The organism is Bradyrhizobium sp. HKCCYLRH1034, from assembly GCF_051168375.1.
Classification (GTDB): Bacteria; Pseudomonadota; Alphaproteobacteria; order Rhizobiales; family Xanthobacteraceae; genus Bradyrhizobium.
Window position 1 is genome coordinate 1 of sequence record NZ_JBNPUW010000019.1, and the last position, 112,864, is coordinate 112,864.

Here is a 112,864-nt window from a genome sequence, read left to right on the forward strand (position 1 = left end):
GCCTTTCCAGCGAGAACTCATAGAACAACGCAGCCTGTTCGACTTGCCGATGCCCCATCATGACCTTCAGTCCTGCCAACTAGACAGACTGAATCACCGATATCTCTGCGCCGCAACTGGCGACTTTTTCAACGGAATCGGCCAGGAGCGGAAATGAAGAGGCGAGTCGAAGCTCGGACCTCCTTCTTGCTATATCGGCTCAATCTCGCCGGGACGCCAAGTTTTGTCGAACCACGGCTGAAGCGGGCCGTAGAGGCGCAGGAGCGTGTTCCATCCTTTGCCGGGGATGGTCTGCACCCAGTTGTTCTCCTTCCCAGCCGGAGCCTTGGGCCCGAAATAGACGTCCACTGACCCGTCCGCGTTGACCATGAGTTTCGGGTTCTGGCTGGTTGCGGCTGGCCAACGCTGGTCGGTCTGCAGCATGGAGCGGGTCTGATTGTCGTAGAGGATGACCGACCAGAACTGCTTGACTGGAATATTGGGCGGCAAGTGCAGCTTGTAGTTCTTTCCGCCGTCGAATGGCTTGTTTTGGCTGTCGACGAACGCGGCCATGTACTGCGATCCCTCGCCAACCGACTTGGAATCCATCGCTGGTGTCACGCCGGTCGCGTAGAAGAAGAATGCCGAGTAGGCATCGAGAATACGCGCGCCGTTTTCCTCGAACTTGTAGCCGCCGAAGAAGCCCGTTCGCCACGCGCTGTTGGGGTAATAGTAGCTTTCCTTGATCCGCAACCGGCCATTGATCGCACGGGCGGTCGCATCGCCTACCAGGGCGGCTTCGGTCAGAATTTTTTTCATCCGTGTATCGGGCGCGAAGGGCTTACCCTTGCGGATGCCGACCGATGCGTAGAGGCCGAGTGTGACCGGGTCGACTGTATCGGTCGGCTCCTCCTGCACAACCTGATTCAGATACTCCCAGAAGGGATAATCTCCCGGAGCCAGCGTGCTAAATGCTTTGCCGGAAACATGCACGAAATTGAGTTTCGGCGGATTCGCAGCATCTTTCAGGTGATAGATTTTCGTGTGCTCTTCGACCACGTCGACGCCGGGCTTCGGATCGCCATTGACCAAGAACGAGCGCCACGGAACCCAGACGCTGAACGTCGCCGGCTTCACGACAAAGAAGCCGGTCGGCACCTCGCCGTTGTAGCCGGGCGGCAAGATCAGGTACTTGCCGCCCTGACCCTTGTCCGGACCGACGAGTCCAACATCAGTGACAAAATTATACCACATGTCGTTGATGAGGCCGAGCACATTGGGTGGCACTTCGAGCACCAGAGGCCCGTCACGCAGGTCGAGCCAAAACCAAGTGTACGGCGTGTTGTTGTTCGGGGTGAGAAAAAGCGACTTCGAGTCCATCCTATCCTCGAAGATCGGCACCGTCAGATTGAATGGACCCAGCTCCGCCATTCCCTTTCGATTTGCCAATTGGTTCACTGGAGCTAAGGCCAACAGGTAAGCTTGGACGGCGTGTTGAAAGTCCAGATTGTCGTAGAGCCTTTCAACGGTCGCATCGTCGGGAAAGCCGTCGAAGAAGTTCAGCGTCCCAAGGCGGGTCTCTACCTTGTCCGGGATTGCAACGCCCGGCGGTATCGGCGTTTGCATTTTGTATTGCTGAGCGTTGAGCGGAATTGCCGAGAGCGCCACAAGAGACAACGCAGAAACTACTGATGCCGCTAATTTCATGATACGGCCCTTCTTGTCAGATGTTGAATTCATAAAGCATCTCTTCGTAAGTCCCATGATTATCGGGACTTCGTGCAGGGCTACAAATCTCGCAGCTCGCAGAATGACCAATCAACGTCTGCCAGCGCGATTGACCGGGCCACCGCGATTTACCGTCCCAGCACCCACCACCGCCTGTCGTGCAACGGGTCGCGGCCTCAGAACTACGCCCGGCCGTACGACGCAATTGGCTGGATAGCCAACGTATGTGCAGTACACCACAGCGCTGGCTTTCTCAGTGCTCGCGGCTACGAACCCGGTTATCAGCAGCGTAGTCGCTATTGCGATTGAGAGCTTCATTTTCGCCTCCTCCGCCAAAGACGAATAGTTTCATTAGAAACGATCTTCGCGTTGATCCAGATCAACAGGCCAACTCAGAATAATTTGGATGAGAATGTTGCAGATGCTGTTTGCGAGAAGCCGAATCGTCCTTGGCAAACCGCCGTAATGCGGCCGGCTCAATTTTCGGCTGTCTCGCGGCATACGAAGGAGCGAAGCGCCATGGTCCTCGTGATGGTACTCTACATCGTCATGGTCTGGCTCCTGTTCTCGAAGCTGAAGCTTGTGAAGTGGGGATGGGGGGCCGGCACCATCACCGTTGTCATCGGCGCTTTCATCTTGATGGTCTTCCTTGGCCTGTTCAACTCGCTCACGCCCGCCGGCCGCTTTGTCGTGATCTCTAGGGTGGTCGAGGTCACACCCAACGTCTCGGGCCAGGTCGTAAGCATCCCCGTCCAAGTCAACGCCCCGGTGAAGGCCGGCGCCATCTTGTTCCAGATCGATCCGGCACCTTACAAATACAAGGTCAGCCAATTGGAGGCCTCGCTCGCTCAGGCGCAGCAGCAAGTCAAACAACTCAAGGCCAGCTATGATCAAGCCAAGGCGAACGCCGATGCCTTGAAGCAACAGCTCGTCTACCAGACCCAAAGGTTGGCCGACATTCGGAAGCTCGTCGCAACCGGCTCTCAGGCTGAGTTTCGTCTGCAGGACACGCAGGTGCAGTACGACACCGTGCAATACCAATTGCTCGCAGCGGAAGCCGCAGTAGAGAACGCCCGGCTCGCAATGGAATCCGAGATCGGAGGCGAGAATACCAACGTTGCACAACTCCAGGCTCAGCTCGAAAACGCCCGGTGGGAGCTGGATCAGACCACCATTCGGGCAACGGGCGACGGCTACGTCAGCAGCCTGGCACTGGCGGTTGGCGCTCGGGCATTGCAGACGCGTTCCGAGATGTCATTCATCCTCACCAACGACATCACCATTCTCGCGACGTTCAAGCCGAACGCCTTCCAAACAGTGAAGCCCGGAGCAACCGTAAAGCTGGTCTTCGACGATAATCCCGGCGAGATATTTGGGGCGCGAATACTCGAAATCCCTCGCGGCATCGGTCAGGGCCAGATCGCGGTTTCCGGCCAATTAGCACGCGTCGGTTCGATCGGTGGCGCTCAGGGCTACCCGGCGACGATCTCGTTGCCGGATAATTTTGACAAGACGGGGCTGCGCCTCGGGATGCCCGGCAGCGCATGGGCCATCGCCGCGAACGCCGGCCCAATCGGAATGATCACGTCGATTCTCGTCTGGATAAGTTCGTACCTCGCATACTTGTGAGACTCTGCGTAGCTCAAATACACCGACGGCTCCGGCGAGGAATCAAGTCTCCGGTCTAATGACCGCTTTGGAGCAGACATCTAGCTGTCTGAGCAGTCTTGGGTGCCACAGGAGTTGCGAATTTTCGCCAAGGGTCACACCTTGGCACGCATTTCAGCCAAGTGGGCGGTGTATGTTGATCCTGGTCAATATTGGAAACGCTGGGAGCGCGATCCTATTGTTACTCAAAAACAAGGGAGGCTTTCATGCGATGTTCGACAGCAGTTCTTTTAGCCCTCGTTGCCGCCGCGCCCATCTCGGCGTCGCTCTCGCCAGCGCGCGCAGCTTCGGAGTGTCCAGCTTCCGGAAGCTTATCGGACTGGGGTATCAATTCGACCGGCTACTTCAACGTCGCTTCTGGTGGAAGCTGCCTGTTTCCAATTCGGATAGCGGGCGTGATGAAAAGCTCGAGCATTTCACAGAAGCCGGCTCACGGCACCCTGAAGAAGCTAAATATTTCGACATTCCAGTACACGGCGAAAGCAGGCTACAAGGGCCCCGACAGCTTCGCCGTGACGGCAACTGGCAAGGGACCGACTGCCTCCGGAACGTCGGTGATCACCATGAACGCGACGGTTCAATAGGACTTCCTTTTTCGCCGATAGACAAAGGCCCACTTCCAACCGGAGTGGGCCGCTTTTGTTTAGCCGAGCACGCGCGAACGGAAACCGCCGAGCACGGCGGGCTGACTGAAATCATCGGTAGTCTGCTGGTAGGCGTAGCCGACGAAGCCGACAAAGACCTGCTTCGACAGGAATTGCGATACGCCCCAGTCGAAATGGAAGTCGATGCCGCTCTGGTACTGCGTAGCGGTAGCCTCGCAGACGTGCTGCCGCACCTGCCGTCCATCAAATCCCCATAGAGCCTGCCGTACCAGTCCTGCCCACCAAGCGCGGTTTCCTCCCTTGGAGGCTTTCGGACGCCGGCCGCCCGAATATGCCGCGCCGTCAATCATGCGGCCGGCATCCGAAACCCTTCACAAAAGCAGACATAGGCGGAGGGCGACGGCACCACGTTCGTCCGTCAGCCTCCGGGGCCGTCCTTCATGATGTAGCCCATCAGGTCGTCCACGTCGTGCTCCAGATCCCGGATGATGTTCTTGACGACGTCGCCGATCGAGATCACGCCTACGACCTTGCCCGCGTCCAGCACCGGCAGATGGCGAAAGCCGCGCTGCGACATCATCGCCATGCAGCTGTCCAGCTTGTGGTCCGGCTTGACCGTCACCGGGTTGGCCGTCATCACCTGGCTCACCGGCGTCTGCTTCGCATCGAGCCCGGGCAGCAGCACCTTGATGGCGCAGTCCCCCTGCGTCACGATGCCGACCAGCGCGCCGTCGTCGATGACGAGCACCGACCGGACCCGGTTGTCGCGCATCTGGCGCAAGGCTTCGACGACCATGTCGTCGGAACGAACATGGATCACGGCGCCACTCTTCTGCGCCAGCGCGCTTCTTACTGTGCTCATCGATGTCCCCTCCTGGACCCATCCTGCCCCGCCTTGATGGTCCACATGGCAGGATAGTCGAAATATCCGGCTTCGTCAGCGCCGCGCCGATGCCGTGCGCCTGGCCGTGAACCGAACGATGATCGGGGTCACAGGCGGCCCATCGATTCCTGGGATTGCAGAGGTCAGGTCGTCCCCGAGAGCGGAACCATCGGGTGCCGGCAAGAATGTTGCTCGGCAAAACGCAAGTCGATCGACTGATGGCGGTCAGGTAGAGAGCTCTGGGTCAAGAGGCGGCGTACTGGAATTCCTCCCCCACGTCCGCGTCGTCCCTGGCAGCGGACATTCGCATTCATTTTGGCCGGCCGACGCCGCCTGCCTCCTGTCGTGACGCCCGCGCGCTCATCCAGGCTCCAAGCGCTGTCCCCGCGTCGCGGAAACCGACAGCAGACCGAGCTCTGCCCAATGGCCTCCCCCGGCAGCCATGTCGCTCGGAAACTCTTCACGAAGCAATTTGAAGGCTTTGACGTGAATGAACATGCGCCCTTAACGAAAACGGGCAAAAATAGGTCGCTGATCTTCACCTACCTGACCACAGTACCGTTTCGAGCGTACGTGAAATCTCGATAGCCGCGTCGCGAGCCGGTCACCGCCGAAGCGAAATCCGAAATGCCTTCACAGAAGAGCAGGCCGGGGTTTGCAACTGCCGCGTGAAGCATTGGTAAGGAAACGTTAAGGAAAATTCGGGGATTTCTGATGATTGCGCCGGAAGAAGAGAGATTGCTGAAGACGTACCTGGTCGAGATGTTCGGCCAGATCAGCAGCATGCGGCGCGAACTCGCCGCTCTTCAAGGCGACGGCAAGGGCAGTTTCGCGACGATGACCGACACCCTCGACGCGATCGTCGAGAATACGGAGACGGCCGGGAACGCGATCCTCGAAAGCATGGAGGCGATCGGCGCCAGCGTCGCGAAGTTGCAGAAAGTCAAAGACCCGACTGCCGCAACGGTCTGCGACGAGATCGTCGACAGCACGAACAAGGTGTTCGAGGCGTGCGCGTTTCAGGACCTCACAGGGCAGCGGATCACGCGCGTGGTCAAGTCGCTGCAGTTCATGGAGGACCACATCAACAAGCTCGTCCGCATCTGGGGAAAAGAGGAGCTGGCGCGGCTGGCCACCGAGCTTGCTGCCCCAAGCGCCCCGGACTTGATGGAGGGCCCGAAGCGGCCGGGCGTGGCGATTTCCCAGGACGACATCGACAAACTGTTCGCGTGAACGACGGCCAGGCGTGATGCCCGCTCCGCGTCATTGCGAGGAGCAGAGCGACGAAGCAATCCAGGGCCGCGCTAAGGACTCTGGACTGCGTCGCTGCGCTCGCAATGACGGAGCAAACTCACGCGCAGCGCCGTTACGGCCGCAGCGTCTCCATGAACCGCACCGGCTCGCCGGTCGCTGGCGTCAGCAGCTCGCCCTGCCACATCACGCGCTGGCCGCGGACGAACGTGCCGACCGGCCAGCCGGTGACGCGTAGGCCATCATAGGGCGTCCAGCCGGCTTTCGAAGCGACCCATTCGTTGGTGATGGTCTCGCTGCGCTTGAGGTCCACGATGGTGAGGTCGGCGTCGTAGCCGGCGGCGATGCGGCCCTTGCGGGCGATGTTGTAGATGCGGGCGGGGCCGGCGCTGGTGAGGTCGACGAAACGTTGCAGCGACAGCCGGCCGGCATTGACGTGGTCGAGCATGATCGGCACCAGCGTCTGCACGCCGGTCATGCCGGAGGGCGAGGCCGGATAGGTCTTGGACTTCTCCTCCGCGGTGTGCGGCGCGTGGTCGGAGCCTAAGATGTCGACGATGCCCTGGTGGACGCCCCACCAGATGACGTCGCGATGATCGGCCGATCGCACCGGCGGATTCATCTGCGCGTAGGTGCCGAGCCGCTCGTAGCACTCCGGCGCCGCCAAGGTGAGATGATGCGGCGTCGCCTCGACGGTGGCGACGTCCTTGTGGTCGCGCAGATACACGATCTCCTCCTTGGTGGAGATGTGCAGCACGTGGATGCGCTTGCCGGTCTCGTGCGCGAGGGTCACGAGACGTTGCGTGGCGCGCAGCGCAGCCTCCTCGTCGCGCCACACCGGGTGTGAGCGCGGATCGTTCTCGACGCGCAGGTCCTTGCGCTCGTTGAGGCGGTACTCGTCCTCGGCGTGGAACGCGGCACGGCGGCGGATCCCCTGGAAGATGCGGCGCAGGCTGTCGTCGTCCTCGACCAGCAGCGAGCCGGTGGACGAGCCGACGAACACCTTGACGCCGGCGCAGCCCTCGGCGCGCTCCAACACCGGGAGCTGCTCGACATTCTCGCGGGTGCCGCCGATGAAGAAGGCGAAATCGCAATGCATGCGATGGCGGCCGGCAGCGACCTTGGCGGTGAACGCCTCCTCGGTCACCGTCAGCGGATTGGTGTTGGGCATCTCGAACACGGCGGTGACGCCGCCCATCACGGCGCTGCGCGAGCCGGTTTCGAGGTCCTCCTTGTGAGTGAGACCAGGCTCGCGGAAATGCACCTGGGTGTCGATCACGCCGGGCAGCACGTGCAGTCCCTTGCAGTCGATGATCTCGGCGGCCGAGGCCGTGCCGAGATCGCCGATCTCGACAATGCGTCCGCCTGACATGCCGATGTCGCGGACGCCCTCGCCGTCCTGATTGACCACGGTGCCGGATTTCAGAATGACGTCGAAGCGCGCGCTCATGAAGCCCTCATAGGATTTCATTCTCCTGACCGCCCCAAGACAGATCGATCATGCTGCGCGCCTGCCCATTTGCTGGCCTCCGGTGGCACGCGAGTCTCGATCTTTAGAATGAAGCCACCGCGCGGCGGCGTTTCAGCCTTGTGGTTTATGCCAGGGCGGCTTACGTTTCAGTGCGGCCTGTCGCAAGAGGTTTTTCGGATGAAGGCGACGTTTCTCGACGACCGGGGCGTGGTCCAGGTCAGCGGCGACGATGCACGCAAGTTCCTCAACGGTCTCTTCACCACCGACGTCACCAAGCTCACGCCTGGCGAGGCCCGGTTCGGCGCGCTGCTGACGCCGCAAGGCAAGATCATCGTTGATTTCCTGGTGGCGCAGGTGCCGGCGACGGACGCCGGCGAGCGCTTGCTGCTCGACTGTCCGCGCGCGCTGGCGCAGGCGCTCACCGACAAGCTCAACCTCTACAAGCTCAGGGCCAAGGTCGCGGTCAGCAATCGCTCCGGAGAGCTCGGCGTGATCGCGGTCTGGGATGGTGCCATCGGCGCCACGCCGGAGCCGAGCTTCGTCGATCCGCGTCATGAGCGCCTCGGCGCGCGCGTCATTGCGCCGCAGGAGGCGCTCGCGGAGATCGCCGCACGGCTCGGCGCCGAGATCGTCGATTCCGACGCCTATGAGGCGCATCGTATCGACTGCAGCGTGCCGCGCGGCGGGCTCGACTTCATGTATGGCGACGCCTTCCCGCACGAGACCAACATGGACCGGCTGCACGGCGTCGACGTCGGCAAGGGCTGCTATGTCGGCCAGGAGGTCGTGAGCCGCATGCATCATCGCGGCACCACGCGCACGCGCGCGGCGAAGGTGCTGCTCGACGGGCCGAGTCCCGAGCCGGGCACGCCGATTCTGGCCGGCGACAAGTCGGTCGGCACCATGGGCTCGGCCGCCGCGCAGAAGGGCATGGCGCTGCTGCGCATCGACCGCGCCGCGGAGGCGTTGGAGGCGGGAACGCCGCTCACCGCCGGCGGCCTCGTTCTGCGCATCGCTGATCCCGACGCGCTGCAGGGCGCGCCGAAGCAGACGGTCGCCTGAGCCGGTCTCATGGGTCGCGCTGCTGTCGTCCATCCCGATGGCCTGACGCGCTGCCCCTGGCCGGGCAGCGATCCGCTCTATGTCGCCTATCACGACACCGAGTGGGGCGTGCCGGAATATGACGACCGCGCGCTGTTCGAGAAGCTGATCCTCGACGGCTTCCAGGCCGGGCTGTCGTGGATCACGATCCTGCGCAAGCGTGACAATTTCCGCCGCGCCTTCGATGATTTCCAGCCGGAGAAGATCGCGCGCTATTCCGACAAGAAGATCCACGCGCTGATGAACGATGCCGGCATCGTGCGCAACCGCGCCAAGATCGAAGGGACGATTCTCAGCGCGAAATCCTGGCTCGACATCCAGGACAAGGGTCCCGGCTTCTCCAAGCTGCTGTGGGACTTCATGGACGGCGCGCCCAAGGTCAACCAGTTCAAGACCACCGCGAGCGTGCCGGCCTCGACGCCGCTGTCGATCAAGATCTCGAAAGAGCTGGCCTCGCGCGGCTTCAAGTTCGTCGGTCCCACGATCGTCTACGCCTTCATGCAGGCGACCGGCATGGTCAACGACCATCTCGTCACCTGCTTCTGCCACGAGACCTGCAGCGGCAAGCGCCGCGCCCCGCGCCTCAAGCCTCCCAAATGACGACTGACAAGGCCCCGAGCGGGCACGACCGCGTCTGGCAGCGCATGCTGTCCGGCCGGCGGCTCAACCTCATCGATCCCTCGCCGCTCGATGTCGAGATCGCCGACATCGCCCATGGGCTCGCGCGTGTCGCGCGCTGGAATGGCCAGACCACCGGCGCGCACATCTTCTCGGTCGCGCAGCACACGCTGCTGGTCGAGACGGTGATGCGCGCGCGCAAGCCGAACATCGATGCGAAGCTGCGGCTCGCCGCGCTGCTGCACGATGCACCGGAATACGTCATCGGCGACATGATCTCGCCGTTCAAGGCAGTGCTCGGCGACGGCTACAAATCAGTCGAGAAGCGGCTGCTCGGGGCGATCCACATCCGCTTCGGGCTGCCGGCGGAGATTGCTCCGGAGATCGAGCGCCAGATCAAGGCGGCCGACCGCGGCGCCGCTTTTCTGGAGGCGACCCGGCTGGCCGGCTTCTCGGAGAGCGAGGCGAAGAAGCTGTTCGGTCGCGACCCCGGCCTGCCGGACGCCACCGTGACGGATTATCTGACGCCCTGGAGTGCGGCCAAGGCCGAGAAGCAGTTCCTGACCCGCTTCAACGCGGTGCTGGGGGCGTGCTGAGATGCCGCTGACGCCGGACGAGCGCCGCAACGAACGGCTGAAGCTGGCCGCCAACTGGGTCAACACGCTGGCGACGGCCATCGTCACTGCCGGGACGTTCGTGCCGCTTGCCCAGTTCGTCTATGGGGTGCTGCCGCCCAGCACCCCCGCGGGCCTGATCTACGGGTCGGGGGTCGTTTGCATTATCACCGGAGTGCTCATACATTTGCTCGGTCAGTGGATCCTGGGAGGTCTTCGATGACCACGCACCAGTTCGTTGCCCTGAGCTTTCCGCTCCTGACCGCCTTGGCCGTCGCCATCGTGGCCCTGTTCGTGCGCCGTCCCTGGTCCGAGAAACCGGTCGAGATCGCCCCCCAGAACCGTGAGCGGGTGCTCGATCATCTCGAGCGGCTCAACGCGGAGATCGAGGGCAAGGCCCATCTGGTCCGCCAGGAGTTGCGGCAGCTCAAGAACACGCGCTGAGGGCCGTCGGCGCACACATGCGCCAGCCCGACGGCTGACATCCAAAACGCGCTTTTGCCCTTGTGCCCCCATTCGTATAATCGGGCGTTCAAAGGCTCGCCATGATCCACGTCTGCTCACTCGCCGCCCTGCCCGAGACCGTGCGCCTGACCGGCGCCAGCCACGTGCTGACCATCATGGCCAATGTCGAGCAGGTGCGGCGACCGGAGACGATCCGCCCCGAGAACCATCTGCGGGTCTCGGTCGACGACATCACCGAGCAGCTTCCTGGCTTCATGGCGCCGAGCGAGGATCACGTCGCCCAGGTGCTGCAGTTCGTGCGCGGCTGGGATCGTGCGGCGCCACTGGTGATCCACTGCTATGCCGGCATCAGCCGCTCCACCGCGAGCGCCTTCGCCGCGGCCTGCGCGCTCAACCCCAATCGCGACGAGCTCGATATCGCCTGGGCGATCCGCCAGGCCTCGCCGATCGCCTCGCCGAACCGGCTGATCGTCAGCCTGGCCGACAGGGCACTGGGCCGCCAGGGGCGCATGGTGCGCGCGCTGGACGCGATCGGGCCCGGCGCCATGATGGTCGACAGCGCGCCATTCCGGATTGATCTGGACTGAGTTGCGGCGCTGCGTAGCCGCGTACCGGTGCGCTTTGAACTTATGTTCCACGGTTTGACACAGAGGGAACGACGGCCATCGTGCGGCCCGCCGGAGCGGTTGGCCGATTCGCCGGGGTCCGCAAGGGCTCGCAGCTTCCCTCCACCCGTGACGCCTCCCGGCGGCATCGATTTCAGGATTCCCGCGTGATGTTCGATTGGCCCCTCGATTGGATCGCCCTGCTGGTGGCGTTCGCGGCGCTCGCCTTCGCGCGCCGGACCTCCGACCGATTGGCCGAGGTGCAGGCACGGCTGGCCAAGCTCGAGGGGGCCCGGCCGATCGCGGCCGCGCCGGTGGTCGCGCCGCCGCTCAGCCCGCTTCAGGAGCCCGCTGAAGCCCCGCCAATGCCGCCCCCATTGCCGGAGCCGACCGAGGCTACCCTGCAGCCGGCGGCGATGGCGAGCGATGCAGCGGCCGAACAGCCGCCGCTCGTGTCCCCGCCACCCGTGCCGCAACCCGCGGCCGGCTTCGAGGAGCGCATCGGCACCCGCTGGGTGGTGTGGATCGGCGGGCTGACCCTGGCGCTCGGCGGCTTCTTCATGGTGCGCTACTCGATCGAGGCCGGCCTCGTCGGCCCCGAGGTGCGCGTCGCGCTCGGCGCGCTGTTCGCCGCCGCGCTGCTCGCGGCCGGCGAATGGACACGGCGCAAGGAGAGCATCTCGCAGATCGCGGCGCTGCCGATCGCCAACATTCCGGCGATGCTCACCGCGGCCGGCACGGCGGTCGCCTTCGCCACCATCTATGCGGCCTACGCGCTGTACGACTTCCTGCCGCCCGCGATCGCCTTCGTGCTGCTCGGCGTGGTCGCGCTGGGCACGCTGGCGGCGGCGCTGCTGCATGGCCCGGCGCTCGCCGGGCTCGGCATCGTCGCGGCGTTCACGACGCCGGTGCTGGTGTCGACCGGCGAGCCGAACTACTGGGCGCTGTACATCTACCTCGCCATCGTCACCGCCGCCGCGTTCGCGCTGGCACGCGTGCGGCTGTGGCGCTGGCTCGCGATGACCACGATCGGGCTGTCGTTCCTGTGGACCTTGCCCGGACTCGACGCGGGCGTCGAGACGGTGGCGCCGCATGTTTTCCACGTCGCGGTTGGTTTCGCGCTGGCCGCGCTGATCGTGGTCTGCGGCTTCATGTTCGGACCCGCCGCCGAGAACGACGAGGTCGAGCCGATCTCATCCGTCGGCCTAGCGGTTTATCTGCTCGGCGCCATGCTGGTCGTGCTGGCGAGCTTCCATGACGGCCTGGCGCTGATCGGCTTCACGGTGCTGGTCGCGGCGACGCTGGCGGTCGCCTGGCGCGCGCCGAGCGCCGTCGGCGCGGTGGCCGCCGCCGCTGCGACCGTGTTCCTCGTGTTCGCCGAATGGGCGCTGCGCGACAATCCGGACCTGCTGGTGCTGCCCGGCGGCGCGCTGCCCGGGATGGGGCCGAACCCGCTCGGCGCGTCGGTCACGTCGCATCTGGTGACGGCCGCGATCTTCGCGCTGGGCTTCGGCGGCGCCGGCTTCCTGGCGCAGGGGCGCGCGCACAACGCCGTCGTGCCGGTGGTGTGGTCGGCGGCCGGCGTGTTCACGCCGCTGGCACTGCTGGTCGCGCTCTATGCGCGCATCGCCCATCTCGACCGCTCGATCCCGTTCGCGATCCTCGCCGTCGTGCTCGCCGCCGGCCTTGCCGTCGCCACCGAGGCGCTGACGCGGCGCGAGGAACGTCCCGGCCTCAGTGCCTCAATCGCGCTGTTCGCGACCGGCACGCTGGCCGCGCTGGCGCTGGCCCTGACCTTCGCGCTTGAGAAGGGCTGGCTGACGATCGCGCTGGCGCTGATGTCGCTCGGCACCGCCTGGATCTTCGAGAGCCGGCCGATCCCGTTCCTGCGCACGCTCGCGGCCGTCTTTGCCGGGCTCGTGGTGCTGCGCATCGGCCATGATCCGCGCATCGTCGGCGCCGATGTCGGCACCACGCCGATCTTCAACTGGCTGCTGTGGGGCTATGGCGTGCCGGCGGCGTCGTTCTGGGGCGCGAGCTATCTGATGCGCCGCCATGGCGACGACGCGCCGCTGCGCGCGGTGGAGGCCGCCGCGATCCTGTTCACGACCCTGCTCGCCTTCCTGGAGATCCGCCACGCCGTCAACGACGGCGACATGCTGGCGGTGCCGTCGCTCGCCGAAGTGGGACTCGACGTCTGCGTGGCCCTGGCGCTGGCGATCGGGCTGGAGCGGCTGCGGGAGCGCAGCGGCAGCATCGTGCACAACATCAGCGCGGTGATCCTCACCGGATTCGCCGGCGGCGCCACCGTGCTCGGCCTGCTGCTGTTCGAAAACCCGATGATCTCGGACGTCGCGATCAAGGGCGGCCTGCTCAACATCCTGATCCTGGCCTATGCGTTCCCGGCGGTACTGATGCTGCTGTTGTCCTACGCGGTCGCAGGCCGCCGTCCGCCAGCCTATGGCAATACGCTGGCCGCGGGCGCACTGATCCTGGCGCTGTCCTATGTCAGCCTCGAGATCCGCCGGATCTATCACGGCCCCGATCTGACGGCAGGACCGACCAGCGCCGCCGAGCAGTACACCTATTCGATCGCCTGGCTCGCCTTCGGCGTGGTGCTGCTCGGGATCGGAATCATCGTGCAGTCGCAACGCGCCCGTCTGGCGTCCGCCATCGTGATCGCGCTGACGATCCTGAAGGCCTTCCTGATCGACATGTCGGCGCTGACCGGCGTGTGGCGCGCGCTGTCGTTCATCGGGCTCGGGCTGGTGCTGGTCGCGATCGGCTGGCTGTACCAGAAGGTGCTGTTCCGACGGCAGCAGCAGGCGCCGCCGGCTCAGCCGGCAGCGTAGCGCCATGTCGGATTAGGCCGCGCGCACCGACTCCAGGAACGACGCCACCTCACGCTTCAGCCGGTCGCTGTCCGAGGCCAGCGACTGCGCCGCGGCCAGCACGTGCGTGGAAGCCGTACCAGTCTCGGTCGCGCCGCGCTGCACGTCGACGACGTTCACCGAAACCTGCTGCGTGCCCTCCGATGCCTGCTGGACGTTGCGCGAGATCTCCTGCGTGGCGGCGCCCTGCTCCTCCACGGCCGCCGCGATCGCCGACGAGATTTCCGACAGCCGCTCGATGGTCGTGGAGATCGCCCGGATGGCGCCGACCGATTCCTGCGTCGCGGCCTGGATGCCGGACACCTGCTGGCCGATCTCGTCGGTCGCCTTGGCGGTCTGCTCGGCCAGCGCCTTCACCTCGGAGGCGACGACCGCGAAGCCGCGACCGGCTTCGCCGGCGCGCGCCGCCTCGATGGTCGCATTCAGCGCCAGCAGGTTGGTCTGGCCAGCGATCGTGTTGATCAGCTCGACCACGTCGCCGATGCGCGCCGCCGCCTTGCTCAGCTCGCTCACGCGATCATTGGTCATGCGCGCCTGGTCGACGGCCTCGGTGGCCATGCGGGCGGATTCCTGCACCTGGCGGCTGATCTCGGTGATCGACGACGATAGCTCCTCCGTCGCGGACGCGACCGACTGTACGTTGGTCGAAGCCTCCTCCGAAGCAGCCGCAACCGCGGTCGAGATCTCCTGCGAGCGCGTCGCGGTGGATGACAGCGCGCCGGCGGAATGCTCGAGCTCGGTCGAGGCCGACGACACCGTCTGCACGATCTCGCCGATCGTCGCCTCGAACTGGCGGGTGATATTGTCGACGCGCCGGCCGCGTTCGATCTTGACCTCGGCATCGTGGGCCGCGAGCTCGTCGGCCTCCTTCTTGGCGATCAGCGCCTCCTTGAACACCTGCAGCGTATCGGCCATGGCGCCGATCTCCGTCGGCTCGCCGCGATGCGTCACCTCCGCGCCGAGATCGCCCTTGGCGAGCTCCTGCATCGGCTTGATGATCGACGCAATGCCGGACGAGACGTTCTGCACGAGATAGAAACCGACGGCGACGCCGGCAATGACGGCCGCGGCAATGATCGACATCACCAGCCAGATCGCACGCGTGAAGCTCTCCGCGGCCTGCCGCGTCGCGTTGTCGGCACCCTTGTTGTTGAACTCGATGTCCTGGATGAAATACTTGTCGGCGTCGCGCGCGATCGCCGCGGCCGATTTTTCCAGCATTTCGGTGGCTTCGCGCGGCATCTTTCCGACGCTCTTGTTGGATTCGTCCATCACCTGCTTGACCGCGACGACGTACTTCTCCCAGGACTGCACCCAGTTGTTGTAGATCGCCCGTTCCTCGGCCGAGGTGATCATCGGCTCGTAGGTCTTGCGGTCCTTGTTGATCGTCTCGAGGATTCCGTTGACGCGCTTCTCCGCGCCCTGCTTGGCCTCGGCCGTCTCCGACATCACATGCGCGCGCAAGGCGATGCGCAGCAGATTGATGTCGGCGCGCAGCTCGCCGATCGCGCGCACGCTTGGCAGCCAATTGGTGGCGATGTCGACCGTGTTGGCATTGATCGACTGCATGCTGGTGACGGCGAGCACGCCGAGCCCGCACATGGTGACGAGCATGAAGGCGATGACCGATATGATCTTCGTACGGATGGACATCTTTGACACGGAGGACCCCAGCTGACTGCGTGGTTCGGCCGCGTTCTGCCAGCGCCAAAGACGGCCCGAACATCCAGGTCTGCGCTGCGCTGCGCGGTCGAGGTCAGAGGATCAGAGGGCTCCGAAATTCCGAACCCGCATGTCGTCTCTGCCGACCTCATTGGGCGCGAAACAGGCTTATCAGAGGTTAATGCTGGAACCGTAAGATTACTGACAATGCCCATAAAATGATGGGCGCTCAGGGGCGACGCGGTGCCCTGAAACCGGCCGCCGCTACACCTGGTCTCCCGATACCGCTGAAGGATCGCGTCGAAGCAAGACCTTTGAAGCGCGGACGGGGCAAAGGACGATTGCCGCCACGACCTGCGCCGGCAGGCGGCAGCCACCGGAAGACGCTGATCACCGTGCGGATGAATCCGGAGATGAGGTGGCCGGGCCAGGGCCGACGTTCGGCAGCATCACAAGCGACTGAGCACGAGAAGCGTGACGGAGATCGGCGGCGCCGGGGCACGACGCGGAGCCTAGGCCGAACTCCATCAATTCCGACTGACGCGCCGAGGTGGACGCGGACTTCATCAAAAGGCGCCTGCGCGCAGGAGATTGCCGCCACGGCAAACCGGACTCGAATCCGACGGCCAGCGGCGCAATCACCCCGGACAGCTCGACCTCAGCCGACCGCTTCGGACACCAGGCGAATCCGGAACACCGGCTGCTTGGCTTCGTCGAGCAGCTCCATCTGCCACTCGGCCCCCTGCTGCAACGACCTCGAGATCCCGCCGATCAGGTCGGAGCAGACAGCCGTCAGCTCGTTCCAGGCGGTTTCCCGGTTGGCGAATTCATAAGGCTGATCAGCCGCGCCAGAATAGCGGCCCTGGCTGATCCGGAAGAAATAAAGCGACATAACGACCCTTTCTCGTGGGCCACCCCCCTGGTTGCAAACTGCACACGAGTCGCTACCGAGGCATGAATTTGAGATTCCGTACGACTACGGCGCAATGACCACTAACGTGCGGTCAGCTTAAAATATTACTCTATGATAATAGGGAACCGGTTTTTCAATGATCGGTGAACTAACAACTAATCGGTCGAGCGACGCAGCTCCGGCGCCGCATCCGACTTCGCGTTATCGGATTTGGTAATTTCAGTCTTCGCGTTTTCGGCCTTCATGTTCTCCGTCTTGGAACTTTCCGCCTTGGCGGCCTTCGCAGCATCTGCCTTCAAGGGTTCCACCTTGCTGCGTTCCACCCGCGGGGTCTCGACCCGTGCCGCTACTTCGGTGTGGGAGCCGTCAGCCGCGGGTCCAGCAGCGCGTGCGGCGCGCGGCCGCGCCACGGCGCGCGCCATCAGCATGGTGGCTCCGCCCTGGTGCTGGAAGTCGCAATAGGCGAAGGCGCCGAGCCCGGAGACCGAACCGCGGAAGCTGCGATCGTCCTTCTTGTCGAGGTTGAAGCACGGTTCGAACGGCATGCCCTTGATGGCAGCGCAGACATTCTGGCCGCGAATCTGCAGGGTATTGCCCGGCAGGCGGATGTGACGCACCGGCCCCGAGCCGGAGAACTGCACCGCACCGGCCGCGCCCATGTCGTCGAGGATGCGGCCCGCGCCACGGGTGCCGTCGACGCAGGTGAAGGCGAACACCTTTCCGGCGACGAATTTGCGGGCCTCGTCGGCTGTCATCGAACCCGCCATCGCAGGAGCAATCACGGCACCGGCAGTCACGGTCCCCAGCAATATACGCGCGAGCATGCATCAAACTCCCACTTAACCCCACGCAGCGGGTAAGGCGGTATCTTTACCCCATGCTTACCATACCAACCATGGCAACAATGGAGCAGCATGGTTTGAAAAGTCTGAACGTCCTCAGGATATTCTTACCACCGTACGGCCGCGGACCTGGCCCGCGAGGATCTGCGGCCCCAGCGACGCCACCTGGTCTAAGGCGATTTCGTGAGTGATTTCAGCTAGTTTTGCACGATCCAGATCGGTCGCGAGGCGCTGCCAGGCCGCCTTGCGCGCCGGCAGCGGGCACATCACCGAATCGACGCCGAGGAGGCACACGCCGCGCAAAATGAACGGCGCCACCGACGTTGGCAAATCCATGCCGGCAGCGAGGCCGCAGGCGGCGATGGCGCCACCATATTTGGTCATCGCCAGCAGGTTGGCGAGCGTATTGGAGCCGACGCTGTCGATGCCGCCCGCCCAGCGCTCCTTCGCCAGCGGCTTGGCCGGCCCGGACAGCTCGTTGCGGTCGATGATCTCGGCGGCACCGAGCGACTTGAGATAGTCGGCCTCGGCCAAGCGGCCGGTCGAGGCGATCACATGGTAGCCGAGCTTGGCGAGCACAGCCGTCGCCACCGAGCCGACGCCGCCGGCCGCGCCCGTCACCACCACCGGCCCGCTCGCCGGCGTCAGCCCGTGCTTCTCCAGGGCGAGCACCGCAAGCATCGCGGTGAAGCCGGCGGTGCCGATCGCCATCGCGTCCCGGGCTGACAGCCCCTGCGGCAGGCCGACCAGCCAGTCGCCCTTGACCCGCGCCCTCTCGGCATAGGCGCCGAGATGGGTCTCGCCCATGCCCCAGCCGGTGCAGATCACGGCATCTCCGGGCTTCCAGTCGGGATGGCTGGACTGCTCGACCGTGCCGGCGAAATCGATCCCCGCGATCATCGGGAAGCGGCGCACCACCGGCGCCTTGCCGGTCAGCGCCAGCCCATCCTTGTAATTCAGCGCCGACCACTCGACCTTCACGGTGACGTCGCCGTCCATCAGTTCGGCTTCATCGAACTGCGTCAGCGTCGCGGTCGTTCCCTTGTCCGCCTTGTCGATCCGGATCGCCTTGAACGTTCCCACAGCCGCACTCCCTGCGCTTTCTTCGTCTCGCGCCATGTTTAGCCGATCGGATCGGCGGCGCAACTCAGGTCGCGGGCACGGCCCGCGCCACCGGCTTCTCGACGATCGGCAGGTTGATCAGCGCCGACAGCACGCCGAACAGGATGGAGAGCCACCAGATCGGGGTATATGAGCCATAGCGCTCGAACACGAGGCCGCCGAGCCAGACGCCGAGGAAGCCACCCACCTGGTGGCTGACGAAGGCGAAGCCATAGAGCGTGGCGAGCCAGCGGGTGCCGAACATGATCGCGACCAGCGACGAGGTCGGCGGCACCGTGGAGAGCCAGGCGAGCCCGGAAACCGCGCCGAAGGCGATCGCGGAAGCCGCCGTGACCGGGAACGAGATGAAGGCGAGCGTCGCCAGCGCACGGGTGAAATAGATGAAGGACAGGATGTAGCGCTTCGGCAGCCGGCTCTGCAGCCAGCCGACACTGAGCGAGCCGATGATGTTGAACAGGCCGATCGCCGCGATCACCCAGCCGCCAACCTGCGCCGACAGGCCGCGATCGACCAGGAACGCCGGCAGGTGCACGGTGATGAAAGCGAGCTGGAAGCCGCAGGTGAAGAATCCGAGCACCAGCAGCACGTAGGAGCGGTGGCCGAACGCCTCCATCAGCGCGGTCGTGAACGACTGCTGCTCGGCCTCCGACGGCTTGGCCTCGGCTGCCGGCGGCGTCGCCACGGCGAGCGACAGCGGCACGATGAACAGCATCAGCGTTGCGAACACCATCAGCGCGCTCTGCCAGCCGAACTGGTCGATCAGCGCGACGCCGAACGGAGCGAACAGGAACTGGCCGAGCGAGCCGGCCGCGGTGCCGGCGCCGAGCGCGACGCCCCGGCGCTCCGGCGGCAGCAGCTTGCTGAAAGCCGACAGGATGAGATTGAACGAGCAGCCCGACAGGCCGAAGCCGACCAGCACGCCGGCGCCGATGTTCAGCGACAGCGGCGAGCTGGAATAGCGCATCATCAGCAGGCCGCCGGCATAGAGCAGCGCGCCGACACAGATGACGCGCATCACGCCGAAACGATCGGCGATCGCGCCGGCGAGCGGCTGACCGAGTCCCCACAACAGGTTCTGCACCGCCACCGCGAGGGCGAACACGTCGCGTCCCCAGGCGAATTCACGGCTCATCGGCTGCACGAAGAAGCCGAGGCTGGAGCGCGGACCGAAGCTCAGCAGCGCAATGGCGCAGCCGCACACGATGATGACCACCGGTGTGCGCCAGCCCTGATTGCGGGACACCGTACCGAGATCGCCTGCCTGTACCGACATCAGTGTCCTCCCCTGCCGCGGTCGCTGTCCGCCGCGCCTCTCCGGTTAATGCATTTGCATTGAACTCCCAAGCTCAAAAGCGGAACCCAGTCATGAAAAATTTCGATGCGGCGGCCAGCCATGAGCAGGTGTCATCCGAAGCGAGTTCCGGCAGCGGAACTCGCTCATGCGTCTTTGTCCCCGCGCGAAAACGTCCTGATGCGCGAGTCGCAAACGACGATTCATCCTGTGCGGGAGCGACCTTCAGAACGGCCGCTATTTGTCGCCAAACACCGATAAACAGCGAAGGAAGTCTCTGAAGAAGAACTAACAGGTACCGCGGTACACATGCGCACGGAATGTGGAATTTGGACAGCACATGGACCACGATCAGATCGAGACATCCGGCCACGTCGTGATCGTCGGTGCCGGAGTTGCCGGACTGTTCTGCGCGCTGAAGCTCGCCCCGCAGCCGGTCACGTTGATCTCCGCGACCTCATTGGGTGAGGCCTCGTTCGGCACGACGATGCAGGCCGACATCGCCGCAGCGGTGTCATCCGGCGACAGCCCCGATACCCATGCCGCCGACATGATCGCTGCGGGTGGCGGCCTGGTCGACGCGACGGCGGCGCTGGCGCTCGCGCGCGATGCCTCGGCTGCAATCGAGGACCTGGTCCGTCTCGGCGTGGCATTCGATCGTGATCACGGCGGCAGGCTCGCGACGTCTCGTGCGGCTGCGCACGCCGCGCGACGGATTCTCAGCGTTCGCGGGGACTTCACCGGACAGGCGATCATCACCGCGCTGTCGCAAGCCGTGCGCGCGACGCCCTCGATCCGCATCATCGAGGGCCATGTCGCCGACGCGCTGCTGACGGAAGACGGCGCGGTGCGTGGCCTGCAACTGCGGCCGACCGATGACGACGCAGCCGCGCCGATGCTGATCGCGGCGCCGGCAATCGTGCTGGCCACCGGCGGCATCGGCCGGCTGTTCGCGGCGACCACGAATCCGCCGCACGCCACCGGCATCGGCCTCGCCATCGCCGCCCGCGCTGGCGCGGTGATTGCCGATCCGGAGTTCGTGCAGTTTCATCCGACCGCGATGATGGCCGGTCACGATCCGGCGCCGGTTGTGAGCGAGAGTCTGCGCGGCGCCGGCGCGATCCTGATCAACCGGCGCGGCCAGCGTTTCATGCTGCCGCGCCATCCGCTGGTCGATCTTGCCCCGCGCGACACGGTGGCCCGCGGCGTCATGGCCGAGATCATCGCTGGACGCGGCGCTTTTCTCGATGCGCGCGACGTGCTCGATGACGACGTCGCCGAGCGCTATCCGATGCTGCACCGGGCCTGCGTCGCCGCGGGGCTCGATCCGACCCGCCAGCCGATTCCAGTGGCGCCGGCGGCGCATTTCCACATGGGCGGGATCGCGGTCGACGCGCAGGGCCGCAGCTCGATCGAGGGGCTTTGGGCGGCAGGTGAAGTCGCCGCGACGGCAACGGATGGTGCCAACCACATCGCCGGCAACGCGCTGCTCGCGGCGCTGGTGTTCGCCCGGCGGATTGCCGACGACATCTCCGGCCGGACGTTGACCGCGTCCTCCACCCTGCAGCACGTTGCATTCGCCGATCCGGCCGGATCCTGCGCGGGCGCAGCGCAGGTGTCGCTGCGCGAGATGATGACGAGCCAGCTCGGTGTCATCCGCGACGAGGAGCGGCTCGCCGAGGCCATCGCCGCGATTGCCAGGATGGAGCGCGACGCCGGCAGCCCGAGGCTGCGCAACATGGCGAGCGCCGCGCTGCTGATCGCCACCGCGGCCTGGAGCCGGCGCGAGAGCCGCGGCGCGCATTGCCGCGCCGACTGCCCCGCGGAGAATCCGAGTTTCGCGCAGCGGACGATGACCACATTGGCCGCTGCCCGCGAGATCGCCGACGAGCTCGCGGCACGGCCGACGGCGCGGCAGTCGCGGCCGTTGAGCGCGTAGCAAGAGCTGATCCGACTGCGTCACGACGGAGCTCGGCAGTCGCGTTTTCACCGTCATTCGTGACCACCGTCATTCCGGGTTCAGGGCCTGCGGCCTTGTCCCGGAATGACGGTGCTCATGACGAAGCAGCCATCGTCGCCCAATACAGATATTACGACTCGTTTTATTTGCTGCCTCGCCGGTATTTGGGGGCAGGCACGATGTAATTAGTGCGTGCCGTGTCGGCCGCGTGCATCCATTGATCCGCGGGCGCTGGACGAACAAATCGGCCGTACCGTTGCGCTGGTGCTCGTAGTCATCACGCGCACGATCTGAGCGGCCCTCGCCAATGAGTTGGACGAGGCCTTTCGTCGATGCAGCTGCGACTCGCCGCACGGATCGAGCACATCCTCTACGCGCGCGACTAATTCGCATCGATCTGTGGGGATACGCCACATGCTCCTGCGCCATGGCTTCAGATCGTTCTCGGCCAGACGCCGCCGCACTATCTCGTGCGCCCCGGCGCCGACGGCATTTACCAGCACCAACTAAATGGCTGGACAGGTTCGCCATGATTTCGGCAAAAGAACCGCGGAACCTGTACAAATAAGAAAAAGAGATGGTCGAAATTTAGCGGTGCTCAAGTAGTAGCGCGCGTTTTGTCCGTCCTGCTGACGAGGAAATGGGAATTCACGGCTGCCAGATCGCCGATTCACCGCTTGGCATGGCCATAGATTCGGTCATCGGTCTCGCCGCCGGTTTGGAAGCCGAGACGCCGAGCAGAAAGGCGCCAAACGGTCCAGGGAGTGTTGCGGGGCGACGCGATGGCGCGTGTCCGCAGGAGTAGTTGAGGATGAGTTCCTTATTGCGGAGTAGCGGATCGCGGATCACCGTGGGTGATGCGCAGAGCGAACGTTGGCGCCCGGCAAAGCCTGCCGCTTTGTCCAACAGCCTCGCGCATGCGACGTCTGAGCCTGATGAGGATGCGGCCACCGATCTCTCCCGGCCGTGGTGGCAAACCGCTTCAGCGGTTGACGATGCGCCGATGCCAATGGCGCCAGCAGAAGCGGACCGATCCTGGCAGATCCCTTCACTCGATCCCGTCGTGATGCCTCCACCTCCGCCCGAACGGCTCGAATTCGATTCTGTTTTCCGGTTCGGTGCCGCAGCGGCCGCGCTTGCGTGCCTCGCGTTCTTTGCGGTGCGCATCATGCAGGCTCCGGACATTGAAACAGTTACGAAGTCTGAAGCGACCGCTTCATCGTCTCCCCGAAACCTCGGGACAGCGGGGAAATCGAAATCCGATGACGGCCAAGCATCGCTGGACGCCGCGGCGCACACGATCGGACGGGCCGATTCGATCTTGGCGTCGGTCCCGATCGTCAAGCCGGCTCCGGGCGGAGGCGAGACCCCGCAGTCAATTCCGCCGAAAGCATCTCGGACCATCGCGACCAGGAGCCCTGCACCGGCGGCCGCGTCTGCGCTGACCAAGAACGAGATCAGCGAAATGCTGAAGCGCGGACGCGATCTCATCGGCGCGGGCGACGTTGCGAGTGCCCGCCTGATCCTGGCGCATGTCGCGGAAGCGGACGCCGAAGCATCACTGACGCTGGCCGGCACCTATGACCCCGCGATCTTGTCCAACCTGAAAGCCGTTGGCGTCGCGCCCGATCCGGCCAAGGCCCGCGCCTGGTACGCGAGAGCCGCCGAACTCGGGTCACTCGAGGCTCGACGGCGGCTCGAGTGACCCGGGCTTCGAAACCGGGTGATCCAGCGCGGTCTCACGCCGGTCGCTGCGCAGGAATTGCGGCGGGGCGCGGACCGCCGGATCCTGGTCGATGGTGTCGTGCGGGCGACGCGCGTCCCCGCAAAGTGTTGTGTTGCGTGATGAGGTCCATGATGGGAATGTTTGATCGTCTGTTGCAATCGGCCTTGTCGTCGGCGCCCCGTGGTCCTTGGCTGCTTGGCGCGCCGGGTTCTCCGACCGTGGCGTTGCTCCTCGTGCTTGCCGCCGTGCCAGGCCTGGCGCGTGCTGCCGAGGGCGAGATCCGGATCGGCAATACGACGCCCTACAGCGGGCCGGCGGCCGCCTACGGCAGCGTGAGCAAGGTCATCTCCGCCTATTTCCAGAAGGTGAATGACGAGGGCGGGATCAGGGGCCGCAAGATCACCTACATCTCCTATGACGACGGCTATAATCCGCAGAAGACGATGGAGCTGACACGACGGCTGGTGGAGGAAGACAAGGTCGACGTCATCTTTGCGAGCGTTGGAACAGCGACCAGCGCGGCGGTGCGGCCTTATCTCAACGCGAACAGGATACCGCAATTGTTCGTCGGCTCCGGCGCCTCGATCTGGGATCAGCCTCGCGACTATCCTTGGACCATGGGAGCGCAACCCAGCTACCAGATTGAAGCTCATATTCACGCGCAATATCTGCTCGAGCAACATGCCGGTGGCGCGCGCATCGGTGTGCTTTATCAAGACGACGAGTTCGGCAAGGACTATCTGAAGGGTTTGAAGGACGGGCTCGGCGGCAAGCTGCCGATCGTCGCGGAAGCGGCTTACGCGGTCACCGATGCCGACATCAATCAGCAGATCGCGAAGCTGAAGACCGCCGGAGCCAACATCCTGGTCGACGTCAGCACCCCGAAATTCACGGTGCTCGCGATCCGCCGCCTCGCCGAGCTCGGCTGGAGACCCGAGCACATCATCCCCACGGTTTCGGATTCGGTTGCCACCGTGCTGCAGCCTGCAGGCCTGCAGAACGCGGAAGGACTGCTTTCCGCCACCATCCTGTACGAGGGCGGTGTGCAGGGCGGCGATCCCGGCTTCGCCGAGTGGTCCGCGTTCATGGATCGCTACGCGCCTGCAATCAGCAAGAACAACAGCTTGGGAATCGTGGGCTACGCTCTTGCCAACCTGATGGTTGCGGTCCTGCGCAATTGCGGCGACGACTTCTCCCGCGACAACATCATGAGGCAGGCGCGTTCCTTGAAGGGGACGCCAATTCCCATGTTGATTCCCGGGATCGTCGCCAATACCAGCGCCAGCGACCACGCGCCGATCGAGCAGATGCAGATGAAGCGTTTCGTCGATGGCCATTGGGAACGGTTCGGGCCGGTGCGCAGCGGAATCGACCCGGGTGCGGTCAGCGATTCCTTCAAGGCGATCTTCCGCTATGCGTCGGCCAAGCGGGACCTCGCGAGCCAGCTCAACGCCAATACGGTGAGCCTGATGACGGGCTCGTATGGCAGCACCTATTCCCAGATGGGCGCCGACGTCGCCTCGGTCCTCAATGACGGCATCAACCTGCGGGTCATGCCGGTCCTCGGCAGCGGCTCGGTTCAGGCGGTGGCCGACATCCTCATGCTCAAGGGCGTCGACGTGGGAATCGTGCGCAAGGACACGCTGTCCTATCTCGAACGCAAGGACTTCGCGAGCAACATCCGCAATCAGCTCGTCTACGTCACCAAGATGTTCAACGAGGAAATGCATGTTCTGGCACCGCGATCGATCCGCACCATGCGGGAGCTCGACGGCAAGACCGTTGCGGTCGACCTGCCGGACGGCAGCACCTTCGTGACCGCGATCAACGTGTTCGAGCGGCTCGCGATCAAGCCGCATCTGCTCTATATCGAGCCGCGCATCGCGCTCGAAATGTTGCGCAAGGGGGAGATCGACGCGATGATTGCGGTCGACGGCAAGCCGGTGCCCTGGCTCAGCCAGATCACGGATGCCAATCTGCATCTCGTCCCGGTCGGCTACGACAAGACCTTGCGCGAGGATTACCTTCCATCCAAGCTCACCGCGGACGACTACCCCAACCTGATCTCCAATTCCGAGTCGGTGGAAACGATCGCAGCAGAGGCAATCCTGGCGTCGTATAATTGGCAGCCGGGAAGCGACCGCGATCGCCGGCTGTCGCTGCTGGTCGAGTCGCTGTTCTCGCGCATGTCGCAGCTGCAGCGGCCTCCCTTCCATCCGAAATGGCAGGAGATGGCGCCGCGCGCGCCGGTCGCCGGCTGGACCAGGTTCCGGGCCGCGCAGGAATGGCTCGATGGGACGACACGGATTCCGGCCGCCACTACGGCCACCGTTAAACCGTCGAAGCCGGTCGCGGCCGCCGCACCGTCCCCGCGCATTCCTGTCACGGCAAAGCCGGCGGCCGCAACGCCGCCGGACCAGGCGCGCCAGACCGAGTTGTATCGCCGCTTTCTCGAGTGGAATGCGACGCGTCGCTAGATGATTAGCGCCGCGTCCAGTTCGGATTGCTCTCGGCCTCGCTCTTGGCGGCCTCGGTGAGCTCGGCCGAAATGGCCGCGGTCTGCTGCGGCGTGCCCCAGCTCGGCGCGTCGCTGCCGTCGCCCCACTTCTTCGGCCGATAGAAGGTGTGAACGCCGAACTTGTACATGCGCTTCATCTCGGCGACCCAGGACGGCCGCACCCAATAGGCATGATAGTGGGTCGACTTGCCGACTTCCGGCAGCCAGATCAGCCCGTCCAGCATGGCCTTCGCGATCTTCCTGGCACGATCCCACATCTCGGGCTCGCGGATCACATCCGGATTGTTGTCGCAGGCGAAGGTGAACTGGCAGGCGAAGTGGCGGTATTTGTTCTGGTAGACGACGCCGCACACCGTCGTCGGATAATAGCCGGAGAACGCTCGGTTCAGCACGACCTGCGCCACGGCCATCTGGCCGCGCACCGCCTCGCCGCGGGATTCGAAATAGATCGCTTCGGCAAGGCACTTCTCGGACTTGAAGCGCGCCTTCTCGTCCGTGAGCCCCAACCGTTCGGCCGGAGTCCTGTCGCGCTGATTGTCGGCGTTGACCTCGCCTTTCGGCGCGATGCTCTCGCCGCCATTGCCGGCCTTGGCCGCATCGTCCGCCGGCGATGACAGCACCGCCATCGGCTTGAGGTCCGGATCCGGCATCACGATCAGCGGCGCCTCGCCCGGCAGCCATGTCTCCATGGTGCCGGCGGCACCGCCCAGCGACGACGTGCCGAAATAGAGGTTGGACGTCTTGATGTTGAGGCCGTCATAGCTGACGGCGCCATCTGCCAGAATTTGGTCGGCTGCAGGCTTCAGTTCGCCCGATGGCTGGATCTCGGACTTCGCCGCGTCGTACTGCACGAGCGGCGGCGCGCTCAGCGCCTCCTGCAATTCGGGATCGAGTGCAGAACGCTGCGGGAGTGGCGCCTGCGCCGGCGCTTCCGTCGTCTTGGCGCCGAACACCGAGGAATTCGAATCCGGTTGTGTCGATGGCGTGGGTGCGGGCTCGGAGGGCGCGGGCTCGACGGGCGCGGCCGATTCGGTCGGCTGCGCCGACGGCGTCGGGGGACGCACGACGAGACGATCGCCCTTCAGCGTGCGATCGACCTTGGGAAAGTCGGAGGCCTGATAGCGCGGCGGAACCTGCAGCGCCGGATTGCGCGGCGTCGATCCGGTGATGTCGAGATCGCGCCCATCGAGGCTTGCGAGGCGGATGCTCACCGCCTGCGGCGCCGAGGTTCCGATCGGACGACCGAAACTATAGGTGGCGAGCTGAATGGAGGCCGCAGCCGAGAACACACGCTTCTGCCAGCGTTCGGCGACGCCCGGCTGGCGGGCGAGCAGAGAAGCGATGTCTTGATACCCGGTCTCTGTCGGCATCAGAGCGAAGACGCAGAGACCGAGTCCGAAGGACGCAAATCGCGCGCCCTTCGGATCGGGACGCAGAACTAACATCGATACGCTCAACGCAACGCTTACTGGATCGACCGAACGACAGTGCTTCCGTGCAATTCGATCTTCTCTCTTCGTATCGGGTTTAGGTTGCCGAGGAGTTAATCCGCGTTGCAATTGTGAAACAGGCAAGCGGGGAAGTTGCAGAGCGCCGAGCGATCGAGATGCTTGGTAAACGGCGCACCGACGAGAACGGGTGAACATTCAGTCAACAGATGCGGTGAATGAAAATCATCTGCACATCATGAGGCGGAGTGTTCCATCGGCCTGCGACGTTCGCTCTCTCCACTCGTCATTCCGGAGCGCCCCCGGCATGGCGGCAGTGGTGGAGAAGAAGTGCACCTTGCGTCACGTGCGCGCAGCATCGCGACGAACCCTCACCAATGAAAAAGGCCGGCAACATGTGCCGGCCTTCGTCAGATCAGATCGATCGCAGCAGGATCAGGCCTGGCTCGCGATCTCCTTGCCGAGCGCGGACTGCGCAGCGGCCAGGCGGGCGATCGGCACGCGGTAGGGCGAGCACGACACGTAGTTCATGCCGACCTTGTGGCAGAACGCCACCGAGGCGGGATCGCCGCCATGCTCGCCGCAGATGCCGACCTTGAGGTTGGGTCGCGTGGCGCGGCCGCGCTCGACGCCGATCTTGACCAGCTCGCCGACGCCCTCGCGGTCGATCGAGATGAACGGATCGATCTCGAGGATGCCCTTGGCGACGTAGGCGCCGAGGAAGCTGCCGGCGTCGTCGCGGCTGATGCCGTAGGTCGTCTGCGTCAGGTCGTTGGTGCCGAACGAGAAGAACTCGGCGGCCTCGGCGATCTGGCCGGCCATCAGGGCTGCGCGCGGCAGCTCGATCATGGTGCCGACCTGATACTCCAGCTTGGCGCCGGTCTCGCGGATCACGGCCTGCGCCATCGCGTCGATGCGCGCCTTGACCAGGTCGAACTCGGCCTTGGTCGCGATCAGCGGCACCATCACCTCGAGGCCGACGGCCTCGCCGGTGCGCTTCTCGGCCTCGACCGCGGCCTCGAAGATCGCGCGCGCCTGCATCTCGGCGATCTCCGGATAGGCGATCGCCAGACGGCAGCCGCGGAAGCCGAGCATCGGGTTGAACTCCGACAGCTCGCGGGCGCGATCGGCCAGGCGGCGCGGATCGGTGTTCATCGCGCGCGCGACTTCCTCGACCTCGGCCTGGGTGTGCGGCAGGAACTCGTGCAGCGGCGGATCGAGCAGACGGATCGTGACGGGAAGCCCCTTCATGATCTCGAACAGCTCGACGAAGTCGGCGCGCTGCATCGGCAAGAGCTTGGCGAGCGCGGCGCGACGCTCCTGCTCATCCTCGGAGAGAATCATCTCGCGCACAGTGCGGATGCGGGTCTCCTCGAAGAACATGTGCTCGGTGCGGCACAGGCCGATGCCCTCGGCGCCGAACTTGATGGCGGTGCGCGCATCCTCCGGCGTGTCGGCGTTGACGCGCACGCCGGTCTCACGCACGGCGTCCGCCCAGCCCATCAGGGTGCCGAACTCGCCGGACAGCTCCGGCTCGATCATCGGCATGCGGCCCGCGAGCACCTGGCCGACCGAGCCGTCGATGGTGATCACGTCGCCGGTCTTGAAGGTGCGCCCGCCGATGCTCATCGTGCCGCGGCCGTAGTCGACGCGGATGGTGCCGCAGCCGGAGACGCAGGGCTTGCCCATGCCGCGCGCGACGACGGCGGCGTGCGAGGTCATGCCGCCGCGCGTGGTCAGGATGCCCTCGGCAGCATGCATGCCGTGGATGTCCTCCGGCGAAGTCTCGATACGGACCAGGATGACCTTGCGACCGTCGGCCTGCAGCTTGGTGGCCTCGTCCGAGGAGAACACGATCTCGCCCGATGCCGCACCGGGCGAGGCCGGCAGGCCGGTCGCGACCACGTCGCGCTTGGCGGCGGGATCGATGGTCGGGTGCAGGAGCTGATCGAGCGAGGCCGGGTCGACGCGAAGCACGGCGTCGTTCTCCGAAATCAGGCCCTCATTGGCGAGTTCGACCGCGATGCGCAGCGCCGCCTTGGCGGTGCGCTTGCCGCTGCGGGTCTGCAGCATCCACAGCTTGCCGCGCTCGACCGTGAACTCCATGTCCTGCATGTCACGGTAGTGCTTCTCGAGCAGCGTGTAGATCCGCGTCAGCTCCTTGAACGCGTCGGGCATCGCGACTTCCATCGACGGCTTGTCGGAGCCGGACTCGACGCGGGCGTCCTCGGTGATGTCCTGCGGGGTGCGGATGCCGGCGACGACGTCCTCGCCCTGCGCGTTGATCAGGAACTCGCCGTAGAGCTTGCTCTCGCCGGTCGAGGGATTGCGGGTGAAGGCGACGCCGGTGGCCGAGGTGTCGCCCATGTTGCCGAACACCATGGCCTGGACGTTGACGGCGGTGCCCCAGGATTCCGGGATGTCGTGCAGCTTGCGATAGGTCACCGCGCGCGCGTTCATCCAGGATGAGAACACCGCGCCGATGGCACCCCACAGCTGGTCGTGCGGGTCCTGCGGGAAGTCCTTGCCGGTCTCGTGGGCGACGGCGTCCTTGTACTTGCCGACCAGCATCTCCCAATCCTCGGAGGAGAGGTCGGTGTCGAGCTGATAGCCCTGGGTGTCCTTGAAGCTGTCGAGGATGTCCTCGAAATGATGGTGCTCGAAGCCGAGCACGACATCCGAATACATCGTGATGAAACGGCGATAGCTGTCGAAGGCGAAGCGGCGGTCGCCGGACAGCTGTGCCAGCGCTTCCACCGTCTGGTCGTTGAGGCCGAGATTGAGCACGGTGTCCATCATGCCCGGCATCGAGGCGCGGGCGCCGGAGCGCACCGAGACCAGCAGCGGGTTCTCCGGATCGCCGAATTTCTTGCCGGTCAATTTGCCGATGTAGTCGAGCGCCTTGTCGACCTGCGACTGCAGCTCCTTCGGGTAGGTCTTGTCGTTGGCGTAGAAGTAGGTGCAGACCGAGGTCGGGATGGTGAAGCCCGGAGGCACCGGCAGGCCGAGATTGGCCATCTCGGCCAGATTGGCGCCCTTGCCGCCGAGCAGGTCGCGCAGGCCGGCCTTACCTTCGGCCTTGCCGTCACCGAAGGTGTAGACCCACTTGTTCGGCTTGATCGCGGTGACCGCGCTCTTGGCCGGGGCCTTGGCGGCCGACGCCTTCGCGGCCTTGGCGACCGGCTTGGCAGCCGTTTTGGCCGGCTTCTTCGGAGCGGTTTTCACTGGCGCTTTCGGTGCAGACCTGGGCGCGACCTTGGCCGGGGCCTTGGCCACGGGCTTCGACGCCGTCTTGAGCGCCTTGCGCGGTGGAGCGAGTGCTGCGGTCTTGGCCTTGCCGGGCTTGGAAGGCTTTGATTTCGCTGTAACTTTCTTAGACTTCGCTACCGCTTTGGCCATGAGGTGCTTCGATCCGCAAATGGGAGGAGAAATCGCGCGCCTTACACCACTTTGGGCGCTGCGGCGCAAGCTCGGGGGTTCCCGACCTTGGGACTAGAACCTGGGACTAGAAGTGGAGCCACTTCAGCAGGCCCATGCCGATCAGGCCGTTCAGGATGAGGAAGATCGCGACGATCAGGTTCAAGAGGCGCGGCATGATCAGGATCAGGACGCCGGCGATCACGGACATGATCGGCGAGATATGGGCAACGGTCAGGGTCATCGACGAGCTCTGAATGATTGAAGGACGAGGCTGGGGCGATTCGATTTGGCCGGACTTTATCCTGGCCCATCGTGGCGGAATAGGAGACGCACGGCACGAGTTCCGGTTCCCCCACCGCTGGATCTGCCGCAAAAATGCCGCCGGTTCCACATGGCGTTGCGCGGAACGATGACCTGTTGCCGGCATTGGGAGCAGATGCCGGCGCGCGCCGGTCTCTCTCAGCGATCAACAGCTCAGGAGTCCCGTCCATGCGAACCCATCTCACCCTTGCTGCCCTCGTGGCCGCACTCGTGATTCCGGCGGCCGCACAGGCGCAATCCTACACCACGGGCGTCGGCCGCAGCGTCGTGGTTGAGGAGGACGCTCCAGTGATCACGGTCGAGCGACGGCCGGAGTTTCGCGAATATGTCGTCCGCGAGCGTGTTCCCAACTATGTGATCCCCGATCGCGTCGTTGTTGGCACCGTGCTGCCAGAGTCCGGTGTTACATATTACGACGTCCCGCAGCGCTTCGGTGCGACCCCTTACCGTTACACCGTAGTCAACGGCGAAACTGTTCTGGTCGAACCGCGATCCCGGCGGATCATTCAGGTTGTTGAGTAGTTATAGAGCTGCATTTGGTCGCCAACGCCCCCGCAAGCGGCCAGATGTAAAAGGCCCTGCCCGGTTCCCCCCGCCGGGTGGGGCTTACTTTTTTCGCCGTCATCGCAAGCGACGCGATCCAAGGCGACCGACGACGCCTGCTGTGAGCCAGGGCGCGGTGACGTTCAGGCAGCCGTCTTCACCACCAGGCGATGGATGACCTTGCCCGAGGAGGCGCTGACCACATCCTCGTCGAGCAGGCTCGTATCAGCTTCAAAGAGTGCGCGGATGGTTGCGATGTCGACCACCGCATAGAGCCGGCCGTGGGCATCACGCTGATCGGCCTGCTCCGTCACCCGCCAGCTCAGATACAGGACGCCACCGGGCTTCGTGATCGCGCGCATCCGCCGCACCGACGGCACCACGTCGCTGCGATCGAGATGCATCAGCACGGTCTCGCACAGCACGTTGTCGAAGCTTGCATCTGCGATGTTGGCGAGAGCGGGCAGTTCGGCACGCGTGAACGACGCGTTCGGATAGCGCGTGCGCGCTTCAGCCAACAGTCCCTCCGACGCGTCGAAACCTTCCGCAGGATACCCGTTGGCATTCAGCCAGCCGACCTCGCGGCCGCTGCCGCAACCGATGTCCGCGGTGCGGCCACCGGCGATGAAGAAGCGGAGGATGATGTCGTGCAGATCGGCCGGTGCCGGCTGCGCGTGCCAGTCGGCGGCAAACGCCGCCGCCCCATGATCATAGGCGGCGAGCGTCACACGATCCATCCTCAGCCCTCGATCTTGGAGAAGTCGGCAACGGCGCGCGTGGCGCTGCGGATTTCGTTCAGGAGCTTCAGCCGGTTTTCGCGGCTCTTGGCGTCGTCGTCATTGACCTTGACCTTGTCGAAGAACGCATCGACCGCCGGCCGCAGCTTCGCCATCGCGCGCATCGCTGCGGCGAAATCCTCCTTGGCGACGGCTGCACCCGCTTCCGCAGCGACCTCGCCGATCGCCTTCGCCAGCGCCTTCTCCTCGTCGAGCTTGTAGAGCGCGGCATCGGGCGCTCCGTCGAACTTGCGCTTGTCCTTCTTCTCCTCGATGGCGAGGATGTTGGACGCGCGCTTGGTGCCGGCGAGCAGGTTCTTGCCGTCGTCCGTCTCGAGGAATTTTCCGAGCGCCTCGACGCGGCGCACGACCATCAGCAGGTCATCCTTCATCTCCTCTTCCGGCGGAGGCTCACGATCCAGGGCCTCCTGGCTGCCGGCTGCTTCGATGAGATCGAGTTTGGCTGCACCACTTCTCACGGCATCCGACCGCCACCAAGGGGAAGGTGATGTCGCGAAAACGGCATCGACAAGATCGTGCCGGGCGCCTTGCTCACGAAGTTGCACTTTCAGACGGTCGGCGAAGAATGAGATGAGATCGACAACTGCCACTGGGACGCTGCGTCTACCAAACGTTTGCGCATCCACCCGCACAACAAACGTAGTGAACCCAGGCTTCTCACTACTCTCCACCTGCTTCACTTCGTTCCCCACTTCGCGCGCGCGAATTGCCGTAGCCAGTTGGAAAAACCAAGGCCCGCAGATACTAGCGAGGTGAAGTCGGAGATTATTTTCCAAGATGATCCGGATCACACCTAAAGCCGCGCGACGCAGCGCATACGGATCCTTCGATCCCGTCGGCTTTTCTTTGATCGCCCAGAACCCGACCAGGGTGTCGAGCTTGTCGGCGAGCGCCACGGCCACCGATACCGGGTCGGTCGGCACGCGATCACCCGGCCCCTGCGGCTTGTAGTGCTCCTCGCACGCCGCCGCGACGGACGCATCCTCGCCCTGGGCCAGCGCGTAGTACTTGCCCATCAGGCCCTGCACTTCCGGGAACTCACCGACGACCTCGGTGAGCAGGTCGGCCTTGGCGAGCTTGGCGGCGCGCGCAGTCTTCGCAGCATCGGCGCCGACCAGCGGCGCGATCTCGGCGGCGAGCTTCTCGATGCGTTCGATGCGCTCTGCCTGGGTGCCGAGCTTCTCGTGGAACACGATCTGCTCGAACTTCGGCAGCCGGTCCTCGAGCTTCGTCTTCAGGTCCGTCTCGTAGAAGAACTTCGCGTCCGACAGCCGCGCGCGGATGACGCGCTCGTTGCCGGCAATGATCGTCTTGCCGCCGTCAGTGGCCTCGATGTTGGCGGTCAGGATGAATTTCGGCGCCAGCCCGCCCGTCTTGGGATCGCGCACCACGAAGCATTTCTGGTTGTTGCGGATGGTGGCGCGGATCACCTCGCCGGGCACCTTGAGGTAGTCCGGATCGAACGAGCCCATCAGCACGACCGGCCATTCGACCAGGCCTGCTACCTCGTCGAGCAGCACGGGGTCCTCGACCAGCTCATAGCCTTGCGCAAACGCAAGCTGCTTGGCGTCGGTAACGATGGTGTCCTTGCGCCGGTCAGGATCGAGCACGACCTTGGCATCGAGCAGCTTGGCCTCATAGTCCTCGAAGCGGCGCACCGAAATCGGCGACGGCGACATGAAGCGGTGGCCGAATGTTGTCTGGCCCGCCTCGATACCGTCGACGGCGAAGCTGACGACATCGGGCTCCTCGGTTTCCAGGCCGAAGGTCGCCGTGATCGCGTGCAGCGGGCGCACCCAGTTCAGCGCGCCCGGCTTTTCCGAGCGCTTGCCCCAGCGCATCGATTTCGGCCAGGGGAAGGTCCTGACGATCACCGGCAGCATCTCGGCGAGCACGTCGAGCGTGGCGCGGCCGGGCTTCTCGATCAGCGCGACGTAGTAGTCGCCCTTCTTCGGATCGCGCTGGATCGTGGCCTCCTCGATCGAGGACAGGCCGGTGGCCTTGAGGAAGCCTTGGATCGCGGCATCGGCGCCGCCGACGCGCGGGCCCTTGCGCTCCTCCTTGAGATCAGCCTGCCGCGCCGGGATGCCGTGCACGGTCAGCGCCAGCCGCCGCGGCGTCGCGAACGCCTTGGCCCCCTCATAGACGAGGCCCTCGGCGACGAGCTTGTCGGTCACCATGCGGCGCAGATCGTCGGCCGCCTTGGCCTGCATGCGCGCGGGGATTTCTTCGGAGAACAGTTCGAGGAGAAGATCAGGCATATCTCAAGTCTCTCTGCACGAAGAACCACCCTCCCCTGGAGGGGGAGGGTCGCCTGCCAAGGGCAGGCGGGGTGGGGTGACCGCGATCTCCGTGTGAATGGCTTCGAGCACCGCCTCAGTCCTGGTCATAACGTCGTTGTTCCAAAATCGCAAAACGCGATAGCCTTCCGAGTTGAGCCAGCGCGTCCGGGCCTGGTCGCGCTGGATGTTCGCATCCTCTCCGTGCTGCGAGCCGTCCACCTCGATGATGAGGCGACGGGCCAGGCAGGCAAAATCTGCAACGTAGGGACCGATGACGACCTGTCGTCTGAAATGGGTCCCTTCGATCTCGAGGCGCCGCAGGTGACGCCACAGAATGTCTTCGGCCGCCGTCATGTTTTCGCGCAGCCGTTTCGCGGTTCGGCGTTTGAAGTCGCTGATCGGCCGTTTGCCCATCTGGCACCTTCACCCCACTCCGCTCGCCTGCGATCAATCCTCCACCAAGTGAGGGTTGATCACATCTTCCACCCACCAGCGCAGTGCCACCCTCCCCTGGAGGGGGAGGGTCGATTGCTCATGCGAATGCATGAGCAATCGGGGTGGGGTGACAGTCTATCCATCATCAACAGTGCCCGAGCCGAGAGATCACCCCACCCCGGCACGCATCTCGCTTCGCTCGATCGCGTGCCGACCCTCCCCCTCCAGGGGAGGGTGAAGAGTCACTTCCCGCGTCGATATTGACTCAAACTCCCGCCCCGCCCGCTTCCGTATGCAGCCAGGCCTCGCCGCAGGCCTTGGCGAGCTCGCGGACGCGCAGGATGTAGCTCTGGCGCTCGGTGACCGAGATGACGCCGCGCGCGTCGAGCAGGTTGAAGACGTGGCTGGCCTTGATGCACTGGTCGTAGGCCGGCAGCGCCATCTGATGTTCCCGGCGATTGCCCAGCTTTGCATTTTCTTGCCAGCCGGCGGCGAGATATTTGCGGCAGGCGCCCTCGGCCATCTTGAACTGCTCGAACAGCATGTCGGTGTCGGCATGCTCGAAATTGTGCCGCGAATATTCCTGCTCGGCCTGCAGGAAGACGTCGCCATAGGTGACCTTGGCGTCGCCGTCGCGGCCGTTGAAGTTGAGGTCATAGACGCGGTCGACGCCCTGGACGTACATCGCCAGGCGCTCGAGGCCGTAGGTGAGCTCGCCCGCGACCGGCGCGCATTCGAAGCCCGCGACCTGCTGGAAATACGTGAACTGCGACACCTCCATGCCGTCGCACCAGCACTCCCAGCCGAGCCCCCACGCGCCCAGCGTCGGGCTCTCCCAGTCGTCCTCGACGAAACGGATGTCGTGCACGGCGGCGTCGATGCCGATCGCGCCGAGCGACTTCAGGTACAGCTCCTGAAGGTTCGGCGGCGATGGCTTCATGATCACCTGGAACTGGTAGTAGTGCTGCATCCGGTTGGGGTTCTCGCCGTAGCGGCCGTCCTTCGGCCGCCGCGACGGCTGCACGTAGGCGGCATTCCACGGTTTCGGCCCGAGCGCGCGCAAGGTCGTCGCCGGGTGGAAGGTGCCTGCCCCCATCTCCATGTCGTAGGGCTGCAGGATCACGCAGCCCTGCTCGGCCCAGAACCGTTGCAGGGCCAGGATGAAGCCCTGGAACGAACGTTCGGGGCGCATGTGCGGAGGCAGCGAGTCCATCGTCGGTATCGGTCTTTCGCAGGCGTCGGAAAAGCGCGCGGACCGTATCGGCGGGGACATCAGGAATCAAGGCAATAGGATCTCCGAACGGCGGCGACGTGCCGTCGTTCGAAGATCAGCGGCTCGCGTCAGCCCGGCCGGTAGGCGCCGGTGACGGGATCGCGGCGCAGAGTCTTGATCTCGGCGGCCTGTGCGGCCTCGGCGACGCGCGACAGCCGCGCCTCTTCGAGCTCGCGGTTGATCTTCTGCGCAGCCTTGTAGGCCCAGCGAACCACGGCAAGCCCGCCCAGCATACCCGCGAAAGCAACGAACGGCGGCATTGGTCGATCCTCGTTCATGAACAGAGCCACCCCGAATCCCATTGTCGCCGATCCCGGTTCCCCCCGCAATCCGGATTGCGAGGGGCGAAATGGCGCGCCCCCAGTCTAGAACCCAAAGCGGGCCCAGATCGCCCGGGTTTCGGCCGCGGAGATCACCTCCTCGGCCAACCCCGTCCAGCCGAATCCCAGGCTGCCGGCGCCCGCGGCGCGGCGGCCGAGCAGACCCGACAACAGGCCGGACGCCGGCGCCACGACAGGCGTTGCAACCTTGTCGCCGAAGCGGGTGCGCAGGACGGCGCGGAGGTCGCCGATGGCGTCCGCCAGCCCCAGCGTGACGGCGCTGTCGCCGGCCCAGTACTCGCCGGTGAACAGCACATCGTCGGCGCCCTTCAGCCGGGTCGCGCGGCTCTCCTTGACCAGCGAGATGAACAGCGCGTGGATCTCGCGCTGGATCTTCTTCAGCCGCGCCACGTCGTCGGGATTCTCCGGCAGGAACGGATCGAGCATCGCCTTGTGCTCGCCGGCCGTATACAGCCGGCGCTCGATGCCGATCTTCTTGATCAGGTCCTGCAGCCCGAACGAGCCGCCGACCACGCCGATCGAACCGAGGATCGAGGACGGATCGCAGAAGATCTCGTCGCCGGCGCAGGCGATCATGTAGCCGCCGGAGGCCGCGACATCCTCGACGAACACGAGCACCGGCAGCTTCTTCTCCGCCGCGAGCTGACGGATGCGCAAGTAGATCTGGCGCGACTGCACCGGCGAGCCGCCGGGCGAATTGATCACCAGCGCCACCGCCTTGGCGTTGCGCATGGAGAAGGCGCGCTCCAGCACCTTGGCGACGCCCGCAAGCGTCAGGCCCGGCCGCAGCGGCGTCACCGCGCCGATCACGCCGGACAGGCGGACGACCGGTACCACCGGTACGCCGCGCAGCCGCGCCGGAAGCAGCGCCTTCAGCCGATCGAAGAGCCCGGCTGCATCGCTGGGTTGTGTCAAATTGTCCACCATCCTGTTACCTCGGATTAACCACTTTTTATCGCGCCGCTGCCATTCAAAGGGCTGGAACGAGCCTTGCAATCTCCTGGGCAATCGCACGGCGAGCCAAGGTGCAGAGTGCGGCGGAGGAATCCATGAAGGTCTACCTGTTGATGCTGCTGATCGGTACTCTATTGACTGCGATCCGGTTCACGACGGTAACCGAACGCCAGTCCGAAGCTCAGACGCAATAACGCCCGACCACGACCAACCGTTCAGGGGGTGCTCAAGGCCAGCGCCCCCTGCCCCGACAGCACCCGCACGGCCTCGTCATTCGGCACGCCTGCCGCCTCATTCAGCACCACTCCGGCGAGAAGCTGGGTCGGCGCCCGCCCTCCCTTAACGGCCCTGACCAGGATACGGATCGCCGGCTTGCCCGCTTGGCCGTGAACCGGTTGAACGGCAAGACTGCCGAAGCCGCGCGCCAGCGCCGCGACAACCCCGCTCAAACCATCGGCCCGCCAGATCAAGGTCAGCACGCCACCGGATTTCAGCATCCGCCGCGCGGCATGCGTCCAGATCTCCAACGTCGTCGCCGTTGCCATGTGCGCGGTCGCGCGCGCGGCGTCGGGCGAGGCACGGTGACGCGCGGCATCGTGGAACGGCGGATTCATCAGCACGACGTCGACACTGTCGGGCCCGAGCCCTGCGGCCGCGAAAGCAGCCGCGTCCGCGGCGACGTCCAGCACCACGACCTCCGCGGGCAAGGCATTGGCGCGTGCGTTGTCGCGCGCGAGGCGCGCCAGATCCGGCTCGCGCTCGACCAGCGTCAAGCCGAGACCGCCCACGCGCCGGGCCAAGGCCAGCCCGGCCGTCCCCACGCCGGCACCGAGATCGACCACCCGCTCGCCCGAACGCGCGGCCGTCGCCGCCGCCAGCAGGATTGCGTCGTGGCCGGCGCGATGGCCCGTCGTGGGCTGCCGCAGCCGCAATTGGCCGCCGAGCACGGCGTCCTCGGAGATGTCGACAGCGTCACTCATCAGGGCGCAGCTCATGCGCCAGCCCGGCGTCGGTGAGAAGCCGCCGGGCCTGGAGATTGTCGTCCTCATGCACGAGGATCCGGCGCGGCAGGATGCCGAGCGAGCCCTCGATGATGCTCATGTTCTGATCGAGGACGAGGTGATGGATGTCGGCGCCATCGAGCAGCGCCCCGATCGCCGAAACCAGCACGATATCATTGGTCCGAACCAATTCCTTCAATCGTTATGTCTCCATGCGGGCTTGGGTCAAGAAGGGCTTGGGTCAAGAAGGGCTTCGGTCAACCAGGCTTGGGTCAAGGTTCCGTGTCTGCCCTTGCCGCCTGCGGCCGCAGTTTCTATTGTCGTTTCGAGCATAGCAAAATCGGAGACCAGAGTGGCGGTTATCGTACCTTTCGAGAGTCCATCGGGAGCCTCCATCGATGGGCTGGTCGCGCTGGTCGCAGCCGACATGGAACGGGTCAACGCTACGATTTTGTCGCGCACCGGCTCGGACGTCACGATGATCCCGGAGGTCGCAAACCACCTGATCTCCTCCGGCGGCAAGCGGTTGCGGCCGATGCTGACGCTGGCGATGGCGCATCTCACCGACTACACCGGCGACGGTCACGTCAAGCTGGCCGCGGCCGTCGAGTTCATGCACACGGCGACGCTGCTCCATGACGACGTGGTTGACGAGAGCGAAATGCGCCGCGGCAAATTGTCGGCGCGCATGCTGTGGGGCAACGAGGCCAGCGTGCTGGTCGGTGACTTCCTGCTCGGCCAGGCGTTCCGCATGATGGTCGAGGTCGGCTCGCTGCGTGCGCTCGACATTCTCTCGGCCGCCGCCGCCACGATTGCCGAGGGCGAGGTGATGCAGCTTGCCGCCGCCAAGAACACTGCAACCACCGAGGACGAATATCTCGCCGTGATCCGCGGCAAGACCGCCGAGCTGTTCGCCGCGGCCTGCGAGGTCGGGCCGGTGCTCGCCGATCGGCCCAAGGCCGAGCAGACCGCCTCGCGGTCCTTCGGCATGAATCTCGGCATCGCCTTCCAGCTCGTCGACGACGTGCTCGACTATGGCGGCAAGGCCGCCAAGCTCGGAAAGAATGTCGGCGACGATTTCCGCGAGGGCAAGATCACGCTGCCGGTGGTGCTGGCGTTCCGCCGCGGCAGCGACAGCGAGCGTGCCTTCTGGATCAAGGCGCTGGAGCGCGGCGAGATCAGCGATCACGATCTCGACCATGCGATCGGGCTGATGAACAAGCATCGCGCCTTGGAGGACACGATCAGCCGCGCGCATCACTACGGCGCCATGGCCGTCGACGCGCTGGCGCTGTTTCCGGCGTCACCGATGAAGACCGCGCTCGAGCAGGTGGTGGCGTTCTGTTTGGCCAGGTCGCATTAGTTGGCGAACCTGGGCCTGCCCTTCGTGATGTCATGCCCCGGCGCAGGCGGTGTGCGTTAATGCGCCCTCGCCCCTTGTGGGAGAGGGCATGCAGGACAGAGCAACAAGCTCGCTTGGGTGAGGGGTATGCCTCAGCAAGCGCGGCGTCCGCGGACAGATGCCCCTCACCCAACCCAGTACGTGGATGAGCCGGCGATGCCCTCTCCCACAAGGGAAGAGGGCGCTGTATCGGGAAGCCGCTCGCCGCTAGTAAGTAATTACGACTAACTCAACGTCCCCGCATGCACCCACCATTCGGGGTGCGCGACGGCGATCTCTGCGCCGGCGGCCTTCGCCTCGACCTCGCTGCCGTAGATCGCAAAGCATGTGGCGCCAGAGCCGGACATGCGTGCCAGCAGCACGCCTGAGCTCGCACGGAGAGCGTCGAGCACGGTGCCGATGATCGGCTGCACCTTCAAGGCTGGCGGCTCGAGATCGTTCTTCACCTGGTCGAGCGCGGCGCCCCAATGGGCGATGGTGGCACCGGCCTTCGGCCAGGACGGCGCCGTGAGAACATCCGTCACGCCGACCAGCAGATCGCCCGGCTTGAGGCCGAGCGCCTGGAACACGTCCTTGGTCGCCACCGGCACGCGCGGATTGATCATCACGCAGGGCAGGACGGGAAGCGCGAGCGGCTGCAGGTTCTCGCCGACGCCGGTCATGGTGCAGGCGCGCGAGGGCACGCAAACCGGCACGTCGGCGCCGGTCTTCAAGGCTACCGCAGTGAGGCGCGGGTCGTCCAGCGACAGGCCATTCAGCTTCGCCAGCAGCCGCAGCACCGCTGCGGCATCGGCCGAGCCGCCGCCGATGCCGGCGGCGACCGGCAGCACCTTCTCCAGCGTGAAGGCGCCAAGCTTCAGGCCCGGAACGGCCTCCGCAAGCAGCCGCGCCGCCTTCAGCACCAGATTGTCCGTGGTCTCGCCGCAGGCCTCCGCGAGCGGCCCGGTTGTCGTCAGCCTCAGCTCCGGGCCCGGCACCAGCGTAAGCTGGTCCGCGCAGTCGGCGAAAGCAACGACGCTTTCGAGATCATGGTAGCCGTCGACCCTGCGGCCGACGACCCGCAGGGTCAGATTGACCTTGGCGCGCCCCTGCTCCTGCAGCGCACCGGTGACCGTGGACGCCAACATCGGCGCAATGCCCCCAGCATGTTCGGTGGCGGATCCGGTATCGCGCTCGGCCAGCGGCCGAAACGAACGTGGCCGGCACCGCCACACGCTTCATCAAAATCATCCGGGCTCCCCGGCAAGCCGAGGAGCCCGTGATGGCTCTCACCTCGTGATCAGGGCGACCTAGCCGCCCTTGCCGTCGTCCTTCTTGGCGTCGGACGGCGTGTCCTTGCTGTCGTTGCTCGCCGCGGCCGGCGCCGGATCGTCGGTCAGGCCGTTCTGGATCTTCGCCTCGATCTTCGGCAGCTCCTCGGCCTCGGGCTTCAGGTCGCGGGCATGAGCCCACTGGAACTTGGCTTCCAGCTTGCGGCCGATCTTCCAATAGGCGTCGCCGAGATGGTCGTTGATGGTCGGATCCTCTGGCTTGAGGTCGATCGCGCGCTCGAGGTTCTTCACCGCCTCTTCGTAGTTGCCGATGCGGAAATAGGCCCAGCCGAGCGAATCGACGATGTAGCCGTCGTCCGGCCGCTGCTCGACCGCGCGCTTGATCATCTTCATGCCTTCGTCGAGATTGACGCCCTGGTCGATCCACGAATAGCCGAGATAGTTCAGCACGTGCGGCTGGTCGGGCTGCAGCTCGAGCGCCTTGCGCATGTCGGCCTCGGCCTTCGGCCACTGCTTGGAGCGCTCCAGACAGATGCCGCGATAATAGTAATAGACGCTGTTGGCCTTGTCGTTGTTGGCGGGCAGCGAATCGACGCCGAGCGAATAGGTCTTGGCGCAATCGGCGAACTTCTTGCGGCCGCGCTCGATGTTGCCGAGCGCCATGATCGCCTCCAGGTCCTTCGGATCCTGGGCAATCACGTCCTTGAGTATCTTGATCGCCTCGTCGCTGCGGTCGGCGCTGTCGAGATCGGTCGCCAGCTGGATCTGCGCATTGCGCTTCAGCGGCGAGCTCGCCGGCACCCGCTCATAGACCTTGATCGCCATCTGCGGCTTCTTCACCGTCTCGTAGAGATCGGCGAGTGACAGCAGCGCCAGCGGATGATTCGGCTGCAGGTGCAGCGCGAGCTGCAGATAGACCAGCGCCAGATCCTCGCCGCCGCGGCGACTCAACGTGGCGCCGATGCCGTACAGCGCCTCGGCGGCGCCGGCCTGGGCCGAATCGACCAGCGGCGGCAGCTTCCTGCCGGCCTTGGTCTCGCGCAGGCCCTCCTGCACCAGCGGATGGCGCGCGAGCTTCTTGTCGAAGGCTTCATAGATCGCGGTCGCCGCCGCCGCATCCTTGTTGCGCGACAGCCAATGCGCATAGGCCTCGGTGATGCGCAGCATCGAATCGTCGAGCTTGTAGGCGCGCTCGAACCGCGTGCCGGCGTCCTTCTCCTTGCCGGCCAGCTCCAGGATCATGCCGGCATGAAGATCCTTGAACAGCGGATACCATTCGGGACCGGTCAGCTTGTCGATATTGGCGACGGCGGCCTTCGAATCGCCCGCGCCCGCCGCGGCCCACGCCGACAGCAAGGTGGCGACGAGATCGGTGATCGGCCCGCGCACCGACTGGTTGATGTTGGTCTGGGCGGCAGCGTATTTCTTCTGCTTGATGTCCTGCACGCCGACCACGAGACGCGCGATGCGGTTGGACTTGTCGATAGTGAGCACGCGCTCGGCCAGCTTCACGGCCTCGTCGATGTCGCCATCGGCGACCGAGGAGATGAAGGCACGATCGAGCAGCTCGTTGTTCTTCGGGTCGCTGCGTAGCGCCGAGCGGTAGAACGCCGCCGCCGAGGCCGCGTCGCGCTCGACGCTGGCGTGGCGGGCCGCCAGATAGCTGCCCGACGTGGTGAGCGACTTCAGATCGACGCCGGTCGGAAATTTTGCGGCGTTATCCGCAGGATGATCCGGCGTCTGGGCCAGGACGGCACCGGGGATCAGCAAGGCAGAAACGGCAATTGCGGTCCAGCGATTGCGAATTGACAACATCACGGTGCGCTCTGGTTGTTGGAAATGACGGATCGGTACGGACACGAACCCGATCGGCAGCTCTTCAAGGCGCCGACAATGCCGCGTTTGGCGGCCAACCGCAAGGATCTGCAGGATATTCGGGTCAGCCGGGAGCCCCTTTGGCGAAGGTGACCTGCGTCAAACCGCGCCAGTATGGCCGTATCGTGGCCGGCTGCCCTCCCCGGAGCAGCCGACTCACGCAATCGTGCGTTATACGAGGCTACATCGCCTCGTAGTTCGGCCCACCGCCGCCTTCCGGAGGAACCCAGGTGATGTTGCCGTTGGGATCCTTGACGTCGCAGGTCTTGCAGTGGACGCAGTTCTGCGCGTTGATCACGAAGCGCGGGCTGGTGCCCTCCTCGACCCATTCGTAGACGCCCGCCGGGCAATAGCGGTTGGACGGCCCGGCATAGACGTCGTGCTCGGAGCTCTTCTGCAGCGCCATGTCGGCGACCTTCAGATGCACCGGCTGGTCTTCCTCGTGATTGGTGTTCGACAGGAATACCGAGGACAGCCGGTCGAAGGTCAACTTACCGTCCGGCTTCATCGCCGGCTTCGGCTGGTGCGCCTTGGCGGGATCGAGCGTGGCGCGATCGGGCTTGACGTGCGACTGGGTGCCAAACAACGAGAAACCGAGCGTGTTGCACCACATGTCGAAGCCGCCGAGCGCGACGCCGAGCACCGTGCCGAACTTCGACCATAGCGGCTTGACGTTGCGAACCTTGAACAGATCCTCGCCGACTGGCGAGCCGCGCCAGGCGTTCTCGTAACTGACCAGCTCGTCATTGGCACGGCCGGATGCGAGCGCGGCATTGACGTGCTCGGCCGCGAGCATCGCGCTGCCCATCGCGTTGTGCACGCCCTTGATGCGCGGCACGTTGACGAAGCCCGCGGCGCAGCCGATCAGCGCGCCGCCGGCGAACGACAGCCGCGGCACCGACTGGTAGCCGCCCTCGGTGATCGCGCGCGCGCCGTAGGCTAGCCGCTTGCCACCCTCTAACACGCCGCGGATCGAGGGATGGGTCTTGAAGCGCTGGAATTCCTCGAACGGCGACAGATAAGGATCATCGTAGTTCAGGTGGACGACGAAGCCGACCGCAACGAGGTTGTCGTCGTAGTGATACAGGAACGAGCCGCCGCCGGTCTTCATGTCGAGCGGCCAGCCGAACGAGTGCTGGATCAGGCCCTTCTGGTGCTTGGCCGGATCGATCTGCCAGACTTCCTTGAGGCCGATGCCGAACTTCGCCGGCTCGCTCTTGGCGTCCAATGCGAACTTCGAAATCAGCTGCTTGGACAGGCTGCCGCGCGCGCCCTCGGCGAACAGCGTGTACTTGCCGAGCAGCTCCATGCCGCGCGTGAACGAGGCTTTCGGCTTGCCGTCCTTGCCGATGCCCATGTCGCCGGTGGCGATGCCGCGCACCGCGCCCTGCTCGTCATACAGCACCTCGGTGGCCGCGAAGCCCGGATAGATCTCGACGCCGAGCGCCTCGGCCTTGCGCGACAGCCAGCGGCAGACATTTCCGAGCGAGCCGATGTAGCAATGATGGTTGTCCATCAAGGGCGGCATCGCGAAGCCCGGCAGCGAGATCGCGCTGCTCTCGGTCATCCAGAAGAACTTGTCGACCTTGACCTGGGTCTTCAGCGGGCAATCCTCGTCCGACCGCCAGTCGGGGATGAGCTTGTCCAGCGCCGCCGGATCGATCACCGCACCAGACAAAATGTGCGCGCCGACCTCGGAGCCCTTCTCGACCACGACGATGTTGAGGTCGGCATTGAGCTGCTTCAGCCGGATCGCGGCAGTCAGGCCCGAGGGGCCGGCGCCCACGATGACGACGTCGAACTCCATGGATTCGCGCGGAGGTAACTCTTCGGTGCTCATGTCTCTCAATCTCAGGCCCGGCCGGTGCAGTGGATTTGACCTTTGCATCCCCCTGGCGCGTGCAAAGGTCAAACCCGGAGCTGCAACAGCAACAATGACTTAACTAGAGTTCCTGGAGGCGCCGGCGGTTCGCTGATGGGCTGGTCCTGAGGGGGAGCGAACGCTGGCGCCGGAACACTAGGGCGTTCCGTCCCTTTTTTGGGTTATTCCAAGCTCTTGTTTCCGATTTTTCGGGGCAGGACAACCACCGAAATGCATTCCGCCATGCGCCGAGGCGGCGTACATTGTTGCCACGATCGATCATGATGACCCCCGAGCCCCTCCCCGACGTCCGCCAACTGCTCGCCTTCTATCTGGAGGCCGGGGTCGATTGCGCCTTGGCCGACGAGCCGATCAACCGGCTGGTGGAGCCTGAGGCCGCATCCCCTGCCGCTCCTGCCGCCCGTCCGGCGGCGGCGCCGCAAGCCGGCCGGCTATCCGCGCCGGCGATCATTGCGCCGCGCGGCGAACCGCCGCCTCCGCCGGAAGCGGCCGTCGCCTCGGCCCGCGAGGCGGCGCTGACAGCGCCGACCCTGGAGGCGCTGCGCGAGCTCCTGGAGACTTTCGACGGTTGCGCACTGAAGCAGACGGCGTCGCGACTGGTGTTCGCCGACGGCAATCCGCAGGCGCGCATCATGCTGGTCGGCGAGGCGCCCGGCCGCGACGAGGACATCGAGGGCCTGCCATTCGTCGGCCGCTCCGGCAAGCTGCTCGACCGCATGATCGGCGCGATCGGGCTCGACCGCAGCAAGGTCTACATCGCCAACGTCATTCCCTGGCGCCCGCCCGGCAACCGGACGCCGACGCCGCAGGAGACGCAGATCTGCCTGCCGTTCATCCGCCGCCAGATCGAGCTGGTCGATCCCGACGTGCTGGTGACGCTCGGCAACCCGTCGACGCAGGCGCTGCTCGGCACCACCGAGGGCATCATGCGCACGCGCGGCAAATGGCGCGACTACGACACCGGCAAGCGCACCATCCGCGCGATCGCCACCTTCCATCCGGCCTATCTGTTGCGCTCGCCGTCCTACAAGCGGCTGTCATGGCAGGATTTGCGCGCGATCGCGAAGGTGATGGCGGTCTGAGCCGAACTCCCTCCGCGTCATTGCGAGCGAAGCGAAGCAATCCAGAATCCCGCCCAAGCCTCTGGATTGCTTCGTCGCTTCGCTCCTCGCAATGACGGCTTATGGAAAGCGCTACGGTCCCTTCGGCCGCACGATGGCCCAGCCGATGCGCAGCACCGGCTGGCGGCCATTGATCAGCCAGTCGAAGCTGCGCGGCACCTCCGGCACCAGCCCAGGAAAGCGCTGGGCGATCTCCGGCGGTGGGGTGCCGACCGTGTCGGAGGCGCGCCATACCACGACGCCGCCACTCTCGGCGAATTTGGCCAGCGTGACCCAGGGCGTCCGCTGCGGGGTGGCATCGAGGAACAGATGCGCGCGGCGGCGGCCGAGCGCGACCAGGCTGGCGAGCTGCGGATCGCCGGCGACCGCCTGGAGCGGCTGGTTGGTACGGCGCTCAAAACTCTCGACGAAGAAACGGGAGATGTCGCGGGCCGGCATCGCCGTCGCGACCTCGCGGTCGCCGAGCAACGGCAGCACCACAGCGCTGCCCGCCGCGAGGATGGCGGGCGCGGCGATCGCAACCGCCCAGACCAGGCGCAGCAGCCGCTGCCGCCGCAGATAGATCAGATCACCCGACGCGACCACCAGGGCAAGGCCGACCATGGTCAGGGTCACGGCAGTGCCGCCGAACACGGTCGAGAGGCCGAACAGGCCGGCGATCAGACTGCCGGCCAGCGCCGGTGCAATCGCGAAGCAATAGACGAAGTCGCGCGCGAGCGGCGGCACCGAGCGGCGATAGATGATCGGCGCATCGGTCTCGCCGCGATTGATCCAGCCGGCGTCGAGCAGCACCAGCAGCAGCACGGCCGAGATCGCCAGCAGCAGCCCCCCCGCCAGCGCGAGCCAATGCCAGGCGCGCACCGAGAGCTCGGCGAGAATGGGCAGCGCTGGTAAGCCGACACTGTCGGAGCGCAGCACGAAAATGAGATAAGGCAGCGCCAGCGCCACCACCACGAGCAGCGCGAACAGCGGATCGAACGAGCGCAGCACGCGGCGGCCCTGCGCGGTCGAGACCACGAAGCCCGCGATCAGCAGCAGCAGGCCGGTGGCGGCCGGCGTGGTCAGCAGCAGCAGGCCGGCCTCGATCGACCAGGCAAACCAGGCGTTGCGCCGGCCCTCGCCGAGAATCCGCCAGCTATGGAGCAGCAGCAGCGCCCAGAGCGGACGCGCCAGCACCTCCGGACCGAATTCCAGCGTGGGCGCACCGAACGCGGTGATGGTCATGGTCAGCAGCACGGCAAGCACCGCCTGCTGGCCGCCGACGATCGCCGCCGCCAGGAGATACATCACCCACAGACTGAGCGCCGAGCACAGCACGGCCAGCACGTAGACGCCGAGCAGATGATTGCCGGCAAGGCGATAGGCGACGTCCGACAGCCAGAACGACAGCGGCGGCCCGAGATCGGTGCCGACCTGGTACTCGCGTCCGAACGCGATGGTGGTGGCAAGCTGGCCGGGCGGGCTGCGATAGAACAGCATGGCCACGCCGAGCCACATCAGGGCCTGGCACAGCACCACGATGACGACGACCAGCCGCGGCCTTGCGCGGATCAGTTCGACAACCAGGGACGTGAAACGCATGAACGGCTGGATCGCTTGGCTGAATCGCTGAGGACGTCGAGGAGGCCGGCAGGACCGTCGCTCATCCGCAGCAGCCTCGCTGTCCGACGCCCGCAATCGATACCGTACGATCGGGGCGCACAACACCGCCCCTGCTGCGAGGAGTGACACTTCGTGCTGGCTGGCTGACCAAAACTATTAAGACCGCGGCGACCGCGAGGCAACCTGCATCAGACCCCGACCGAGATTTCAGTGGATGTCACCACGGTTACCTCGGCAAACAAATCCGGCTCCGGGACGTCGGTCCACGGCTGATGCTTGCGCCGGGCGGCCACGACGGGTGCGAACAGGCTGCGGTGATGCACCGACGGTCCGAGCCGGTCCAGCGCAGCGAGGTGCTCGGGCACGGCATACCCCTTGTGCTGCTCGAAGCCGTAGCCGGGGCAATCCTGCGCCAGCGCGCACATCAGCCGATCGCGCGTGACCTTGGCGACGATCGAGGCGGCCGCAATCGACATCACCAGGCCATCGCCGCCGATCACCGCCTCGCAGCCGCAATCGACGTCGATGCGGTCGCGGCCGTCGACGAAGACGTGCTTCGGCGCCTCGGGCAACGCCCTCACGGCGCGCGACAGCGCCCACAGCGAGGCCCGCAGGATGTTGTCGCGATCGATTCGCGCCGGCGAGGCGACAGCCACCGCGAACGCCGACGTCTTGCAGATCTTGTCGAACAGCGCCTCGCGCTGCTCCGCGCTCAGCCGCTTGGAGTCATCGAGGCCTTTCGGGATGCGCGCGGGATCGAGAATCACGGCCGCGGCGACCACCGGACCGGCCAGCGGCCCCCGTCCCGCCTCGTCGCAACCGGCGACCGGCCAGATGCCCTGCTTGAGCAGCGCGCGCTCCCGCCGGAAGCTCGGCGGCGCCACCGCGATGACGCCCTTGCCGAGCTTGGCGGCCGACCTGCCGGCAGCATTCGTGGCAACAGGCTTGGTTGCGGCCTTTGCAGGTGCGCTCTTCGCCACGGCGCCGCTCGTCGCCTTCGCCCTGCCCGGCTTCTTTGACTGATCGCGAATCATGGCCGGCATGGTGCGAAACGGCCCGCGGCGGCGCAACCCCGAACGGACCTCATTCCCCGCTATTCGCCCCTTGCCGGCGACCGACTACGCCGGCAGGTGCACTCGATCATCCTTGCCGACATCAATCCCCGGCGCGATCACCACTTCCCAGACATGACCGTCCGGATCGGAGAAATAGCCGCTGTAACCGCCATAGTCGGTTCGTTGCGCCGGCTTCAGCAGCATCGCGCCTTTCTCCACCGCCGACGCGAGCGCCGCATCGACCTCGGCCTCCGAGCGGCAGTTCCATGCCAGCGTCACGCCGCGGAACGCCTGGGGGCGCGGTGCGTCCGGCACGCCCGCATCATCGGCGAGCGCGCCCCACGGGTACAGCGCCAGCACCGTCCCGCCGGTCTCGAAGAATGCCACGGCCTCTCCGGTCGCGCGGAATTTTCGGGCGAAGCCGAGCGACGTATAGAAGGCGATGCTCCGCCGCATCTCGGATACACCGAGTGTGATGACGGTGAACCGCGGAACGCTCGCTTGTGCGCTCATCAACTGCTCTCCGCACGCTTCAGAACAGGCTGAGTTGCTGCCCGCCGCCCTTCGGCCGGACGAAATGATCGGTCGTCAACTTGGTCCGGCGCTTGTTCAGGCCGAGCTTTTCGCAGGCGATCTCGAAGCGGCGGCCGATCATCCAGGCCATCGGGCCTGTCCCCTTCATTCGCGTGCCCCATTGCGAGTCGTAATCGCGGCCGCCGCGCATGTCGCGGATCAGGGTGAAGACGTGGCGGTAGCGGTCGGGATAATGCTCGAGCAGCCATTCGCGGAACAGGTCGCGCACCTCCAGCGGAAGGCGCAGCAGCACATAGGCCGCCTCCTTGACGCCGGCATGGGCGGCGGCATCGAGGATGCGCTCGATCTCGCTGTCGTTCAGCGCCGGGATCACCGGCGCCACCATCACCGTGGTCGGAATGCCGGCCCTGGACAGCGCCTGCAGCGCCTCCAGCCGTTTCGACGGCGTCGAGGCCCGCGGCTCCATGGTGCGCGCCAGCTTCGGATCCAGCGTGGTCACGGAGATCGCGACCTTCGCCAGGTTCCTCTTGGCCATCCGCGCCAGGATGTCGGCATCACGCATCACCAGCGCCGACTTGGTCACGATCCCGACGGGATGGCCAACCTTTTCCAGCACCTCGAGGATGCCGCGCATGATCTTCCGCTCGCGCTCGATCGGCTGATAGGGATCGGTGTTGGTTCCGATCGCGATCATCCGCGGCTCGTAGCCGCTGGCCGCGAGCTCCTTTTCCAGGAGCGCGGGCGCATCCGGCTTCACGAACAGCTTGGATTCAAAATCAAGACCAGGCGACAGCCCGAGAAACGCATGGGTCGGCCGCGCGAAGCAGTAGACACAGCCGTGCTCGCAGCCGCGATACGGGTTGATCGAGCGATCGAAACCGATGTCCGGCGAGTCGTTGCGGGTGATGACCTTGCGCGAGGTATCGGTCGCGACCGTGGTCTTGAATGGCGGCAAATCCTCGAGACTCTGCCAGCCATCGTCGAAGACGACGCGAGCCTCCGCTTCGTAGCGGCCGCTCGCATTGGATTGTGCACCCCGGCCGCGGCGCCGGCCCCGTTCGATGGCGACCGCGAGTTCGGGGAAGTCGTTTTCCGGGCCAGATGAAGGCGCGCCCACCGGCTCGGAGGGCACCGGGACCGGCGGGCGCTTGAGGGCATGTGAAGATGCTCGGCTCATGGCCAAGACATAGCACACAAAAAGAACAATACAAGAACAAAAAAGAACAATGTCTCGGAACGGTTCTGGAGCCACGCAAGGCCAACCATCACATTCCCGTTCTATCCTTCGCAGCGCACTGGAACGGAATGGTGCGGCGTTACTCTAATGCACTTCCCGCAAGCGCGAAGCGGACGGCAAGCGAGGTTCCATGAACATCACGTCTTCCCATCAGACCAAAACGGCCGACGATCTCGACCTGCTCGATCGCTATTGGCGCGCGGCGAACTATCTCTCGGTCGGGCAGATCTATCTGCTGGACAACCCGCTGCTGCGCGAGCCGTTGAAAGCGGAGCACGTCAAGCCGCGCCTGCTCGGCCACTGGGGGACGACGCCCGGACTGAATTTCATCTACGCCCATCTCAATCGCGCCATCCAGGCGCAGGATCTCGACGTCATCTACGTGTGCGGTCCCGGCCATGGCGGCCCCGGCATGGTCGCCAACACCTATCTCGAAGGCAGCTACAGCGAGATCTATCCGGACATCACGCGCGATGCCGATGGCCTGCGCAAGCTGTTCCGGCAGTTCTCCTTCCCCGGCGGCATTCCGAGCCATGCCGCGCCCGAGACGCCGGGCTCGATCCATGAAGGCGGCGAGCTCGGCTACGCCCTGGTCCACGCCTATGGTGCGGCGTTCGACAACCCCGATCTGATCGTGGCCTGCGTGGTCGGCGACGGCGAAGCCGAGACCGGGCCCCTCGCCGCATCCTGGCATTCGAACAAGTTCCTGAACCCGGCCCATGACGGCGCGGTGCTGCCGATTTTGCATCTCAACGGCTACAAGATCGCCAATCCGACCGTGCTCGGCCGCATGGGCGATGCCGAGATCAAATGCCTGTTCGAAGGTTACGGCTACGAGCCGCTGTTCGTCGAAGGCGCGGAGCCGAAGGCGATGCATCGCCAGATGGCGGACGCGCTCGATGTCGCGCTCGCGAGCATCCGCTCGATCCAGCAGAATGCGCGTCAGCCGGATGCAACGATCCAACGGCCGCGCTGGCCGATGATCGTGCTGCGCAGCCCGAAGGGCTGGACCGGGCCGAAGGAGGTCGACGGCCTCAAGGTCGAAGGCTTCTGGCGCGCCCATCAGGTGCCGATCACCAATCCGCGCGGCAAGCCCGAGCATCTCGCGCTGCTCGAAGCGTGGATGAAAAGCTACGAGCCGGAAACGCTGTTCGACGCCCACGGCCGGCTCGTGCCGGAGCTGCAGGCACTGGCGCCGAAGGGCACGCGTTGCATGGGCGCCAACCTGCATGCCAATGGCGGTCTGCTCAAGCGCGAGCTCAGGCTCCCAGACTACCAGCATTTTGCGGTCGAGGTGTCCTCTCCGGGCCAGACCATGGCTGAAGCCACGCGCGAGCTCGGCAAGTTCCTGCGCGACGTGATCACGCTGAATGCAGAGACACGCAACTTCCGCATCATGGGCCCGGACGAGACCGCCTCGAACCGGCTCGATGCCGTATTCGAGGTCACCGAGCGGGTGTGGATGGAAGGCATCGAGCCCTACGATGTCCACCTCGCCCATGACGGCCGCGTGATGGAGGTACTGAGCGAGCATCTCTGCCAGGGCTGGCTGGAGGGCTATCTGCTCACCGGCCGCCACGGCCTGTTCTCCTGCTACGAGGCTTTCATCCACATCGTCGATTCGATGTTCAACCAGCACGCCAAATGGCTGAAGGTGTCACGCGAGCTGCCGTGGCGGCGCCCGATCGCGTCGCTGAACTATCTCCTGACCTCGCATGTCTGGCGGCAGGACCATAACGGCTTCAGCCATCAGGACCCCGGCTTCGTCGACCTCGTCGCCAACAAGAAGGCGGACATCGTCCGCATCTACTTCCCGCCGGATGCCAACACGCTGTTGTGGATCGCGGACCACTGCCTGCGCACCTACGACCGCATCAACGTCATCGTTGCCGGCAAGCAGCCGGCGCCGCAATGGCTGTCGATGCAGGAGGCGGCGACGCATTGCGACGCCGGCATCGGCATCTGGTCTTGGGCCGGCACCGAGCCCGCCGACGAGGAGCCCGACGTGGTGATGGCCTGCGCCGGAGATGTCCCGACCCTGGAGACGCTCGCAGCCGTCGACCTGCTGCGCAAGGAATTGCCCGACCTGAAGATCCGCGTGGTCAACGTCGTCGATCTCATGACCCTGCAGCCGAAGCAGGACCATCCGCACGGCCTCAGCGACCGCGACTTCGACAGCCTGTTCACCACCAACAAGCCGGTGATCTTCGCCTATCACGGCTATCCGTATCTGATCCATCGCCTCACCTACAGCCGCACCAACCATGCCGGCATGCATGTGCGCGGCTTCATCGAGGAAGGCACCACGACGACTCCGTTCGACATGGTCGTGCTCAACGAGCTCGACCGTTTCCACCTCGCCATCGAGGCGATCGAACGCGTGCCCGGCCTCAGCGTGTCGGCGGCCCATGTGAAGCAGAAATTCCGCGATGCGCTGATCGAGCATGCCCGCTACATCCGCGCGCATGGCGAGGACATGCCGGCGATCCGCGACTGGGTGTGGCCGAACAGCGCCGGCGGCACCACGCCGACGCAGGCAGGCGACTGAGCCAGTCAAGCGCGAGCTTCAGCAACACGGCACCTTGAAATAGCACCGTTCGGGCGCAGCCCCGAACGGCGCGGCCAGGTGCGTGCTGCAAAATTCCGCAGCGCAGCGGGCTGATTTGGCTATGACAAGATGATAACAGTCATGCCGGAGGCGCGACAGATAGCGATGCCAGTTTCATGCTGAGCGTGATCATTCCGACCGAAGGTGTCGAGCAGACCGCCGTGGCCACCCTGTCCGCGCTGGTGCCGGGCGCCGCGGCCGGTGTCGTCACCGAGGTGCTGCTGGTCGATCGCTCGCCCGATTCCAGCGTGATCGAGCGGGTCGCGGACGTCGCCGGCTGCCACTTCATGAAGTTCGAGGGCTCCCAGGCCGCGGCCCTGGCTGCAGGGGCCGCCAGCGCGCGTGCGCCCTGGCTGATGTTTCTGCCCGCCGGCGCGATGCTCGATCCCGGCTGGATCGATGAAACCATGCAGTTCGTCCAGAGCGTCGCCACCACCGGCCGGCCGCGCGCTGGCGTCTTCCGCTATGCCCGATCTCCCTATGCCGCAATCAGCCTGCGCGACCGGCTGCGCGCGGTTGCGCGGGTCCTGGTCGGGCCGCTCGGCGACCAGGGTCTCCTGATCGCCAGGGATCACTACCGGCAGCTCGGCGGATACAAGCCCGACCACAAGCGCGCCGAAACGCGGCTGCTGCGTCAGCTCGGCCGTTCCTCGCGGACGATGCTGCGCAGCCGGATCGTGATGGTGTAGCGGCACGACAATACTTGCCAAAGTCAATCAATTGGTTGACAATGGCAAATATTGGAGGTGCCCCATGAATTCCGCCCCAGCCGACGGCCAGGTCGCCGCCATCCGCGCGTTCAACCGTTTCTACACGAGGAAGCTCGGCGCGCTGGACCAGCATCTGCTCGACAGTCCGTTTTCTCTGGCCGAGGCGCGTGTGCTCTATGAACTCGCACAGTACGACGCCATCTCGGCCAAGGAGATCGGTCTCTCGCTCGGCCTCGATGCCGGCTATCTCAGCCGCATCGTCCAGAGCTTCGACGAGCAGGGGCTGATCACCCGCACGCCTTTGCCAACCGATCGCAGGCAGCAGCAGCTCGGCCTGACCGCAAGAGGCCGGCAGGCCTATGCCAAGCTCGACCGCAGCTCGCAGAAGGAGATCGCGGCCATGCTGGCGCCGCTGGCGCCATCCGTGCGCGACCGGCTGGTCGGTGCAATGACGACGATCGAGACCGCCCTGGAGCCGCAGCAGCCGGGCCGCTCCCCAGTGCTGCTGCGCAGCCATCGCCCGGGCGACATCGGCTGGGTGGTTTCACGGCACGGCGCCGTCTACGCCGAGGAATATGGTTGGGACGTCTCGTTCGAGGCGTTGGTCGCCGAGATCGGCGCACAGTTCATCAGGAGCTACGACCCGGCGCGCGAGCACTGCTGGATCGCCGAGCTTGCGGGCGAGCCGGTCGGCTCGATCTTCCTGGTCAAGGGCAGCGACGAGGTCGCCAAGCTGCGGCTGCTGCTGGTCGAGAAGAAGGCCCGCGGTCTCGGCGTCGGCCGGGCCCTGACCGAACAATGCATCCGCTTCGCGCGCGAGAAGAACTACAGGACGATCGAGCTGTGGACGCAAAGCATTCTCACCGCCGCGCGCGACATCTATGCCCGCGCCGGGTTTCGCAAGATCGCCGAGGAGCCGCACGCCATGTTCGGCGTCCCGCTGACCGGCGAGACATGGCGGCTCGAGTTGTAGCCGGGCGGCTCGTGCAGCAACCGCCGGTAGGCCGAGATCACCTCCACAACAGGCTGCGCATGCCGATTGCGAAGTTCCCGCGCGCCGGTACTATCCCGCCAAACAGGGCGGGAGCAGTGATGGAATCGATGGTGCGATCGAAGCTTGCGGCGCTTGTCGCGCTCGCGGGCCTGTTTGGGGTCGAGGCCGGGACGGCGGCTCGCGCCGCGCCCAAAGGGCGCGCAACGGTCGCGATTACGCGCACGACGGACTTCCTCTATCTGGCGGCTCCAGCGGCGATCGAGATCAACGGCGCCAAGGTGGCGAGCCTTGGCCGCGGCGAGAGCTACAGCGGCTCGATTGCGCCCGGCGCCACCACGATCACAGTGTCGACATGGTCCTCGCCGGGCTCGTCGAACATTCGTTTCACCGCCGTGCCTGGCAAGACCTACCGGATGGTCGTGGGACCGCGCGGCCAGAATTTCGCGGCCAGCATGATGGGCGGCCTCATTGGCGCGGCCATCGAAGGCGGCGGCGCTTTCGAGATCGTACCCACGAAGTGAGACGCGCAATGGACGCGCGCCGCGTCGTCGTCCCGTGGCCCTATGCCGTCGCGCCCTGCGCCTTGGGCCGGCGCAGATGCTCGTCGAGCCGCGGCATGATCTCGACGAAGTTGCAGGGTCGCGTGCGGTAGTCGAGCTGGGCGGCGAGGATGCCGTCCCAGCCGTCACGGCAGGCCCCCGGTGATCCCGGCAGGCAGAAGATGTATGTCGCGCCGGCGACGCCGGCCGTGGCCCGGCTCTGGATCGTCGACGTCCCGATCTTGGCGTGGCTCAGCATGTGGAAGGCGATCGAGAAGCCGTCCATGCGCTTCTCGAACAGCGGCTCGATCGCTTCCGGCGTGACGTCACGGCCGGTGAAGCCGGTGCCGCCGGTGGTGATGACGACGTCGACGCCGGGATCGGCGATCCACGACTTCACCACCGCGCGAATCTTCTCGACGTCGTCGGTGACGATCTCGCGCGCCGCGAGCCTATGGCCGGCAGCGGTCAGGCGGTCACTCAGGGTGGTACCGGACTTGTCGTCGGCAAGCGAACGCGTGTCGGACACCGTCAGCACGGCGATGTTGAGGGGAATGAAGCTCTTGCTCTCGTCGATCGCCATCATCGCGTCTCCCTACAGCGAACTGGCGCTGAACGTATTGCAGGCCTGCACCGTGCCCTGCTGGTAGCCGATCATGAACCAGCGTTTGCGCTGCGCGGCGGAGCCATGGGTGAACGAATCCGGCACCACGCGTCCGGTCGCCTTCCGCTGCAAGGTGTCGTCGCCGATCGCCGAGGCCGTCGTCAGCGCGGCGTCGATGTCGCCCTCCTCGAGGAAGCCCGGACGCTTCTTGGCCTCGCGATTGACCCAGACCCCGGACAGGCAGTCGGCCTGCAGTTCGACCTTGACCTGCAGCGCGTTGGCTTCGGCCTTGTTGTCCGACTGCTGCTGCATCCGCGTCACGCGCGGCAGGATGCCGAGCAGGTTCTGGATGTGGTGCCCGGCCTCGTGCGCAATGATGTAGGCCGCGGTGAACTTGCAGGCGCTGCCCGAGCAGCCCCGGAAGCGCGTCTCGACCTCGCGGAAGAAGTTGGTGTCGAGGAAGATCTGCCGGTCCGGCGGACAGTAGAACGGCCCCATCGCCGACTGCGCCATGCCGCAGCGGCCGCCATTGGTGCTGTTGCGAAACAGCACGATCTTGGGCCCGGTGTAATTCTGGCCGCTGGCCTGGAAGATCTCGCTCCAGCGGTCGTCGATCTCGCCGAGCACGCCGGCGATCATGTCGCCCATCTCGTCCTTCGGCGCGCCGGTTTTGCCGGGCGAGCGCCGATCGGCCTGCTGGGTCGGTGCGCCGCCGTGGCTGAGCATCTCAGCGCCGCCGATCAGGATGCGCGGATCGATGCCGAAGGCGTAGCCGATCAGGCCGAGCACGATGATGGTGCCGATGCCCAGCCCGCCGCCGCCGATCGGCAGACCCATACCGCCGCCCATCCCGCCGCCTTCGTCGCGACGGTCGTCGATGTCGTCGCTGCGACGGAAATCATCGTAACGCATGGGCGGCCTTTCCTCACGATTCTTGCGCGGCTCTGCGCGAAATGCCTAACGCGGCAAACAGGTAAAATTTCCACTGTGTTAATCAATAACCCGGCCGGCAAATTTTGCCTAGCGCCGCCCAAAAAACTGGCCCGCGCCGAGCCTCGATCGGCTGCGCTCGCGCGCGACCGGCGCGAAAAACCCATCGCAATCGGCGTCTTGCGCAGAGACCATCGTGTATCGACGAACGGAATTCGTCGCCGGTGCGCGTGATGAATGCGTGCGCATCGATGCGAATAATTTTCCGGGTTAAGTCCATTTTTACTTTGCCGGGTCAATGTGTGGGCAGTCGGTTGTTAGGTCCCGCGTCGCCGACAGCGTCGCCTGAGTCAGAGTTCTTGAGTCATGGTAGAGTCGCGTCGCGGGGCGTCTGCAAGGGCGCCCCGCACTAAATTTCAGACCCTCGAAGAGCAACGAATCATCGTCGGCGACTGCGTCGCCGAGATGTCGAAACTGCCAGGCGCATCGGTCGACCTGGTGTTTGCAGATCCTCCGTACAATCTGCAGCTCAAGGGTGAGCTCAAGCGTCCCGACGAATCGCAGGTCGATGCGGTCGACGACGATTGGGACAAGTTCTCCTCGTTCTCCGCCTATGACGACTTCACGCGCGCCTGGCTGCTCGCCGCGCGCCGCCTGATGAAGCCGAGCGCGACGATCTGGGTGATCGGCTCCTATCACAACATCTTCCGCGTCGGCGCGATCATGCAGGATCTCGGCTTCTGGATCCTCAACGACATCGTCTGGCGCAAGTCCAACCCGATGCCGAACTTCCGCGGCCGCCGCTTCACCAACGCGCACGAGACCATGATCTGGGCCGCGCGGGACGAGAAGGCGAAGGGCTACACGTTCAACTACGAAGTGCTGAAGGCCGCCAACGAGGACGTCCAGGCGCGCTCGGACTGGCTGATTCCGCTGTGCACGGGCGAGGAACGGCTGAAGGACGGCGACGGCAAGAAGATCCATCCGACGCAGAAGCCGGAAGGCCTGCTGGCGCGGGTGCTGCTGTCATCCTCGAAACCCGGCGATCTGGTGATCGATCCGTTCAACGGCACCGGCACGACCGGAGCCGTGGCAAAACGCCTCGGCCGCCGCTACATCGGCTTCGAGCGCGACAAGGTCTATGCGAAGGCGGCAGAGCGGCGCATCGCCGCGGTCGAGCCGCTGCCGGAGGCAACGCTCGCACCGTTCATGACGGCGCGCGAAGCGCCGCGCGTCGCCTTCTCGGAGCTGATCGAACGCGGCATGATCGCGCCCGGCACCAAGCTCGTCGACTCCAAGCGCCGCCACGGCGCGCTGGTGCGCGCCGATGGGGCCATCATGCTGGGTGACAAGGTCGGCTCGATCCACCGCATCGGCGCGGTGGCGCAAGGCCTGCCGGCCTGTAACGGCTGGACCTTCTGGCATGTCGAGACCAAGGGCGGCCTCAGGCTGATCGACGAATTGCGCGCCGAGATCCGCTCCGAGATGTCCGCCGCCTGACGCTCAGGAATTCCGGCGTTCCTGTCCGGAATAGCGCGCCAGCAGGTCTTCGACCTCGTACTGCTCATCGTAGCGAGCGTCGTCGCGCGGCACGACCGAGACCTGCGCTGTCGACTGCGACGATTTACCCCGGCGTCCCGCCAGCGCCGGATAGTAGCTGTCCACCGGCGGCAGGTGCATGCGATCGAGCTCGGGCTCCGCCGGCCAACGCGTGACGCGCCGGGCGGCCACCGGCTCGATGCGAAGCTGCCGCCTGCTCCGGGCGCGCGCAAACAGCACGCTGATCGAGAAGCCCGCGATCGCGACTGCGCCCAGGAAAGCAAACATCCGCGTCTTGGACGCATCATCCCCGGACATGCCGATCGTCACGGCCGGCGACGCATCCGCAGCGGCCAGCGCCGGCGTCGCGGGAGCAGCCGCTTCCGCGGCGTTGGTGTCGCTGGCGGCCGCGAGCGTGTAGGATGACGCGCGGGGCGCAGCGGGCTGCGCCGCGGCCTGCAGCGTGCCGGACTGGTCGGGCCAACGCGTCGCAACAGCAGATTCGTTCACAGCCGCGCCGACCGGGTCGGGCGCAGCCGCCGCCGGCGCTGACACCACGGGCGCCGGCGCGACGACCGGCGCAGGCGCGGCCGGAAATGCAGCAGCCGACGGAAAGGCAGACGCCGCCACGGTCGGTGTCGAGGACACGACCTTCACCTCATCGGCGGCGTCCTTGGACGACGATTGGATCTCGGCACGTGCATTTGCCGCGGTCGACGAGAGCTGAGCCCGTTCCTTCTGCGAGGCGAGCTTGCGCGTGACCAGCGACGCGCCCTTCGCTTCGCGATCGTCGTCGCGCAGATACCAGCACTGCTTCTTGGTCGCGCGATCGATGCGATAGAACCAGTGCTTCCCCGCCGGCGTCCCCGCAGGCTTTGCAAGGCATTCGTCTGCAGCCGATGCCGGTGTAAACTCGATTGTCGTCGCAGCCGCTCCCGCCAGCACGGCGACAGCAACGCACGGCAACAAACTCGTCGTTCGATTCGTCATCAGACCTCCGACGATTCAACGCGCCCCCGCTGCGCCGTTTCGGCGATGACTTCGTTCGGAATAAGGCTGCGGAGGTTCCATTTGTCGAAACAATGTTAGAACAGCGGTGTCCTTTGGATGCGTTCTAATATTTTCGGGCTGTTTTGTCGCAGCAACAGTGGGAATAGTCGATGATCTGTCTCCCGTCGTGCGTTGTCGCGCTCATGTGCAACACGCGGATGTGAGAAAACCCAAGACTGCAATCATGAATGCCAATCACCGCGACGCGCAAAGCCGACCTTGATGCGCGTGCGACTCATTTGATCTTCGTCAATGCCTTCTCGACGACTTCGCGCGTGTACGGCTTCTGAATCACCGGCATGTCGGACAGATCCGCCGGAATCGGCGCACGCTCGCCATAGCCGGTCGCGAACATGAAGGGCACACCGAGTTCCTTCAGCCGGTGCCCGACAGGCAGGCTGCTTTCCGCGCCGAGGTTGATGTCGAGCAGTGCGAAGCTCGGCACCGCGCGCTCGATCGACTTCAGCGCCTGACTGACCGACGCCGCGGTGTCGATGTGCCGCGCTCCCAGCTCGAGCAGAATCACTTCGGCGCCCATCGCGATGATCAGATTGTCCTCGACGATCAGCACCGTACCGGACAGGCGCGGCGTGTCCTCTTCCTTGCGCTGGTGCCTGGAGGGTGCCCCCGTCATCGCCGGCACCATCTGGACGAAATTGGCAGGGATCACGAAGCGCGCCTGCACGCCGAGCAGGTCGAAGCGGATCTCGGCGTCGCCCTTGAGGTCGAACGGCACCGAACGCTCGATGATGGTGGTGCCGAAGCCGCGCCGCGACGGCGGCTGCACCGGCGGCCCGCCGCTCTCCTTCCAGTCGATGACCAGGCTCGCCCCGGGATCGAGCCGCCAGATCACCTGCACCTGTCCTGTGGAGTCGGCGAGCGCGCCGTATTTCGCTGAGTTGGTCATCATCTCGTGCACGACGAGCGCGAGCGTTGCGAACGCCTTGGGGTCGAGCGCGACCTCTGGACCTTCCATGCGCACCCGTCCGGCCCTTGAGCCGAGATAGGCGCCAGCCTCCGATTCGAGCAGATGGCGGAGCGCGACGGGGGCCCAATTCAGGTTGGTGATCTGGTCGTGCGCCCGCGCCAACGCCTGGATGCGGCCGCCGAGCACGGACGCGAACTCCTCCACCGAGGTCGCCGTGTCCTTGCTCTGCGCGACGAGGCCGCGCACGAGACTGAGGATGTTGCGGACGCGATGATTGAGCTCGGCGATCATCAGCTCCTGCCGCTCCTGCGCGCCGCGGCGCTCGCGCGCGGCGAGCTCGGAGAGTTGCAGGATCACTTCGAGCAGCGTGACGCGCAGGCTCTCGGCGATGCGCAAATCCGCCGCCGTCCACGGCTTCGACTGGCCGGCCACCGTCTGCTGCCACAGCTCGAAGCTCTTGCGCGGCGTCAGGCGGGAACCGTTCGGGCCCTCGGCATAGCTCTTGTTCGGATCGCCCGCCCAGTTGACCGCGCGCAGCACCTCGCGGCGGAAGAAGATCAGGCAGTCGCGCGGCGTGCGCGAGATCGGAATGGCGAGGAAGCCGGCGGCGCGATCGCGAAATGCCTCGCCCGCCGCGTACACCTTGGCAATCTCGGCGCTGGCGCAGATGCGGCCGGGGGAGGTCCGGTTGATGAAGCCGATGAGGTCCTGCACCTCCTCTTCGGTCGGCGTCTCGCCGTCGAGCGTGATCTCGTCATCGGACCACACGGCGATGCCGTCGCACTCGATCATCTGGCGATAGTCGGCGACGAACTCCAGGATCGCGCGCTTGCTGTGGGCCTGCGCGGCCGCGCGCTCGATCAGCCGCTCCTGGATCTGATGCGCGCGCGTCTCGTAGGCGATGTCGGTCTCGCGCTCGCGCGCCTCGAGCAGCCAGGAGTACATCTGACCGAACAGCTCGGCCGCAGTGCGCTTCTCGAACGACAGGTGATGCGGCGCATAATGATGGCAGGCGAACAGGCCCCACAGCTTGCCTTCGCGCAGAATCGAGACCGACATCGACGCGGCGACGCCCATGTTGCGGAGATACTCGATGTGAATGGGGGAGACCGCGCGCAGCACGCTCATCGACAGGTCGAGCAGTCCGGCATTGTGCGTCGGCGTCGACAGCAGCGGCGCCGGCGCGGCGTTGATGTCGGCGATGATCCGCAGCCAGTTGCGCTGATAGAGCTGCCGCGCCTGCTTGGGAATGTCCGAGGCCGGATAATGCAGCCCGAGGAACGGCTCCAGGCCGGAGCCCGCGACCTCGGCGATCACCTCACCCGAGCCGTCGGGATGAAACCGATACACCATCACCCGGTCGAAGCCGGTCAGCAGCTTGAGCTGGCGCGCCGCCTCCTGCGCCAGGTCCATCATCCCCGTCGTCTTGCGGATGCGGCCGAGCATCAACCGCACCAGCTCGCCGGAATTGACGCCGGGCTCGGTCAGACTGGGCTCGGCCTCGACGACGAGATACGCACCGGAAAAGTGGATGGCGAGATCGAAAAGCTTGCCACGGCCCTGCAGATCGACGCCGAACACGCGCTCGACCGCATCGGGGCCGCTGAGATAGTCGACCCTGGCGCGGATCGCGGCCGCGGCCGCCTCCGAGAGCACGGCGTCGAGCGGCCGCTGCAGCAGCCAGCCGATATCGCCGCCGAGAAAATCCGGCGCGTTCTCCGAGGCCATGCATATGGTGAAGTCCGACACCAGCGCCAGCAGGAAGCCAAACGGCTGAACCGTCCCGGGAACATGGATCGGCTCGCGATCGCAATTGGTGAGGTTGACCGGCTCGTTCATGCTGCTGCCATCGCCTTCGCAAACATCGCGAACGCTTCGCGTGCACTCACGATCATCCTGACTTCCTCGTCGGCCGTCGTCCGCGCCTGCGCGAGTTGCGACAGGAAGCTGCTCCACAAGCCCTGCCGCGCGCCATGGCCGAGATAGCGCGTCGCGCGTCTCACCCGCGGATCGGCGGAGGCCGCGACCATGCGCAGCAGATAGGCTGCGCCGAGCCGAGATCCCTCGAGTACGTAGAGCGTGCCGAATACGCCCGCACGGTCGAGCGAGGGCGCGGGAAGGTCCATCGGAACCGGCGCGGCACCGAAATCCGCGAGGTCGCCGGCGATCGCCTGTGCCCGCCGACGCTGCGGCCAGTCCTGGATCAGATCATCCACCCCGGCCTAGTCGAGCGCCGCCTCCAGCGGTAGCAGCGCGGCTGCGCTGGCCTGCAGGAACCGGCGATAATGAGCCGTCGTGGTGAGATCGAAATGAACGAGCCCCTCATCCAGCACGCGGTGCGCCGAGGCCGTTGCCGCCTTCAGTCTCTCGCGGATGCCCTCGGTGCCGGTCGCGCGCAAACGGTCATCTGAAACGGCAGCCGGCAACATCAAGGGGTCCCAGAAAAGGAGATCGGTCGCAGGCGCGCCACGGCCTCCTGAAACGTCGATGGCCGGAGCTGGGTTCCGGCTTCGCGCGGCTATTTTTTCCGCTCTCCCGATGCGCCATGCTGGCGGGCGCTGTTCCGACGCCATGGCCTCGAGGATGGCCGTCAGCCCGCCAGCTCGGCCAGCGCCTTCTTGACGGCCGGCCGCCCGGACATGCGGTCAAAATGGTCGGCGACCTTCGGGAAGGCGTTGATGTCGACGCCGTCGCCTTCGAGCCATTGCGCGATCGTGAACAGATAGGGATCGCAGATCGTGTACTGCTCGCCCATCACCCACGGGCCGCGCAGCATCTTCTGCTCGATCAGCGCGAAGCAGGCGCCCATCGTCTCCGGCACCTTCTTCTTCATGTCGGCGAAGGAGGACTCTTCGGTGGCCCAGCGATAGCCCCGCATCTTGTGCGCGTGGGCGATGTGGACCGTCGAGCAGAGATAGCTGTTGAACGACTGCACCTCGGCAAAGGCGAAGACGTCGTCGAGCGGCGCAAGCCGCGCTTCCGGAAAGCGCTGCGCGATATAGGCGAGCATCGCCGGCGTCTCGGTCAGAACGCCCTGCTCCGTCACCAGCGCCGGAACGCGCCCCTTGGGATTGATCGCGAGATAGTCCGGGCTGTTCTGCTGGTTGGTCTTGAAGCTGAGCTTCTCGGCGACGTAGTCGGCGCCGGTCTCGGCCAGCGCGATGTGTGAAGCGAGCGCGCAGGTGCCCGGCGCGACATAGAGCTTGAGCATGGTGATCCCTGACAGATGATATCCGACCCTATCTGCACCGGTCCGGACCGTCCACCCCTGGCCGCCCGCGTGCGCCGTCATGGGCGATCTGCATTCTGCGGGCCGCGTGCTCGACCCGCACGGATCCGGACACGACCCATGCCGATCGATGGCGATGCGACGACGGACATCCCGATGAAGGACATGAGCTCACCCTCTCGCGGCGCGCCGCGCCCGAGGTGTTGCCGAGAAGGACCCTCGCAAATGAGGAGGGCGCAGGGAATGCCGGGCGCTGGCCGCAACCCATGGCCCGCCTGCAGAAAGATAAGCAGGCGGCAGTCACCACAGGTCCAGCCGGTCATCCGGCATTCCCTGCGCGATGGGCTTCCGTTTTATACGTGATCTCCCCGGGGACCGGCTGTCTTGCCCCCGTCACCGGCGGATCATCATCACCGCCCGCTTGGCATCAGCATCGGGATGCCAGGACCACACGATTTCAACGTCCGCGAAAGGCCCCGCACCCGAACCACGACGGCAAGCCGCCGCAGCTCTGCACGAGGCCGGTCGACGTCGCTCGTCCTGACGACGCCGTCGCAGCCACCGCATCCCGCCCCGCGTGTCGTGACGACGCGTACGCCCCTCCTGCCGGGACGGAACGGCATGGATAAGACACCTGATTTGGGGGTGGAGTCAAGAAATATTCTGAAAAACGGAAGTCGAGCCTTGGGACGGGACGAAACGGCATCGGGAATGGCGGGCAAGGTCAGCACATTCTGCGCGTTGATGCGATCAGCACCGACCTGCACGACGCAGCCTCTCGTCGGTGCTGCTCGCTACCGAAGATTTTATGCACGGTCACCGTAATACTGCGTAATCCTGGAGTTGGGAAAGTCAGTCGGGGCCCCCTTGAGTGATCCAATCCTCGATGATCTGGATCTGATCATCCGGTATGAAAGGGCCTCCTTTCGGCATGCGTAACGCAGGACTGTCGATGCCTGTCCGGAGGTCGACCACCAGATTCGCGGCGGCTCCGTTTTGACCGATGACTTCCGGTTGAATGAGATGCTTTCCGTGACCCGATGCCGCGAGAAGGTTCGCCTTGGTGTCCCATTTGAAGGTCGCGCCGTGGCCCTTCAGATGGGCCGGTCTGCCTTTGGCCTGCACCCAGGTCGCCATGCCTTGCTCAAGAATGTCTTTGACTTGTTCAAAGCCCATTTTTGCCTCCTTTCGTCATTTCGAATCGATGACAAACTTCGAAAATATGTGGCTGAGGTTCAGCTTCTTTGGTCGCAGAACGACATTGTCGGCGGCATCCGTCACCGCCTACGTATCGTGACAGCTAAAGCAGTTGACGAAGCTATTCTGCGTGAACGACTCCATGGCCATGCTGGAGAGCCCGTCTTCGCCCGCGACGATTGCGGCGGGATCGTCCGTATCCATACCAGCCGGATTTGCAATCGGCATGTTCGCAGTCAGGAGCTTGGGCTTATCCATCCAGATCGCGCCCACGAGCCGATAATTGCGTCGCGGGTCGTTGGGAGCATTTTGCACGAACAGCGACGTCATGGACTTGTTCAAATCCGCAACATCTCCGTCCTCATCCGTACCCGTTACGACCGATTTCGACCCGGGAAACATCCGATAGACGGACGTTTGGACCGGCTTCCCTCCGCTAAGGAATGTTTGGGAGTTTTCGTCGAACGAAGACGCCATCGCGGCGTCCGACAGGAATCGATTGGCCGCCGACGAGCGCAGAGAAAAATTTCGGCGCTGATCGCGACTATTGGCAGCTTGATTGTTACGCCGATGTGCGGCAATTTTCAATTGTATTTTTAGATGGGGGTCTAAAATGTTTCGTTCCTTAGTCATTACTGCCGTTCTGATGTGTAGCCTTTCAAATTCGGCTCGTAGCGACACGATCCTCTGTCCCCGGCAAAAGGAGCCGACCTGCCAAGACATTCTTCCCGCTCAAGAGATGAACTGCGAACGGTCATTCTGCAATGTCGCCAAAAACTCCGACAACGGCCGTACGTCGTGTCTTTGGACTTGCGCTGCGCGCTTCGATAATTTCAGTATCAACGGTGTCCCTCTTCAATCGCTCCTTGATGCACTGAAGAAGTCGCAGCAACAGCAGTGACGCGGAGCAGACATCATGAAGCGAACGAGCATGACCGCTGTGGTGGCGGCAGCATTGTCCATGAGCTTGGCCGGCTGCGGAACTTACATACCGCAAATGCAGGAGGCTTGGGAAACTTCGCGTACGCCCGTGCTTACCGCAGGCGGCGATCTTGAATTTAAAATTCGCGAGAAAATCTACTGCGATATCGTTCAAGCAGTGCACGACAACGATTCACTGCTGCCTAGTCGATGGGGTGTGCAGACAACGGTGGATCTTCAGGTGGACGAGACCGGCGCCCTGAACCCCGGAATTTCCTTCATCGAACCTCTCGCGGACAGTCAATCACGTTCGCTCGGCCTCGGCGGTACGCTCTCTTCCCAAGGTACGCGCGAAGACAAATTTGGAAACTACTGGAATCTCGACAAGCTTCGGAATTTTCCCGGCGGCACGTGCGCTCAAGACCGTCCATCATTTCACGGTTCGTCCTTCCTCCTCGAGAGCCAATTGGGCATCTCGGAATGGCTGCGCGACCGGCTGCAATCCGAACTAGCGCTCCCGTCCTCGGCATTGCCCAAGGACGCCGGCGACACGTTCAAGCAAGACGTGCTGTCCTATCACGTCAAGTTCGTGGTGATCTCTTCCGGCACGATCAACCCGGTCTGGAAACTCGTCCGGTTTTCCGCCGGCGACGGGTCCACGCTCGGATCTCTGAACCGTACGCGGACCCATGATCTTCTGATCACATTCGGGCCCGCGTTCAAGCCCGGAGGCGCCAACGTCGCGTTGCTCTCGCACCAAGCCCAGGAAATCGGTATCGCGGTCTCGAACGGCAATCGGTCGTTGGCGCCGCGATAGACGCTTTCCAAAGGTGGTCCGAAATCCATCTTCGAAGTCGCACACGCATCACCACAACAACGCGGTCGGCGGACGCGGTAGGCGCTTTTTTCGATCGAGCCGATAGGCTCTTCGGGCCTCTTCGCGCTTTTGAAAGTGGGCTATCAGGAAAGATCGCATTTCGAGCTTTACGATCGTGAGGAAATTGGAGGCTAGGGTGTGGAGGCTAGGGGGCCCGCACGACAGCTCTGCATGAGCTGTGTGGCGTAGGGCGCGCCTTTGCCCGCCTTACGCCACACAGCTCACGGAGGGCCTTCAGCCTCCATCACACGCGTAGCTTCAATCCCCAAGCCCGTGCGCGACGACCTTGCGCATCACGTTGGGCAGCGCCTCGCCGTCCAGCGTCGCGATCGGGACCCAGCGCATGCCCTCCGGGGCGCGTGTCCGCGCCGGGACCCGCGCGGTATAGACCACGAGCTCCAGCGGGAAATGCGTGAAGACGTGGGTGACGACGCCGAGCCTGCGGTGCCAGCGTTTCACGCCGGCCAGCTCCGGCGCTTGGGCGAGCGCGTCGGCATCGTCCTGGCCAGCGAGCCATTCCGAGCCGGGAACCTCGGTCATGCCGCCGAGCAGGCCCTTTGCGGGGCGGGAGCGCACCAGCAGCTCGTCGCCTCGGATGACGACGAAGGCGGCGCCGCGCCTGAGCGTGCCGGTCTTCTTGGCGGCCTTGCGCGGGAACGTCTCCTGGTCGCCGCGCTCGCGTGCGGCGCAGTCCTCGCTCAAGGGACACAGCGCGCAGGCCGGCTTCTTCGGCGTGCAGATGGTGGCGCCGAGATCCATCAGCGCCTGCGCGCTGTCGCCGGCGCGCGACGGCCCGAGCAGCGTCGCTGCCAGCGCCTGGATCTGCGGCTTGGCCTGCGGCAACGCCTCCTCCACCACGAACAGCCGCGAGACGACGCGCTCGATATTGCCGTCGACCGGCATGGTCAGCCGATCGAACGCGATCGCGGCAATGGCCGCCGCGGTGTACGGACCGATGCCGGGCAGCGCGCGCAGCCCCTCCTCGGTGTCCGGGAACACGCCGCCATGCTCGCGCAGCACGGTGACGGCACAGGCATGCAGGTTGCGCGCCCGCGAATAATAGCCGAGGCCGGCCCACATCCGGAGCACGTCGTCGAGCTCGGCGCTGCCGAGCGCGGAGACATCCGGCCAGCGCGCCAAAAACTTCTCGAAATACGGCCCGACCGCCTTCACCGTGGTCTGCTGCAGCATGATCTCCGACAGCCAGACGCGATAGGGATCGGAGCGCTGCCCGGCCGGCGCGCGCCACGGCAGCCGCCGGCGGTGGCGGTCGTACCAGGCGAGCAGTTGTGCGGGGCGCTCGGCGGAGCCGCGATTCTCTGGTCGGCTCTTGCGCTTGGAAGGAAGGGCTGATGACACCATTGGCTTAATCTAGTACGTCAGGAGCCATCGTCGCCCGCTGGACCGCCGTCTCGTCTGCGGCATCCACGGCTTTCTTCGAGCCCCGGCGGCTCGGACGGGCGGCAGACCACGAGAAGCCTGCATCGATGGCAAAGCCCGGCCGCCTCACCGCAAAACCGCTGTCGCTCATGATGGGCGACGTGCTGACGGCCGCCTATGCCAAGCAGGGCTTTGCCGCGCGCGAGCTGGTGACGCGCTGGCCGGAGATCGCGGGGCGCGAGATCGCCGAGCACGCCCAGCCGCTGAAGATGCAATGGCCGCGGCCGGTCGAGGGCCAGCCGCAGGAGCCGGCGACCTTGATCCTGCGCGTCGAGGGGCCGATGGCGCTGGAGATCCAGCATTCGTCGGACGTGATCCTGGAGCGGGTCAACCGCTTCTTCGGCTGGCACGCGGTGGGCAAGCTGGCGCTGCGACAGGGGCCGCTGTTGCGCCCCCCGGTGAAGCGCCGCCCGGTGCCGCCCGATCCGAAGACGGTCGCGAAGGTCGCGCAGACCCTGACCGCGATCGAGGACGACGCCCTGCGCGACGCGCTGGCCCGCCTGGGCGCCGCCATCAAGCGAAATTGACGCTGACGCTTTGATCCCCATTTGCGGCCCGGCATTGCCTCCGGGTGGGTTTCAAGCTAGCGAAAAGCCGAGTTACGAGCGTTTCAGGCGCGAGATGCGCCCATTTCGGAGCAGAGCCTTGATCATCACCCGCCGCGCCTTCACCGCTGCCCTGTCGCTGACCGGCCTCGCCGCGCTGGCCGGCTTCTCCCCGCTGCGGCTGATCTCGGACGCGATGGCGCAGAGCGCCGCCGATGTCGCCAAGCCTCAGTCGTTGCCCGACATGGCGATCGGACCGGCGGACGCTGCGGTGACCATCACCGAATATGCCTCCATGACCTGCCCGCACTGCGCGGCGTTCAACGCCACCGTGTTCCCGAAGCTGAAGGCCGAATACATCGATACCGGCAAGATCCGCTACATCTTCCGCGAGTTCCCGCTCGACATCAAAGCCGCCGCGGGCTCGATGCTGACGCGCTGCATCGCCAAGGACGACGCGCAGAAGTATTTCGCGGTCACCGACATGCTGTTCCGCTCGCAGAACGACTGGGTGGTGAAGAACACGACGGAGACGCTGACGCGGATCGGCAAGCAGGCCGGTCTCAGCCAGCAGCAGGTCGAGGCCTGCCTCAAGGACCAGGCGTTGCTCGACAAGATCGCCGCCGACCAGAAATATGCGAGCGACGTTCTTAAAGTCGATTCGACGCCGACCTTCTTCATCAACGGCGACAAGATCAAGGGCGAGGCGTCGATCGAGGAGTTTCAGAAGAAGATCAACCCGCTTCTGAAGAGCTGATTCGAATCAGTGAGTCCGCCAGGACACAGCGCGGCCCCTTGATGGGGCCGCTTCTGATTCGCGGGCCCCTTCAACACCAGAAAGCCTTGGAAAAGCAGGGCCGGCGGGTTGCCCTGAGGACTGGCCATCGCCATTGTCCCGCCCTCAGAATGGGGCGCTTCGGTGACTCAAGTCCACATTGACATTGCCATCCATGGTATTGTCGGGGCTGGGAGATTCGTCTCCCGCCAACAGAGAATCTGTGCATGAAACTCACGCGCCTTCGTCTCCACGGTTTCAAGACGTTCGTCGAACCCACTGACTTCGTGATCGAACCGGGCCTCACCGGCGTGGTCGGTCCGAACGGCTGTGGCAAGTCGAATCTGGTTGAGGCCTTGCGCTGGGCGATGGGTGAGACGTCGCACAAATCGCTGCGCGCCGCCGACATGGATGCGGTGATCTTCTCCGGCTCGAACACCCGTCCGTCGCGCAACCACGCCGAAGTGGTGATGACGATCGACAACAGCGATCGCACCGCACCGGCTGCCGTGAACGACCGCGACATTCTCGAAATCTCGCGCCGCATCGAGCGCGAGGCAGGCTCCGTCTATCGCATCAACGGTCGCGACGTGCGCGCGCGCGACGTGCAGATCCTGTTTGCAGACGCGGCCACCGGCGCGCGCTCGCCGGCGCTGGTCCACCAGGGCAAGATCGGCGAAATCATTCAAGCAAAACCCGAGCAGCGCCGCCGCGTGCTGGAAGATGCCGCCGGCGTCGCCGGCCTGCATGCGCGCCGCCACGAGGCCGAGCTGCGCCTGAAGGCGGCCGAGAGCAATCTGTTGCGTGTCGAGGACGTCATCGGCCAGCTCTCCGGCCAGATGGAAGGGCTGCGCAAGCAGGCGCGCCAGGCGATCCGCTACCGCGAGGTCGCAGCCAAGGTCCGCAAGGCCGAAGCCACGCTCTATCACCTGCGTTGGATGGGGGCGCATGCCGACCTCAACGACGCCGCGCATGTGCACGACGTCGCCGTGCGCGAGATGGCCGAGCGGACCCGCGAGCAGGCCGAATCGGCCCGCATCCAGGCGATCCGCTCCTCGCATCTGCCGGCGCTGCGCGAGGCCGAGGCCCGCGCCGCCGCGACGATGCAGCGGCTGAAGAATGCCCGCGACCTGCTCGACCGCGAGGAGGTGCGCGCCAAGGAGCGTGCCGGCGAGCTCGACCGCCGCCTGATGCAGCTTACGGCCGATGTCGCCCGCGAGCAGCAGCAGAACCAGGACGCGCAGGTTGCACTGCAGCGCCTGGAGACCGAAGACGCGGAGCTGAAGGAAGAGATCAAGGCGCGCGTCGAGATGCGCAGCGGCGTCGACGAGCGCGTCGCCGAGGCCGAGGCTGATCTGGCCGAGACCGAGCGCCAGTTCACCGAGCTGACCACGCAGCTCGCCGATCTCACCGCGCGCCGCAACCAGCTCGAATCAAACGTCCGCAGCCATCGCGATCGGCTCGCTCGCCTCGACCAGGACATCGCCAATGTCCGCGCCGACGAGGAGCGGCTGGCGCAGGAGACCGCTCATCTCGGCGATCTCGACACGCTTGCGGCCACGCTCGAAGCTGCTGAAGAGGCCGAGGCGCAGGCCGAAGCCGCGGTGCAGACCAACGAGTCCGCGCAGGCCAGCGCGCGGCAGAAGCTCGAAGCCTCGCGCGCCCCACTTGCCGAGGCTGAGAAGCGGGCGCAGCGGCTGGAGACCGAGGCGCGCACCATCGCCAAGATGGTCAACAGCGAGACCAAGAACCTGTGGCCGCCGATCATCGACGGCGTCACCGTCGCCAAGGGTTATGAGAAGGCGCTCGGCGCCGTGCTCGGCGACGACCTCGATGCGCCGGTCGATGCGTCCGCGCCGATGCACTGGACGGTCGCCGGCGCCGAGATCACTGATCCCGCGCTGCCTGATGGCGTCGAGCCGCTCGCGGCGTATGTGCAGGCGCCGCCGGAGCTGTCGCGTCGCCTCGCCCAGATCGGCGTGGTGTCGCGCGACCGTGGTGGCCAGCTGGTGTCGCAGCTCAAGACCGGGCAGCGGCTGGTGTCGCCGGAAGGCGACGTCTGGCGCTGGGACGGCTTCATCGCCGCGGCGCATGCGCCGACCGGCGCCGCGCGGCGTCTCGCCGAGCGCGCCCGCCTGATCGACATCGAGGCCGAGCTGGAGCAGGCGCGCATCGATGCGGCTCACAAGCGCCAGACGCTGGAGAGCGCCGAGGCCGAGGTGAAGGCCGCGACCGCCGCCGAGAGCGCCGCGCGCGAAGCCTGGCGCGCCGCGCAGCGTGAGGTGAACTCGGCGCGCGAGCGCCATGCCAATGCCGAGCGCGAGATCAACCGCCATTCGGCGCGCAAGTCCGCGCTGGTCGAGGCGTCCACGCGTCTGGCCCATGACCGGGCCGAGATCGCCGAGCTGCACCAGAATGCGCTGGAGGCGATCGAGGAGCTGCCGGCGACCACCGAGGCCGATGGCCGATTGGCGGCCGTGCGCGCCGAGATCGAGACCAAGCGCCGCGCCGCCGCGCAGGTGCGCGCCGAAGCGCAAGCCCTCGCCCGCGAGGCCGAGCTCGCCGATCGCCGCGTGCAGGCGATCATCAACGAGCGCAACGACTGGTTCAACCGCATCCGCGGCGCCGGCTCGCAGATCGCGACCATCGAGGCGCGCATCGCCGAGGTGAAGGACGAGCGCGCCGAGCTCGACAACGCGCCGGAGATCTTCGCCGAGAAGCGCAGCGCGCTGATCGACGAGCTCGCCATCGCCGAGGAGGAGCGCCAGGTCGCGGCCGACGCGCTGGCCGAGGCCGAGACTGCGATGGGCGACACCGACCGCGCTGCGAAAGCGTCGCTGGAAGCGCTGTCGAAGTCGCGTGAAGCGGCCGCCCGTGCCGAGGAGCGGCTGGAGAGCGCCAAGCGCCGCGTCGGCGACGTCGAGCGCGAGATCCACGACATGCTCGAATGCGAGCCGAACGCGGTCGCGGCGATGGCCGAGATCGGTCCGGACACGCAACTGCCGCCGCTGCACGAGATCGAAGAGACCTTGGAGAAGCTGCGCCGCGACCGGGAGCGGCTCGGCGCCGTCAACCTGCGCGCCGAGGAAGAACTCACCGAGGTCGAGGGCTCGCATACCGCGCTGACCACCGAGCGCGACGACCTCGTCGAGGCCATCAAGCGGCTGCGCCAGGGCATCCAGAGCCTCAACAAGGAGGCGCGCGAGCGTCTGCAATCCTCGTTCGAGACCGTCAACGACCACTTCAAGCGGCTGTTCACCGAGCTGTTCGGCGGCGGCGAAGCGGCGCTGCACCTGATCGAGAGCGACGATCCGCTCGAGGCGGGCCTCGAGATCATCGCCAAGCCGCCGGGCAAGAAGCCGCAGACGCTGTCGCTGTTGTCGGGCGGCGAGCAGGCGCTGACGGCGATGGCGCTGATCTTCGCGGTGTTCCTTACCAACCCCTCGCCGATCTGCGTGCTGGACGAGGTCGACGCGCCGCTCGACGACCACAACGTCGAACGCTTCTGCAACCTGCTGCACGAGATGAAGGGCTCGACGGAGACCCGCTTCATCATCATCACCCACAACCCGATCACCATGGCGCGCATGAACCGGCTGTTCGGCGTCACCATGGCCGAGCGCGGCGTGTCGCAGCTCGTCTCGGTCGCGCTCGACGAGGCCGTGAAGATCCTCGACCAGCAGGTGGCGTGATCTTGCTCCGTCATTCCGGATCGCCGCCTGCGCGGCGCCCGGACTGACGCGTGGAGAGGACCGATGATCTCTCCTGATCTGCCCGCCGCGCTGAAGGCGTCCCTCGAAGCCATGCTGCACGGGCAGTCGCGGCAGGATGCAGCCGCCCGGGCGGCCCGCATCTCGGCCGCCTACCGCAGCGGCGGCAATTCCGGAACGATCACGAGCGACGCCGACGCCATTGCCTATGCCACGGTGCGAATGCCGGCGACCTACGCGGCGGTCGTTGCCAGCCTCAATGCCGTGATGCAGGCGAGCCCGGACTTCGCCCCGGCCTCGCTGCTGGATGTCGGTGCCGGACCAGCGACCGCGAGCTTCGCTGCGGCGGAAGCGTTTCCGCTGCTGACCTCGTTCAACGCCGTCGATTCCAATCCAGCGCTGCGCGGGCTGGCGCTGACGCTCGCTGACGAGACGATGCGCCTGCGCGACCTCTCTTATGCGCTGGGACCGGCGCGAGCGCTGCTCGAACGTGCCGGAAGTGCCGATCTCGTCATCGCCAGCTACATGATCGGCGAGCTGACGGATGCCGAGCGCTCTGCGACCGTCGATGCGCTGTGGGCCCGGACCGGCGATACGCTGCTGATCGTCGAACCCGGCACGCCCCCCGGCTATCAGCGCATCATCGCGGCCCGTGACCGCCTGATCGCAGCAGGCGCTCATGTCGCGGCGCCCTGCCCGCACGCAGCGCCGTGCCCCCTCGTGGCACCGGACTGGTGCCACTTCGCGCAGCGGCTGGCGCGATCGCGGGCACATCGCGAACTGAAAGGGGCTGACGTCCCGTTCGAGGACGAGAAGTTCAGCTTCGTTGCCCTCACCCGCAAGCCAGCAACGCATCGGCCCGCCGCACGCGTGCTCGCGCCGCCGTCGGTCACCAAGGTCGCGACAACCGCCAAGCTGTGCCAAGCCGATGGGACCGCTGCCACGGTCAATATCCCCCGCCGCGACAAGCCCGCCTTTGCCGCCGCCCGCCGCTGGGACTGGGGCGACGGCGTGGAGCCGCCGCCACGGCCGTAGATACCGTCGCGGCCGCAGATGGTTAACGACAGGTCGTGTTTGTCTCTCATTTTCGCGATTTCGCGAAACCCGAGAGAAATCGATGCTTGCTACGGTGAGCTGCAACAGGCGCTGGATGCGCTGCTCACACGGGAACGCGTTTCGATGTTCAGGACGATGATGATCACCGCCGCGCTGCTGGCTTCGGCAGGAACGGCCCTGGCAAACGGCCACGGTGGTGGATCCTCGGCACCGCCCCCACCGAAACAGGAGGGCCCGCCGGCCAAGGCCATCGTCGGCAAGAACGGTCCCGTCCTGGTCGACCCAAAAGGAATGACGCTCTACTATACCGAACGCGACAACACCGGGAACAAGTCGACCTGCGACGGTGCCTGTGCCGAGAAGCGGCCGCCGCTGATGGCACCTGACAACGCGACCGCCAGCGGCGACTTCACCGTCATCACCCGCAGCGACGGCAAGAAGATGTGGGCCTACCGCTACCGGCCGCTCTACACCTCGCAGCTCGACAGCGCCCCCGGCGATATCAAGGGCAACGACCCCACGCAGCAATGGCGGGTCGCCCGTCCCTATTGAGCCCTGCGCATCGTTGCCTCCGACGCCAATTCGGTCGCCTGGGCGTCCATCGAACGGACCGGCCAGGCTCAAGCGACTTGAACGGGCACCCCCCCTGATGCGACCAATGCACGCCGGTCCACCTGCGGACCGGCGGCGCCGTCGCGTGTCGGCCGCCTCGTTCTCCCGCCCTCTCCCTCGGAGCCCGTCATGTCCGGCTGGATCGTCCTCGGCATCATCGTCATTCTCGTGCTGTTCGCCCTTGGCGCCTACAACCGGCTGGTCGCCCTCAGCCAGCGGGTCGGCCAGGCCTTTGCCGACATCGACGTCCAGCTCAAGCTGCGCCACGACCTGATTCCGAATCTGGTCGAGACCGTGAAGGGCTACGCTGGGCATGAGCGCGGCACCCTCGACGAGGTCATTAAGGCTCGCAATGCGGCGATGTCGGCGCAGGGCCCGGCCCAGGTCTCGGCCGCCGAAGGCCAACTTTCCGGCGCACTCGGTCGCCTGATCGCGCTGTCCGAGGCCTATCCGGACCTCAAGGCCAACGCCAACTTCCAGCAGCTCGCCGGCGAGCTCTCCGACATCGAGAACAAGATCGCCGCCAGCCGCCGCTTCTTCAACAACGCGGTCCAAGAGTATAATACCGGCATCCAGCAGATGCCCGCCGCACTGTTCGCCGGGACCTTCGGCTTCACGCGCAAGGAGTTCTTCGATCTCGGCGCCAGCCGGACCGAAGTCGAGGCCGCGCCGAGCGTCAAGTTCTGATCCCGCGCCCTCCGCGCTGAAGGGTCCGACGCCATGGCCGCCTACGGTCTCTACACCCACATCGCATCGAACAAGACCCGTTCGGTACTGCTGCTCGGCGGCCTGTTCCTGCTGATCTACGTGCTGGTGTTCGCCGGCGCGCTGATCGCGGAGGTCATGATCAACGGCAATGGCAGCGTCGCCTATTACATGAACGCGGCCACCCGCGACCTGATCAGGGCGCTGCCCTGGGCCACGCTGGGCGCGGCGGCCTGGATCGTGATCGCCTATTTCTTCCACCAGAAGATGATCGACGCGGTCACCGGCGGGACCGCGGTGACGCGTCAGGAGCAGCCGCGGCTGTACAATCTGCTCGAAAATCTCTGCATCTCGCGCGGCATCACCATGCCGCAGCTGAAGATCATGGACAGCCCGGCGCTGAATGCCTTCGCGACAGGCCTGAACCCGCGGCAATACGCGGTCACCGTCACGACCGGCCTGCTCGACGCGCTCGATGACCAGGAGATCGAGGCGGTGCTCGGCCACGAGCTGACCCATATCCGCAACGGCGACGTCCAGCTGATGGTCGTGGCCGTCATCATCGCCGGCGTGGTCGGCTTCTTCGGTGAACTGTTCTTCCGCCTGTTCACCAACATGAGCTGGGGCGGCGGCTGGGGTCGCTCGTCGTCGTCGTCCTCCTCGTCCGACTCCGACCGCAAGGGCTCCGGCGGCGGGGCCATCATCGTCGTGATCATCGCGGTGGTGCTGATCGTGGTGGCCTGGCTGCTGTCCCAGGTGGTCAAGCTGGCCCTGTCGCGCACCCGTGAATACCTTGCCGATGCCGGGTCGGTCGAGCTGACCAAGAATCCGGACGCCATGATCACCGCCCTGCGCAAGATCGAAGGGCGCGGCGAACTGCCCGGCGCCACCTCCGCCGTCATGGAATTGTGCGTCGACAATCCGCGCGAGGGCTTTGCCGACCTGTTCGCCACCCATCCCTCGATCGATGCCCGGGTCCAGGCGCTGATCAGGTTCGCCGGCGGCCATGATCCGGGCCCGCTGGCGCTGCCCACGGACGAGGCACAGCCCGACGATACCGGAGCCGATGCTCCAGACGGCGACGCTCCGCCACCGTTGCCGTCCGGTGGTCCCTGGGGCCAGGCCGATGGCCCGGCCCCGCCATCTGGCCAGGGTCAAGCCGCTCCCCAGGGACCGTGGACCACCCCCGCGACCGGTCCCTGGGGCCGGCACTAGTCGCCGCCTTCGCCGCGGAATTCAGCCGCCAATCCCGTGCGACGGGCAATTGTCCTGCCATTCGCTTGCAAGTGCTTCCTCGCCGGCTCGAACGCGCGGGCCGGAATGCCTCCGATTGCTCCAGCCTGTTGCGGCGAAGGCGCAAATTTCCCCGGTCCCGTGCTGCAATGAATTTGAATTCTCCAGCGTTTCTGCCATGTTCGCGCCCAAAGCAGAATGCAATGCGCCGGCCCCCTGGCCGGCCTCAGGGCTGAAGGACTTTCCATGGCGAAACCGGCAGTGGTTGTGGTGGGTGCGGACAAGGGCGGGGTCGGCAAGACCACGGTGTCGCGGACGTTGCTCGATTATTTCAGCGCCAACAACGTCCCCACCCGGGCGTTCGACACCGAGCATCCGCGCGGCACCTTGAAGCGCTTCCACCCGGAGATCACCGAGATCGTCGACATGAATTCGACGCCGGACCAGATGAAGATCTTCGACACCCTGAGCGCGGTGGCGCCGTCGGTGACCGTGATCGACGTCCGCGCCGGCCTGATGTCGCCGACGCTCGCCGCGCTGCGCGACATCGGATTCCTCGACGCCGCCCGCTCCGGCCAGATCACCTTCGCGGTGTTCCACATCCTGGGCTCGTCGATCGCCTCGCTCGACGAGATCGCCGAGACGGCGAGCTACATGATCGGCGCGAAATATTTCCTGGTGAAGAACTTCATCAACAACACCAGCTTCTTCGAGTGGGACCAGTCGACCTACAATTCCTACTTCCACCGCATCAAGGACGCGACCGAGCTGACCATCCCGAAGCTCAACGAAATGGCGTTCGAGCAGGTCGAGGTCGCCTCGGTGCCGTTCCTCAAATTCGTCGCCAACAAGGGTCCCCGCGACGAGGCCGCCAACTACTCCTTCGTGCTGCGCGGCTATGTCCGGCATTGGCTCGCCAACGTCTGGAGCGAGTACGACCGCATCAAGCTGACCGACATCGTCGGCTCGACCAAGGCGGCGGCGCCGCGGCCGGCCGGGGAAAAATAGCAGCTCCGTGAAGGATGGGACTTTATCGCAACCGCATTTGACCTGATATAGGTCGGATGCCCGCGACGCCTGTCTACATCGTCTGCTCGCCCCGGCCGCAATCCGGGAAGACGCTGCTTGCGCGGGTGCTGAGCGAGTTCCTACTGCTGAAGAACGGCCAAGTGCTCGCCTTCGACGTCACCTTGCGCGAGCCGTCGCTGCTCGACTTCCTGCCGCAGATCACGGAGACCGCGACGATCGAGGACACCTACGGCAAGATCCAGCTGATGGACCGGGTGATCCTCAACGACGGCATCCCCAAGGTGATCGACCTCGGCTACTACTCGTTCGACGAGTTCTTCAAGATGTCCGAACAGATCGGCTTTTTGAAGGAGGCCGCGCGGCGGAACGTGGTCCCGATCATTCTGTTCTGCGCCGAAGGCGACCGGGTCTCGATGCGCGCCTACGATGCCCTGCGGCGCCAGATCCCGAAGCCCCAGCTGATCGTGGTCGAAAACGACCACGTCCTGCGCGAGGAGCTCCCCGACCTCTACAGCCGCAGCAAGCATCTGCACATTGCCGCCCTGCCCGCGTTCCTCAGAACCTATATCGAACGTTTTTCGTTCTCCTTCACCGGCTACCTGCGCCAGGAGAAGGACCCCTCCACCGAGCTCTATCAATGGATCCGGCGCAACTACTATGCGCTGCGCGAGATCGAGAACGAGCTTCTGATGCAGCGGTCCTGACGCCGCCGCGCGCTTCTCAGTGCCCTTCGAAGGAGATCAGCGTGCGCACGGGCACGTCGAGCGCGCGCAGCTTGGCGGCGCCGCCGAGATCCGGCAGGTCGATGATGAAGCAGGCCGCCACCACGGTCGCGCCGATCTGGCGCAACAGCTTCACCGCGCCCTCGGCCGTGCCGCCGGTGGCGATGAGGTCGTCGACCAGGATCACGCGCTCGCCGGGCTGCACCGCGTCGACATGCATCTCCATCTCGTCGGTGCCGTACTCCAGCGCATAGGACATGCTGACCGTCTTGTGCGGCAGCTTGCCTTTCTTGCGGATCGGCACGAACCCGGCCGACACCTGATGCGCCACTGCGCCTCCGAGGATGAAGCCGCGGGCCTCGATGCCCGCGACCTTGTCGATCTTGGAGCCGGCCCAGGGATGCACCAATTCGTCGACCGCGCGGCGGAACGCGCGCGCGTCCGCCAGCAGGGTCGTAATGTCCCGGAACAGGATGCCCGGCTTCGGATAGTCCGGAATGGTGCGGACGGTGTTCTTGATGTCCAGATCGAACGTCATCGTGCTCTCATTGCCTCGTTTGGCCGTGACCGCGAGGAATTCATCATTGCGAGCGAAGCGAAGCAATCCAGGGCCGCGAAAACAACTCTGGATCGCTTCGTCGCTCACGCTCCTCGCGATGACGGCAACCACCTCTCACCCCGGCTGATTGAGCCGGAACGCATTCTCCACGATCCTCAAACCCACGGCATCGCCGAGTGACATCAGCGATTCCGGATGGAACTGCACGCCGCCGACCGGCAGCGTCTTGTGCTCGATCGCCATCGCCACGCCGTCCTCGGTTGCCGCCGTGACGGTCAGCACCTCCGGCATGCTGTCGCGCTCGACGAACAGCGAATGATAGCGGCCGATGACGATCTCGTTCGGCAGGCCCTGCATCAGGCGGCCGCCGCGCACCTGGACCCGCGAGGGCCTTCCATGCGCCGGCTGGGCAAGCTGGCCGAGCTGGCCGCCGAAATACTCGCCCATCGCCTGCACGCCGAGGCACACGCCGAAGATCGGCAGCTTCTTCGCGAGCGCAGCGTCGATCGTCGTCGAGATCTTGAAGTCCTCGGGGCGGCCTGGCCCCGGCGACAGCACGATCAGATCCCAGCTTCGTTCGGCGAGCATCTTCAGCGCGTGGACATAACGCACCACGGTGACGTTGGCGCCGACCTGGCGGAAATAGTCGGCCAGCATGTGAACGAAGCTGTCGTCGTGATCGATCAGCAGCACGTTCTTGCCGGAGCCGGTGGCATCCGGCGCGGTCGACGACAGCGGCTTCGGCGGATCGCCGCGCAGCGCCTGGAACAGCGCCGCCGCCTTGACCTGGCACTCACGATCCTCGGCCGCGGGATCGGAATCGAACAAACAGGTGGCGCCGACACGGACCTCGGCGAGCCCGTCCTTCATGCGGATGGTGCGGATCGTCAGGCCGGTGTTGATCGAGCCGTCGAAATTCACCGCGCCGATGGCGCCGGCATACCAGCGCCGCGGCGAGCGCTCATTGTCCTCGACGAACTGCATCGCCCACAGTTTTGGCGCGCCGGTCACGGTCACGGCCCAGGCGTGGGTCAGGAAGGCATCGAGCGCGTCGAAGCCCGGCCGCAGCATGCCCTCGACGTGATCCACCGTGTGGAACAGTTTCGAGTAGGTCTCGATCTGCCGGCGCGCCAGCACCTTGATGGTGCCGGGCACGCAGATGCGCGCCTTGTCGTTGCGGTCGACGTCGGTGCACATGTTGAGCTCGAACTCGTCCTTCTCCGAGTTCAGGAGCTGGCGGATCTGCTCGGCATCGCCGATGGCGTCGCGGCCGCGGGCGATGGTGCCGGAGATCGGACAGGTCTCGACGCGACGGCCGTCGGAGCGGACGAACATCTCGGGTGAGGCCGAGACCAGGAACTCGCCGTCGCCGAGATTCATCAGCGCGCCATAGGGCGACGGATTGATCCGGCAGAGCCGCTGGAACACTTCCGCCGGCGAGCGCTCGCACGGCTCGGCAAAGAGTTGGCCGGGCACCGCCTCGAACAGGTCGCCGCGGGCAAACGCGGCGCGGGCCTTCTCGACCGTCGCCTGGTACTCGCCGGGCGCGTGATCGGCAAACCCCTGGCGCGGCTCCTTGAGATAGATGCTGGCGTCGGTGTCGCGCGACAGGCCTTCCGTCGACTGTCCGTTCCAGGAAAAATCATAAGACAGCACGACGCCGCGGCCGGTGGCGCGGTCGTAGGCCAAGAGGCGATCCGGCACGTAGAGCACGATGTCGCGCTGGTCCTTCTCGCGCGGCCGCTTCTGCTGGAGGTCCTCGATCTGGAACACGAGGTCGTAGGCGAAGGCGCCGAACAGGCCGAGCAGCGGGTCGTCATTGGCCGAGAGCGCCGCGATCATCGCCCGCACCAGCGACATCACGCTGGCGCGCCGCGTGCGCTGGTCCTCCTCGACCGGGGCCGGGCCGCGGACGATGTGTCCAGCGAGCCGCGCCGGCGAAGCTTCGGTGATGACCACACAGGGCTCGCGCAGCGTGTCCTTCAGGAACGCGATCAGCACCTCGCCGCGGCGGTTCAGCGCCTGCAGGGTGAAGTCAGTGCCCTTGGTCTCCAGCACCAGCGGCGGATCGGCGAAGCCGAGGTCGAAACTCTCGTAGCGGCCGGGCACGGTCGTGCCCGAGGACAGCACCACGCCACGGCGGCGGTCGAGCAGGTTGATCAGGTCATCGAGCCGGCTGGCGCCACCGGAAAACTGCTCGACGGCGCGCGTGATCGCGAGCCCGCTGGAGGTGCGGTACTCGCTGCGGGCCGGAAGGGCGAAAACGGTCCTGTTCATGGGGTCCTCTTGGGCGTCCTCTTACGGAATTTGCCGAGGAAACGCCACACAGGACCAACCGGAAGCCGCCGCTGCGTGGCGGCCCCTCTGCGATCTCATGTCAAACAAATCGCACCGGCCACCTTTTACAAGGTGCGCCACCAGAGACGGGCTGGGCGGACAAGGGTGCTCATGGGGCGGAACTGACCACGGCGGGCAGCCGGGGTCAAGGGCGGCGGGGCCACAAATGGGGGTGATGCCTCAGCCGATCAACAGAGGCGCCGCGGGCCGGCTGCCCGATACAGCGCCCTCGCCCCTTGTGGGTCCCCTTGTGGGAGAGGGCATGTGCGGCCCATCCGCTAACGCGGTTGGGTGAGGGGTCTCTCTCCGCAGCGGCGCTTGCAGAGGCATACCCCTCACCCAACCGAGCATGCCGCTCTGTCCTACATGCCCTCTCCCGTAAGGGGCGAGGGCGCAATAATACGCACCGGCGAGCCGAAGGCACTGGCGCCGACGAGAATGACAAAGGAACATGCAGCAGCATTCTCGCGACACATGATGCCCGAGTGATGATCATCAATTCCGCCCTCCAAGTCGAGGGCGCAGGAAAGGCCGGGCATCGGCTGATGCCCGTGGCCCGCCTGCAGCAAAAAAAGCAGGCGGCAGTCACCACAGGTCAGCCGGACGACCGGCCTTCCCTGCGCGATGGTCTGACGGCTTATACGCACTCTCCCCGGGGACCGGGCTGTCTTGCCCCCGTGACCGGCGGATCATCATCACCACCGGCGCGGCCTCAGCGTCGGGAGGCCAGGACCATGCGACTTCACCGTGCGCGCCCGCCGTTCGTCCGCACGACGTCCGCCATGCTGCGACGTGACACGCCCACCGCATCTCCACCCCGCGTGTCGTGACGATCGCGATACGCCCCTCGTGCCGGGGTGGGACGGAGATATCAGAGCACGAATTCCGAAAAATAGAAACAAGAATGTTTTTTGGCGAAGGACTGGACAGGGCAAATCAGCTTGAGGCGGCTGATGAATTTCGCGGGGCGGCGCATGATCGACCAGCCCGGCACGGAGATCATCGGCAGAGCGAATATCCGAATTGCCGGGCATGCAGTGCCCGGTCTATGCTGCATCGTCTCCCTTGCTGAAGGCATTCGTCCTTTGCGACGCCATCCCCTGGCCTTGCCCGCCATGCTCCTCTTTGCCGCGGCGACGGCGCCCGACGTTGTTGCGCAGGGCGAGCCGCCACTGGCCTGGTGCCTGGACCGCCGTTTCCCGGCCGACCAGCGGATCGAGAGCTGCACCTTCGCATTGCAGTCCGATCGATGGTCCGGACAAGATCAGATCCACGGCTATTTCAATCGTGGCAATGCGTACTATGAGAAACAGGAGTACGACCGCGCCATAGCCGATTTCACCGAAGCGATCAGGCTCGATCCCTCCTACCCGGCGGCCCGCAACAATCGTGGGTTCGCCTACGCAGGCAAAGGCGACTACGATCGGGCGATTGCAGATTATGACGAGGCGATCAAGCTCGATTCGAAGAAGCCGCTCTACTACTACAATCGCGGCTTGGCCTACTTCTCGAAAGAAAATTATGATCGGGCGCTCACGGACTTCAATCGAACGTTGGCGCTGGACCCCGAGCAAGCCAAGCCCTACGTTGATCGCGGCGCAGTCCATGTTCTGAGGAACGACTTCGATCGCGGTCTCGCAGATATAGACGAGGCGATCCGACGCGACCCGACTGACGCCACCGCATACACCCTTCGCGCCGCCGTGCATAAACACAAGAAGCAGTTCGACCGCGCCATCGCCGACTACAGCGCTGCAATCAAATTCGGCCTGACGCCCGCGAAAGCCCTTAACGCCCATTTCAACCGAGGGATCGCGTATTTCGAAACAGGTGACATCGATCACGCCATCGCCGATTTCGACGAAACGATCAGGCGCGATCCGGGTCACGTTCTTGCCCATGTCAATCGCGGCATAGCATATGACGATAAGGGCGATCACGACCGTGCCATCATAGATTTCGGCGTGGCGATCAAGCTCGAGCCGCAACACGCGAAAGCATACATGAACCGCGGCGCGGCCTACGACAAGAAAGGCGATCATGACCGCGCCATCGCCGATTTTGACGAGGCTCTGAGGCTTAATGGCAAGCTTGCAGAGGCCTTCAACCGTCGCGGTATCGCCTACGACGACAAAGGGGATCACGACCGGGCCATCGTCGACTTCGATCAGGCCATCAGGCTCGATCCGAGCTATGCCGATGCCTACAACAATCGCGGCCTCGCCTACAAGGAGAAGGCAGACCACGATCGCGCGATCGCCGACTTCGACGCGGCCATCGCCCTGGCGCCGGATTTCTCCGAGGCTCAAGGCAACCGGGATGCGGTTCGCGAGCTGAAGAAGAGCCGCGGGGCTGCAATGCCGGCCCCGGAACGTTAGACGGGTCCGCGGCTGATGCGGACGCGGCGCTGGGTCCGGCCAACCCGGCTATTCCTGACGCGTCATGCGCAGCCGCCCGCTAACCGCAACTCACTGCGATGCATATCGAACAGGTCGCCACGAGACTCGAGGCAACCTGCTGCTACGAGCGCACGGGCGCGCGCGAACAACTCGATATCGCCCGTCTGCAGCACAATCGTCCCGGTTTCGCAAAGCGCCTCCCCGATAATGCTCGCCGCCTTCTGCCAGTCGGCCGTGGCAAATGACAGCAGCACCGAATCGAAGAACGAGATCGGCGCTGACAGCAATTCGCCGTCGCGAATGACGCGCAACGGCGCGTTCTCCGCTTTGAGGCGCGCCCAACGTTCTCGGCAGGCATCACGCCGGCTTGGCGACAGAACGGTCCGCAGATCCCACAGTGCATTGTCGCGAATTGTCTCCGGCGACACTAAACCCAGGCTGACGGCCAGCCGTGGCGCCTTCGGCCCTGTCTCCCCTGCCCGCACGACTGTGTCGGTGAGATCGACGATCTCGATCGGCTCATCGCCGAGCCGCCACAGGAGTTCGAGGAAGCCGGCATATTCCTGGGTCGATCGCCGCGTGAACCAGGCGATCCGTCGGTTGTTGCTCGAGAGTGCCTCGTCCCAGAACGATGTTGCCTGGCCGCCCACCTCTTCCCAGCCTGACACTTGCAATTCCTGGTCCATCCAGGCGGTTCGCAGCTCCGGGTCGGGTGGATTGATCGGACCAAAGCTCAGGCTGTCGGCAAAGCCAATCACGCGGTCGCTGCGCCCAGCCTGCTGGAGCGCAGCGCGCAACGTGCCTGCAGCGGACATGTTGAAGACGACATGAAGGATCGCGTGGGGAATTGTTATCTCCCTTGCCAGACGTGCGTTCGCGTGGGGCGAGTCACGATGACGCTTCCCTCGCGCCCCATCGCCGCGCGAGCTTGCTGAAGCGCACCGATGACTCGATCGAGCTCTTCGGCCGCCATGAAGACCTCGATGTCGCCGTCCGTCCTCAACGACAGCGACAATCCAACGCTGCTGCCGACGACGCGAACCAGCACGCATGCGTCGTCGCCGGACGACTTGTCGACGAACGTGATCGGCTCGGTGCTCATGCGGGATCCAGGATCATCTGATAGGCCATGCTAGCAGATATCGAAACGTCGTTGGATTCGACATGCCGCCAAACTGGCGGTGCGCTCCCCTCCCCCTTGCGGACAGGGGAGCTCACTGGCGTTGGGGCGAGCGGCACCTCACAACTTGCGAAGCCGAGCGCTCGCGCGGCAGCGGCTCTACAGCAGCGCCAGCGCGGCTTGTTTGAGGTGGGCGGCGATGGCATCGCGGGCTTCGCGTGAGCCGACGCTGCGCGCCATCGTCACCCCTCCCGAGAGGATCGCCATCAGCGACCAGGCCTTTTGCAGCCGAGCTTCATCGGTGCTCCCCTGCAACCCCTTTGCGATCTGCTGCGCGACCCTTTCGAGCGCGGTGCCATAGGCGGCCTTCGTTTCCTCGCTGGCGCGCGTCACGTCCGGCGTCAGGCTCTGCAGTCCGCAGCTCGAGTCCAGGATGCAATGGAGACGTTCTCCGAGATAGAATGCGATGAACGCCTCGGCCCAGCGCGCTCCCATCTGCTGCTGAAGACTCGCAATGCCCGTCCTGAGATCGTCCAGCCCGGCCAACGCGGCGGCTTCGAACGCGGCGTCCTTCGACTTGAAGTGACCGTAGAACGCGCCGGACGTGACCCCGGCTTCCTTGGCGAGGCCGTCGACGCCGATGCCGCCATAGCCAAGCCGGCGAAAGCCGCGCCCCGCGGCCTCCAACAACTTCGTCTTTGCTTCCTGCTTATGCTCGGCGTGGTACCGCATCTGGCGCCTTCCATAGCGATCGTTATTTCATGCTTGACTGATAACGATCGTTATTCTATTGGTGGATCACGGTCGTTATATAATGACCGCCGTTCCCCGGGACAACCGCCCTAGGGCGAGCACAGGAGGAGTCATGCCGATCAGTCTCACACTCACCGAAGGCGTCATCGCTGCCGACCAGGCGCCGATCGCCGTTGCGCGGATCACGGAATCGTTCCTGAGACACCATGGTCTGGCGGGCAACAGGATCATGGGGGCGAACGTCACGGCCCATCTGAACATCCTGCCGAAGGGCCATACCTTCGCCGGCGGCACGCCGGTCGATGGCGCCTGGATCGAGACCAAGACGCCGTCATTCGCGCTCGCCAGTCACGAGGTCCAGACGGCGTTCTTCGGCGAAGCCACCGACATTCTGCATGACCTCTCCGGCGGGGCGCTTGCCAGGGACCGGATCTGGTCCAACGGCGTCCACGCCGTCGACGGCACCTGGAATCTCGACGGCAGGCCGATGACCAACGACGCGCTCGTGGGGGCCATCACCGCAGGCTGACCACGGTCATCACGGCCGCTACCGCATTGGGCGGCGGCGGCCGTGATGAATGCCGACCGCTCACGTCCCCGGCTTCACCAGCCCCAGCTCGGCGAACTTCATCTCCGTCGCCACCACCGCGTTCTCATACACCTCGCCGCGCTCGACGAAGTAGTTGAAGTAGCCGGCCGGCGTCTCCGGCTGGATCTCGACCAGCTCCACGGTCTTGTATTTCGGATCGGTGATCACGCCGCTCGCGATCAGGTCGTTGATGCGCTTGAGCGCGTCGACCTCGGCCTTGTAGCCGACCGAGAACCACATCTCCGTGGTCCAGTCCTGCACCTCGAACCAGTTGGCCGGCGCCTGGCCCTGCCACCCCTCGGCGAGCGGGCGGACGGCAAAGACGCGGTCGAAACCGTGCAGCTCGGAGATGATGCTGGCGCGGTGATAAGCGCCGTCCATCTGTCCCTGGGGCAGCTTGGTGAAGCCGTAGAGCGACAGCCACAGCGCGGCCTTGACCGCCTCCGGCGTGATCGGGCGGATGGCGCGCTCGGCCAGCACCTCGGAGGCGTAGCGCAGGTCGCGCTTGGCCGCCGATTGCCGCGCCTTGACGGCATGGGCGTTGGGAACCGACTTCTCCGCCGGCAGCAGCGCCCGCGCCGCCTCGTTGCCGTAGAGATAGCCGGTGCCGGTCTCGGGATCATAGGTGTTGAACACGACGCCGACCGACGTGGCGTTGAGCGTCTCCGCCGCGTGCGCGAAGTCGGCCTCGCTCCGCACCGGGACATATTGCTGCGCCGGCCACAGCCGGTCGGCGAGGGCGTTGAACGGGCCGTCACGCCAATCCGGCCAGGAGACGAAGCGCGCCAGCGCCTCGGCATAGGCGGGACGAAACACCCCGGGATAGCCGAACATCACCGTGCGCAACTGCGACGCCGGATCCCGGTGGCGGTCGGAGGACATCAGCTCGTTGCGCAGATCGAGACCCTGAAGCCACGCCGACAGCACCAGGATCTGGCCGGACGTCGCGGTGACGAGATCCGGCGTCACGCCCCAGGCGCGGGCAGTGTCGAGGAAGCCGGCGCCATGGGCGTTCAAGCCGCCCAGCCCGGCCAGCGCAAAGGCCACTCGCACGGCTTTCTCCATCAGCAGAGGGACCGGAGAACGCTACCTCAGATTGTTTCGGCGACGCAACCGACGGCGAGACGCGGCGAATTCGAACATCGAACGAAGCGACGCGCTTCGAACATGATCGATGCTCAGATCTCCGCGGGATCCCGGTGATTCGCCGAAACGTGACGGCGCCAAGCGACGAAAAGCTGCAGCCGGCGGCTGTGTGGTGCCTCACAACCTCATGTTGCGCGCGTGCACGCCGCCTCGGGATCGACCCATGATTGTCGCAATCCAAAAAAGTTACATAACTTGGCTGTGCGCGAGGGCAACACTGTTGTCTATCTGCAATAGTGTGGCAATGATTGGTTAACCATATTGAATTACCTTGGTTAACATGGCCCGCGGCAAACAGCCCTCAGTGTCGCATGCGCTCCCGAAGCAGCCGACGCTGCTCGATTGCTTCCTCGAAGCGCAGGCAAAGCGGACGAAGCGTCGACGGCGCTCCGCCGACGCAGTGACCAGCGCCGACCCCTTGGCTCCTTCAGACGACGCTCCGACTCTTGGTGAGGCCGAAGCGCCCTCGGCCGAAACCAAGACCGCCCGCGCGGTTTGAGTCCGCACGGCGCGGTTTGGAACCGACGCGCCGGCCCTCAGCTCAGCCGAGGTGCTTGTGGAAAAACGCCGTGGCGCGGCCCCAGGCGAGCTCGGCGGCCCTGCGATCGTGCACGGTCATGCGCTGCTCGTTCACGAAGGCATGCTCGGCATCGTAGCGATAGAGCTCGAGCGACTTGCCGGCGGCCTTCATCGCCTTCTCGAAGCCGTCCACCAGCGCCGGCGTGCACCAATCATCCTTGTTGGCAAAGTGGGCCTGCAGCGGGATCTTGACGTCGGCCGGCTTCGCCGCCTGCTCAGGCGGAATGCCGTAGAACACGACGCCGGCGGCGAGCTCGTCGATCTTGGTCGCGCCGATGATCGTCACCGCGCCGCCGAGGCAGAAGCCGGTGAGGCCGACCTTGGCGCCGTTGCGCGCCAGATATTGCGCGGCCCCGCGCACGGTCTGCGTGGTCGCGTCCATGAAGTCGAGCGAGTTCATCTCCCGGCCCGCCGCATCCGTATCGTGATAGGGCACCACCGTGCCCTTGTAGAGATCGGGCGCCAGCGCGTTGAAGCCGGCGAGCGCGAAACGATCGCACATCCCCTTGATCTGGTCCTGCAGGCCCCACCATTCCTGGATGACGACGACGCCCGGCGCATCGGCCTGCGCGGCCTTGGCGAGATAGCCCTTGGCCTCCTGGCCATCGGGGCGCTTGAAGCTGATCAGTGTGCCCATGTGTTCCTCCGCAGGTTTTGTTGGAAGCTGAGGAGCGGGGTTTACCGCAAATGCGCGTCCGGCGCGACGGGAGGCGATCGGGTTCGCTGCAACGTGAGAGGATTCGTAGCCCGGATGAGCGCAGCGACATCCGGGGTCCTCGCCGGCACTGTTGCGATCCAGGATGTCGCTGCGCTCATCCGGGCTACGGGCGCTAGACCGGCATCGCGCGCGGCGCGAACAGGATCACGGCCATGCCGGCGAGGCAGATCAGGGCGCCGGCGGCGTCCCACGGATCGGGGCGATGGCCCTCGACCAGCCAGCCCCATAGCAGCGCCGCGGTGATATAGATGCCGCCATAGGCGGCGTAGGCGCGGCCGGCGAGCGGGCTGTCGGCCACGGTGAGAAGCGTCGCGAAGCCGGCGAGCGCGGCCATGCCGGGCAACAGCCATAGCGGCGACTGCCCGAGCCGCAGCCAAGCCCAGAACGCGAAGCAGCCGCCGATCTCCAGCACGGCGGCGCCGGCGAAGGCGAGAAGTGACGGCATGGGCGAACTCCGTTTTCCCGGCTGCGCCGCGGACAAGGCCTCCCCTGGCCCGAGCCCAACTAACACAGGGACAACAAAAAAGCCCCCGGAGGGGCTTTTCGTTTTCATCAGACGTTTCCGATCACCGCTCAATGCGCGGCGGCCCAGACCCGCTTCTTGGTGAAGTACATCAGGCCGGCGAAGATGATCAGGAAGATGAACACCTGATAGCCGAGGCGCTTGCGCGCTTCCATGTGCGGCTCGGCGGTCCACATCAGGAAGGTCGCGACGTCGTGGGCATACTGCTTCACGGTGGCCGGCGAGCCGTCGTCGAACGTCACCTGGCCGTCGGACAGCGGCGGCGGCATCTTGATCGCATGCCCGGGGAAGTACTTGTTGTAGTACGAGCCGTCCGGAATGGCGACGCCGTGCGGCGGAGTTTCTTCATAGCCCTGCAGCAGCGCGTTGATGTAGTTCGGGCCCTGCTCCTGGAACTGGGTGAAGAAGTCGATCAGGAACCAGGGGAAGCCGCGCTTGTAGGAGCGCGCCTTGGCCATCAGCGACAGGTCCGGCGGGGCCGCACCGCCATTGGCGGCCCGTGCGGCCTGCTCGTTCGGGAACGGCGACGGGAAGTAGTCGGCCGGCCGGCCCGGACGCTCGAACATCTCGCCGGCGTCGTTGGGACCGTCCTTGATCTTGTACTCGGCCGCGAAGGCGGCCGCCTGCGCCGGCGAGTAGCCCGGGCCGCCGGGCTCGGCGAGATTGCGGAACGCCACATATTGCAGCGAATGGCAGTTCGAGCAGACTTCCTTGTAGACCTTGAGGCCGCGCTGCACGGCGCCGCGATCGAAGGTGCCGAACGGACCGGCAAACGACCACTTCGCCGACGGCGGGTTCTCCTGGCCTTCGCTGGCACGGGCGTCGCCCATGCTGCCGGCGAGCAGCGACACCGCGGCGACCAGCGCGATCACGGTCGAGACCATCGGTGCCGCCTTGCGGCCGGTCCTGGCCAGCACGTCATCAGCGATCGAGTTCGGCAGCGGGCGCGGCCGCTCGATGCGCGCGAGCAGCGGCAGCACGATCAGGAAGTAGGCGAAGTACAGCACCGTCAGGATGCGGCCGAGCACGACATAGACACCCTCCGGCGGCTGCGCGCCGAGATAGCCGAGGCCGATGCAGACGACGACGAAGATCCAGAAGAACTGCTTGCCGAGCGGGCGGTACTTGTTGGAGCGGGTCTTGGCCGAGTCGAGCCAGGGCAGGAACACCAGCACGATGATGGCCGCGAACATCGCGATCACGCCGGCGAGCTTGTTCGGGATCGAGCGCAGGATCGCGTAGAATGGCAGGTAGTACCATTCGGGCACGATGTGCGCCGGCGTCACCGCCGGGTTGGCCGGGATGTAGTTGTCGGCCTCGCCGAGATAGTTCGGCATGTAGAAGATGAACCAGGAATAGAAGATCAGGAAGCAGGCGACGCCGAAGAAGTCCTTGATCGTCGCGTAGGGCGTGAACGGCACCATGTCCTTCTCGGTCTTCGGCTCGACGCCGGCCGGGTTGTTCTGGCCCGTGACGTGCAGCGCCCAGACGTGCAGCACGACCACGCCGGCGATCAGGAACGGCAGCAAATAATGGAGCGCGAAGAAGCGGTTCAGCGTGGGATTACCGACAGAGTAGCCGCCCCACAGCAGGGTCACGATACTCTCGCCGAAATACGGCACGGCCGAGAACAGGTTGGTGATGACGGTCGCGCCCCAGAAGCTCATCTGGCCCCACGGCAGCACGTAGCCCATGAAGCCCGTCGCCATCATCAGGAGGTAGATGATGACACCGAGGATCCAGAGCACCTCGCGCGGCGCCTTGTATGACCCGTAATACAGGCCCCGGAACATGTGGATGTAGACGGCGAGGAAGAACATCGACGCGCCGCAGGCATGCATGTTGCGCAGCAGCCAGCCGTAGTTCACGTCGCGGACGATCAGTTCGACCGACTTGAAGGCGAGGTCGGCATGCGGCGTGTAGTGCATCGCCAGGACGACGCCGGTGACGATCTGCACGCCCAGCATGATCGAGAGGATGGCGCCGAACGTCCACCAATAGTTCAGGTTCCGCGGCGTCGGATAGGCAATGAAGGACGAGTGGACCAAGCCGATGATCGGAAGTCTTTGCTCGAGCCACTTCAAGGCGGGGTGGCTCGGCTGGTAGTCAGAAGGTCCACTCATGATGCGTTCCTGAAGAAATTATCTTGCACGATCGAGCGTGAGCTCAAGACGAACGTCTGCTCAGCCGATCTGGATCTTGGTGTCGGAAACGAACTGATAGGGCGGGACGGGCAGATTGAGCGGCGCCGGACCCTGGCGCACGCGGCCCGAGGCGTCGTACTGGGAGCCGTGGCACGGGCAGAAGAAGCCGTCGTAGTTGCCTTCATGGGCGATCGGGATGCAACCCAGATGGGTGCAGATGCCGATCACGACCAGCCACTGCTCGTGGCCGTCCTTGGTGCGCGACTGGTCGGTCGCCGGATCGATCAGGCTCGACACCGGAACCTTACGGACCTCCTCGACCTGCTTCTTGGTGCGGTGGGAGATGTAGATCGGCTTGCCGCGCCAGAACACCTTGATGTCCTGTCCTTCGGCGACGGGCGCGAGATCGACCTCGATCGGCGCACCGGCCGCGATGGTCGAGGCATCGGGATTCATCTGGGAGATGAAGGGCCACAGGGCGGCCACAGCACCGACAGCCGCGGTAGCGCCCGTGGCGACGAAAAGAAAATCCCGGCGTGTCGGATGATCCGCAGTAGACGCTGTCACGATTCCAACCCTTTCTTCGTTGCAGCCGGTGGAACCGCCCCGCTCGACGTCTTACGATCTCGACCTTGGAGATCACGTGACCGGGAGATCCTGCCGGCGCCCGCGTCCCCCGCGGCGGCAGAAAACGGCTCGCTCCACCGCCCCTGGGGAACAAGCCGTCCAGAATCGTTCTATTGGCACCCTTGCGATACGAGCGCAAGCCCGCTATCGGCCCTGCAGCACGCCATGCACCAATTCCCGCTTCGGAAGCGGACTTTCCGCCTCAGTCCTAAGACCAATTCGCATGCAGATCGCGCTCTATCAGCCCGACATTCCGCAGAACACCGGAACGATTCTGCGCCTGTGCGCCTGCCTCGGGCTCGCGGCCCACATCATCGAACCGGCGGGCTTTCCCGTGTCCGACCGGCAGTTCCGCCGCGCCGGCATGGACTATCTGGACCAACTGAATTGGCGGCGGCACGATTCCTGGAGCGCGTTCGAGTCCTGGCGGTCCGCAGAGGGCCATCGCCTGCTGCTGCTGACGACCAGGGCCGCAACCTCCTATCTCGACTTCAGTTACGGCCCGGACGATATCCTGCTGCTCGGGCGCGAGAGCGCCGGCGTGCCGGACGGCGTGGCGGCGGTCGCCGATGCGCGGCTGCGGATTCCGCTGCAGCCGGGGCTGCGCTCGCTGAACGTGGCGATGGCCGCGGCGATGGCCGCCGGCGAGGCGCTGCGCCAGACCGGACAATTCGTCCAACTGCAATCCGCACAAGGAGCCGGAGGGTGAGCTACGCGGTGAAGGAAATCTTCATGACCCTGCAGGGCGAAGGCGCCCAGGCGGGCCGCGCTGCCGTGTTCTGCCGCTTCGCCGGCTGCAACCTGTGGAGCGGCCGCGAGGCCGACCGCGCAACCGCGACGTGCCGGTTCTGTGACACCGACTTCGTCGGCACCGACGGCACGCTGGGCGGCCGTTATGAGACCGCCGCAGCGCTGGCCGAGGCCATCGGCGGGCAATGGACAGGCGGGGCCGCCGACCGCTATACGATCCTTACCGGCGGGGAGCCGCTGCTGCAGGTTGATGCCGACCTGATCGAGGCGCTCCACGCCCGCGGCTTCGCGGTCGGGGTCGAAACCAACGGCACGCTCATTCCGCCCGACGGGATCGACTGGATCTGCGTCAGCCCGAAGGCCGGCGCCGAGCTGAAGCTGCGGCAGGGCCACGAGCTGAAGCTGGTCTACCCGCAACACGGGGCCGAGCCGGAGACGTTCGCGGGGCTCGCCTTCGAGCGCTTCTCGCTGCAGCCGATGGACGGGCCCGAAGCGGCCGCGAACACGGCGCGCGCCATTGATTACTGCCAGCATCATCCGCAATGGCGGCTCAGTCTGCAGACGCACAAGATGATCGGCATCAGGTAGGGATTGTGACTGACACGATGTGGGAATTGACCAAGTCGTTCACCTTCGAGGCCGCGCATACGCTGCCGATCACGACGCTCGGCGAAGCCAGCCAGGAGATCCATGGCCACTCCTTCCGCGCCGAGGTGACGGTGCGCGGCGATGCGACCCATCCCGAGACCGGCATGGTGGTCGATTTCGGCGTGCTGACGCAGCGGCTGAGCGAGATCCAGGCCATGCTCGACCACAAGTTCCTGAACAAGATCGAGGCGATCGGGCTGCCGACGCTCGAGAACCTGTCGCGCTTCATCTATGAGCGCGTCCGCTCGATCGGCCATGTCACCAAGGTCAGCGTCCACCGCGACAGCTGCCGCGAGACCTGCACCTATTTCGGTCCGCAGGGCTGATCGATTGTGGTAGGACCGAACCGTAGCGACAACAGCGCTGTCACTTCCGGCTGTCATGGACGCTTGACGGCAGGGTGAGCGCCAATGTGCCAGGGGAACGTCCATGACCACCGCCGCCATCGAGGATCGCAAGGCCCGCGCCCGCGCCTGGTTCGAGAGCCTGCGCGACCAGATCTGCGCGGCGTTCGAGCGGCTCGAGGACGAGGCGCCGGCTGACCTTTATCCGCGCACACCGAGCCGGTTCGTCCGAACGCCGTGGGAGCGCACCGACCATGCCGGCGGCCCGGGCGGCGGCGGCGTCATGAGCATGATGCACGGCCGGCTGTTCGAGAAGGTCGGCGTGCACTGCTCGACCGTGCATGGCGAGTTCGCCCCGGAATTCCGCAGCCAGATTCCCGGCGCCTCCGAAGACCCGCGGTTCTGGGCCTCGGGCATCTCGCTGATCGCGCATCTGTGGTCGCCGCACGTGCCGGCGGTGCACATGAACACGCGCTTCGTCGTCACGACGAAAGCCTGGTTCGGCGGCGGCGCCGACCTGACGCCGGTGCTGGACCGCCGCCGCACCCAGGAGGACGCGGATACGCTGGCCTTCCACGCCGCGATGAAGGGCGCCTGCGACGCGCATGCCGCGGTGGCCTCGTACGACAAGTACAAGCGCTGGTGCGACGAGTACTTCTATCTGCCGCACCGCAAGGAGCCGCGCGGCATCGGCGGCATCTTCTACGACCATCACGATTCCGGCGACTGGGAGGCCGACCTCGCCTTCACCCAGGATGTTGGCCGCGCCTTCCTGAAGGTCTATCCCGAGCTTGTCCGGAGCAATTTCAGCAGCCCCTGGACCGCCGCCGACCGCGAGGAGCAGCTCATCCGCCGCGGCCGCTACGTCGAATTCAACCTGCTCTACGACCGCGGCACCACATTTGGGCTTAAAACCGGCGGCAATGTCGACAGCATTCTGTCCTCGATGCCGCCCGAGGTGAAATGGCCCTGAAACTCGATTTGTTGAACCGCGTAGATTGATCATGACCGCCGCCCTGCCCCGCGCCATGCTGATCGACATGGACGACACCATCCTGTCGGCCTATGGCCGTCCCGAGATCGCCTGGAATATCGTCGCCACCGAGTTTGCCGACGAACTCGCGCCGCATACGCCGCAGGCGGTGGCCGCCGCGATCCTGGCCTCGGCACGCAGCTTCTGGTCGGTCGCCGGCGCCGAATGGCGGATGAAGCTGATCCAGGCGCGGCAGGAGGTGGTGAAGGACGGCTTCGCGGCGCTCGCCGGCCACGGTCCTGCTCTACCGACCGAGCTCGCGATCCGCATCGCCGATCGCTTCACCGGCTATCGCGACGAGCAGATGTTCGTCTTCCCCGGGGCGCATGAGGCGATCGACGCATTCAAGGCGCGCGGCGTCAGGCTGGCGCTCGTCACCAACGGCGAGGCCGGCCAGCAGCGCGCCAAGATCGAGCGCTTCGCGCTGGCGCACCGCTTCGACCACATCCAGATCGAGGGCGAGCACGGCTTCGGCAAGCCCGAGGAGCGCGCCTATTGGCACGCGATGGAGCGGCTCGGCGTCGGCCCGGAAGACACCTGGATGATCGGCGACAATCTCGAATGGGAGATCGTCGCGCCGCAGCGGCTCGGCATCTATTCGATCTGGATCGACGTCCATGGCGACGGCCTGCCGGAAGGCACCGACGTCAAGCCCGACCGCATCATCCGCTCGCTGACCGAGCTGGTGCCGGCGGGCTAGGCCCGCGCGGCGCCGGCGTCACTTCGCGCGCCGCGGACCTCCGGCGACTGCGCGCTTGTGCGCCTCCATCAGCATCGCCACGAAGGCCGTCACCTTCGGCGGGCGAAAGCGCGCCGCTGGGAACACGGCGTGGATGCCTCCGGACGGCAGTGTCCAGGACGGCAGGATGGCCACGAGGCGGCCGGCCGCGAGATCGTCCCTGATCAGGAAATCGGGCAGCACCGCCAGGCCGCCGCCGGCCAGCGTCGCGGCGAGCACCGCCGGCGTGGTGTTGATGGTAAGCGTCTGGCTCATCTCGACGCTCTCGCGCTCGACGTCGCCTTTCATGAACTGCCAGGTGAGCGGCTCCCTCAGCGCGGCATTCGCAATGAACGGCAACGCGGCGAGGTCGCGCGGATGCGCGACGCGCCTGACCACGTTCGGCGCGGCCACCAGCAGCTGCCGGAAGCTGCCGACCCGGCGGGTCTGCAGGGTGGAATCGTCGAGCCATCCCACGCGGATCGAGAGATCGATCTGGCTGGCGACGAGGTCGATCTTGCTGTCGGCGAGGATCAGCTCGACCCGGCAGGCCGGATAGGTCCGCGAGAACTCGGTTGCGATCGCGGCGAGCGTGCAGGTGCCGTAGTCGTTCGGCGCGGCGATGCGCAACAGTCCCATCGGCTCGGCGTTGCTCTGCGCCAGCTCGGCCAATGCGCTCTCGGCCTCGCGCAGGATGGCAGCACAGCGGGCATGCAGCAGGCGACCGGCTTCCGTCGGCTCGACCCTGCGCGTGGTCCGCACCAGCAGGTCGGTTCTGAGCTCGCGCTCGAGCTGGGCGACCTGCTGGCTGACCACGGCTTTGGTGATCCCGAGCCGATCGGCCGCGCGGGTAAAGGACGCTGCGTCCACCACGGCCGCGAAATAGACGAGGCGGTTGAGATTGATCGCCTCCATGCCGGCGGCTCCTTCTATTGTCCATTAACAGCATACAGTCTGTCTCATTATGCTGTATTTATGAACAAACGAGAACCCGCTATCTCGGCGCCATGCCGCTCCAAGACAGGGTTCCGGAAATGCGACTGACCTATCTGTTCGACCCGCTCTGCGGATGGTGCTACGGCGCCGGCCCGGCGGTCGAGACGCTCGCCGCCCACGACGCCATCACGCTCGAGCTGCTGCCCACTGGCCTGTTCGCCGGCCGTGGCGCCGGCAGGATGGATGCGCAATTCTCCGAATATGCCTGGAGCAACGACCAGCGCATCGCCAAGCAGACCGGCCAGCGTTTCACCGACGCGTACCGCACCCGCATTCTCGGCGCGGGCGGCGCCTTCGATTCGACAGCCGCATCGCTCGGCCTGACGGCGGTCCACGTCACCGACCCCGGCCGTGAGCTCACGGTCCTCAAGGAGCTGCAGCTTGCGCGCTACGTACACGGGCAGGACATCGTGAGCGTCGCGGGCGTCGGCGAAGTCCTTCGAGCGCTGGGCCTTGCGAGCGCCGCCGAGCGGATGCTGGCCCGGGATCACGCGCTGGTCGAGGCCTATGGCCGCCGGCTCCAGACCGCGCATAGCTTGATGCGACGCTACGGCTTGTCCGGTGTCCCGGCCCTGCTGGCGGGTGACGGCGAGCGGCAGAGGCCGCTGCCGGGCAACGCTTTGTACGAACCGCTCGACGGCCTGCTCGCACAACTCGGAGCAGCCTGAGCCGCTCCGTACTCGATGCCTGGCACAATCCACCCAGCCGTCGCACACGGCCGGAGCGCCGCCTGCTGCCCGGCCTCATCGTTTTATCACTCCAAGAAAGAGACTGACATGCCGACACGGAGACAGATCATGACGACAGCGATTGCAGGGACCGCCGCAGCCATTCTCGGTGCATCGGACAGCGGCCGTGCCGCTGGCAGCAAGCTGGTCTGGACACACTTTCCCGCCGGTCCGAACGGCTTCTTCCGCGCGCCCGTGCTGCTGAGGGGCCCCACCGAAGCACTGCTGATCGACGGCGGCTTCAACTATCCGGACGGCCGCGCGGTGGCGGCCGCAATCAAGGCGAGCGGCAAGACGCTGACGGCCATCTACATCAGCCAGTCGGACCCGGACTACTACTTCAGCCTCAAGCCGATCCGCGAGGCCTTTCCCGGCGTGAAGGTGATCGCCGCCACGGCGACCATCGAGGCGATCAAGGGCAATGTCGAGAAGAAGCTCGCCGTCTGGGGCCCGCAGCTGAAGGAGAACGGCCCGCAGACGATGGCCGACATCGTTCTGCCCGAACCGTTCGATGGCCCGTCGCTGTCGGTCGATGGCGAGACGATCGAGATCGTCGCCGCCGAGGGGCTGGCCAATCGGCGCTATCTCTGGGTGCCCTCGCTCGCAGCCGTATTCGGCGGCGTCATGATCTTCTCGGGTGTCCATGTCTGGACGGCCGACACCCAGAGCAAGGAGCAGCGCGCAGCCTGGATCGCGACCCTCGACAAGATCGCTGCACGCGCTCCGACGGTGGTGGTCGCCGGCCATGCCGTGGCGGACGCCGCCACCGACCTGTCGGGTGTTCGGCACACCAAGTCCTATCTCATCGCGTTCGAGGAGGAGCTCGCCAAGGCCAAGGACGCCGCAGCCCTGAAGGCCGCAATGGAGGCGAAGTTCCCCGGCCTCGGCATGGGCGTGGCCCTCGACATCGGCGCCAAGGTGGCGAAGGGCGAGATGAAGTGGGGCTGATGCAGGCCGCGGCCACATCAGGCTGACATGACAGAAGCGCCGGCCCGTCAGGACCGGCGCTTCGGCCTTTCGTGGATGGCCGCGTCGTGCCTCAGGCCGGGCGCTCGGCGACGTTGGGACGCCATTTGATCAGGCGGCTCTCGACGAGGTCGAGCAGCGCGTCGATGCGCGCGGAGGAGCTGCGCGCCCGCGTCGAGGCGCTCAACATCAGCTATGGCGTGGGCATGCTGCCGCGGGTGACGATCTCGGTCGGCGTCGCCGCCTATCCCGAGGCCGGCCTCGATCTGACGGAGATCCTGCGCGTCGCCGACGGCGCGCTGTACCGTGCCAAGCACAAGGGCCGCGACCGGGTCGAGCTCGCCTCCGGCGGCATGATGCCGCCGCTCGACGAGGTGACGAACCGGGCCGTCGCCGCGCTCGATGCCATCGTGGCACGCGCCGAGACCGACGGCATCACGCCATCCGATCGGGACACGGACCAGCAGGTGGCTTGACGCCGGAAGGCTACGCCGCCGGCAGCAGATGCCGCAGCGCCGATGCGATCATCACGCCGCCGCCGGTGATGACGGCGGCGTCGAGGATGGCGGCGTGGATGTGCACCGGCATGCGGGCGACGAAGGCCTTGGCGAGGAACGCGCCGGGCACCGCGACCGCGCCGATCAGGAGCGCGAACGCCAGGACCTGCACGGTGACCACGCCGGCCAAACCAAACACCGAGATCTTGATGACACCCGTCGCCACCGAGATCATCGCGTCGGTGGCGATGACCGCGGCGCCTTCGAGGCCGGCGGCCATCAGCAGCGACAGCAGGATCACGCCGGAGCCGGAGGTGCCGCCGACCAGCACGCCATAGCCGACCGCTCCGGCAGCAAGCCCGCCATTGCCGATCCTGACCTCGCGCTTGCGCAGGATCCGCCGCAGCGGAACGCTCATGATGAGCATCGTGCCGATCACGAACGCCGCGCCGGCATTGGTCAGTCGCGTGTAGCCGTAGGCGCCGAGCGCGGTCGTGAGCGCGGCTGCCGCGATGACGATTCCGGCGCGCGTACGGTCGGCATGGCTGATATAGGCGACGACACGGCTGAGATTGGTGAGGATCGCCGAGATCGCGATGATCGGCACGACCGGCTCGGCCCCGACCATCGGCACCAGCACGAGCGGCATGAGAGCGCCGGTGCCGTAGCCGGCAAGACCACCGATGATGGAAGCGAACAGAGCGACGGCAGCGACGAGCAGGAGTTGCAGCAGGGAGATGTCGGCAAAGCCTGCCAGAAAATTCATGAACGTCCGTCGCGGTTGACACGCGCCGCCGCCTGATCGGCGATCGCATTCAGCGATGCCTCGTCGAGCGGGAAGTCCGCGGCTAACCAGGCATCCTCTGCGAGGGTGAGCACATGACCGAGAAGCGGCCCTTCCGCAACCCCGCGCGCGATGAAATCGGCCGCCTTCAACGGCAATTTCGGCGGCGTGAAGCGCTGCGGCAACAGCGCACGCTCGCGCCAGCGCCGGTCGTCGCGATCGCGCGCCCGCGCCCAGCCGAGCATCAGGCGGTCGCGATAGACGGTCTCGCCGAGACGATACAGCAGACGCCGGACTCGCGCCTCGTCGGCGGAAGCGAACCGCCACCAGCGGTGGCCCATGCCGTCGAGCGCCTTGGTCTCGGCGTTGGAGAGCTTCAGCCTGACGCCGAGACGGCGCGCATCCTCGGTCACGGCGACCGCGAGCGCCGCGAGACGGCGGACCGGGCTCGGCGAAAGCTCCAGCTCGCGCTCGATGCCGATCATCGCGGCGAACGGACCGAGATAGGCGACGCCGCCGAGGATCGCCGTCAGCAACCCGCCATCCGCCATCGCCGTGACCGCGCCGACAGCGCCGTCGGTGACGAGCAGCTTCAGCATCTCCATGCGCACGCGCTCGGCTGACAGCGTGGCGAGCCCGGCACGGCCGGCGATGCAGGCCAGATAGCCCTCGCAATCGGGGGCGCCGTGACCGAACGCCGAATGGATGCGGAAGAAGCGCAGGATGCGCAGATAGTCCTCGGCGATGCGCTGGGCGGGGTCGCCGATGAAGCGCACGCGGCGCTGGGCGATGTCGGCGAGGCCGCCGACGTGATCATGCACCACGCCATCGGGCCCGACGGAGAGCGCATTGATGGTGAAGTCGCGCCGGTGCGCGTCGCCGACCCAGTCGCGGCCGAACTCGACCTTGGCCTTGCGGCCGAAGGTCTCGGTGTCCTCGCGCAGGGTCGTGATCTCGAACGGATGGCCGTCCAGCACCAGCGTCACGGTGCCGTGGTCGATGCCGGTCGGCACGCTCTTGATCGACGCCGCCTTGGCACGCCGGAGCACCTCCGCCGGCAGCGCCGTGGTCGCGATGTCGATGTCGCCGATGGCGATGCCGAGCAGCGCATTGCGCACGGCGCCGCCGACCACCCGTGCTTCCTCGCCATCGCAATTGAGCAGCGCGAGCACGCGCGCGGCGGGACCGGACGAGAGCCAGGGCGCGTGCAGCACCCGCGCGTCGATCATTTCTCGACCCCTGGAACGAGCCTGCCGTTCTCGACATGAGCGGGGACGTAGGTCGAACGCGGCGGCGCGCCGGAGAACTCGGCGAGCAGGACCAGACTTGCAATCACCAGCACCAGCGCCGCCACCGTCAATTTTGTGGTCAGATGAAAGGGCCAGTTGGCCGGCACCAACAGCCCCGATTTGGTCGCGAGCAAGAACAACACATAAACCGCAAAAGGAATGAGGAAAATTCCGATTTCCGTCAATACGCCACGGATCATGGCCGACCGATCCGCTCGTACAACACCCGAAGGATGCCCGCTGTCGCGCCCCATATGTAGCGCTCGGCGAACGGCATCGCGTAATACGAACGCTCCATGCCGCGAAACTCCTTGGAATGCAGCTGGTGATTGGCGGGGTCCATCAGGAAGGCCAGCGGCACCTCGAAGGCGTCGTCGACCTCGCCCTCGTTGATCTTGAGCGTGAATCCCGGCCGCACCCGCGCCACCGTGGGCAGGATGCGGAAGCCGAAGGCGGTGCCGTAGACGTCGAGATAGCCGATCGGGTCGACGAAGCTGCGGTCGAGCCCGATCTCCTCTTCGGCTTCGCGCAGAGCGGCATCGAGCGGAGAGGCATCGGTGACGTCGATCTTGCCGCCGGGAAAGGCGATCTGTCCGGCATGGCTCGAGAGGTTCGGCGAGCGCTGGGTCAGGAGAACGGTCGGCTCGGGGTGGTCGACCACCGGGATCAGCACCGCCGCGGGGCGGATCGGCTGCTCGCGGGAGATGATCTCGAGCATGCGGTCGGTGCCGGAATCTCCACTGGCCGGAATGACGTCCGGATCCAGCAGGGCCTGCGGAACATCGAAGCGCAGCCGCGCGCGGCCCCGCGCGAAGAAATCGGCCGAACTGAGTTCAGCGGTCCTGTTCCTCACCATGGGCTGGTTCAAAGCGCCGCCCTCACCTCTGCTGCATCGGCCATGGGGAAGAACGCGCCGCCCGACCCCACGCCGAACATCACACGACCATCGATCATCCGCTCCTCACCCATGTCAACAAGCTCGTAGTACAGCGCCCGCGTCACCTTGGCCCAGAGATCGGCTCGCACATGCAGATAGGGCGTCAGGCCGCCGCTCTCGCCGGGCTCGAAGCGCAGCCGGTGCTCGGCATCGCACGCGACCCAGTCGTCGACATTGGTGCGGAAATGCAGCAGCGGCCCGCGCGCATCGCTCTCCGTCCGCATTTCTACGGCCGTGAAGGGGGCATCATCGACGCGGATGCCGACCTTCTCCACCGGCGTGACCAGAAAATAGCGGTCACCCTCGCGCTTGAGGATCGTTGAGAACAGCCGCACCAGCGCCGGCCGCCCGATTGGCGTGCCCATGTAGTACCAGCTACCATCACCGGCGATTCGCATGTCGAGATCGCCGCAGAATGGCGGATTCCACAAATGCACCGGCGGCAGTCCCTTTGCGGATGTGCCAGCCTGCGTTGCCGCCGACGTCAGCCGATCGAGTCCGTTGTCGGTGGTCTGCCCTTGCTTCGCCATGGTTTGCCTTGAGTTTGCGTCCACCTTGGCACGATTGGTGCAAGATTCCATCGCCGTCGTCTGTGCAAAAGTTCCTGGCGGCCCTGCAGGTCATGTAAGGTCGCCATAACGTGATGCCGTCAATACCCCGTAATGCCGATAATATGGGGATAGTTTAACTCAACGAATACAGCGCCTTCGCATAGGTTGGCATCCGCTTCCCGGCAAACTGGAGCGGAACGTCCGTCCGAAAGTTCAAGATGCGGGGCAGAAGGAGCGACGGAAATGGCTGAGAGTGCCGAGAAGCTCGAGGATGCGATCGTCCGGTCGGCCGAACAGGTCTCCGGCCAGATCCGAGCGGCAAAGGATGCGATCTCCGGCGTCATCTTCGGCCAGGACCGGGTGGTGGAAAACACGCTGGTGACCATCCTGTCCGGCGGCCACGCGCTGCTGATCGGCGTCCCCGGCCTCGCCAAGACCAAGCTGGTCGAGACCTTGGGCGTGACGCTCGGCCTCGATGCGAAGCGCATCCAGTTCACGCCGGACCTGATGCCGTCGGACATTCTGGGCGCTGAGGTGCTGGACGAAAGCGCCGGCGGCAAGCGCTCGTTCCGCTTCATCGCCGGCCCGGTGTTTGCGCAACTCCTGATGGCCGACGAGATCAACCGCGCCAGCCCGCGCACGCAGTCGGCGCTGCTGCAAGCCATGCAGGAGCAGCACATCACGGTTGCAGGCGCCCGCCATGACCTGCCGAAGCCCTTCCACGTGCTCGCGACCCAGAATCCGCTGGAGCAGGAAGGAACCTATCCGCTTCCCGAGGCTCAGCTCGACCGCTTCCTGATGGAGATCGACGTCGACTATCCGGATCGCGATGCCGAGCGCCGCATCCTGTTCGAGACCACCGGCGCCGAGGAGAGTGCCGCCAAGGGCGCGATGACGGCCGATGCGTTGATCGCGGCCCAGCGCCTGGTGCGGCGGCTGCCGGTCGGCGATTCCGTGGTCGAGGCGATCCTGTCGCTGGTGCGCTCGGCGCGTCCCGGTCCCGAGGCCGGAGAGGCCGGCAAGCTGATCGCCTGGGGCCCCGGTCCCCGCGCCAGCCAGTCGCTGATGCTCGCGGTGCGCGCCCGCGCGCTGCTCGACGGCCGGCTCGCGCCCTCGATCGACGACGTGCTCGATCTCGCCGAGCCCGTGCTCAAGCACCGCATGGCGCTGACCTTCCCGGCGCGCGCCGAGGGACGCACCATTCCGGACGTGATCCGGCAATTGAAGAGCCGGATTGGCTGATGGCCGCAGCGACAGGGCACGCCGACAAGGAGATTCTCGCGATACGGCGTGCCGATGGCGAAAGCCGGACGCTGGCATCGTCGCTGCCGCGGCTGGTGCTGGAAGCCCGGCAGATTGCCGCCAACGTCATTCATGGCCTGCATGGAAGGCGCCGCGCGGGCTCAGGCGAAAGCTTCTGGCAGTACCGCCGCTTCGTGTCCGGTGAGCCGTCGCAGCGCGTCGACTGGCGCCGCTCCGCGCGCGATGACCATCTCTATGTCCGCGAGCAGGAATGGGAGGCCGCGCACACGGTGTGGATCTGGCCGGACCGCTCGCCGTCGATGGCCTTCGCGTCGAAGGGCGCGCGCGACAGCAAGCTCGAGCGCGCCCTGATCGTGACCTTCGCCCTGGCCGAACTGCTGGTCGCCGGCGGCGAACGCGTCGGCATTCCCGGCCTGATCAATCCGACCGGAAGCCGCAACGTGATCGACCGAATCGCGCAGGCGATGCTGCATGACGAAGCTGTCAGGCCGAGCCTGCCGCCGTCCTTCGTCCCCTCGGCGCTCGCCGAGATCGTCGTGCTGTCGGATTTCTGGTCGCCGATCTCCGAGATCAGCACCATGCTGGCGGGCCTGTCCGCGTCCGGTGCACACGGCACGATGGTGCAGGTGGTGGATCCCGCCGAGGAGACCTTCCCCTATTCGGGCCGCGTCGAGTTCGTCGAGCCGGAAGGCGGCGAGGTGATCACGGCCGGCCGCGCCGAGAGCTGGGCGCAGGACTACGTCGCTCGCGTGGCGCTGCATCGCGACCAGATCCGCGCCGAGACCGGCAGGCTCGATTGGCTGTTCACAACCCACACCACCAGCCGCTCGGCCGCCGAGCTGCTGCTGTTCCTGCATGCCGGCATGACCACGGCCAAAGGTAGCGCGCGCGGCGGCGTCAAAGTGGGCGCTGGCCCCGGAGGGCTCGGCGCATGATGGGCCTGCCGCTGTCGTTCGCCGAACCGCTGCTGCTGACCGGTCTCGTCAGCCTGCCGGTGCTGTGGTGGCTGCTGCGGGTGATGCCGCCGCGGCCGCGCCGCATCGAGTTTCCGCCGACCCGGCTGTTGTTCGACATCACGCCCAAGGAAGAGACGCCGTCGCGCTCGCCGTGGTGGCTCACCCTGCTGCGGCTGGTGGCGGCGGCGCTGGTGATCTTCGCCGCAGCCGGCCCGATCTGGAATCCGCGCACCGAAGCCGTCGGCAGCAAGGCGCCGCTGGTGCTGCTGCTCGACGACAGCTGGAGCGCGGCCGCAAGCTGGGACACGCGCATCAGGGCCGCCGACGAGATCATCGCCAACGCCGATGCCGACCGCCGCGGCGTCGCGCTGCTGCCGCTGTCGGAGCCCGCGCGTGACCTCACCTTGATGCCGGCCGGTGCTGCGCGCGTCGCGCTGCGCCAGATCGCGCCCAAGGCCTACACGACCGAGCGCGCCGACGCGCTGCCGCAGCTCGATCGCTTCCTGAAAGCGACCGGCGATGCCGAGATCATGTGGTTCTCCGACGGCGTCGATACCGGCCGCGGCAGCGAGTTCGTGGGGGGTCTCGCCAAGACGATCGGCGACCGCAGCCTGACCGTGTTCGAAGGCGGCACGCCCTCGCCGCTGGCGCTCGCCGGCGCCGAGAACGCGGCCGCCAAGATGACGGTGAAGGTGCTGCGGGCGGATCTCTCCGTTCCGGGCGGCATCGTGCGGGCGCTCGATGCCAAGGGCTCGCCGCTCGGCGAGGCACAGTTCAGCTTTGCCGCCGGCGCGCACGACGCCGAGGCGAGCTTCGACCTGCCGGTCGAGCTGCGCAACGACATCACCCGGCTCGAGATTGCGGGCGAGCGCTCGGCCGGCGCCGTGCAGTTGCTCGACAAGCGCTGGCGCCGCCGCGCCGTCGGCATCGTCTCCGGCGCCACCAGCGATACCGCGCAGCCGCTGCTCGCACCGACCTTCTATCTCACCCGCGCGCTGTCGCCGTTCGCCGATCTCAGGCTCGGCGATCGCGGCGCCCCGCAGCAGGTCATCACCCAGTTCCTCGACCAGAAGGTGCCGATGATCGTGATGGCCGACGTCGGCACGCTGTCGCCGGAGCTGCGCGACCGTCTCAACGGCTGGATCGAGAATGGCGGCGTGCTGGTGCGCTTCGCCGGCCCGCGCCTGGCGCAGGGCGACGACGACCTCGTGCCGGTGAAGCTGCGCCGCGGCGGCCGCACCCTGGGCGGCAGCCTGACATGGGAGAAGCCGCAGCACCTGGCCGCGTTCGCCGCCGACGGCCCGTTCGCCGGCATCACTGTCCCGAAGGACGTCACCGTCAACCGCCAGGTTCTCGCCGAGCCCGACGCCGTGCTGGCGACCAAGAGCTGGGCGTCTCTTGAGGACGGCACGCCGCTCGTCACCGGTGAGCATCGCGGCAAAGGCCTGATCGCGCTGTTCCACGTCAGCGCCGACATGCGCTGGTCCGATCTGCCGATGTCCGGCGCCATAGTCGAGATGCTCCGCCGCATCGTCGACATGTCCGGCTACACCTCGACGCCGGGCCCAGGTCCCGCGGGTGAGACCGCCAAGGCCACGCTGGCGCCGCTGCACATCCTCGACGGCTTCGGCGCCTTCGGACCGCCGCCTTCGACCGCCAAGCCGCTACCGGCTGATTTCAACGACCGGGCTTCGCTGGATCATCCGCCCGGATTCTATGGCCCAGCCGAGGGACCTACCGCAGTGAACACGCTCAGCCCCGCCGATCGCATTCTGCAGCTCGACACGGCAGCGCTGCGCGCCAACCGCGCCAGCTACACCACCGCCGAGCCGCGCGATCTCCGGGGCATCCTGCTGTCGACCGCACTGCTGCTGTTCCTGATCGACGCCGTCATTGTCGCCCTGCTCGGCGGCGTGCTGGCCGCGTTGGCAAGACGACGGCGTGCGGCCCCCGCGGCCATCGCGCTTGCGGTGCTGGCAACCGGCGCCCTGCTCGCGGTCGCGATGCCGGCGCCCGCACGCGCCGACGCCGCCAGCGATGATTTCGCGATGCGCGCAGTGTCACAGACGCGGCTTGCCTATGTCGTGACCGGCAATGCCGACGTCGATTCCATCGTCAAGGCCGGGCTGATGGGGCTGACCTTGTTCCTGGCGCAGCGGACCGCGCTTGAAGCCGGCGATCCCGTCGGCGTCGATCCCGCGCATGACGAGCTTGCCTTCTTCCCGCTGATCTACTGGCCGATCGTGCCGGGCGTGCCGAAGCCGCCGCAGGACGCGATCAACAAGATCGACGCCTACATGAAGCAGGGCGGCACGGTGATCTTCGATACCCGCGACGCCGTCGAGGCTCCTCCGGGCGAGAACGGCGCGCAGCAGACCCCGAGCATGCAGTCGCTGCGCGAGATCCTGTCGTCGCTCGATGTGCCCGAGCTCGAGCCGGTGCCGCGCGAGCACGTGCTGACCAAGACGTTCTACCTGCTGCGCGACTTCCCCGGCCGCTTCACCGCGGGCCAGACCTGGGTCGAGGCGCTGCCGAAAGATGAGGACGAGGACAGCGCCTCCCGTCCGGCGCGTGGCGGCGACGGTGTCTCACCGATCATCATCACCTCCAACGATCTCGCCGGCGCCTGGGCCATCCGCCCCGACGGCCAGGCCATGCTGCCGATGGTTCCGGGCGAGCCACGGCAGCGCGAATTCGCCTTCCGCGCCGGCGTCAACATCGTGATGTACACGCTGACCGGCAACTACAAGGCCGACCAGGTGCACGCGCCGGCGCTGATCGAACGGCTCGGGCAGTGACAATGCGCGTCGTCGCTCTCGATATCGCAACAACAATGGTTGTCATGGCCGGGCTTGACCCGGCGATCCACGAGCAGCGACGCAGGCTGCGCGACGTGGATGCCCGGCACGAGGCCGGGCATGACGACAACTGCGAGTTTGCCTCATGAACTACGGCATCGCGTTCACACCTCTGGTTCCGCCGATCGTGCTGTGGCTTGCGATCGGCGCGATCGTCGTCATCGCCGCGCTCCTGTTGCTCGGCCGCTCGCGTTCGGCCTGGATCCGCGTCACCGCGCTGGCCTTGATCGCACTCGCGCTGGCCAATCCGCAGTTCACGCGCGAGGACCGCGAGCCGCTGAGCTCGGTCGCCGCCGTCGTGGTCGACAAGAGCCCGAGCCAGAATTTCGGTGACCGCAACAAGCAGACCCAGGCGGCCCAGGAGTCGCTGGTCGACAGCTTGAAGAAGATCAAGGGTCTCGAGGTCCGCGTCGTCGATGCCGGCCAGGCCGACGGCGAGACCGACGGCACGCATCTGTTCAGCGCGCTGACCTCGGCGCTGTCGGACGTCCCCGTCGATCGGGTCGCGGGCGCCTTCATGATCACCGACGGCCGCGTTCACGACATTCCCGGCAACGTGGCCGCACTCGGCTTCCAGGCTCCGCTGCAGGCCCTGATCACGGGCCAGAAGGCCGAGCGCGACCGCCGCATCGCGATCACCGCCGCGCCGCGCTTCGGCATCGTCGGCCAGCCGCAAACCATCAGCTTCCGGCTCGACGACCAGGGCGTCAGCGGCGCCAGCGCGAAGGTCGTGATCCGCCGCGACGGCGAGGTCATCAGCGAGCGCACCTTGACCAGCGGCCAGGCCGCCAATGTCGACGTCGACGTCAAGCACGAAGGCCAGAACATCGTCGAGATCGAAGCCTCGCCGCTCGACAACGAGCTGACCCTCGTCAACAACCGCGCGGTGGTCTCGATCGATGGCGTCCGCGACAAGCTGCGCGTGCTCCTGGTGTCGGGCGAGCCGCATTCGGGCGAGCGCACCTGGCGCAACCTTTTGAAGTCGGACGCCAGCATCGATCTCGTCCACTTCACGATCCTGCGGCCGCCGGAGAAGCAGGACGGCACCCCGATCAACGAGCTGTCGCTGATCGCGTTTCCGACCCGTGAGCTGTTCCAGCAGAAGATCAACGAATTCCAGCTGATCATCTTCGACCGCTACGCCCGCCAGGGCGTGTTGCCGATCGCCTATTTCGACAACATCGCGCGCTACGTCCGCAATGGCGGCGCGGTGCTGGTCTCGGCCGGCCCGGACTACGCCTCCAACACCAGCATCTGGCGCACACCGCTCGACTCGGTGCTGCCCGCCGAGCCGGTCGGCGTCACCGAGAAGCCGTTCTATGCGCATCTGTCTGACGCCGGAAAACGCCATCCGGTGACGCGCGGCCTCGAAGGCTCGGGCTCCGAGCCGCCGCGCTGGAGCCGCTTCTTCCGCACCGTGGAGACGCGCAATGCGGTCAGTCCGCCGGTCATGACCGGCGCCGACGGCAAGCCGCTGCTGCTGCTGTCGCGCTTCGGCGCCGGCCGCGTCGCGCTGCTGCTGTCCGACCACATCTGGCTGTGGGCACGCGGCTACGAGGGCGGCGGACCGCATCTCGACCTGCTCCGGCGCATGTCGCACTGGCTGATGCAGCAGCCGGATCTCGACGAGGAAGCGCTGCGGCTGCAGATTCAAGGCAAGGATCTCGCCGTCATCCGGCAGACGATGGGCGACAGCGTCCCGCCGGTGACCGTGACCTCGCCGTCGGGCCAGACGCGTGAGCTCACTCTGAGCCAGGGCGATCCCGGGGAATGGCGCGCGACCCTTCCCGCCAACGAGCTCGGCCTGTGGCAGGCGACCGACGGCACCTTGAAGGCGCTGATCAATGTCGGCCCGACCAATCCCAAGGAATTCTCCGAGGTCACCTCGACCACCGAAACCCTGAAGCCGCTGGCACAGGCGACGGGCGGCGATGCCCGCCGCATCGGCGACGGCTCAGGCATCGACATGCCGCGCATCGTCCCGGTGAGGTCATCGACCTTGTTCAGCGGCGACGGCTGGATGGGCGTGCGCATGCGCGATGCCAGCGTGGTCAAGGGCGTCGGCGTGCTGCCGATGTTCGCCGGCGTGATCGGCCTCTTGCTGCTGCTCGGCGCGCTCGCCGCGACCTGGGTGCGCGAGGGACGCTGACACGAAGACACAAGCACGCACCACCGCGGCGCGCCACGTGGCGCGAAGGGCACAGCGACGGGGATTCCGACCACCTTTGCAGTGCACTGATTGACAGCTGTGAAGCTCCCTTGCGATGTTATATTGTAACAAAGGCTGAGCCTCTCAGCCGAACGGGGTGGCCTATTCATATGAGCCAGAGCTGGCGATGAGCTGGTTTCGCGCGAACATCAAGGATGTCTCGCGGCTCGCGCTGCTGGCGCTGGTGCTGCAATTCGCGCTCGCCTTCGGCCATGTGCATTGGCTCGCCGGACAAGCCCGGGACGGCGGTGGCATCTCCATCGCCGAGCGGCACACTGGTCCCTCTCCCGCTGACCAAGATCCCGATCAACAGCCGTCGCCGGATGGCTGTGCCATCTGCGCCGTCATGGCGATGGCGCAGTCGATCCTGCTGTCACCGGCGCCAGTTCTGACGCCTCCTGAAGCGGTCGCATTCCGTCTGCCCGATGCGATCACCGCCACCGTCGCGGCTGTCGTCGTCGACACCGCCTTCCAGCCGCGCGCTCCTCCCACCGCCTGATCTGAGCCGCTCGAAACGCTGCCCTGCGCGCGAGCGCACGGCGGCCGCGTGAAGGAATGGGTCCGTCGCACGACGACGGCAGGCGCATCCCGCCGGCAACGAAAGACGTGGGACGCCTGATCAGGATCAGGAAGTGAAAGATGTTGTCGAGAGCCTTGATGTCGGGCTGCAGTGCCGCAGCCATGTTGTGCGCTTTGGGTGCGCCCGCGCGCGCTGACGATCCTGCGAAGCCGGCGGCCGAACTGCCCGAGGTCACAGTGACCGCACCGAGCCCGATCCGTGCCCGCAAGCCGGTGGTGCCGCGGCCCAATCCCGCCCCGCGCGTGGCCCGGAGCGGCCCACGCACGCCGGCGCCCGCGCGCGAGGCACAGACCGCGCCGCCCCCGCCGCAACAGGGCGTGCTGCCTGTCGTCACCGACCAGTTCGCGACCGTCACCGTGGTGCCGAACGAGGAACTGCGCCGCTCCGGCGCCGCCACGCTCGGCGACCTTCTCAATTCGAAACCCGGCATCACCGGATCGAGCTTCGCGCCGGGCGCATCGAGCCGGCCGATCATTCGCGGCCTCGACGTCAACCGCGTCGGCATCGTCGAGAACGGCCTCGGCGGCGGCGGTGCCTCGGATCTCGGCGAGGACCATTTCGTGCCGATCGATCCGCTCACCAGCGACCAGATCGAGGTGGTCCGCGGCCCCGCGGCGCTACGCTACGGCTCGACCTCGATCGGCGGCGTCGTCAGCGCCACCAACAACCGCATTCCGCAGGCCCTGCCGACCTGTTCGACCGCGCCGTTCCAGACCTATGGCCTGCCGGCGAGCGCTCCGGCCGCGGGCAGCGCGCCTTGCGTTACCGCGGAAACGCGCACCTCGTTCAGCTCGGTCGACCGCGGCGTCGAGGGCGGCGTGCTGCTCGATGCCGGCGGCGGCAATTTCGCGCTTCATGCCGATGCCTACGGCCGCAAGACCGGCGACTACTCCATTCCCGGCTATCCCTATCTGTTCGACCAGACCCGCCCGGTGAACGGCCGGCAACCGAACTCCGCCGCGCAGAACGATGGCGCCTCGATCGGCGGCAGCTACTTCTTCTCAGGCGGCTTCGTCGGCGCCGCGATCACGCAGACCGATGCGCTCTACCACATCCCCGGCATCGGCGGCGCCGACAGCCGGACCCGGATCGATGCGCACCAGACCAAGATCACCGCGAAGGGCGAGTATCGCCCGGACTCCGCGGCAATCGACGCGATCCGGTTCTGGGCCGGCGCGACAGACTATCGGCACAATGAGCTCGGCCTTGCAGCCGTCACGGACCCGACCACCGATGGCGTGCGCCAGACCTTCACCAATCGCGAGCAGGAAGCGCGCGTCGAGATGCAGATGATGCCCGTCAATCTGCGCTTCGCCACCCTGACGACCGCCTATGGCGTGCAGGCCGGGCACCAGGAGCTGAATGCGCCGAGCCCCGACAATCCCGGCTCGGTGTTCAACGGCCTGTTCGGCCCCAACACCAACAACCGCGTCGCCGGCTATGTCTTCAACGAGTTCGCCTTCTCGCCCTCGACCAAGGCGCAGGTCGCCGGCCGGATCGAGCACATCGCGCTGAACGGCTCCACGCCGAACTTCCCGGTCGACTATCTGCCGGACGGCACGCCGCAGGCCAACATCGCCCGAAATCCGTCATACACGCCGAAGAGCGCGAGCGTCGGCCTGTTGCAGAACCTGCCGGGCGATCTGGTGGCGAGCGTGACCGCGCAATATGTCGAGCGCGCGCCGAAGCCAGCCGAGCTCTTCTCGCGCGGCGGCCATGATGCGACCGCAACCTTCGACATCGGCAATCCGAACCTGACCATCGAGACCGCCAAGACCGTCGAGGCCGGGCTGCGCAAGGCCACCGGCCCGTTCCGCTTCGAAGCCACGGCCTACTACACGCAGTTCAGCAACTTCATCTATCGCCGGCTGACCGGCGTGATGTGCGGCGACGATTTTGCCTCCTGCGGCACCACCGGCACCGAGCTGAATCAGGCGGTCTACTCGCAGCGCAACGCGCTGTTCCGCGGCTTCGAGTTCCAGAGCCAGTTCGATGTTGCTCCGCTCGGCAGCGGCATCTGGGGCATCGAGAACCAGTTCGACGTCGTCCGCGCCACCTTCGCGGACGGCACCAACGTGCCGCGGATTCCGCCGATGCGCGTCGGCGGCGGCCTGTTCTGGCGCGATGCCAACTGGCTGACCCGCATCAACCTGCTGCATGCCTTCGCGCAGAACGACATCGCGCCGATCGCGGAGACTCCGACGCCGGGCTACAACCTGCTCAAGGCGGAGGTCAGCTACCGGACCAAACTCGATGCGAACATGTTCGGCGCGCGCGAAATGCTGGTCGGCCTCGTCGGCAACAATCTGCTCAACGAGAAGATCCGTAATTCCGTGTCCTACACCAAGGACGAGGTGCTGCTGCCCGGCATCGGCGTGCGGATCTTTGCCAACCTCAAATTCTGATTCGAGGAGGGCGCAGAACGCGACCAATCTGCGCCCCCTCCTTCGTCATTGCGAGGAGCGAAGCGACGAAGCAATCCAGAGACGTGGGCGGAACTCTGGATTGCTTCGCTGCTGTTCAGCCCTGACGGGTGTTCGGGGAGATGGTTGACACTTCAAAATCGGCTCGATTCGTCAAGCAGAGGGGCGAGCGATGCCGTG

At 65.8% G+C, this 112,864-nt stretch carries 100 protein-coding genes and 1 pseudogene; 48 read left to right on the top strand and 53 right to left on the bottom strand.

Annotated elements, in window-relative coordinates:
* Positions 1–189: 189 nt before the first annotated feature.
* Entirely contained in the window at positions 190–1,719 is a 1,530-nt protein-coding gene (locus tag ACQR0W_RS31155) for a DUF1254 domain-containing protein (protein ID WP_316187346.1), read from the bottom strand.
* A 357-nt stretch (positions 1,720–2,076) separates the two neighbouring features.
* Between ACQR0W_RS31155 and ACQR0W_RS31160 the strand changes: the two genes are divergently transcribed.
* Positions 2,077–3,336: an HlyD family secretion protein gene (locus tag ACQR0W_RS31160; RefSeq protein WP_315826949.1), complete on the top strand. Its 1,260-nt coding sequence runs from the start codon at positions 2,077–2,079 to the stop codon at positions 3,334–3,336.
* 245 nt (positions 3,337–3,581) lie between these two features.
* Positions 3,582–3,959, top strand: coding sequence for an Ig-like domain-containing protein (locus ACQR0W_RS31165; protein WP_315717213.1), 378 nt, complete (start codon positions 3,582–3,584; stop codon positions 3,957–3,959).
* A 62-nt stretch (positions 3,960–4,021) separates the two neighbouring features.
* Here ACQR0W_RS31165 and ACQR0W_RS31170 read toward each other — a convergent pair.
* Both ACQR0W_RS31170 and ACQR0W_RS31175 read right to left on the bottom strand, forming a co-directional pair.
* Positions 4,022–4,183, bottom strand: a pseudogene (locus tag ACQR0W_RS31170) (transporter); the annotation flags it as partial.
* A 215-nt stretch (positions 4,184–4,398) separates the two neighbouring features.
* Positions 4,399–4,842 carry a CBS domain-containing protein gene (locus tag ACQR0W_RS31175; RefSeq protein WP_316187345.1) on the bottom strand — a complete coding sequence of 148 codons (444 nt, stop codon included), beginning with the start codon at positions 4,840–4,842 and terminating at the stop codon, positions 4,399–4,401.
* Positions 4,843–5,577: 735 nt separating this feature from the next.
* Here ACQR0W_RS31175 and ACQR0W_RS31180 point away from each other — a divergent pair.
* A complete protein-coding gene (locus ACQR0W_RS31180; protein WP_316187344.1) occupies positions 5,578–6,096 on the top strand; it encodes a protein phosphatase CheZ in 519 nt (172 codons plus the stop codon).
* 133 nt (positions 6,097–6,229) lie between these two features.
* On the opposite strand, the gene ACQR0W_RS31185 is transcribed toward ACQR0W_RS31180, so the two are convergent.
* Positions 6,230–7,564 carry a dihydroorotase gene (locus ACQR0W_RS31185; RefSeq protein ID WP_315827127.1) on the bottom strand — a complete coding sequence of 445 codons (1,335 nt, stop codon included), beginning with the start codon at positions 7,562–7,564 and terminating at the stop codon, positions 6,230–6,232.
* A 198-nt stretch (positions 7,565–7,762) separates the two neighbouring features.
* Between ACQR0W_RS31185 and ACQR0W_RS31190 the strand changes: the two genes are divergently transcribed.
* The 7 genes from ACQR0W_RS31190 (at position 7,763) to ACQR0W_RS31220 (ending at position 13,840) form a co-directional block, all read left to right on the top strand.
* Entirely contained in the window at positions 7,763–8,647 is an 885-nt protein-coding gene (locus ACQR0W_RS31190) for a YgfZ/GcvT domain-containing protein (protein ID WP_315826951.1), read from the top strand.
* 9 nt (positions 8,648–8,656) lie between these two features.
* On the top strand, positions 8,657–9,286 hold the full coding sequence (locus tag ACQR0W_RS31195; protein ID WP_315826952.1) for a DNA-3-methyladenine glycosylase I: 630 nt from the start codon (positions 8,657–8,659) through the stop codon (positions 9,284–9,286).
* Positions 9,283–9,900, top strand: a complete 618-nt coding sequence (locus ACQR0W_RS31200; protein WP_315717218.1) for an HD family hydrolase — start codon at positions 9,283–9,285, stop codon at positions 9,898–9,900. Before ACQR0W_RS31195 ends, ACQR0W_RS31200 begins: the two co-directional genes overlap by 4 nt.
* A 1-nt stretch (position 9,901) precedes the next feature.
* Entirely contained in the window at positions 9,902–10,141 is a 240-nt protein-coding gene (locus ACQR0W_RS31205; RefSeq protein ID WP_315717219.1) for a hypothetical protein, read from the top strand.
* Entirely contained in the window at positions 10,138–10,362 is a 225-nt protein-coding gene (locus ACQR0W_RS31210) for a hypothetical protein (protein WP_315717220.1), read from the top strand. The genes ACQR0W_RS31205 and ACQR0W_RS31210 overlap by 4 nt, the downstream gene beginning before the upstream one ends.
* Positions 10,363–10,463: 101 nt before the next feature.
* Positions 10,464–10,970, top strand: a complete 507-nt coding sequence (locus ACQR0W_RS31215; RefSeq protein WP_315754022.1) for a tyrosine phosphatase family protein — start codon at positions 10,464–10,466, stop codon at positions 10,968–10,970.
* 188 nt (positions 10,971–11,158) lie between these two features.
* Complete coding sequence (locus ACQR0W_RS31220; RefSeq protein ID WP_316171374.1) at positions 11,159–13,840, top strand: DUF2339 domain-containing protein; 2,682 nt, start codon at positions 11,159–11,161, stop codon at positions 13,838–13,840.
* A gap of 12 nt (positions 13,841–13,852) precedes the next feature.
* Here ACQR0W_RS31220 and ACQR0W_RS31225 read toward each other — a convergent pair whose 3' ends face one another.
* From ACQR0W_RS31225 to ACQR0W_RS31245, 5 genes are all read right to left on the bottom strand, one after another.
* Complete coding sequence (locus ACQR0W_RS31225; RefSeq protein WP_316171372.1) at positions 13,853–15,541, bottom strand: methyl-accepting chemotaxis protein; 1,689 nt, start codon at positions 15,539–15,541, stop codon at positions 13,853–13,855.
* 658 nt (positions 15,542–16,199) lie between these two features.
* Complete coding sequence (locus tag ACQR0W_RS31230; protein WP_315717224.1) at positions 16,200–16,433, bottom strand: DUF6894 family protein; 234 nt, start codon at positions 16,431–16,433, stop codon at positions 16,200–16,202.
* Positions 16,434–16,609: 176 nt separating this feature from the next.
* Positions 16,610–17,278, bottom strand: a complete 669-nt coding sequence (locus ACQR0W_RS31235) for a hypothetical protein (RefSeq protein ID WP_315826955.1) — start codon at positions 17,276–17,278, stop codon at positions 16,610–16,612.
* A gap of 114 nt (positions 17,279–17,392) precedes the next feature.
* Entirely contained in the window at positions 17,393–18,379 is a 987-nt protein-coding gene (gene acuI / locus ACQR0W_RS31240; RefSeq protein WP_315717226.1) for an acrylyl-CoA reductase (NADPH), read from the bottom strand.
* A gap of 64 nt (positions 18,380–18,443) precedes the next feature.
* Positions 18,444–19,691, bottom strand: a complete 1,248-nt coding sequence (locus ACQR0W_RS31245) for an MFS transporter (RefSeq protein ID WP_316200687.1) — start codon at positions 19,689–19,691, stop codon at positions 18,444–18,446.
* 358 nt (positions 19,692–20,049) lie between these two features.
* Between ACQR0W_RS31245 and ACQR0W_RS31250 the strand changes: the two genes are divergently transcribed.
* The 3 genes from ACQR0W_RS31250 to ACQR0W_RS31260 all read left to right on the top strand — a co-directional run bounded on the left by ACQR0W_RS31250 (position 20,050) and on the right by ACQR0W_RS31260 (position 25,872).
* Positions 20,050–21,648: an L-aspartate oxidase gene (locus tag ACQR0W_RS31250; protein ID WP_315826957.1), complete on the top strand. Its 1,599-nt coding sequence runs from the start codon at positions 20,050–20,052 to the stop codon at positions 21,646–21,648.
* A gap of 832 nt (positions 21,649–22,480) precedes the next feature.
* Positions 22,481–23,374: a hypothetical protein gene (locus tag ACQR0W_RS31255; RefSeq protein ID WP_315826958.1), complete on the top strand. Its 894-nt coding sequence runs from the start codon at positions 22,481–22,483 to the stop codon at positions 23,372–23,374.
* Between the two features lie 152 nt (positions 23,375–23,526).
* Positions 23,527–25,872, top strand: a complete 2,346-nt coding sequence (locus tag ACQR0W_RS31260) for an ABC transporter substrate-binding protein (RefSeq protein ID WP_315827128.1) — start codon at positions 23,527–23,529, stop codon at positions 25,870–25,872.
* A 4-nt stretch (positions 25,873–25,876) separates the two neighbouring features.
* Here the strand turns inward: ACQR0W_RS31260 and ACQR0W_RS31265 are convergent, their stop codons facing one another.
* The 3 genes from ACQR0W_RS31265 to ACQR0W_RS31275 form a co-directional block, all read right to left on the bottom strand.
* Positions 25,877–27,358: a cell wall hydrolase gene (locus ACQR0W_RS31265; protein ID WP_315826959.1), complete on the bottom strand. Its 1,482-nt coding sequence runs from the start codon at positions 27,356–27,358 to the stop codon at positions 25,877–25,879.
* A gap of 438 nt (positions 27,359–27,796) precedes the next feature.
* Positions 27,797–30,760 carry a pyruvate, phosphate dikinase gene (gene ppdK / locus ACQR0W_RS31270; RefSeq protein WP_315826960.1) on the bottom strand — a complete coding sequence of 988 codons (2,964 nt, stop codon included), beginning with the start codon at positions 30,758–30,760 and terminating at the stop codon, positions 27,797–27,799.
* Positions 30,761–30,866: 106 nt separating this feature from the next.
* On the bottom strand, positions 30,867–31,022 hold the full coding sequence (locus tag ACQR0W_RS31275) for a DUF3096 domain-containing protein (RefSeq protein ID WP_012042558.1): 156 nt from the start codon (positions 31,020–31,022) through the stop codon (positions 30,867–30,869).
* A gap of 248 nt (positions 31,023–31,270) precedes the next feature.
* Between ACQR0W_RS31275 and ACQR0W_RS31280 the strand changes: the two genes are divergently transcribed.
* Positions 31,271–31,624, top strand: coding sequence for a DUF1236 domain-containing protein (locus ACQR0W_RS31280; protein ID WP_315717233.1), 354 nt, complete (start codon positions 31,271–31,273; stop codon positions 31,622–31,624).
* Between the two features lie 164 nt (positions 31,625–31,788).
* On the opposite strand, the gene ACQR0W_RS31285 is transcribed toward ACQR0W_RS31280, so the two are convergent.
* The 8 genes from ACQR0W_RS31285 to ACQR0W_RS31320 all read right to left on the bottom strand — a co-directional run bounded on the left by ACQR0W_RS31285 (position 31,789) and on the right by ACQR0W_RS31320 (position 38,927).
* Complete coding sequence (locus ACQR0W_RS31285) at positions 31,789–32,382, bottom strand: class I SAM-dependent methyltransferase (protein ID WP_315826961.1); 594 nt, start codon at positions 32,380–32,382, stop codon at positions 31,789–31,791.
* Between the two features lie 2 nt (positions 32,383–32,384).
* The gene (gene glyS / locus ACQR0W_RS31290; protein WP_316171368.1) at positions 32,385–34,703 is read right to left on the bottom strand and encodes a glycine--tRNA ligase subunit beta; all 2,319 of its coding nucleotides are present in this window, start codon (positions 34,701–34,703) and stop codon (positions 32,385–32,387) included.
* Positions 34,704–34,706: 3 nt separating this feature from the next.
* Positions 34,707–35,138, bottom strand: a complete 432-nt coding sequence (locus ACQR0W_RS31295) for an endonuclease domain-containing protein (RefSeq protein ID WP_316171367.1) — start codon at positions 35,136–35,138, stop codon at positions 34,707–34,709.
* A gap of 286 nt (positions 35,139–35,424) precedes the next feature.
* Entirely contained in the window at positions 35,425–36,372 is a 948-nt protein-coding gene (locus ACQR0W_RS31300) for a glycine--tRNA ligase subunit alpha (RefSeq protein WP_315810692.1), read from the bottom strand.
* 128 nt (positions 36,373–36,500) lie between these two features.
* Positions 36,501–36,692 carry a hypothetical protein gene (locus ACQR0W_RS31305; protein ID WP_315717238.1) on the bottom strand — a complete coding sequence of 64 codons (192 nt, stop codon included), beginning with the start codon at positions 36,690–36,692 and terminating at the stop codon, positions 36,501–36,503.
* 105 nt (positions 36,693–36,797) lie between these two features.
* Positions 36,798–37,700 carry a S49 family peptidase gene (locus ACQR0W_RS31310; RefSeq protein ID WP_315717239.1) on the bottom strand — a complete coding sequence of 301 codons (903 nt, stop codon included), beginning with the start codon at positions 37,698–37,700 and terminating at the stop codon, positions 36,798–36,800.
* 242 nt (positions 37,701–37,942) lie between these two features.
* On the bottom strand, positions 37,943–38,707 hold the full coding sequence (locus tag ACQR0W_RS31315) for a tRNA1(Val) (adenine(37)-N6)-methyltransferase (RefSeq protein ID WP_315750427.1): 765 nt from the start codon (positions 38,705–38,707) through the stop codon (positions 37,943–37,945).
* On the bottom strand, positions 38,700–38,927 hold the full coding sequence (locus tag ACQR0W_RS31320) for a DUF2007 domain-containing protein (protein ID WP_006613556.1): 228 nt from the start codon (positions 38,925–38,927) through the stop codon (positions 38,700–38,702). The genes ACQR0W_RS31315 and ACQR0W_RS31320 overlap by 8 nt, the downstream gene beginning before the upstream one ends.
* 153 nt (positions 38,928–39,080) lie before the next feature.
* Here ACQR0W_RS31320 and ACQR0W_RS31325 point away from each other — a divergent pair, with 153 nt between their 5' ends.
* Complete coding sequence (locus ACQR0W_RS31325) at positions 39,081–40,091, top strand: polyprenyl synthetase family protein (protein ID WP_315717243.1); 1,011 nt, start codon at positions 39,081–39,083, stop codon at positions 40,089–40,091.
* Between the two features lie 263 nt (positions 40,092–40,354).
* On the opposite strand, the gene ACQR0W_RS31330 is transcribed toward ACQR0W_RS31325, so the two are convergent.
* From ACQR0W_RS31330 to ACQR0W_RS31340, 3 genes are all read right to left on the bottom strand, one after another.
* Positions 40,355–41,257 carry a 4-(cytidine 5'-diphospho)-2-C-methyl-D-erythritol kinase gene (locus ACQR0W_RS31330; protein WP_316171366.1) on the bottom strand — a complete coding sequence of 301 codons (903 nt, stop codon included), beginning with the start codon at positions 41,255–41,257 and terminating at the stop codon, positions 40,355–40,357.
* A 162-nt stretch (positions 41,258–41,419) separates the two neighbouring features.
* Positions 41,420–43,216 carry a tetratricopeptide repeat protein gene (locus tag ACQR0W_RS31335; RefSeq protein ID WP_315717245.1) on the bottom strand — a complete coding sequence of 599 codons (1,797 nt, stop codon included), beginning with the start codon at positions 43,214–43,216 and terminating at the stop codon, positions 41,420–41,422.
* 241 nt (positions 43,217–43,457) lie between these two features.
* The gene (locus ACQR0W_RS31340; RefSeq protein WP_315826966.1) at positions 43,458–45,116 is read right to left on the bottom strand and encodes an electron transfer flavoprotein-ubiquinone oxidoreductase; all 1,659 of its coding nucleotides are present in this window, start codon (positions 45,114–45,116) and stop codon (positions 43,458–43,460) included.
* A gap of 305 nt (positions 45,117–45,421) precedes the next feature.
* Here ACQR0W_RS31340 and ACQR0W_RS31345 point away from each other — a divergent pair, with 305 nt between their 5' ends.
* Positions 45,422–46,240 (top strand): uracil-DNA glycosylase, encoded by an 819-nt coding sequence (locus ACQR0W_RS31345; RefSeq protein WP_316167476.1) that lies wholly within the window; start codon positions 45,422–45,424, stop codon positions 46,238–46,240.
* Positions 46,241–46,351: 111 nt separating this feature from the next.
* Here ACQR0W_RS31345 and ACQR0W_RS31350 read toward each other — a convergent pair whose 3' ends face one another.
* From ACQR0W_RS31350 to ACQR0W_RS31365, 4 genes are all read right to left on the bottom strand, one after another.
* Positions 46,352–47,860, bottom strand: a complete 1,509-nt coding sequence (locus tag ACQR0W_RS31350; RefSeq protein ID WP_316171365.1) for a glycosyltransferase family 39 protein — start codon at positions 47,858–47,860, stop codon at positions 46,352–46,354.
* Positions 47,861–48,069: 209 nt separating this feature from the next.
* Complete coding sequence (locus ACQR0W_RS31355) at positions 48,070–48,924, bottom strand: ribonuclease HII (RefSeq protein ID WP_315826968.1); 855 nt, start codon at positions 48,922–48,924, stop codon at positions 48,070–48,072.
* Between the two features lie 75 nt (positions 48,925–48,999).
* Positions 49,000–49,449 (bottom strand): VOC family protein, encoded by a 450-nt coding sequence (locus ACQR0W_RS31360; protein ID WP_316167472.1) that lies wholly within the window; start codon positions 49,447–49,449, stop codon positions 49,000–49,002.
* A gap of 19 nt (positions 49,450–49,468) precedes the next feature.
* The gene (locus ACQR0W_RS31365; protein WP_315717250.1) at positions 49,469–50,647 is read right to left on the bottom strand and encodes a PA0069 family radical SAM protein; all 1,179 of its coding nucleotides are present in this window, start codon (positions 50,645–50,647) and stop codon (positions 49,469–49,471) included.
* A gap of 190 nt (positions 50,648–50,837) precedes the next feature.
* On the opposite strand from ACQR0W_RS31365, the gene ACQR0W_RS31370 reads away from it, so the two are divergent.
* The 4 genes from ACQR0W_RS31370 (at position 50,838) to ACQR0W_RS31385 (ending at position 55,540) form a co-directional block, all read left to right on the top strand.
* Positions 50,838–53,255, top strand: a complete 2,418-nt coding sequence (locus ACQR0W_RS31370) for a phosphoketolase family protein (RefSeq protein WP_316171364.1) — start codon at positions 50,838–50,840, stop codon at positions 53,253–53,255.
* 176 nt (positions 53,256–53,431) lie between these two features.
* Positions 53,432–54,004, top strand: a complete 573-nt coding sequence (locus tag ACQR0W_RS31375; protein WP_315717252.1) for a glycosyl transferase — start codon at positions 53,432–53,434, stop codon at positions 54,002–54,004.
* Positions 54,005–54,068: 64 nt separating this feature from the next.
* Positions 54,069–54,998, top strand: coding sequence for a bifunctional helix-turn-helix transcriptional regulator/GNAT family N-acetyltransferase (locus ACQR0W_RS31380; protein WP_315717253.1), 930 nt, complete (start codon positions 54,069–54,071; stop codon positions 54,996–54,998).
* Between the two features lie 119 nt (positions 54,999–55,117).
* Entirely contained in the window at positions 55,118–55,540 is a 423-nt protein-coding gene (locus tag ACQR0W_RS31385) for a hypothetical protein (RefSeq protein WP_316171363.1), read from the top strand.
* 40 nt (positions 55,541–55,580) lie between these two features.
* Here the strand turns inward: ACQR0W_RS31385 and moaB are convergent, their stop codons facing one another.
* A complete protein-coding gene (moaB, locus tag ACQR0W_RS31390; protein ID WP_315739947.1) occupies positions 55,581–56,144 on the bottom strand; it encodes a molybdenum cofactor biosynthesis protein B in 564 nt (187 codons plus the stop codon).
* Between the two features lie 9 nt (positions 56,145–56,153).
* Entirely contained in the window at positions 56,154–57,074 is a 921-nt protein-coding gene (ypfJ, locus tag ACQR0W_RS31395) for a KPN_02809 family neutral zinc metallopeptidase (RefSeq protein WP_315717256.1), read from the bottom strand.
* Between the two features lie 384 nt (positions 57,075–57,458).
* Between ypfJ and ACQR0W_RS31400 the strand changes: the two genes are divergently transcribed.
* Positions 57,459–58,592: a site-specific DNA-methyltransferase gene (locus ACQR0W_RS31400; protein WP_315717257.1), complete on the top strand. Its 1,134-nt coding sequence runs from the start codon at positions 57,459–57,461 to the stop codon at positions 58,590–58,592.
* Between the two features lie 3 nt (positions 58,593–58,595).
* On the opposite strand, the gene ACQR0W_RS31405 is transcribed toward ACQR0W_RS31400, so the two are convergent.
* The 7 genes from ACQR0W_RS31405 to ACQR0W_RS31435 all read right to left on the bottom strand — a co-directional run bounded on the left by ACQR0W_RS31405 (position 58,596) and on the right by ACQR0W_RS31435 (position 65,668).
* Positions 58,596–59,621: a hypothetical protein gene (locus ACQR0W_RS31405; RefSeq protein WP_315750421.1), complete on the bottom strand. Its 1,026-nt coding sequence runs from the start codon at positions 59,619–59,621 to the stop codon at positions 58,596–58,598.
* A gap of 295 nt (positions 59,622–59,916) precedes the next feature.
* Positions 59,917–62,448 (bottom strand): HWE histidine kinase domain-containing protein, encoded by a 2,532-nt coding sequence (locus tag ACQR0W_RS31410; protein WP_316171362.1) that lies wholly within the window; start codon positions 62,446–62,448, stop codon positions 59,917–59,919.
* Entirely contained in the window at positions 62,445–62,825 is a 381-nt protein-coding gene (locus tag ACQR0W_RS31415; protein WP_434840884.1) for a biliverdin-producing heme oxygenase, read from the bottom strand. Before ACQR0W_RS31415 ends, ACQR0W_RS31410 begins: the two co-directional genes overlap by 4 nt.
* A gap of 6 nt (positions 62,826–62,831) precedes the next feature.
* Positions 62,832–63,038, bottom strand: a complete 207-nt coding sequence (locus ACQR0W_RS31420) for a hypothetical protein (protein WP_434840885.1) — start codon at positions 63,036–63,038, stop codon at positions 62,832–62,834.
* 161 nt (positions 63,039–63,199) lie between these two features.
* Positions 63,200–63,820, bottom strand: coding sequence for a glutathione S-transferase family protein (locus ACQR0W_RS31425; RefSeq protein WP_316171392.1), 621 nt, complete (start codon positions 63,818–63,820; stop codon positions 63,200–63,202).
* 870 nt (positions 63,821–64,690) lie between these two features.
* A complete protein-coding gene (locus ACQR0W_RS31430) occupies positions 64,691–65,014 on the bottom strand; it encodes a hypothetical protein (protein WP_316171360.1) in 324 nt (107 codons plus the stop codon).
* A gap of 108 nt (positions 65,015–65,122) precedes the next feature.
* The gene (locus tag ACQR0W_RS31435) at positions 65,123–65,668 is read right to left on the bottom strand and encodes a hypothetical protein (RefSeq protein WP_316171359.1); all 546 of its coding nucleotides are present in this window, start codon (positions 65,666–65,668) and stop codon (positions 65,123–65,125) included.
* 283 nt (positions 65,669–65,951) lie between these two features.
* Between ACQR0W_RS31435 and ACQR0W_RS31440 the strand changes: the two genes are divergently transcribed.
* Positions 65,952–66,773: a hypothetical protein gene (locus tag ACQR0W_RS31440; protein ID WP_316171358.1), complete on the top strand. Its 822-nt coding sequence runs from the start codon at positions 65,952–65,954 to the stop codon at positions 66,771–66,773.
* Positions 66,774–67,091: 318 nt separating this feature from the next.
* Here the strand turns inward: ACQR0W_RS31440 and mutY are convergent, their stop codons facing one another.
* Positions 67,092–68,195, bottom strand: coding sequence for an A/G-specific adenine glycosylase (gene mutY, locus ACQR0W_RS31445; RefSeq protein ID WP_316171357.1), 1,104 nt, complete (start codon positions 68,193–68,195; stop codon positions 67,092–67,094).
* 125 nt (positions 68,196–68,320) lie between these two features.
* On the opposite strand from mutY, the gene ACQR0W_RS31450 reads away from it, so the two are divergent.
* The 9 genes from ACQR0W_RS31450 to ACQR0W_RS31490 all read left to right on the top strand — a co-directional run bounded on the left by ACQR0W_RS31450 (position 68,321) and on the right by ACQR0W_RS31490 (position 78,642).
* On the top strand, positions 68,321–68,800 hold the full coding sequence (locus ACQR0W_RS31450) for a DUF721 domain-containing protein (protein WP_315717265.1): 480 nt from the start codon (positions 68,321–68,323) through the stop codon (positions 68,798–68,800).
* 118 nt (positions 68,801–68,918) lie between these two features.
* Positions 68,919–69,575 (top strand): DsbA family protein, encoded by a 657-nt coding sequence (locus ACQR0W_RS31455; RefSeq protein WP_316171356.1) that lies wholly within the window; start codon positions 68,919–68,921, stop codon positions 69,573–69,575.
* A gap of 245 nt (positions 69,576–69,820) precedes the next feature.
* Positions 69,821–73,285, top strand: coding sequence for a chromosome segregation SMC family protein (locus ACQR0W_RS31460; RefSeq protein WP_316171355.1), 3,465 nt, complete (start codon positions 69,821–69,823; stop codon positions 73,283–73,285).
* A gap of 63 nt (positions 73,286–73,348) precedes the next feature.
* Positions 73,349–74,338, top strand: coding sequence for a small ribosomal subunit Rsm22 family protein (locus ACQR0W_RS31465; protein ID WP_316171354.1), 990 nt, complete (start codon positions 73,349–73,351; stop codon positions 74,336–74,338).
* Positions 74,339–74,482: 144 nt separating this feature from the next.
* Positions 74,483–74,911 carry a COG4315 family predicted lipoprotein gene (locus ACQR0W_RS31470; RefSeq protein WP_316171353.1) on the top strand — a complete coding sequence of 143 codons (429 nt, stop codon included), beginning with the start codon at positions 74,483–74,485 and terminating at the stop codon, positions 74,909–74,911.
* A gap of 189 nt (positions 74,912–75,100) precedes the next feature.
* The gene (locus ACQR0W_RS31475; protein ID WP_316171352.1) at positions 75,101–75,658 is read left to right on the top strand and encodes a LemA family protein; all 558 of its coding nucleotides are present in this window, start codon (positions 75,101–75,103) and stop codon (positions 75,656–75,658) included.
* 33 nt (positions 75,659–75,691) lie between these two features.
* Positions 75,692–76,891, top strand: coding sequence for a M48 family metallopeptidase (locus tag ACQR0W_RS31480; protein ID WP_316171351.1), 1,200 nt, complete (start codon positions 75,692–75,694; stop codon positions 76,889–76,891).
* Between the two features lie 264 nt (positions 76,892–77,155).
* A complete protein-coding gene (locus tag ACQR0W_RS31485) occupies positions 77,156–77,917 on the top strand; it encodes a hypothetical protein (protein ID WP_009025709.1) in 762 nt (253 codons plus the stop codon).
* Positions 77,918–77,973: 56 nt separating this feature from the next.
* Positions 77,974–78,642, top strand: coding sequence for a hypothetical protein (locus tag ACQR0W_RS31490; protein WP_315717273.1), 669 nt, complete (start codon positions 77,974–77,976; stop codon positions 78,640–78,642).
* Between the two features lie 16 nt (positions 78,643–78,658).
* Here ACQR0W_RS31490 and ACQR0W_RS31495 read toward each other — a convergent pair whose 3' ends face one another.
* Positions 78,659–79,198, bottom strand: coding sequence for an adenine phosphoribosyltransferase (locus ACQR0W_RS31495; RefSeq protein ID WP_172133418.1), 540 nt, complete (start codon positions 79,196–79,198; stop codon positions 78,659–78,661).
* Between the two features lie 135 nt (positions 79,199–79,333).
* A complete protein-coding gene (locus tag ACQR0W_RS31500; RefSeq protein WP_316171350.1) occupies positions 79,334–81,496 on the bottom strand; it encodes an anthranilate synthase component I in 2,163 nt (720 codons plus the stop codon).
* Between the two features lie 1,013 nt (positions 81,497–82,509).
* Between ACQR0W_RS31500 and ACQR0W_RS31505 the strand changes: the two genes are divergently transcribed.
* On the top strand, positions 82,510–83,934 hold the full coding sequence (locus ACQR0W_RS31505; RefSeq protein WP_316171349.1) for a tetratricopeptide repeat protein: 1,425 nt from the start codon (positions 82,510–82,512) through the stop codon (positions 83,932–83,934).
* A 62-nt stretch (positions 83,935–83,996) separates the two neighbouring features.
* Here ACQR0W_RS31505 and ACQR0W_RS31510 read toward each other — a convergent pair whose 3' ends face one another.
* From ACQR0W_RS31510 to ACQR0W_RS31520, 3 genes are all read right to left on the bottom strand, one after another.
* Positions 83,997–84,821, bottom strand: a complete 825-nt coding sequence (locus ACQR0W_RS31510; protein WP_316235530.1) for a DUF3658 domain-containing protein — start codon at positions 84,819–84,821, stop codon at positions 83,997–83,999.
* Complete coding sequence (locus ACQR0W_RS31515) at positions 84,806–85,057, bottom strand: hypothetical protein (protein ID WP_316171396.1); 252 nt, start codon at positions 85,055–85,057, stop codon at positions 84,806–84,808. Before ACQR0W_RS31515 ends, ACQR0W_RS31510 begins: the two co-directional genes overlap by 16 nt.
* 177 nt (positions 85,058–85,234) lie before the next feature.
* A complete protein-coding gene (locus tag ACQR0W_RS31520; RefSeq protein WP_315717278.1) occupies positions 85,235–85,807 on the bottom strand; it encodes a TetR/AcrR family transcriptional regulator in 573 nt (190 codons plus the stop codon).
* Positions 85,808–85,940: 133 nt separating this feature from the next.
* On the opposite strand from ACQR0W_RS31520, the gene ACQR0W_RS31525 reads away from it, so the two are divergent.
* Positions 85,941–86,357: a 4-oxalocrotonate tautomerase gene (locus ACQR0W_RS31525; protein ID WP_315717279.1), complete on the top strand. Its 417-nt coding sequence runs from the start codon at positions 85,941–85,943 to the stop codon at positions 86,355–86,357.
* 60 nt (positions 86,358–86,417) lie between these two features.
* On the opposite strand, the gene ACQR0W_RS31530 is transcribed toward ACQR0W_RS31525, so the two are convergent.
* The 5 genes from ACQR0W_RS31530 to petA form a co-directional block, all read right to left on the bottom strand.
* Complete coding sequence (locus ACQR0W_RS31530; protein WP_315717280.1) at positions 86,418–87,470, bottom strand: hypothetical protein; 1,053 nt, start codon at positions 87,468–87,470, stop codon at positions 86,418–86,420.
* A gap of 634 nt (positions 87,471–88,104) precedes the next feature.
* Positions 88,105–88,779, bottom strand: coding sequence for a dienelactone hydrolase family protein (locus tag ACQR0W_RS31535; RefSeq protein ID WP_315717281.1), 675 nt, complete (start codon positions 88,777–88,779; stop codon positions 88,105–88,107).
* A 193-nt stretch (positions 88,780–88,972) separates the two neighbouring features.
* The gene (locus ACQR0W_RS31540) at positions 88,973–89,305 is read right to left on the bottom strand and encodes a YnfA family protein (protein ID WP_315717282.1); all 333 of its coding nucleotides are present in this window, start codon (positions 89,303–89,305) and stop codon (positions 88,973–88,975) included.
* Positions 89,306–89,433: 128 nt separating this feature from the next.
* Positions 89,434–91,506, bottom strand: coding sequence for a cytochrome c1 (locus ACQR0W_RS31545; RefSeq protein ID WP_316171348.1), 2,073 nt, complete (start codon positions 91,504–91,506; stop codon positions 89,434–89,436).
* A 60-nt stretch (positions 91,507–91,566) separates the two neighbouring features.
* On the bottom strand, positions 91,567–92,097 hold the full coding sequence (gene petA / locus ACQR0W_RS31550) for a ubiquinol-cytochrome c reductase iron-sulfur subunit (RefSeq protein ID WP_316171390.1): 531 nt from the start codon (positions 92,095–92,097) through the stop codon (positions 91,567–91,569).
* 280 nt (positions 92,098–92,377) lie between these two features.
* Between petA and ACQR0W_RS31555 the strand changes: the two genes are divergently transcribed.
* The 5 genes from ACQR0W_RS31555 to ACQR0W_RS31575 all read left to right on the top strand — a co-directional run bounded on the left by ACQR0W_RS31555 (position 92,378) and on the right by ACQR0W_RS31575 (position 95,629).
* A complete protein-coding gene (locus ACQR0W_RS31555; protein WP_316171347.1) occupies positions 92,378–92,863 on the top strand; it encodes a tRNA (cytidine(34)-2'-O)-methyltransferase in 486 nt (161 codons plus the stop codon).
* Positions 92,860–93,492 carry a 7-carboxy-7-deazaguanine synthase gene (queE, locus tag ACQR0W_RS31560; protein WP_315750402.1) on the top strand — a complete coding sequence of 211 codons (633 nt, stop codon included), beginning with the start codon at positions 92,860–92,862 and terminating at the stop codon, positions 93,490–93,492. The genes ACQR0W_RS31555 and queE overlap by 4 nt, the downstream gene beginning before the upstream one ends.
* Positions 93,493–93,509: 17 nt before the next feature.
* Complete coding sequence (locus ACQR0W_RS31565) at positions 93,510–93,878, top strand: 6-pyruvoyl trahydropterin synthase family protein (RefSeq protein ID WP_315750453.1); 369 nt, start codon at positions 93,510–93,512, stop codon at positions 93,876–93,878.
* A 103-nt stretch (positions 93,879–93,981) separates the two neighbouring features.
* Positions 93,982–94,869: an oxygen-dependent coproporphyrinogen oxidase gene (hemF, locus tag ACQR0W_RS31570; protein ID WP_315717287.1), complete on the top strand. Its 888-nt coding sequence runs from the start codon at positions 93,982–93,984 to the stop codon at positions 94,867–94,869.
* Between the two features lie 31 nt (positions 94,870–94,900).
* Positions 94,901–95,629, top strand: coding sequence for an HAD family hydrolase (locus tag ACQR0W_RS31575; protein ID WP_315750400.1), 729 nt, complete (start codon positions 94,901–94,903; stop codon positions 95,627–95,629).
* Between the two features lie 18 nt (positions 95,630–95,647).
* On the opposite strand, the gene ACQR0W_RS31580 is transcribed toward ACQR0W_RS31575, so the two are convergent.
* Complete coding sequence (locus ACQR0W_RS31580; protein ID WP_316167446.1) at positions 95,648–96,562, bottom strand: LysR family transcriptional regulator; 915 nt, start codon at positions 96,560–96,562, stop codon at positions 95,648–95,650.
* A 119-nt stretch (positions 96,563–96,681) separates the two neighbouring features.
* Between ACQR0W_RS31580 and ACQR0W_RS31585 the strand changes: the two genes are divergently transcribed.
* From ACQR0W_RS31585 to ACQR0W_RS31595, 3 genes are all read left to right on the top strand, one after another.
* The gene (locus ACQR0W_RS31585; RefSeq protein WP_315717290.1) at positions 96,682–97,311 is read left to right on the top strand and encodes a DsbA family protein; all 630 of its coding nucleotides are present in this window, start codon (positions 96,682–96,684) and stop codon (positions 97,309–97,311) included.
* A 108-nt stretch (positions 97,312–97,419) separates the two neighbouring features.
* Positions 97,420–98,319: an MBL fold metallo-hydrolase gene (locus ACQR0W_RS31590; protein WP_315717291.1), complete on the top strand. Its 900-nt coding sequence runs from the start codon at positions 97,420–97,422 to the stop codon at positions 98,317–98,319.
* An 86-nt stretch (positions 98,320–98,405) separates the two neighbouring features.
* Positions 98,406–98,813 (top strand): diguanylate cyclase, encoded by a 408-nt coding sequence (locus ACQR0W_RS31595; RefSeq protein ID WP_316235529.1) that lies wholly within the window; start codon positions 98,406–98,408, stop codon positions 98,811–98,813.
* A 10-nt stretch (positions 98,814–98,823) separates the two neighbouring features.
* Here ACQR0W_RS31595 and ACQR0W_RS31600 read toward each other — a convergent pair whose 3' ends face one another.
* Genes ACQR0W_RS31600 through ACQR0W_RS31620 form a run of 5 tightly spaced genes read right to left on the bottom strand, consistent with a single transcriptional unit; the run spans position 98,824 to position 102,374 of the window.
* The gene (locus ACQR0W_RS31600; RefSeq protein ID WP_316167442.1) at positions 98,824–99,600 is read right to left on the bottom strand and encodes a TSUP family transporter; all 777 of its coding nucleotides are present in this window, start codon (positions 99,598–99,600) and stop codon (positions 98,824–98,826) included.
* Positions 99,597–100,847 carry a CCA tRNA nucleotidyltransferase gene (locus ACQR0W_RS31605; RefSeq protein WP_315826989.1) on the bottom strand — a complete coding sequence of 417 codons (1,251 nt, stop codon included), beginning with the start codon at positions 100,845–100,847 and terminating at the stop codon, positions 99,597–99,599. Before ACQR0W_RS31605 ends, ACQR0W_RS31600 begins: the two co-directional genes overlap by 4 nt.
* Positions 100,844–101,107, bottom strand: a complete 264-nt coding sequence (locus ACQR0W_RS31610) for a DUF6111 family protein (RefSeq protein ID WP_315717295.1) — start codon at positions 101,105–101,107, stop codon at positions 100,844–100,846. Before ACQR0W_RS31610 ends, ACQR0W_RS31605 begins: the two co-directional genes overlap by 4 nt.
* The gene (locus tag ACQR0W_RS31615) at positions 101,104–101,763 is read right to left on the bottom strand and encodes a CoA pyrophosphatase (RefSeq protein ID WP_409977949.1); all 660 of its coding nucleotides are present in this window, start codon (positions 101,761–101,763) and stop codon (positions 101,104–101,106) included. Before ACQR0W_RS31615 ends, ACQR0W_RS31610 begins: the two co-directional genes overlap by 4 nt.
* 8 nt (positions 101,764–101,771) lie before the next feature.
* Positions 101,772–102,374, bottom strand: a complete 603-nt coding sequence (locus ACQR0W_RS31620) for a DUF1285 domain-containing protein (protein WP_315750393.1) — start codon at positions 102,372–102,374, stop codon at positions 101,772–101,774.
* A 264-nt stretch (positions 102,375–102,638) separates the two neighbouring features.
* Here ACQR0W_RS31620 and ACQR0W_RS31625 point away from each other — a divergent pair, with 264 nt between their 5' ends.
* The 7 genes from ACQR0W_RS31625 to ACQR0W_RS31655 all read left to right on the top strand — a co-directional run bounded on the left by ACQR0W_RS31625 (position 102,639) and on the right by ACQR0W_RS31655 (position 112,666).
* Complete coding sequence (locus ACQR0W_RS31625) at positions 102,639–103,637, top strand: AAA family ATPase (protein ID WP_315717298.1); 999 nt, start codon at positions 102,639–102,641, stop codon at positions 103,635–103,637.
* On the top strand, positions 103,637–104,593 hold the full coding sequence (locus tag ACQR0W_RS31630) for a DUF58 domain-containing protein (protein WP_315750392.1): 957 nt from the start codon (positions 103,637–103,639) through the stop codon (positions 104,591–104,593). Before ACQR0W_RS31625 ends, ACQR0W_RS31630 begins: the two co-directional genes overlap by 1 nt.
* The gene (locus ACQR0W_RS31635) at positions 104,590–107,412 is read left to right on the top strand and encodes a DUF4159 domain-containing protein (RefSeq protein WP_316171345.1); all 2,823 of its coding nucleotides are present in this window, start codon (positions 104,590–104,592) and stop codon (positions 107,410–107,412) included. Before ACQR0W_RS31630 ends, ACQR0W_RS31635 begins: the two co-directional genes overlap by 4 nt.
* A gap of 2 nt (positions 107,413–107,414) precedes the next feature.
* Positions 107,415–107,561 (top strand): hypothetical protein, encoded by a 147-nt coding sequence (locus ACQR0W_RS31640; RefSeq protein WP_315717301.1) that lies wholly within the window; start codon positions 107,415–107,417, stop codon positions 107,559–107,561.
* Positions 107,558–109,621 carry a hypothetical protein gene (locus ACQR0W_RS31645; protein WP_315750389.1) on the top strand — a complete coding sequence of 688 codons (2,064 nt, stop codon included), beginning with the start codon at positions 107,558–107,560 and terminating at the stop codon, positions 109,619–109,621. Before ACQR0W_RS31640 ends, ACQR0W_RS31645 begins: the two co-directional genes overlap by 4 nt.
* Before the next feature lie 187 nt (positions 109,622–109,808).
* Positions 109,809–110,180, top strand: coding sequence for a DUF2946 family protein (locus ACQR0W_RS31650; RefSeq protein ID WP_315750388.1), 372 nt, complete (start codon positions 109,809–109,811; stop codon positions 110,178–110,180).
* A 158-nt stretch (positions 110,181–110,338) separates the two neighbouring features.
* Entirely contained in the window at positions 110,339–112,666 is a 2,328-nt protein-coding gene (locus ACQR0W_RS31655) for a TonB-dependent receptor (protein WP_316171389.1), read from the top strand.
* The last annotated feature ends 198 nt before the right edge of the window (positions 112,667–112,864 follow it).

What these genes read in the sequence shown, in the direction of transcription:
- ACQR0W_RS31285 (WP_315826961.1), bottom strand. Translation starts at nt 32,382, where the DNA reads ATGGATCGTGTGACGCTCGCCGCCTATGATCATGGGGCGGCGGCGTTT.
- ACQR0W_RS31355 (WP_315826968.1), bottom strand. Translation starts at nt 48,924, where the DNA reads ATGCCGGCCATGATTCGCGATCAGTCAAAGAAGCCGGGCAGGGCGAAG.
- ACQR0W_RS31410 (WP_316171362.1), bottom strand. Translation starts at nt 62,448, where the DNA reads ATGAACGAGCCGGTCAACCTCACCAATTGCGATCGCGAGCCGATCCAT.
- ACQR0W_RS31375 (WP_315717252.1), top strand. Translation starts at nt 53,432, where the DNA reads ATGCTGAGCGTGATCATTCCGACCGAAGGTGTCGAGCAGACCGCCGTG.
- ACQR0W_RS31365 (WP_315717250.1), bottom strand. Translation starts at nt 50,647, where the DNA reads ATGAGCCGAGCATCTTCACATGCCCTCAAGCGCCCGCCGGTCCCGGTG.
- ACQR0W_RS31605 (WP_315826989.1), bottom strand. Translation starts at nt 100,847, where the DNA reads ATGATCGACGCGCGGGTGCTGCACGCGCCCTGGCTCTCGTCCGGTCCC.
- ACQR0W_RS31630 (WP_315750392.1), top strand. Translation starts at nt 103,637, where the DNA reads ATGGCCGCAGCGACAGGGCACGCCGACAAGGAGATTCTCGCGATACGG.
- ACQR0W_RS31615 (WP_409977949.1), bottom strand. Translation starts at nt 101,763, where the DNA reads ATGGTGAGGAACAGGACCGCTGAACTCAGTTCGGCCGATTTCTTCGCG.
- ACQR0W_RS31200 (WP_315717218.1), top strand. Translation starts at nt 9,283, where the DNA reads ATGACGACTGACAAGGCCCCGAGCGGGCACGACCGCGTCTGGCAGCGC.
- ACQR0W_RS31580 (WP_316167446.1), bottom strand. Translation starts at nt 96,562, where the DNA reads ATGGAGGCGATCAATCTCAACCGCCTCGTCTATTTCGCGGCCGTGGTG.
- ACQR0W_RS31165 (WP_315717213.1), top strand. Translation starts at nt 3,582, where the DNA reads ATGCGATGTTCGACAGCAGTTCTTTTAGCCCTCGTTGCCGCCGCGCCC.
- ACQR0W_RS31540 (WP_315717282.1), bottom strand. Translation starts at nt 89,305, where the DNA reads ATGCCGTCACTTCTCGCCTTCGCCGGCGCCGCCGTGCTGGAGATCGGC.
- ACQR0W_RS31190 (WP_315826951.1), top strand. Translation starts at nt 7,763, where the DNA reads ATGAAGGCGACGTTTCTCGACGACCGGGGCGTGGTCCAGGTCAGCGGC.
- ACQR0W_RS31575 (WP_315750400.1), top strand. Translation starts at nt 94,901, where the DNA reads ATGACCGCCGCCCTGCCCCGCGCCATGCTGATCGACATGGACGACACC.
- ACQR0W_RS31565 (WP_315750453.1), top strand. Translation starts at nt 93,510, where the DNA reads ATGTGGGAATTGACCAAGTCGTTCACCTTCGAGGCCGCGCATACGCTG.
- ACQR0W_RS31335 (WP_315717245.1), bottom strand. Translation starts at nt 43,216, where the DNA reads ATGTTGTCAATTCGCAATCGCTGGACCGCAATTGCCGTTTCTGCCTTG.
- ACQR0W_RS31420 (WP_434840885.1), bottom strand. Translation starts at nt 63,038, where the DNA reads ATGTTGCCGGCTGCCGTTTCAGATGACCGTTTGCGCGCGACCGGCACC.
- ACQR0W_RS31500 (WP_316171350.1), bottom strand. Translation starts at nt 81,496, where the DNA reads ATGAACAGGACCGTTTTCGCCCTTCCGGCCCGCAGCGAGTACCGCACC.
- ACQR0W_RS31460 (WP_316171355.1), top strand. Translation starts at nt 69,821, where the DNA reads ATGAAACTCACGCGCCTTCGTCTCCACGGTTTCAAGACGTTCGTCGAA.
- ACQR0W_RS31515 (WP_316171396.1), bottom strand. Translation starts at nt 85,057, where the DNA reads ATGAGCACCGAGCCGATCACGTTCGTCGACAAGTCGTCCGGCGACGAC.
- ACQR0W_RS31475 (WP_316171352.1), top strand. Translation starts at nt 75,101, where the DNA reads ATGTCCGGCTGGATCGTCCTCGGCATCATCGTCATTCTCGTGCTGTTC.
- ACQR0W_RS31450 (WP_315717265.1), top strand. Translation starts at nt 68,321, where the DNA reads ATGGCAAAGCCCGGCCGCCTCACCGCAAAACCGCTGTCGCTCATGATG.
- ACQR0W_RS31205 (WP_315717219.1), top strand. Translation starts at nt 9,902, where the DNA reads ATGCCGCTGACGCCGGACGAGCGCCGCAACGAACGGCTGAAGCTGGCC.
- ACQR0W_RS31230 (WP_315717224.1), bottom strand. Translation starts at nt 16,433, where the DNA reads ATGTCGCTTTATTTCTTCCGGATCAGCCAGGGCCGCTATTCTGGCGCG.
- ACQR0W_RS31250 (WP_315826957.1), top strand. Translation starts at nt 20,050, where the DNA reads ATGGACCACGATCAGATCGAGACATCCGGCCACGTCGTGATCGTCGGT.
- ACQR0W_RS31310 (WP_315717239.1), bottom strand. Translation starts at nt 37,700, where the DNA reads ATGGTGGACAATTTGACACAACCCAGCGATGCAGCCGGGCTCTTCGAT.
- ACQR0W_RS31535 (WP_315717281.1), bottom strand. Translation starts at nt 88,779, where the DNA reads ATGGGCACACTGATCAGCTTCAAGCGCCCCGATGGCCAGGAGGCCAAG.
- ACQR0W_RS31650 (WP_315750388.1), top strand. Translation starts at nt 109,809, where the DNA reads ATGAGCTGGTTTCGCGCGAACATCAAGGATGTCTCGCGGCTCGCGCTG.
- mutY (WP_316171357.1), bottom strand. Translation starts at nt 68,195, where the DNA reads ATGGTGTCATCAGCCCTTCCTTCCAAGCGCAAGAGCCGACCAGAGAAT.
- ACQR0W_RS31380 (WP_315717253.1), top strand. Translation starts at nt 54,069, where the DNA reads ATGAATTCCGCCCCAGCCGACGGCCAGGTCGCCGCCATCCGCGCGTTC.
- ACQR0W_RS31245 (WP_316200687.1), bottom strand. Translation starts at nt 19,691, where the DNA reads ATGTCGGTACAGGCAGGCGATCTCGGTACGGTGTCCCGCAATCAGGGC.
- ACQR0W_RS31295 (WP_316171367.1), bottom strand. Translation starts at nt 35,138, where the DNA reads ATGGGCAAACGGCCGATCAGCGACTTCAAACGCCGAACCGCGAAACGG.
- ACQR0W_RS31620 (WP_315750393.1), bottom strand. Translation starts at nt 102,374, where the DNA reads ATGGCGAAGCAAGGGCAGACCACCGACAACGGACTCGATCGGCTGACG.
- glyS (WP_316171368.1), bottom strand. Translation starts at nt 34,703, where the DNA reads ATGCCTGATCTTCTCCTCGAACTGTTCTCCGAAGAAATCCCCGCGCGC.
- ypfJ (WP_315717256.1), bottom strand. Translation starts at nt 57,074, where the DNA reads ATGCGTTACGATGATTTCCGTCGCAGCGACGACATCGACGACCGTCGC.
- ACQR0W_RS31440 (WP_316171358.1), top strand. Translation starts at nt 65,952, where the DNA reads ATGAAGCGAACGAGCATGACCGCTGTGGTGGCGGCAGCATTGTCCATG.
- ACQR0W_RS31210 (WP_315717220.1), top strand. Translation starts at nt 10,138, where the DNA reads ATGACCACGCACCAGTTCGTTGCCCTGAGCTTTCCGCTCCTGACCGCC.
- ACQR0W_RS31215 (WP_315754022.1), top strand. Translation starts at nt 10,464, where the DNA reads ATGATCCACGTCTGCTCACTCGCCGCCCTGCCCGAGACCGTGCGCCTG.
- ACQR0W_RS31255 (WP_315826958.1), top strand. Translation starts at nt 22,481, where the DNA reads ATGAGTTCCTTATTGCGGAGTAGCGGATCGCGGATCACCGTGGGTGAT.
- ACQR0W_RS31470 (WP_316171353.1), top strand. Translation starts at nt 74,483, where the DNA reads ATGTTCAGGACGATGATGATCACCGCCGCGCTGCTGGCTTCGGCAGGA.
- ACQR0W_RS31635 (WP_316171345.1), top strand. Translation starts at nt 104,590, where the DNA reads ATGATGGGCCTGCCGCTGTCGTTCGCCGAACCGCTGCTGCTGACCGGT.
- ACQR0W_RS31495 (WP_172133418.1), bottom strand. Translation starts at nt 79,198, where the DNA reads ATGACGTTCGATCTGGACATCAAGAACACCGTCCGCACCATTCCGGAC.
- ACQR0W_RS31525 (WP_315717279.1), top strand. Translation starts at nt 85,941, where the DNA reads ATGCCGATCAGTCTCACACTCACCGAAGGCGTCATCGCTGCCGACCAG.
- ACQR0W_RS31185 (WP_315827127.1), bottom strand. Translation starts at nt 7,564, where the DNA reads ATGAGCGCGCGCTTCGACGTCATTCTGAAATCCGGCACCGTGGTCAAT.
- ACQR0W_RS31600 (WP_316167442.1), bottom strand. Translation starts at nt 99,600, where the DNA reads ATGAATTTTCTGGCAGGCTTTGCCGACATCTCCCTGCTGCAACTCCTG.
- ACQR0W_RS31655 (WP_316171389.1), top strand. Translation starts at nt 110,339, where the DNA reads ATGTCGGGCTGCAGTGCCGCAGCCATGTTGTGCGCTTTGGGTGCGCCC.
- moaB (WP_315739947.1), bottom strand. Translation starts at nt 56,144, where the DNA reads ATGATGGCGATCGACGAGAGCAAGAGCTTCATTCCCCTCAACATCGCC.
- ACQR0W_RS31585 (WP_315717290.1), top strand. Translation starts at nt 96,682, where the DNA reads ATGCGACTGACCTATCTGTTCGACCCGCTCTGCGGATGGTGCTACGGC.
- ACQR0W_RS31280 (WP_315717233.1), top strand. Translation starts at nt 31,271, where the DNA reads ATGCGAACCCATCTCACCCTTGCTGCCCTCGTGGCCGCACTCGTGATT.
- ACQR0W_RS31520 (WP_315717278.1), bottom strand. Translation starts at nt 85,807, where the DNA reads ATGCGGTACCACGCCGAGCATAAGCAGGAAGCAAAGACGAAGTTGTTG.
- ACQR0W_RS31275 (WP_012042558.1), bottom strand. Translation starts at nt 31,022, where the DNA reads ATGACCCTGACCGTTGCCCATATCTCGCCGATCATGTCCGTGATCGCC.
- ACQR0W_RS31385 (WP_316171363.1), top strand. Translation starts at nt 55,118, where the DNA reads ATGGAATCGATGGTGCGATCGAAGCTTGCGGCGCTTGTCGCGCTCGCG.
- ACQR0W_RS31155 (WP_316187346.1), bottom strand. Translation starts at nt 1,719, where the DNA reads ATGAATTCAACATCTGACAAGAAGGGCCGTATCATGAAATTAGCGGCA.
- ACQR0W_RS31370 (WP_316171364.1), top strand. Translation starts at nt 50,838, where the DNA reads ATGAACATCACGTCTTCCCATCAGACCAAAACGGCCGACGATCTCGAC.
- hemF (WP_315717287.1), top strand. Translation starts at nt 93,982, where the DNA reads ATGACCACCGCCGCCATCGAGGATCGCAAGGCCCGCGCCCGCGCCTGG.
- ACQR0W_RS31260 (WP_315827128.1), top strand. Translation starts at nt 23,527, where the DNA reads ATGGGAATGTTTGATCGTCTGTTGCAATCGGCCTTGTCGTCGGCGCCC.
- ACQR0W_RS31645 (WP_315750389.1), top strand. Translation starts at nt 107,558, where the DNA reads ATGAACTACGGCATCGCGTTCACACCTCTGGTTCCGCCGATCGTGCTG.
- ACQR0W_RS31465 (WP_316171354.1), top strand. Translation starts at nt 73,349, where the DNA reads ATGATCTCTCCTGATCTGCCCGCCGCGCTGAAGGCGTCCCTCGAAGCC.
- ACQR0W_RS31505 (WP_316171349.1), top strand. Translation starts at nt 82,510, where the DNA reads ATGAATTTCGCGGGGCGGCGCATGATCGACCAGCCCGGCACGGAGATC.
- ACQR0W_RS31545 (WP_316171348.1), bottom strand. Translation starts at nt 91,506, where the DNA reads ATGAGTGGACCTTCTGACTACCAGCCGAGCCACCCCGCCTTGAAGTGG.
- ACQR0W_RS31490 (WP_315717273.1), top strand. Translation starts at nt 77,974, where the DNA reads ATGCCCGCGACGCCTGTCTACATCGTCTGCTCGCCCCGGCCGCAATCC.
- ppdK (WP_315826960.1), bottom strand. Translation starts at nt 30,760, where the DNA reads ATGGCCAAAGCGGTAGCGAAGTCTAAGAAAGTTACAGCGAAATCAAAG.
- ACQR0W_RS31610 (WP_315717295.1), bottom strand. Translation starts at nt 101,107, where the DNA reads ATGATCCGTGGCGTATTGACGGAAATCGGAATTTTCCTCATTCCTTTT.
- ACQR0W_RS31430 (WP_316171360.1), bottom strand. Translation starts at nt 65,014, where the DNA reads ATGGGCTTTGAACAAGTCAAAGACATTCTTGAGCAAGGCATGGCGACC.
- ACQR0W_RS31300 (WP_315810692.1), bottom strand. Translation starts at nt 36,372, where the DNA reads ATGGACTCGCTGCCTCCGCACATGCGCCCCGAACGTTCGTTCCAGGGC.
- ACQR0W_RS31400 (WP_315717257.1), top strand. Translation starts at nt 57,459, where the DNA reads ATGGTAGAGTCGCGTCGCGGGGCGTCTGCAAGGGCGCCCCGCACTAAA.
- ACQR0W_RS31425 (WP_316171392.1), bottom strand. Translation starts at nt 63,820, where the DNA reads ATGCTCAAGCTCTATGTCGCGCCGGGCACCTGCGCGCTCGCTTCACAC.
- ACQR0W_RS31315 (WP_315750427.1), bottom strand. Translation starts at nt 38,707, where the DNA reads ATGAGTGACGCTGTCGACATCTCCGAGGACGCCGTGCTCGGCGGCCAA.
- ACQR0W_RS31330 (WP_316171366.1), bottom strand. Translation starts at nt 41,257, where the DNA reads ATGTTGGCGTCCACGGTCACCGGTGCGCTGCAGGAGCAGGGGCGCGCC.
- ACQR0W_RS31305 (WP_315717238.1), bottom strand. Translation starts at nt 36,692, where the DNA reads ATGCCGCCGTTCGTTGCTTTCGCGGGTATGCTGGGCGGGCTTGCCGTG.
- ACQR0W_RS31340 (WP_315826966.1), bottom strand. Translation starts at nt 45,116, where the DNA reads ATGAGCACCGAAGAGTTACCTCCGCGCGAATCCATGGAGTTCGACGTC.
- ACQR0W_RS31625 (WP_315717298.1), top strand. Translation starts at nt 102,639, where the DNA reads ATGGCTGAGAGTGCCGAGAAGCTCGAGGATGCGATCGTCCGGTCGGCC.
- ACQR0W_RS31480 (WP_316171351.1), top strand. Translation starts at nt 75,692, where the DNA reads ATGGCCGCCTACGGTCTCTACACCCACATCGCATCGAACAAGACCCGT.
- ACQR0W_RS31265 (WP_315826959.1), bottom strand. Translation starts at nt 27,358, where the DNA reads ATGTTAGTTCTGCGTCCCGATCCGAAGGGCGCGCGATTTGCGTCCTTC.
- ACQR0W_RS31195 (WP_315826952.1), top strand. Translation starts at nt 8,657, where the DNA reads ATGGGTCGCGCTGCTGTCGTCCATCCCGATGGCCTGACGCGCTGCCCC.
- ACQR0W_RS31175 (WP_316187345.1), bottom strand. Translation starts at nt 4,842, where the DNA reads ATGAGCACAGTAAGAAGCGCGCTGGCGCAGAAGAGTGGCGCCGTGATC.
- ACQR0W_RS31180 (WP_316187344.1), top strand. Translation starts at nt 5,578, where the DNA reads ATGATTGCGCCGGAAGAAGAGAGATTGCTGAAGACGTACCTGGTCGAG.
- ACQR0W_RS31405 (WP_315750421.1), bottom strand. Translation starts at nt 59,621, where the DNA reads ATGACGAATCGAACGACGAGTTTGTTGCCGTGCGTTGCTGTCGCCGTG.
- ACQR0W_RS31350 (WP_316171365.1), bottom strand. Translation starts at nt 47,860, where the DNA reads ATGCGTTTCACGTCCCTGGTTGTCGAACTGATCCGCGCAAGGCCGCGG.
- ACQR0W_RS31360 (WP_316167472.1), bottom strand. Translation starts at nt 49,449, where the DNA reads ATGAGCGCACAAGCGAGCGTTCCGCGGTTCACCGTCATCACACTCGGT.
- ACQR0W_RS31555 (WP_316171347.1), top strand. Translation starts at nt 92,378, where the DNA reads ATGCAGATCGCGCTCTATCAGCCCGACATTCCGCAGAACACCGGAACG.
- ACQR0W_RS31345 (WP_316167476.1), top strand. Translation starts at nt 45,422, where the DNA reads ATGACCCCCGAGCCCCTCCCCGACGTCCGCCAACTGCTCGCCTTCTAT.
- ACQR0W_RS31435 (WP_316171359.1), bottom strand. Translation starts at nt 65,668, where the DNA reads ATGACTAAGGAACGAAACATTTTAGACCCCCATCTAAAAATACAATTG.
- ACQR0W_RS31640 (WP_315717301.1), top strand. Translation starts at nt 107,415, where the DNA reads ATGCGCGTCGTCGCTCTCGATATCGCAACAACAATGGTTGTCATGGCC.
- ACQR0W_RS31220 (WP_316171374.1), top strand. Translation starts at nt 11,159, where the DNA reads ATGTTCGATTGGCCCCTCGATTGGATCGCCCTGCTGGTGGCGTTCGCG.
- ACQR0W_RS31590 (WP_315717291.1), top strand. Translation starts at nt 97,420, where the DNA reads ATGCCGACACGGAGACAGATCATGACGACAGCGATTGCAGGGACCGCC.
- ACQR0W_RS31485 (WP_009025709.1), top strand. Translation starts at nt 77,156, where the DNA reads ATGGCGAAACCGGCAGTGGTTGTGGTGGGTGCGGACAAGGGCGGGGTC.
- ACQR0W_RS31235 (WP_315826955.1), bottom strand. Translation starts at nt 17,278, where the DNA reads ATGCTCGCGCGTATATTGCTGGGGACCGTGACTGCCGGTGCCGTGATT.